Origin of the sequence: Microbacterium sp. NPDC089186 (genome assembly GCF_040685115.1) — a bacterium.
GTDB classification, from domain to species: domain Bacteria; phylum Actinomycetota; class Actinomycetes; order Actinomycetales; family Microbacteriaceae; genus Microbacterium; species Microbacterium galbum.
In genome coordinates this window covers 620968-734408 of the sequence record NZ_JBFBHJ010000003.1, presented here as the reverse complement: position 1 = coordinate 734408, position 113441 = coordinate 620968, and the positions used below count along the sequence as shown (strand labels likewise).

Below are 113441 nucleotides of genomic sequence, written 5' to 3'. Positions count from 1 at the left end.
CCCACGGGATCGCTCGGAGGTCTTCCAGCGACTCCACCGAGAGACCGCGACGGGCGGGCCGCGAGCCCAGCGCGAGGTGCCCCAGCTCCTCCATCGGCGTGACCGTCGCGAACCACGGCGCGAAGCCCGGAGCCTTCACCAGCGCGAAGAACCGCTCGCGCGAGGCGACGTCCATCTTCTTCGCGACGTCGGCGAAGGCGTCCGCCGCCCCGCGGTTGCGGCGTTCGATGGAGGGGGAGGACGCCGTGAGCACGGCCGCCGCGACCTGGTCGATGTGGCGCATGGCGATGTCGGGGTCGCCGTAGCGTGCGAAGATGACCTCGCCCTGCTCGGTGAGCTTGAAGCGGCCGTCGACCGAGTGCGGGGGCTGCGCGAGGATCGCGGAGTTCGCCGGTCCTCCGCCGCGCCCGAGCGCTCCGCCGCGACCGTGGAAGAGGGTGAGCTCGATCCCCTCGGCCTCGGCCCATGTCGAGATCTCGGCCTGGGCCTCGTACAGCGCGAGGTTGGCGGCGACGGGTCCGACGTCCTTCGACGAGTCGGAGTAGCCGAGCATGACCTCGAGGCGGCGGCCGGTGGCATCCAGGCGGCTCACGAACGAGGGGTGCGAGACGATCTCGGCGAGGATGCCGGGGGCCGCCTGCAGGTCGGCGAAAGTCTCGAACAGCGGGATGACGTCGAGCACGGGCAGGGCTTCGCCCGGCCCCATCGCGTAGGAGGCGAGCTCGTGCACGTTCGCGAGGTCTTCCGCCGACTGCGTGAACGACACGATGTATCGGCCGGCGGCGCGGGGGCCGAAGCGCTCCTGCACGTAGGCGATCGAGCGGAACACCTCGAGGACCTCGTCGGCCTGCTCACTGCGGGCACCGCCCGCGCGCAGTTCGTCGAGCACCTTGCGGTGGACCGCCGAGTGCTGGCGCACCTCGAGTTCGGTGAGGTGGAAGCCGTAGGTCTCGACCTGCCACACCAGGCGCTGCAGAGCGCCGTACGCCTGACGCGCGGCACCCGCGGCGACGAGCGAGTCCTGTACGGTCCGAAGGTCGGTGAGCAGGTGCTCCGGGTCGCGGTAGGCGAGGTCGGCGTTCCGCGTGCGGGTCGCGGCGATCTTCCGCGCGAGCAGCAGCAGGATGCGCCGGTGCGGCTCGTCGGGTGAGCGCTCGGCGATCTCCGCTGCGGCGTCTTCGTCGGCGGCGCGCAGACGGTGCCACAGGGCGACGAGGGCGTCACTGGGCGCAGTGGTCTCGGCATCCAGGGTCAATCCCCGTCCCACGCGCTGTGTGGTGCGCTCAAGGCCCAGGAGCACGTGTTCGCTGGCGATCGCGGCCGCCTTGCGGGTGACGGATGCCGTGACGAACGGGTTGCCGTCACGGTCGCCGCCGACCCAGGAGCCGACGCGCACGAAGGGCTTCACGATCGGCGCGCGGGCGCCGGCGTTCTCGCCCTGGAGGATGTCGTCGATACGGCGGTACACGCGCGGGACCGCGGTGTAGAGCGTCTCGTCGAAGACGGCCATGACCGAGCGCACCTCGTCGACCGGTGACGGCTTCTCGCGCCGCAGCGGGGCGGTGCGCCACAGGGTGTCGATCTCCTCGAGCATGCGACGCTCGGCACGGCGGCTCTCGCTGTCGTTGCCGGCGGCGTCGTCGTGCTCGGCGAGCAGTTCGGACAGGCGGCGGATGCTGGTCGAGATCGCTCGGCGGCGGGCCTCGGTGGGGTGCGCGGTGAAGACGGGGTGGAAGCGCAGGGCCTGCAGGCGCGCGAGCGCTGTCTCTTCGCCGACCTCGCCGGCGAGACGCTCGAAAGCCGTCGCAATCGTGTCGGGGGTGCCGGAGCGCGACGGGCGATCGCCGCGCTCGCGCAGCACGCGCACGCGCTGGTGCTCCTCGACGAGGTTGACGAGGTGGAAGTACGCCGTGAAGGCGCGTGCCACTTCGTCGGCACGCTCGATCGACAAGCCGTCGGCGATGGCCGCCGCCCGCTCGAACGCTTCGGGCGTCTCATCGGTGTAGGCCTGGATCGTCGCCGTGCGCAGCCGCTCGACGTCGTCGTACAGTCCGGGGGAGCCGCTCTCCTGAAGGACGCGGCCGAGGAGCGATCCGAGCAGGCGCACGTCGGCGCGCATCTGTTCGGGCAGTTCCTGGCCGGCTTCGAAGCGGCCCACGAGGTCGATCGCCTCGGTCGGGGTCAGTTCACGCACACGCCCCAGATTATCCGCGTCCTGTTGCGCGCAGATCACGTGTGACGCGGGGCCGCGGTCTCGCACGGCGTATTCCGGACAATATCCGGCTACGGGTGGCGAGGGCCGCAGGATTTCGGCCCGTTCCGGGATCGGCATCCGTCTTTCCGGTCACGTCGATATCGACGACCTCGCGCGGGGCTGCGTGGGCCCCGCCTCGACCGCGACGGCCACGAAACGGGGGAGGAGCGCGCCGCGCGAGAGTTCCGCGGGGCATACTCGTCGACAGCGGGCCCGTCGGGGGCCGCGGAGGGAGACACCGTGAGCGACGACGCCCTGCGAGAAGCCGCCCGGACGATGCACGCCGTGCGCGAACGGTGCGTGTGGACGCAGCAGATCGACCACCGCGACCTCGTGCCCTATCTCGTCGAGGAGAGTGCCGAGGTCATCGACGCCGTCGAGGCGGGCACGCGCGCCGACCTGCGGGAGGAGCTCGGCGATCTGCTCTGGCAGGTGCTGTTCCACGCGGAGATCGCGGCGGGCGACCTCGACGACCCCTTCGACATCGACGACGTGGCGCGCGGTCTGACCGAGAAGATGGTGCGGCGGCATCCCCATGTCTTCGCGGGCGCCGTGGCATCCACGCCCGAAGAGGTGCTCGTGCACTGGAACGCGGCGAAGGCGGCCGAGAAGCGCGAGCGTACGAGCGTGCTGGACGGTGTCAGCGATCACATGCCCTCGCTCAGCCTCGCGCAGAAGGTGATCGGCAAGGCCGCGCAGGTCGGGGTTCCCGCCCCGCATCACCGACTCGCCGACCCCGCCTCCGAGGCCGAGCTCGGTGACGCCCTGCTCGCCCTCGTCCAGCTCGCGCGGGAGCGCGGCTGGGACGCCGAGCGCGCATTGCGCGAGCGCCTGCGCACCGTTCGGGCCGACGTGCAGGCCGCCGAGACCGCGGCCGGTTGACGACACCGCAGGCGCAGGATGACATCCGCCTACGGTCTCGGCACGTGCATGCGGTCTCGGTGGAGCGTTCGACCGCGCGCGAGCCTGGAACAATGGGACCGTGGCATCCGTGAACCCGCCGCGCGGCATGCGCGACTTCCTCCCCGCTGACAAGGCCCGTCGCGAGCGCGTGCTCGCCGTCATCCGCGAGCGCTACCGTGCGCACGGCTTCGACGAGATCGAGACGCCCGTCATGGAGGAGTACTCGCGTCTGCACGCCGGTCTCGGGGGCGATAACGAGAAGCTGTCGTTCAGCATCCTGAAGCGGGGGATGGATGCCGAGGGCATCCGCGCCGCGGCCGACGACCCGGCGGCGCTGGCCGACCTGGGCCTGCGCTACGACCTCACGGTTCCGCTGGCACGCTTCTACGCGACGAACCGTGCGCAGCTGCCGACGGTGTTCCGCGCGATCCAGATGGCTCCCGTCTGGAGGGCCGAGCGTCCGCAGAAGGGGCGCTACCGCCAATTCCTGCAGTGCGACATCGACATCATCGGCGACGCGTCCGCGCGCGCCGAGGCGGAGCTCATGATCGCGAGCCTCGACGTGCTCGACGCGCTCGGCCTCGAGGGCGGATCGATCCGCGTGAACGACCGACGCGTGCTCGACGCGATGCTGGACGTCTTCGGCTTCGCCCCCGACGAGCGCCCCGGGGTGCTCATCACGATCGACAAGCTCGACAAGGTCGGCCCCTCGGGCGTCATCGCCGAGCTGCGCGAGCGCGCGGCGACCCCCGCGGCCGTGGACGCCCTCGCGGCGTACCTCGATCGGCCGGCGGGTGCGCCGACCTTCGACGACGCGGGGATCCGCGCGGCCCTGCCCGACGGCATCCCGGACGAGGTCATCGCCCACCTCGTCGCCCTGGGGGAGACGGTGGCAGCCGCCCGCGGTGCGGACGCTCCGCTCGTGTTCGACCCGTTCCTCGTGCGCGGCATGGGCTACTACACGGGCACGATCTTCGAGCTCGCGCACCCGAGCGTCGACTACTCGCTCGGCGGCGGCGGCCGCTACGACGGCATGATCGGCCGGTTCCTCGGCCAGCAGGTGCCGGCGGTGGGCTTCTCGATCGGCTTCGAACGCATCGTCGACCTGCTGCCCGACGACGAGGCCGACGGGGATCGCTCCGTCGTGCTCGTGCACGACCGGGACGTTCCGCTCGATCGGCTGGTCGCGCTGAAGGGCCGCCTCATCGCCGACGGGGCGCGCGTGCGTCTCGAGCAGCGGGTGAAGAACATGAAGGCCCTGCTGGAGCGGTCGGCGGCCGACGGGTACACCGCGTTCGCCTCCGTGGGGTCCGACACCACGGTGGAGTCGCTGGAGCTCAAGCCCCTGTCGTGAGGCTCGGGTCGCCGGGGCGGCCGAGGTCGGCGCCGCGCCGGGACCTCACGCCGCCACGCTGACCAGAGCCTCGCTCGGACGCTCCGCGGCGAGCCGTTCGAGGCGCTCGGCGGTCGCGGCATCCCGAGGGGAGAACCACACCACGCGGGAGCCGAGTGCCTCGTCGATCCACAGGCTCGACATCTCGAGGTGCAGCTCGCCGACGCGGGGGTGGAGCAAATGCTTGAGGGCGTTTCGCTCCCCGCCCACGTCGCCCAATCGCCACAGCTCACCGAAGCGCGGCGACATCGCCTCGAGTTCGGCCACGAAGCGCTGCCACGACGCCTCGTCGTGGTGGCGGCCGTAGGCGGTTCGCAGGCGCGCGGCGATTCGTCGCTGCGCGTGGTCGAGGTCGACGTGGGCGCGCTGCCACGCCGGATCGGTGAAGAGCAGGACGGCGCAGTTGCGGCGGTCGACGGGCAGGTCGTCCAGGTCGTCGAAGAGGTAGCGGTAGGAACGGTTGAACGCGCGGATGTCGAAGCGCGCGGTCTGCACCGCGGCGGGGTAGGGCAGGAGCTTCTCGAGCAGGTCGAGGTGGGTCTGCCCGACGCACGTCCGCGTCGCGCGGTCGGGGAGGGGGAGGTCGGCCAGGTCGAAGAGGTGGTCGCGCTCGTCGTCGCTGAGCAGCAGCGCGCGGGCGATCGCCGTCACCACCTGGGCCGAGGCGGCGATCGGGCGCCCCTGCTCGAGCCAGGTGTACCAGGTCAGCCCCACCCCGGCGAGCTGCGCGACCTCTTCGCGGCGCAGCCCCGCGACCCGGCGGCGCGTCCCGTCGGGCAGGCCGACGTCGGCGGGGCGCAGGCGCGCGCGGCGGCTCCGCAGGAACGCGGCGAATTCCGCGCGGACATCGTCGGACCGTGTCATGGCATCCTCCTCCGGCGATCCTAGAACCGCCTACGTCCTGCATCCGCCCCGTGAGGAGTGGTGGCAGTACCAGGATGAGCGGGCTCCTGGTACCAGGATGCGACGCGCTCCATGCTGGCACCATGACCACCTCCGCACAACCGGCGACCGGCAGCGCCCCGACGCCGATCCGCCCCCAGGCCGACGACGTGCCGACCTGGCGCTACCTCGGTTTCCTGCTCGGCCCCGGTGCCGGCACGTTCGCCTTCAACGCCGTCACCGTGATCCTCCCCACGCTCCGCGAGCGGTTCGGGGCCGGCGACGTCGCCCTCGAGCTCGTCATCGCGGCGTACGGCATCCCGTTCGCGGTCCTGCTGATCCTCGGCGGGAGACTCGGGGACCGCTTCGGGCGCCACCGCCTCTATACGCTCGGGATGGGGCTGTTCCTGGTGTCGGCGATCGCCTGCGCCCTCGCGCCCTCCATCGAGACGCTCATCGCCGCCCGAGTTATGCAGGGCGTGGGGGCGGCGCTGTGCACGCCCCAGGTCCTCGGCACCATCCAGGCGACGTCGCGCGGAGCGGCGCGCACCCGCGCGATCGCCGCCTTCGGGGCGAGCGGCGGGATCGGCGCCGCCGTGGGGCAGGTGGCCGGTGGTGCGCTCGCGGCCCTGTCGTTCGGTCCCGTCGAAGGCTGGCGTGCGGTGTTCGTCGTCGTCGCCCTCATCGCGGTCGCGGCGATCTCGTTCGCGCCCCTCGCCCCCCGCTCCCGCTCGCACGAGGTGGTCGCGATCGACCTCGTCGGCACCGCGGCGCTCGCCGTCGGCATCCTGGCGGCCTCGCTCGCCTTCACCTTCGGGCCGGTGTGGAACTGGTCGTGGCCCGTCGCGATCGCCCTCGTCGTCGCCGCCGTCGCCCTCGTGGCGATGTGGCGGCACCAGAACGGCATCGAGCGGTCGGGGCGCGTGCCGCTGCTTCCGCCGAGCGTGCTGCGCCTGCGTCCCTTGCAGCTGGGCCTGCTCGCGGCCGCGCTGTTCTTCGCCGGCTACTCGGCTCTGCTCTACGTCTTCCCGCGCGCGGTCGAGGCCGGCGGGCTCAGCTCCCTGCAGGCGGGGCTCGCGCTGCTGCCGTTCGCCGTGGTGTTCGCGGCCATGTCGCTCGCGGTCGCGCGGGTGCAGAGCCGACTGGGCGACGCGACGCTCGTGCTCGGGGTCAGCGTGCAGATCGTCGCCCTCATCGCGATGGCGGCGACCCTCGGCGTCGCGTGGGGCAGCGACATCGGGCTGTGGCTGCAGCCGGCGCTCGTGCTGCTCGGCGTCGGTCAGGCGCTCATCTTCTCGCCGCTCACGCAGCTCGTCGTGCGCGAAGTGCCCGTCGAGGCGGCGGGGCTGTCGGGTGGAATGTTCAGCACCGCCCAGCAACTCGCGCTGTCGTTCGGCGTCATCGTCATCGGGGGTGTCGTGACCTTCACCGGCGCGGCCGGCCGCGACGAACTCCTCGCCGGTCTCGCGCTCGACATCGGTCTCGCGGTGGCGGTGCTGGCTCTCGCCCTCGTGCTGCGGGCGCGGGGCGCTCGCGTCGCCGGCTGAATCGGTTCGGCATCCGGAGAAGACCCAGGATGCCGGGAGCCCGCCGTCGCCGCGCCGTCACGGTGTGTCCACCGGCCGTTCACCGCGGGCCGGTCTCATCGGAGCATGCGTCGTCCGGTGACCGTGACCGCCGCCTCCGCGATCGCGTTGCTGGGCGCCGGGGCCGTGGGGCTGCGCACCCTCATCGCCCGCCAGGCGGCGATCGCACGGCGCCGCATCGGCAAACCACTGGGGGAGCAGGCGCTCGACGCCGACCGGGTCTGGCGACGCAAGAAGCACCCGGGGGCCCCGGTCGAGCTGCTGCTGCTCGGCGACTCGATCGCGGCCGGCTTGGGCGCCGCACATCGGCGCGACACCCTCGGGGCGCGTCTGGCCAAGGGCATCGCCCGCGCGGCCGGGCGACCGGTGCGGTTGCGGACCGAGGCGGTCGTGGGGTCGGAGACCTCGGCGTTGGTCGGACAGCTCGCGGCGCTGCCCGAGGGGTACCGTCCGGATGCCGCGGTCATCGTGGTCGGCGGGAACGACGTGACGCACCGCATCCCGGCCTCCCGCTCCGCGGGGCAGCTCGAGGAGATCGTGCGCGCGCTCCGGGGGAGCGGGATCCCGGTCGTCGTGGGCACCTGCCCCGACCTCGGCACGCTGCGGGCGATCCCGCAGCCGCTCCGGGCGCTGGCCGCGCGATCGTCGCGGCAGCTGGCCGCCGCGCAGGCCGCGGCCGTGCACCGGTCCGGAGGTCGCGTCGTCGCGCTGGCGAGAGCGGTGGGACCGGTCTTCGCCGAGCGTCCCGACGAGATGTTCAGCGTCGACCGCTTCCACCCGAGCGCCCTGGGGTACCGCCGTACCGCGGAGGCGCTGCTGCCGGCGGTCCTGGCGGCGCTGGAGGTCGCGCCGGTCGTGGTCAGGGCGGAGCGCTGAGGGCTGCGGGGGACCGGGTCCCGGCTCCCGCATAGCTGCTCGGCCTAGCGTTCCCTCACGCCTCCCGTCGATGTCTTCCTCCGCACCTGGCGCGCCGATCCCCTCACGCTCGGCGTGCTGCTCGTGGCATCCACGGCCTATCTGCTCGCCGTGCGGCGGTCGCGTCGCCGGGGAGAGCCCTGGCCGCTCCGGCGCACGATCGGCTTCTTCGCCCTCGGGCTGCTGCCGTACGCCGTGATCGAGCTCGGATTCCTCGGCGTGTACTCGGGGCAGCTGCGGTGGGCGTTCTCGACCCGCATCGCGCTGCTGATCTTCGCCGTCCCCGCCGGGATCGCCGCCGGACGCCCGCTCGACCTCGTCCCCCGGGGTGTGCGCGAGCGCCTCCTGGCCGCACGGGTCACGCGCGTCTTCGGCAACGCGATGGTGGCCACCGTCGTCATCGCCGCGGTGTTCTGCCTCTTCCTCACGCCGGTGGCCGGCATCCTGCGCGTGAATCCCCTCGTGCAGGCATCTCTCGGCGTCGTCGTGCCGCTCGTGGGGTCGGCGATGGTGCTGCCCATGATGGCGCTCGGCGCGGTCCACACGGGCACGTTCATCGCGATCGAGTTCCTGCTCGCGTTCGTCGAGCTGCTCATCGACTCGGTGCCGGGGCTGCTGATGCGCCTGAACGACTCGGTGCTTGATCTCGTCCCGGATGCCGCGCAGGCGGTGTCGTGGTGGCCGTCGCTGCTGCACGACCAGCACCTCGCGGGCGACATGATCTGGTTCGTCGCCGAGTTCGCCGACGTGCCGATCCTCGTCATCCTCATGATCCGATGGATGCGGTCGGACCGCGTCGAGGCGAAGGGCTTCGACGACCTCACCGACGAGGAGTACGACGAGATGACCCGCGCGCACCTCCGCGGCGAGCGTTGACCCGCACCCTCCGCCGCGCCAGGGTGGAGGGGTGCCCACCTCCGACGACGTCGATGCGTTCCTGACCGAGACGCTCGTCGGCTCCGACCCCGCGCTGGACGCGGCGCTGCGCGCACAGCACGACGCCGGCATGCCCGCCATCGAGGTCGCGCCGGTGAACGCGAAGTTCCTGCACCTGCTCGCGCGTATCGCGGGCGCTCGCCGCGTGCTCGAGATCGGCACCCTCGGCGGATACTCCACCATCTGGCTCGCCCGGGCCGTGGGGGCGTACGGGCGCGTCGTGACGATCGAGGCCGAACCGGCCAACGCCGCCGTCGCGCGGGCGAACCTGGAGCGGGCGGGAGTGGCCGGGCGCGTCGACATCCTGCTCGGTCGCGGCACCGACGTGCTGCCGACTCTCGACGGGGGAGACCCCTTCGACCTCGTCTTCATCGACGCCGACAAGGAGTCGAACACCAAATACCTCGACTGGGCGGCGCGCCTGGGCCGCCCCGGCACGGTCGTCGTGCTCGACAACGTCGTGCGCGGGGGAGAGGTGGCGGATGCCGGGACCGCCGACTCGAAGGTGCAGGGTGCTCGTCGGGGCGTCGAGATGCTCGGAAGCGACCCGCGCTTCGACGCGACGGCGTTGCAGACCCTCGATCGCAAGGGGTGGGACGGGATCGCGGTGGCGATCATCGTCGACCCCACGCCCGGCGGGACGGGTCACTAGACTCGACGGTGGACCGACGACGCTCCACCCTCTTCCACCCAAGAACCAACGAGGAGTCCTTCGTGGCACTTATCGAGGCTGTCAACGCGCGCGAGATCCTGGATTCGCGCGGTAACCCGACCGTCGAGGTGGAGGTGCTCCTCGACGACGGAATCGTCCAGCGGGCGGCCGTCCCCTCCGGCGCGTCCACCGGCGCGTTCGAGGCCTACGAACTGCGCGACGGCGACAAGAGCCGCTACAGCGGCAAGGGCGTGCTCAAGGCCGTCGCCGCGGTCGTCGACGAGCTCGGCCCCGCCATCGAGGGCGTCGAGGCCAGCGAGCAGCGCATCATCGACGAGATCCTCATCGAGACCGACGGCACCGACAACAAGTCGCGCACCGGCGCCAACGCCATCCTGGGCGTCTCGCTCGCCGTGGCCAAGGCCGCCGCCGACAGCGCCGACCTTCCGCTGTTCCGCTACCTCGGCGGACCGAACGCGCACCTGCTGCCCGTCCCGCTGTTCAACGTCATCAACGGCGGCGAGCACGCCGACAACGGCATCGACTTCCAGGAGTTCTTCCTCGCGCCCATCGGCGCCGACACCTACGGCGAGTCGCTGCGCTGGGGCACCGAGGTCTACCACGTCCTGAAGGGCGAGCTGAAGTCCGCGGGCTACAACACCGGTCTCGGCGACGAGGGCGGCTTCGCCCCCGACCTGCCCAGCAACCGCGAGGGCCTCGACTTCCTCATCCGTGCGATCGAGAAGGCCGGCTTCACCCCCGGCAAGGACATCGCCGTCGGACTCGACGTCGCCGCCACCGAGTTCTACAAGGACGGCGTGTACACCGTCGAGGGCAAGGAGTGGAGCGTCGACACGCTCGTCGACTACTTCGCCGACCTCGTCGCGAACTTCCCGATCGTCACGATCGAGGACGCCCTCGCCGAAGACGACTGGGACGGCTGGAAGAAGCTGACGGATGCCATCGGCTCCAAGGTTCAGCTCGTCGGCGACGACCTGTTCGTCACCAACCCCAAGCGCCTGCAGCAGGGCATCGACCTCGGTGTCGCCAACTCGCTGCTGGTCAAGGTGAACCAGATCGGCACGCTGTCCGAGACGCTCGACGCGATCTCGCTGGCGACCCGCTCGGGCTACACCTCGATGCTCTCGCACCGCTCGGGCGAGACCGAGGACACCACGATCGCCGACCTCGCGGTCGCTGTGAACGCCGGCCAGATCAAGACCGGTGCCCCGGCGCGCAGCGAGCGCGTCGCGAAGTACAACCAGCTGCTGCGCATCGAGGAAGACCTCGGCGACGCCGCGGTCTTCGCGGGCCGCTCGGCGTTCCCCCGTTTCAAGGGCTGAGCGTCTGACATCCGAGGAGGGGGAGCCCACGGGCTCCCCCTCCTTCGTCGTTTCCGGCGACGACCATGTCGCGCCGCGGGGTGGGGCCGCGTTCGCGAGCCCGACCCCGTGGCATCCGCTTCAGGTGGCGCGCGGCGGGGGCCGACCCCGTGGCACCGGCCACCGAGCACGCGGCGTGGCCCACCGGGAACGCCGAGACCGCCGACGTAGACTCGCCTGCGGTCCGGGCATGCGTGCACCGGCGGATGAGAGGGGATGGACGTGGACCGACCGACACTGCCTCCCCGCAAGACGACCGCCCCCCGGCCGCCCGCCGGGAAGAAGGCGCCGCGCCGCCAGCCCGATCCGACCGCCTCGCGGCGCCCGACGGCCCCGCCCCGGTCGGCGGGCGGACCGCGCGTCGACGTGCGCGAGTGGCTCGGGAAGGTGCGCATCTCGGGTTTCGTCGTCATCATGCTGGGTCTGGTCGTGCTGGGCACCTTCGTGCTCGTGCCCACCGTCGGCACGTACATGGACCAGCGCCAGCAGATCCAGGCACTGCGCAGCGCCGTCGCCCTCAGCCAGTCGGAGGTCGCCGACCTGCAGACGCAGCGCGAGCGGTGGTCGGACCCGGCGTACATCCGCACCCAGGCGCGTGAGCGGCTGGGGTACACCTTCCCCGGCGAGGTCGTCTACCTGATCGACAACGATCTGCCCGCCTCGGCGACACCCCAGGAGCAGGCCGACGTCAGCGAAGACGTCGGGCAGACGCGCACCGACTGGATGGCGCAGCTCGTGCGCTCGGTGGCTGCGTCCGGTGCGGCGCAGGTGGCCGTCCCGTCGCTGCAGATCGGCGTGCCCGACCCCGCCCCGACCGAGCCGCCGGCCGGCTGACCGCCCCTCGGTCGCCCCCGGATGCCGGGTCCAGCAGCCGCCGCGCGGGGCGCCGCCGGCACCGGGCGCGGTGTCGGACACGCCGGGTACCCTGTCAGGGATGACTACCGCACCTCTTCCCCCCGCTTCCGACGCCGACCTCGCCGTTCTGCAGGCGCAGCTCGGCCGTGTTCCGCGCGGGGTCATCGGCATCGCCGCGCGATGCGTGTGCGGCAATCCGACCGTGGTGGCGACCTCGCCGCGGCTCGACGACGGCAGCCCGTTCCCGACCTTCTACTACCTGACGCACCCCGCAGCGACCGCGGCGATGTCGGTGCTCGAGGCCGGCCACGTGATGAAGGAGTTCTCCGACGAACTCGCCTCCGACGAGGAGTTGCAGCAGGACTACCGTCTCGCGCACGAGGCCTACCTGCGCGACCGTGCGGCGTACGGCGAGCCCGAGGAGATCGCGGGCATCTCGGCGGGGGGGATGCCGACACGCGTGAAGTGCCTGCACGCTCTCGCCGGGCACGCCCTGGCGGCTGGCCCGGGCGTCAATCCGATCGGGGACCGGGCTCTCGAGCGCGGCACCTGGTCGCCCGATCGCTGCGTCTGCGAAAGCCCCGGGGCCGGCGGATGAAGCGCGTCGTCGCAGCCGTGGCATCCGTCATCCTGATGGCGGTGATGACCGGTGCGACGGCGTCTCCCGCGGCGACACAGGGCCCGGTGCCGGAAGACCCCACCGACTCGGTGCGCGCGTCGGAGTACTGGCTCGACCAGTACGGCGTGCGGGAGGCCTGGAAGACCACCCGCGGCGCGGGGCAGAAGATCGCCATCATCGACACCGGGATCGCCCGCGGCCCCGCCGAGTTCACCGGCGCGGTGGCCGGCGGCACCGACGTCTCCGGCGTGGGTGCGTCCGACGGGCGCACGCCGGTGGGAGCGGTGGATGCCAACCACGGCAGCTGGGTCGCCTCGCTCGCCGCGGCGCGCGGCACGGGCAACGGACGCGGCATGATCGGCGTGGCGCCCGAGGCCGAGCTGCTGTCGATCTCGGTCGGATTCGGCGCGTCGAGCACGAAGCCGTTCTCGGAGCAGATCGCCGAGGCGATGACGTGGGCGGTCGACAACGGCGCGACCGTCATCAACCTCTCGCTGACCACCAACACCCTCGACTGGGACACCAGTTGGGACACCGCGTTCGAGTACGCCTTCGATCACGACGTGGTCGTGGTCGTCGCCGCAGGCAACCGGGGGAGTGGCACCGACCGCGTGGGCGCCCCGGCGACCATCCCGGGCGTCCTCGCGGTGGGCGGCGTCGACCCGAACGGCACCGCGAGCAGCAGCGCCTCCACCCAGGGCATCACGATCGGGCTGTCCGCCCCCAGCGAGCGGCTCATCGGCGTCTCCTCCGACGGCACCCTCGTCGGCTGGAACGGGACGAGCGGGGCGGCGCCGATCGTCGCGGGCATCGCCGCGCTGGTGCGCTCGGCCCACCCCGACCTCGACGCAAACAACGTGCTCAACCGGCTGATCCAGACCGCGAAGCCCGCGGCCGGGGCGACGAGCGTTCCCGACAAGCTGTACGGCTACGGACTGGTGGATGCCGCCGGCGCGGTGTCGGCGAGGGTCGATACCGTCAGCGAGAACCCGCTGGGCAGTCTGAAGGAATGGATCCGCCTCTACCGTCGCGCCGACGCGGAGCCGGCGCCCGAACCGACGGCGAGCCCTGTCGAGATCCCCGCTCTGCCGCCGGTGGAATCCGCACCCGAGGCCGGTTCGCCTCTGCTGCCTTCACGCGATAGCGTGCTCTACGGATCGCTGCCGCTCGGGGGTGCCACGCTGGCCGCTATAATGATTGCGCTCGGCGTCAGTGCTGCTGCCCGGCGAATCCGACAGGCGCGCACCTCCCGCGAGCCGAGCCGCACCACAAACGAGGAGTCCCTCCCATCGTGACCACTACCGTGCCCAGAATCCTCATCGTCGGTGGGGGCTACGCAGGTTTCTACACCGCCTGGAAGCTCGAGAAGCTCCTCGGGCGCAACGAGGCCGAAGTCACGCTCGTCGACCCGCTGCCGTACATGACGTACCAACCGTTCCTTCCCGAGGTGGCCGCCGGCGAGATCGAGCCGCGCCACGTCGTGGTCGGCCTGCGCCGCCACCTCAAGCGCACCACCGTCATAGCGGGCAAGGTCACGGGCATCTCCCACGCGACCAAGACCGCCACGATCACCCCGATCGCGGGCGACGAGACCTTCGAGCAGGGCTACGACCAGATCGTCGTGACCGCCGGTGCCGTCTCGCGCACGTTCCCGATCCCCGGCATCGCCGACAACGCCATCGGTCTCAAGACCATCGAAGAGGCCGTGGCCATCCGCGACCGCCTCACGTCGAACTTCGACAAGGCATCGGTGCTGCCCGCCGGTCCCGAGCGCGACCGCCTTCTGACGGTCGTCGTCGTCGGTGGCGGGTTCGCCGGCATCGAGGTGTTCGCCGAGCTGCGCGCCTACGCGTCGTCGCTGCTGAAGCAGTACCCCACGCTGTCGTTCGACGACACGCACTTCCACCTCATCGAGGCCATGGGCCGCATCATGCCCGAGGTGTCGCAGAAGACGAGCGAGTGGGTGCTCGCCGACCTCGCGAAGAAGGGTGCCTTCGTGCACCTCGACACGCAGGTCAAGGGCGCCGTGGACGGCGTCATCGAGCTGTCCACCGGTGAGCAGCTGCCCACCGACCTCATCATCTGGACCGCGGGCGTCATGGCGAACCCCACGGTGGTGCGCGGCAGCGACCTCCCCGTGGAGGAGCGCGGTCGCATCCGCACCCGTCCCGACCTGCGCGTCGGCACCGACGAGGAGATCGTCGAGGGTGCCTGGGCCGCCGGTGACGTCTCGGCCGTTCCCGACCTGTCGGGTGGCGGCGTCGGCGGGTTCTGCGTTCCCAACGCGCAGCACGCGGTGCGTCAGGGCAAACTGATGGCGAAGAACCTCGTGGCCGTGCTGCGCGGTGAGGAGCCCAAGCAGTACAACCACAAGAACCTCGGCGCCGTCGCCGGTCTGGGCCTGTACAACGGCGCGTTCCAGTCGGGCAACATCGCCCTGACCGGTCTGATCGCCTGGTTCGCCCACCGCGGTTACCACGGTCTGGCCATGCCCACGTGGGAGCGCAAGTTCCGCGTGATCGGCGACTGGATGCAGAACTTCGTCCACGGCCGTGAGGTCGTGTCGCTCGAGGCCGTGCAGAAGCCCCGCGCGGCGTTCGAGGAGTTCGCGGCACGTCCGCGCCCGGCGGCTCCCGCGGCCGACGCCCCGGCCCCGGCCGAGAAGAAGGCCGAGCCCGTCGCGGCGAAGTAACGTCATCGATTTCGAGACCCCCGTGCCCCGTGTGGGTGCGGGGGTCTCCGCGTGAGAGGTCGCCGCCGGCTCGCGCCGCGGGAGGTTCGGGGCGAGGCCCTTCTGCGGACGTCGTGACGGGCGCGCCGGGTCGCGGCATCCGGGGTTCGCAGGTGAAGGCCGCGGTCCGCGGGACGACGGCCACGCTGCCGCCCCGCGCTACGGTGGGAGCCGGGCCCCCGTAGCCCAATGGCAGAGGCAGGCGACTTAAAATCGCTTCAGTGTGGGTTCGAGTCCCACCGGGGGTACGGCATCCATCGCATCCGCTGGGAGTCGCCGCCCGGCTCCGTCACGCCGACCGGCCCGCAGTTACACTGAAGGGCAATCTCTCGAACGGAGTGTGGGGACTTATGTGGGAGTGGCTCGTACCGGTCATCGTGATCGTCGGCATCCTGGTCATCGCCGGCATCTACCTGTGGGCCACCTACAACGCCCTCGTCTCGCTCAACGTGCGCGTCGACGAAGCGTGGAGTGACATCACGGTACAGCTCAAGCGTCGCGCCGATCTGCTGCCCAACCTCATCGAGACGGTGAAGGGCTATGCGGCGCACGAGAAGGCGGTCTTCGAGAACGTCACCCGCGCCCGCGCCGAGACGCTGAACGTCGAGAGCCCCGCCGAGGCGGGTGTCGCCGAGGGCCACATGCAGCAGGCGCTGAAGTCGCTGTTCGCCGTGGCCGAGGCCTACCCGCAGCTGCAGGCGAGCCAGAACTTCCTCAAGCTGCAGCAGGCCATCGTCGACACCGAAGACAAGATCCAGGCCTCTCGCCGGTTCTACAACGGCGGTGTTCGCGAGCTCAACACCAAGATCAAGGTGTTCCCGAACAACCTCTTCGCCCGTCAGCTCGGTTTCCACGAGCGTGAGTTCTTCGAGGTCATCGACGGCGCGGCCATCTCCGAGCCGCCTCGCGTGCAGTTCTGACCTTCTCGCAGATGCGCCCTCTCCGCTCGACGGAGGGGGCGCATCTCACGTGGAGCGCCCGTCGGGGTGCTCGTGCCGCTCGGCCGAGAGCGCGCCGGCGATCGCATCGGCGGCGTCTCCCCATCGCGACACCGTCACCCGCTCCAGGCCCTGCCATCGCGCGGCGGTGCGCAGCTCGGCGGCGACGCGTTCCGCGGCATCCGGGGAGACACCGTGCTCCCACCACGCCGATTGCACCCGCAGGGTATTCGCCCCGCGGTCGGCTTTGAGGTCGAGGCGGCCCACGACGTCGTCGCCGACGAGCACCGGAAGCGAGTAATAGCCGAACCGGCGCTTCGGTGCCGGGGTGTAGATCTCGATGCGGTAATCGAAATCGAAGAGGCGCTCGGCACGATCGCGGAACCACACGACGGGGTCGAACGGCGTGAGCAGCGCGGTGGCGTCGACCGTGCGGGGCCGTGCCGCGTCGCGATGCAGCCATGCCTTGGCGGGGCGGCCTGCGACGGACCATCCCTCGACCTGCACGGGCTGGAGCTCGCCCGCGTCGACGAGGTCGTGGATGGCTGCCGTGACCGCCGGCCGATCGCGGATGCGCCAGTAGTCGGCCAGGTCGGACGCCGTCGCCACGCCGTAGGCCGCCGCCGCCCTCCGAACGAGCTCGCGGATGGCATCGGCCCGGGGCACGGGCGTCTCGAGCGCGGCCGCAGGCAGCACGTCGGATGCCAGAGCGTACCGACGCTCGAATCCGCGGCGCCCCGCGATGGCCACCTCGCCGAACAGCCACAGGCGCTCGAGGCCGTTCTTGACGTCGTCCCAGCCCCACCACGACCCGCGAGAGCCACTGCGGGCGTCGTGATCGATCTGCGCGGGCCGCAGCGGCCCCCGCTCGGCGAGTTCGTCGCGCAACCACTGCAGGAGGGGCTCGTTGGCCCGCGCCCACGCGTCGTCGCCGTACTTGCGGCGCAGGTCGTCGCGGCGGAACTGCAGGAGCGGCCAGTCGTCCGCGGAGACGAGGGATGCCACGTGCGCCCACGACTCCACCCAGCGCGGGCGGCGCGAGAAGGCGAGGGCGTCGAGGAGGGCCGTGTCGTAGGCGCCGAGGCGCGCGAACAACGGCATGTAGTGCGAGCGGGAGAAGACGTTGACGGAGTCGATCTGCAGGATGCGCATGCGACGCAGGGTCGCTGTGATCTGGCGCGTGCCGACCGTCTCGGGCCGCGGTCTCGCGAAGCCCTGGGCGGCGAGGGCGATGCGGCGCGCATCGGCGCGACGGAGCGTCGTGGTCATGCCTTTCACCGTATCCACCGCCTCCGACATCCAGCGTTCGCCGGGGGTGCGCGGCGGTAGGCTGACGGGATGAGTGGAACCGATCCCGAACCCCGCGGATCGTTCCTCGACGCCCTCAAGCGGCGCACCGTCTCGAGCGACCTTCAGCCCCCGGTCCCTCCGGCGCTTCGTCAGGCCACCGCGTACGCCTGGCGGTTGCTCGTGATCGCCGCCGCTCTCGGCGTCGTGATCTTCCTCGTCATCCAGCTGAAGCTCCTCGTGGTGCCCCTGCTCGTGGCGATCCTGGTGACCGCGCTGGTGTGGCCCGCGTTCTCCTTCCTCCTGCGGCACCGGTGGCCCAAGTGGCTCGCCATCGTCGTGACGGTGCTCGGCACCATCGCCCTCATCTCCGGACTCGTCTGGCTGGCCGTCTGGCAGATCACGCGCGAGTTCGGGTCGGTCCGGGAGCGCACGGTCGACGCCGTCTCGCAGTTCCGGCAGTACCTGATCGACGGGCCCCTGCACCTGAGCGCGCAGCAGATCGACGACGGTCTGCGGCAGGCCGGTACCTTCCTGCAGCAGCAGGCCGAGGTGCTGTGGACGGGCGCCCTCGCCATCGGGACGACTCTCGGCCACGTCGGCACGGGAGTGCTGCTGACCCTGTTCATCCTGCTGTGCCTGCTCGCCGACGGCGGGGGGATCTGGCGGTGGACCACGCGCCTGTTCCCCCGTGTCGCCCGACCGGCGGTCGACGGCGCGGGTCGCGCGGGCTGGCGGACCGTCAAGAGCTATGCCCGCACGCAGTTGCTCGTGGCCACCATCGATGCGATCGGCATCGGGCTCGGCGCGTTCCTCCTCGGTGTCCCGCTCTCGATCCCGATCGGCGTGCTCGTGTTCCTGGGCGCGTTCATCCCGTTCGTGGGAGCTGTGGCCACCGGGGCCCTGGCGGTGTTCATCGCCCTCGTCTACAACGGTCCGCTCGTCGCGTTGTTCATGCTGATCGTCGTCCTGGGCGTCCAGCAGATCGAGAGCCACGTGCTGCAGCCGATCCTCATGGGCTCCGCGGTCAAGGTGCATCCTCTCGCCGTCGTGCTCGTCGTCGCCGGCGGCGCGATGATCGGCGGGATCGCCGGTGCCCTGTTCGCCGTGCCCCTCGCGGCCTTCGTCAACGTCGTCGCCGTTTACCTCAGCTCGAAGGCCTGGCAGCACGACGGGCAGGCCCTGGCATCCCGAGATCTCATCTGGCAGACCGTCCCGCGTGAGCGCGGAAGGAGATCATGAACGACACTCCCACCCTGGCCGAGTTCGAGGATGCCGCGCAGGCTCTGCGCGGCATCATCACGCGCACGCCCCTCGACGAGTCGCTTCACCTGACCGACCTGCTCGGCGTGCCCGTCAACCTCAAGCTCGAGAACCTGCAGCGCACCGGCTCGTTCAAGATCCGCGGGGCGACATACCGGCTGTCGCGCCTGACGGCCGAGGAGCGCGCCCGTGGAGTCGTGGCCGCGTCGGCCGGCAACCACGCTCAGGGTGTCGCTCTGGCGGCGCAGCAGCTCGGGATCGCGGCGACGATCTTCATGCCCCTGGGTGTACCCGTGCCTAAGCTCCTCGCGACGCGCGGCTACGGCGCCGAGGTGATCCTCGAGGGGGCGACGGTCGAGACCCCGCTCCGCCTGGCCGCGGAATTCGCCGAGCGCACCGGCGCGGTGCTCATCCACCCGTTCGACCACCGCGACATCGTGGTGGGGCAGGGGACGTTGGGGCTCGAGCTGGTCGAGGACATGCCCGACCTCGAGACCGTCATCGTCGGTATCGGCGGCGGCGGGCTGGCCGCGGGTGTCGCGGCGGCGGTCAAAGCGCGGGCGGCCGCGGAGGGGCGCCAGGTGCGCGTCATCGGCGTCCAGGCGCACAACTCCGCCGCCTACCCGTCCTCCCTCGCCGCCGGGTACCCGATGCAGGTCGAGACCACCCCGACCATCGCCGACGGCATCGCCGTCGCGCGGCCGGGCGACCTTCCCTTCGAGCTCATCCGGCAGTATGTGGACGAGGTCGTCACGGTAACCGAGGACGACATCGCCCGCGCACTGCTCGTGCTGCTCGAGCGCGCCAAGCAGGTGGTCGAGCCGGCCGGCGCCGTGGGTGTCGCGGCGATCCTCGCGGGCAAGGTCAGGGCGAGCGGTCCCACGGTCACGATCCTCTCGGGCGGCAACATCGACCCGCTGCTGCTGCAGCGCGTCGTGGCGCACGGGCTGTCGGCATCCGGTCGCTATATGTCGCTGCGCATTCCGCTTCCCGACCGCCCGGGCCAGCTGGCCCGCGTCTCGGAGCTCCTCGCGCAGGTGGGGGCGAATGTCATCGAGGTGCTGCACACGCGGCACGGGCAGGGGCTGCAGATCAGCGAGGTGATCCTGCAGCTGAGCGTCGAGACCCGCGGCGCCGAGCACCGCGCGCTGGTCATCAAGACGCTCGAGGATGCCGGCTTCGTCGCGACCGTCGTCCCGGACTGACGTCGGCGACGGGTCGCGTCGTCCCGGGCCGACCTCGGCGGCGATCGTCACCGGCTCCGGGGTCGTCCCCTCCGCGATGTACGCACGCTCCGTCGCGGGGCCGTCGTCCGGGCCGAGGGGAGGCAGATTGCTGAGCGTGCGCAGATTCCTGGCGGGGGCCTCGTGGGGGTTGTAGCGTCGGCGATCTGCGCTCGGTCAGTTGGAGGGCCGTGAGTCGGGCTGAGGGGAGGCAGATTGCTGAGCCTGGGCGACTGACCCGCAGAGGCGGATCGCGGAGCGTGGGCGGATCGCGGAGCGTGGGCAGCCGACGGACCGAGGGCACATGCTCGGGCGGGGGCGGATCGCTCGAGCGACGGGCATTGGTGCCGTCGTGCGCGGCAGGCCGCCCCAAACGCCGCGAGCCGCCACCCCGGTGGCGGGGGAGCGGCTCGCGGGCGGACCGGGCTTACTGGCCGGAGTAGGTTTCGACCTTGACGATCTCGACCGAGATCTCCTTGCCGTTGGGCGCGGTGTACGAGCCCTTGTCGCCTTCCTTGAGGCCGAGGATGGCGGCCCCGAGAGGCGAGGCTTCGCTGTAGACGTCGAGCTCCGAGTTGGCGGCGATCTCGCGGTTGCCGAGGAGGAACTTCTCCTCGCCGCCGGCGACGACGGCGGTGACGACGGTTCCCGACTCCACGACACCGTGGCTCTCGGGGGCCTCGCCGACCTTGGCATCCTTCAGCAGCTGCTGCAGCGTGCGGATGCGCGCCTCCTGCTTGCCCTGCTCGTCCTTCGCGGCGTGGTAGCCGCCGTTCTCCTTGAGGTCGCCCTCTTCGCGAGCGGCCTCGATGCGCTTGGCGATCTCCTCGCGACCCGTGGTCGAGAGGTGCTCGAGCTCGTTGGCCAGGCGGTCGTAGGCGTCTTGCGTGAGGAACGTCACCTGAGCGTCGTTGGACACGGTTACTCCTTCGTCGAGGCGCTGACGGCGGGCGGTGTCGGGCCGTCGGCGGGGGATATGTCGAACGCCCCGGCATCGTGCCGGGGCGCGTCGTGATTCCGCGAGTTTACGGCACCCAGCAGGCGTTGACAAAACCCGTGGTCGCGAGCGACAGCGTCGGAATCTCCTCGGTGAAAGCCCGCGTGTGGTCCTCGGATGCCGGGTACTCGACGACGCGCCAGCCCACGGTTCCGTGCTCTTCGTCGCGGGCCTCGAGGGCGCAGGCGACGGGTCGGCCGGTGGGCGCGGTGATCTGGAACGTCGCGGTGACGGTGCGGTCGTCCACCACGGTGTAGCCGGTGTCGGTGGCGGTCACCGAGTTCAGGCTGCTCGACACCGTCGTCCAGCCCAGGAAGCCGATCGCGCCGAGGGCGAGGACGCCCACGATGGACCAGCCGACGATACGTCGTCGCGGAGAGCGCGTGCGCCCGTAACGGTCGTCGAGTCGGGCGTGCGTCGTCATGCTCTCTCCGGGCTTTAGGCTGGACTTCCAGGCTACGCGCTTCCGCCCGGATAGAAGGTCTCCATGCACCCCGTGATCGTCGCTCTCGCGACAACGCCCTCCCCGGCCGTCACCCCCGACGAGTCGATCGTCACGCCCGGGCCGCTCGGATTCGCCGCGATCGCCTTCATCGGCATCGCCGTGTTCCTCCTCGTGTGGGACATGCTGCGTCGCATCCGTCGCGGCCGCTACCGCGAAGAGGTCAACGCGGAACTGGACGCCGAGGAGCAGGCGCTCGCAGCGGAGCGGGCCAGCGACGTCGACGACGAGGACATCGACCCGGCCGCTCCGCGCCGCTGACCCGCGGCCGCGAGCCCGCGGCATCCGAAGCCTCCGAATCAGTCGACAGGAACAGTCGCTCGGAAGCGACGTGATCCGGCGACTCGCGCGGTCAGCCCCCGTGATACGCCGGAGCGAGGGCGATCAGCAGGCACGCGGTCCAATGGCAGAGGAACGCCAGGACCGTGCAGACGTGGAAGATCTCGTGGAACCCGAAGTGCCCGGGCCAGGGGTTGGGCTTCTTCAGGGCGTAGATGATGGCGCCCGCGGTGTAGAGCAGGCCGCCCACGACGACGAGCACCATCATGGCGACGTTCGCCGCCAGCAGGTCGCCGAGGTACATCACCGCCGCCCAGCCCAGGGCGAGGTAGAGGGCGACGTAGAGCCAGCGGGGGGCGTTGATCCAGAACACCCGGAACAGGATGCCGAGCAGCGCGCCGCCCCACACGATCGACAGCAGCAGCACGGTCTTCGGTGTGGGCAGGGCCAGCACCGCGAGCGGGGTGTAGGTGCCGGCGATGAGCAGCAGGATGTTCGCGTGGTCGATGCGCTTGAGCACCGCCAGGGTCCGGGGCTTCCAGTGGAAGCGGTGGTACAGCGCGGAGTTGCCGAACAGCAGCATCGAGGTCGCCATGAACACCGCTGCGGCCCACTTGCCGGGAGCGCCCTGCGCGAGGGCGATGAGCACGATCCCGGCGGCGATCGCGACGGGGAACGTGCCGGCGTGGATCCAGCCGCGCCAGGTCGGCTTCAGCTCGGCCTGCGCCCCCACGGCTCCCGCCTCGAGCAGGGGGAGCTGGGGCATCTCGGGGCCGTCGGCCGGGGTTCGGGGGATCACTCCTCGACAGTACGTCCGCTCCCATGCCCCGGGAGGAACATGGGGGCAGCGCTCACCTTTCCCCCAGGAAGCACCACCCGATCCGATGCGGTCGGAAGCGCCCGACGCGGTAGCGTAGGCGGGTGGCGCGCGTGTGGAAGAACGAGGGGCGGGGACCGCTCTACCGTCTCTACATCTCGCGCCTGCGTCGTCGCATGCCGGCCACCGTGCCGCACCACGTCGCCATGATGATCGACGGCAACCGGCGCTGGGCCCGACAACTCGGCTACGACAGCGCCGCGCACGGACATCGCGCCGGAGCGGCCAAGATGCACGAGTTCCTGCGCTGGTGCGACGATCTCGGCATCGAGGTGGTCTCGCTCTACCTGCTGTCGAACGACAACCTCGTCAAGCGCGACAGCAAAGAGCTGCAGGACCTGCTCGAGATCATCGCCGAGCTCGCCGGCGAGCTCTCGCGCGAGCCCGACTGGCGCGTCCAGCACGTCGGGCGGGCGGAGGGCCTGCCGCCGGAACTGGCCGAAGTGCTGCACGAGGCCACCGAGCGCACCCGCGGTCACCAGGGTCTGCACGTGAATCTCGCGGTCGGCTACGGAGGGCGCAGCGAGATCGTGGATGCCGTCCGCTCGATCATCGTCAAGCACGACGAGTCGGGCGGGTCGCTCGAAGAGCTCGCCGACAGCCTCACTCCGGAGCAGATCGGCGAGCACCTGTACACCGGTGGTCAGGCCGACCCCGATCTCGTGATCCGCACCTCGGGGGAGCAGCGCCTGAGCGACTTCCTGCTCTGGCAGTCCGCCCACTCGGAGTTCTACTTCGTCGAGGCGCTCGGCCCCGACCTGCGCGAGGTCGACTTCCTTCGGGCGATCCGCGACTTCGCGGCGCGCGACCGCCGCTTCGGACAGTAGCCCGGGCCGACGCACGACGCCGGGTTCTCGGCATCCGGTGAACTATCTTCGACCGGCGAACGCCGCGAACACGCTGTTCACGAACTCGTCATATTCGCGGCGTGTTAACGACCCTCGTGGGTGTCGCGGGGTCGTACGGTGATCACATCGGACACGGAGTCCGGTCGAGTCGACCTTCGGATCGCGACTCGTGACCCACAGGTCGACTCGTGACAACCGGGTGCATCACCCGGGTCGGGAGTGGGTTGTGACTGCACGAGCACCGTACGACCAGCGTCACGTCGTCGAGAGCACCGAGTCCGAAGCCGGAGCCGATCAGGCCCTGCGCACGTACGTCCTGGACACCTCCGTCCTGCTGAGCGACCCGCGGGCGTTCTTCCGCTTCGCGGAGAACTCCGTGGTGATCCCCGTCGTGGTGATCATGGAGCTCGAGGGCAAACGTCACGACCCCGAGATCGGCTACTTCGCCCGCCAGGCCCTGCGCCACCTCGACGAACTGCGCATCGAGCACGGCCGCCTCGATTTCCCGGTGCCGGTCGGCGACGAGGGCACGCTCCGCGTCGAGCTGAACAACACCGACCCGTCCGTCCTGCCGTCCGGAATGCGCACCGGCGGCAACGACAGCCGCATCCTCGCGGTGGCCATGAACATCGCCAAGGACGGCGTCGAGGTCACCGTGGTGTCGAAAGACCTGCCGATGCGCGTGAAGGCGGCATCCCTGGGTCTCGCGACGGAGGAGTACCTCGCCGAGCAGGCGATGGACTCGGGCTGGACCGGGATCGCCTCGATCGACGTCTCGGGCGACGAGATCACCGACCTGTACGAGAGCGAGGTCGCCGTCAGCGACGCGGTGGTGGGGCTGCCGGTGAACACCGGGCTCATCATCCACTCGGAGCGGGGATCGGCCCTGGGCCGCGTGACGGGCAAGGGGCAGTACCGCCTCGTGCGCGGCGACCGCGACGCCTTCGGGCTGCACGGGCGCTCGGCAGAGCAGCGGATCGCCCTCGACCTGCTGCTCGATCCCGAGGTCGGCATCGTCTCTCTCGGCGGCCGGGCCGGCACCGGGAAGTCGGCGCTCGCCCTGTGCGCGGCGCTCGAAGCCGTGCTCGAGCGCCAGCAGCAGAAGAAGATCATCGTGTTCCGCCCGCTCTTCGCGGTCGGCGGGCAGGAGCTGGGCTACCTCCCGGGCGACCAGGCCGAGAAGATGGGCCCGTGGGGTCAGGCGGTGTTCGACACGCTGGGTTCGGTGGTCTCGGGCAACGTCCTCGAGGAGGTGCTGGCGCGGGGGCTCCTCGAGGTGCTGCCGCTGACGCACATCCGCGGTCGTTCGCTGCACGACGCGTTCGTGATCGTCGACGAGGCGCAGTCGCTCGAGCGCAACGTGCTGCTCACGGTGCTCAGCCGCATCGGACAGAACTCCCGCGTGGTGCTCACCCACGACGTCGGGCAGCGCGACAACCTGCGCGTGGGGCGTCACGACGGCGTCGCCTCGGTGATCGAGACGCTCAAGGGTCACGGGCTGTTCGGGCACGTCACGCTCACGCGCTCGGAGCGCTCGGCCATCGCCGCACTGGTGACGGAACTGCTGGAGGCCGGCGAACTGTCGTGAATCGCGAAGGAGGGCCGGGATGCCGCGGCATCCCGGCCCTCCTTCGTGCGCGAGCCGGGGTGCCGGAGCGCGCCGCGAAGCGCTGCAGATGAGAGGGTTCTCATCTTCGGCTCTCCGGCTTCTCACGAACGCCAGACAGAGTGGTCACATCGGCGAGGGAGACCTCGCCACCGCCCCGGCGGTTCCCCCTAAGAAAACACGAGGTCCGCGCTCGCGCAGGTCACCGCTCTTCGGGTGAGTCGGAAGACCACCGACGCGATCTCTCTCGAAAACCCCCGGTCGATCCCCCCGCCGGGGGTTTTCGGGGGTTCGGGCTCACTCCCAGCGGTAGCCGGCTCCGCGCACGGTGACGATGTGGGCGGGCCCCACTTTGGCTCGCAGGTAGCGGACGTACACGTCGACGACGTTCGACGTCGGGTCGAAATCCAGGCCCCAGACCCGGCTCAGCAGCTGCTCGCGCGAGAGCACTTGTCCTGCGTGACGGATGAACTCCTCCGCCAGGGCGAACTCGCGGGCGCTGAGATCGACCTCGCGGCTGCCCACCGTCGCGCGGCGGGCGAGGACGTCGAGCGACACGTCGCCGTGCGCCACCGTGATCGTGCCGAGGGTGACGGGCTCGCGCAGCCGAGACCGCACGCGAGCCAGGAGCTCGTCGAACTTGAACGGCTTCGCGACGTAGTCGTTCGCTCCCGCGTCCAGACCGTCGACGGTGTCGCGCGTACTCGTCCGAGCCGTGAGCATGATGACCGGCAGGGTGGAGCCTTGACCGCGCAGGCTCCGCAGCACCTCGAAGCCGTCGAGAGAGGGCAGCCCGACGTCGAGGAGCACGAGGTCGACCTCGCCGGAGAGGGCCGTGTCGAGCGCGTCGGCGCCGTCATCGACGATGAGCGTCTGGTAACCGGCCGACTCGAGGCCTTTCGCCACGAACGCGGAGATGCGGTCTTCGTCCTCGGCGATGAGGATGCGGGTCATCCGGTGGCCTCTCTCTGTGCATGACGACGTCGCCGGCGCGCACGGGCGTCGGCAGCGCGGCGGGGGACTGCGCTCCCGTGAGCGGGATATGCAGCGTGAAGGTGGCGCCGCCTCCCGGCGTGTCGCCGATGGAGCAGTGACCGCCGTGCGCCTTGGCGATGGCATCCACGATCGAGAGCCCGAGCCCCGAGCCGTCGACGCCGCGCCGCGTCGACAGGCGGTCGAACCGCCGGAACACCCGATGCCTCGCGGCCGGGGGGATGCCGGGACCGTGGTCGCGGATCCACAGGTGCGCGGCGGTGTCGTCAGCGGTGCTGCCGATCTCGATCGGTGTCGCCTCGGGGGTGTACTTCGCGGCGTTGTCGGCGAGCTGCAGCCACGCCTGGACCAGGCGGTCGGCGTCGCCCGCGATACGCACGCGTGCGCGCTGCGCCACGCTCCAAGGGTGACCCGGGAGAGCGCCGGCGAGCTCCGCGACGCGGTCGGTCAGGGCGGCGACGTCGATCACCTCGGACGACAACGCATTGGCCTCGACGTCGGCGAGCGTGTCGATGTCGTCGACCAGACGCGTGAGGCGGTCGAGCTCGGCGATTCCGAGCTGACGCGTCTCCTCGACGTCGTGCGGATCGGCCGGGTCCATCATCTCGAGGTGGCCGCGGACGATGGTGATCGGCGTCTTCAGCTCGTGGCGCACGTCGTCGAGCAACTGACGCTGCGCCTCGACGGACATCGCGAGGCGGTCGAGCATGGAGTTGACCGACGTGGTCAGATCGGAGATCTCGTCGTTACCGTGCGCGCGCAAGCGCGTGCCGAGGTCGTCGATCGTGATCGAGTCCGCTGTGTCGCGCAAACGCCTCAGGGGGGAGAAGAGCCGTCCGGTGACGAACCACCCGACCGCGCCCACCACGACGAGCACGGCGAGGGCCGTGGATGCATAGGTGACGGAGGACAACGCCACCAGCTCCATGCGCTGGTCGATCGAGATGACCTGCACGACATAGCCGCCGGATGCCGCCGCAGCGGCGTACATGACCGGTCCTCGGGTGCTGTCGAGGCGGCCGGTGAGGCGCCCGTCGGTGATCGCGCGATCGAGCGCATCGACGAGCCCCTGGTCATCCCCGACGGCGAGACCGGGGGGTGACGGAGTCGCGGCGAGCACGCGCGCGTCGTCGACGGCGAGAGTGCCGTCGGTGCGGCCGGGGATCACCGCGTCGACGAGGTCGGCCGCGGTCTCGTCGCTGGTGGCGACCGTGGCGACGAAGCCGTCGAGCTGACGCTGCGCATTGGCGAGCACCCGGTCGCGCTGGACGAGGAAGGTGACCCCGCCCGCGACGATCATGCCGAGAAGCACGACGCCGAGGAGCGCCCCGAGGAGTCGCACCCGCGTCGAGACAGGTCTCGTCGCGGGGCTCATCCTTCGATTATGGCGCGCCTCGGCGTCGGAGGTGGTGCGTGTCGATTCAGCCCGGGTGGGTCATCGACAGCAGGTCGAGCTTCGCGTCGAGCACCTCTTCGGTGATCTCGCCGCGCTCCACGTAGCCGAGGTCGATGACGGCCTCGCGGACGGTGATGCCCTTCGCCACGGAGTGCTTGGCGATCTTCGCGGCCGCTTCGTACCCGATGACCTTGTTCAGCGGCGTCACGATCGACGGCGACATCCCGGCGAACGCCTCGGCGCGGCCGACGTTGGCTTCGAGGCCGTCGATGGTCTTGTCGGCGAGTACGCGCATCGCGTTCGAGAGGAGGCGGATCGATTCCAGCAGCGCGGTGCCCATGACGGGGATGGCCACGTTGAGCTCGAACGAACCGGACGCGCCGGCCCAGGCGACGGTGGCGTCGTTTCCGATGACGCGGGCGCACACCATGAGGGTGGCCTCGGGCACGACGGGGTTCACCTTGCCGGGCATGATCGAGGAGCCGGGCTGCAGGTCGGGGATGTGGAGCTCGCCGAGACCGGTGTTCGGGCCCGAACCCATCCAGCGGATGTCGTTGTTGATCTTCGTCAGCGACACCGCGATCGTGCGGAGGGCGCCGGAGGCCTCGACGAGTCCGTCGCGGTTGGCCTGCGCCTCGAAGTGGTCCTTCGCCTCGGTGATGGGCAGCTCGGTCTCTTCCGCGAGCAGCTCGATGACCTTCTGCGGGAAGCCGAGGGGGGTGTTGATCCCGGTGCCGACGGCGGTGCCGCCGAGGGGCACCTCGCCCACGCGGGGGAGGACCGCCTGCACGCGCTCGATGCCCAGACGCATCTGCCGCGCGTAGCCGCCGAACTCCTGACCGAGGGTGACGGGAGTGGCATCCATCAGGTGGGTGCGGCCCGACTTCACGATGCCCTTCCAGGCGTCGGCCTTGGCCTCGAGGGCGACCGAGAGGTGCTCGAGTGCCGGGATGAGGTCGGTGATGAGCGCCTGGGTCACGGCGATGTGGACCGAGGTCGGGAAGACGTCGTTCGACGACTGCGAGGCGTTGACGTGATCGTTGGGGTGGACGGTCGACCCCAGGATGCCGGTGGCCAGCGTCGCCAGCACCTCGTTCATGTTCATGTTCGACGACGTGCCGCTACCGGTCTGGTACGTGTCGACGGGGAAATGCGCCTCGTGGCGGCCCGTGATGACCTCGTCGGCGGCCTGCGCGATCGCGTCGGCGATGGCGCCGTCGAGCGTGCCGAGGTCTTTGTTGGCGAGCGCCGCGGCCTTCTTGATGCGCGCCAGAGCGGCGATCTGGGTCGACTCCAGACCCTTCCCCGAGATCGGGAAGTTCTCGACCGCGCGCTGGGTCTGCGCGGCGTACAGGGCGTCCTTGGGTACCTGCACCTCACCCATGGTGTCGTGTTCGATGCGGTACTCGGTGTCGGTCACGTCGTCGTTCCTCCAGGTCAGTCGTTCGGTTTCTCAGGTGCGCGGGGGTCGGGCGCGTCTCGGGTGCGCGGTTCTCAGATGCGCGCGTCGTCGACGTCGCCCACGATGACGACGGGGAAGGCTTCCCCCTCGTCGAGACGGTAGTTCGCGCCCACGACGGCTGTGCGTCCCTCGGCCACGGCTTCGCTGATCAGCTCCGAGGCGCGCAGCAGGTCGGCCACGGTGTGGCGCAGGTGCTCACGGCCCACCAGCTCGGGGTCGACGTGGTCGGGCAGGTGCCCGTCGACGGCGTTCTCGCGCTGGACACGGCGCACGGCCGGCACGATCGGGGCGATCTGCCGCCAGATGTAGGCGGGGAGGGTCGGGGCGTCGACGCCCGTGCTGTCGATGGCCGCGCCGACGGCGCCGCAGGCGTCGTGTGCGAGCACCACGATGAGCGGGACCTCGAGCACACCCACGGCGTATTCGAGGCTGCCGATGACGGAGTCCGAGATGACCTGCCCGGCGTTGCGCACGACGAAGAGGTCGCCGAGCCCCTCGTCGAAGATGATCTCGGCGGCGAGACGAGAGTCGGAGCACCCGAACAGCGCTGCGGTCGGGTGCTGCGAGCTGGCGAGCTCGGCGCGACGCTCGACGTCCTGACGGGGGTGGGCGGGTTCGCCGGCGACGAAGCGTCGGTTGCCCTCCACCATCTGCTGCCACACCTGACGGGGGGTCATGCGCTCGCTCACGGGACCTCTCTCAACTGCTCGATCTGCGACGTCACGGATGCGGCCGCCAGGGCCGCGGTCTCGGGTGCGGCATCGCCGTACACGAGGACGTAGTCGGGGCCGGCCGGGGTGGCCAGGGCGTAGTCGATGTTGCCCGTCCCGGAAGGGTTGGCGGGGCGGTAGACGTTCCAGGTGATGCCGTCGATGTCGACCGTCTCGGTACTGCGTGTGCCGTCGAGCACCTGCCCGACCCAGTTCTCGTCGGCGTCGAACCCCTGTGCGACGCGGAGGAACCCGGATTCGCCGGAGCGGACGTAGACCATCGTCCACGCTTCGGTGCCGCCGACGCCTTCGGTCGTGGCCTGGTTGACCCGCCACCCGTCGCCGAGCGACGGGGAGAGCACGGGGCGCCCGAGGTCCGCCTCGATGCCGGCCGCGAGGGCGGGCACGTCAGGGGCGGGGGGCGGCGTCGGCTCACCGCGCGGGACGCCCGCGACCACCACGAACACGACGGCGACCGTCACCAGCAGGGCGGCGATGAGGTTGCGGAAGGTCTTGCTCGAGCGGTACCGACGCGAGGACTCCGCCTTGCGGTCGGCGGTCTCCTGCGGGGTCTCGGGGCGGCCGAGATGGGCGACGACGCGGGCCATCAGTCGTCGTCCCCTTCGCCGCGTGCGGCGTCGAGGCGGCGCTTGGCCCCCAGCAGCCACTCTTCGCAGCGCGCATAGAGCTTCTCGCCGCGCTCCCAGAGAGCCAGGGACTCCTCGAGCGTGGGGGCTCCCTGCTCGAGCTCGGCGACCACGCGCACCAGCTCGTCGCGGGCCTGCTCGAACGACAGGGAGGCGACGTCGGCAGCGGGGCCGGGGGTCGTCGCGGTCATGGCATCCATTCTAGGCGGCCCCGCCGGCGGAGCCGGCGTCGGGTGCCTCGTCGTCGAACGGAGCGGCGGCGGGGGAGGGGCCGTGGGGAACGGCATCCGGGACGACGCCCTCCGAGGTCGTCGCGACCGTGCCCTGTTCGAGCGTCAGTCGCAGCGCGGTCCCCGCGGGGGCATCGGCCGCGTCGCGCAGCACCGCCCCGTCGGGCAGCTGTGCGATGGCGTACCCCCGGGCGAGGGTGGCCACGGGCGAGAGGGCGCGCAGCCCCGCGCTCAGCTCGCGCGTGCGCCGCCGTTCGCTCTCGAGGCGGCGATCGACGATGTCGCGGCCGCGGTTCGACAGCATCCACAGCTCCTGAGCGCGGGAGGTGAGCATGGCGTGCGGGGTGCGCAGAGCAGGACGCGAGCGGATCTGCTCCAGTTGGGCGATGTCGTGGACAACGCGCTGCGTCAGGCGCCCGGTCAGCCGCGCGCGCAGCTGGGCCACCAGCGCGCGCTGCTCGCTCACGTCGGGGACCACGCGCTTGGCCGCGTCGGTCGGCGTCGAGGCGCGCACGTCGGCGACCTCGTCGAGCAGCGGGCGGTCGTTCTCGTGGCCGATGGCGCTGACGATCGGCGTGGATGCCGCGGCCACCGCGCGCAGCAGACGCTCGTCGCTGAAGCCGAGCAGGGTCTGGGGATCGCCGCCGCCGCGCGCGATGACGATCACGTCGACCTCGGGATCGGCATCCAGCGCCTTCAGGGCGGCGATGGTCTCGGGCACGCACCGGTCGCCCTGCACCGCCGCATGCTTCGTGCGGAAGTGCACGCGCGGCCAGCGCAGTTCGGCGTTGCGATGCACGTCTTTCTCGGCGTCCGAATTCTCGCCGGTGATGAGTCCGATGCACTGGGGGAGGAAGGGCAGGCGCTTCTTGCGCGCGGGGTCGAAAAGCCCCTCGGATCGCAGCTGCACCCGCAGCCTCTCGAGACGCTCGAGCTGCTCGCCCAGGCCCACGTGGCGCATCGCCGAGATCGCGAACGAGAAGTCGCCGGTGCGGGGGAAGTAATCGGCCTTGACGCACGCCACGACGTGATCGCCGACCTGCAGGTCTTTCGGCAGGCGTGCGAGCGTGCTCGACCAGATCCGGAACGACACCGTCGACTCGGTGCCCAGGTCTTTCAACCGCCCGAAGACGTTGCCGCCGCGGCGGTTGAACGAGGTGATCTCGCCCTCGACCCACACGGAGCCCCACCGCTCGATGAAGCCGCGGATGGTGTCGTTCAGGCGCGAGACGGAGGTGGGCGCGTCGGTCCGCGAATCGCGGGGGTGCACGCTGTCGGCCGGTGGGGCCTGGCCGGGGATGGTCTCGGGCTGGAAGGAGGTCATGAGGTCCGCTCGAATGCATGCCGACGTCGGCGGGAGGGGCGGGGCGGGGAAGGGGTCATCGTATCCGTGCGGGTAGCGGTGGGGGGAGGTTCGGCCGGTGTCCAGGGGCGCCCCGGTAGAATCGAGGGGTGAGCTCACCTGCCGTCCACCTGCCCGTTCCCCGTATCCCGGGTCGACGCGGGCGGCTCCAGGATATCCCCGTCAACGGACAGAAGAAGGTGCTGCTGGCCGCGCCCCGCGGGTATTGCGCGGGCGTCGACCGCGCCGTGATCGCCGTCGAGAAGGCGCTCGAGCGCTACGGGGCGCCGGTGTACGTGCGCAAGCAGATCGTGCACAACATCCACGTCGTCACCGAGCTCGAGAAGAAGGGGGCGATCTTCGTCGAGGAGGTCGACGAGGTCCCCTCCGGGGCGCATGTCGTCTTCAGCGCGCACGGCGTCTCGCCGGCGGTGGTCTCGGCGGCATCCGATCGGGGCCTGCAGGCGATCGATGCGACCTGCCCCCTCGTCACGAAGGTGCACCGCGAGGCCGTGCGGTTCGCGCGCGACGACTTCGAGATCCTCCTGATCGGTCACGAGGGACACGAGGAGGTCGAGGGCACGGCCGGCGAGGCTCCCGAGCACGTCACCGTCGTCAACTCGCCCGACCACGCCGACACCATCGAGGTGCGCGACCCGTCGAAGGTCGTGTGGCTGTCGCAGACCACGCTCTCGGTCGACGAGACGATGGAGACCGTCCGGCGCCTGCGCGAGCGCTTCCCCGAACTGCAGGACCCGCCCTCCGACGACATCTGCTACGCCACCCAGAACCGCCAGGTCGCGATCAAGAAGGTCGCCGTCGGCGCGGATCTCGTGATCGTGGTGGGGTCGGCGAACTCCTCCAACAGCGTGCGTCTCGTCGAGGTCGCCCTCGAGCACGGCGCCAAGGCCGCCTACCGCGTCGACTACGTCGACGAGGTCAAGCAGGAGTGGCTCGAGGGCGTTCAGACCGTCGGCGTCACCAGTGGCGCCTCGGTGCCCGAGGTGCTCGTGACCGAGGTGCTCGAGGAGCTCGCCGGTGCCGGATACCGTGACGTCGAAGAGGTGCGCACCGCCGAGGAGGACCTGATCTTCTCGCTCCCCAAGGAGCTGCGCCAGGATGCCGCCGGCAAGCGCGACAGCCGGGCCCTCGGCGGCCGGGGTCGCGCGTGAGCGACGACTCCCGCTCGTCGGACGAGGGTGGCGGTGTCGAGCGTCCCCGCCCGCAGTACGGCGAATACGCCACGGCCGAGGAGCAGCGCGCCCGCATCCAGCGGCCCGAGGTGACGGAGGCGCTCGACGCCGGTGTCGCGCCGCAGCCGCAGCCGCAGGCCGCCCCCGTCGCGGACGCGCCTGCGGGCTTCGTCGCGCCCGCCACGCGCGGGGCGCGCGTGGATCGCATCGTCACCTTCGGGCTGCTCTTCTACGGCCTGTTCTCGGTGGTCACGACCATCGTGCAGCTGCTGAACTTCCCCGAGTACGCCGAGCGCGGCGCCCAGATGCTGGGTGTGACGGCGACGTTCACGAACCTGTCGGCCGGGTACGTCTGGGGTGCCGCCGCCGCCCTCGTGTACGGCGTCGGCTGGCTGCTGACGGCCGTGTTCACCTGGCGGCGTCTGCGACGCGGCCGGGTCGCGTTCTGGATCCCCCTCGTCGGGTTCGTCGCGACGGCGCTCATCGCCGGCATCTGCGTGACGATGGCCCTCGTCGGCGACGCGACCTTCATGTCGGCGATCCTCGACAGCGTTCCGAACTGAACCGCGAGGCCCGGTATCCCGTGTCCCCTGTGAGCGAGGGAGAGGGGATGCCGTGGCGAGAGACGAACACGCGCAGCTGACGGCGCTGTACGACGCGCACGCCACCCCCGTCTGGCGCTACGTCGTGAGCTTGACCGGCGACCACGCCGGAGCCGACGACATCGTGCAGGAGACGCTGCTGCGGGCGTGGCGGACGCCGCGGGTGATGAGCGACGACCCGGCATCGCTGCGGTCGTGGATGTACACGGTCGCCCGCAACCTCGTGATCGACGAGGCGCGCAGCGCCCGGAGGCGGCACGAGCAGCCCGTCGACGAGCTGCCCGAGACGGCGCGGGACGACGACACGGATGCCATGTTCGACGCGCTCCTCGTCGAGGAGGCGCTCGCGACGCTCACGCCCGACCACCGGGCGGTCATCGTCAGCGCCTATTACGGCGGGCGCAGCGTCGCTCAGACGGCGGAGGAGCTCGGCATCCCCTCCGGAACCGTCAAGTCTCGACTGCACTACGCGGTGCGGGCGCTGCGGCTCGCCCTGCAGGAGAGAGGAGTGACCCGGTGAACGTCGACCACGAGCGTCTGTCGAGCTGGGACGGCGCCTATGTGCTTGGAGCGCTGTCGGCTCCGGACCGCGCGGAGTTCGAGGCCCACCTCGCCGTGTGCGCGGACTGCCGCGCCGCGGTCGCCGAGCTCGCGCCGACCGCGGGACTGCTGTCCCGCCTGTCGGCCGAGCGCGCCCGCGCGATCAGCCCCAGCACGGGCCACGTGCCCCTGGCCGCCCCGGACCCGACCCTGCGCACCCGCGTGCTGGACACGGCGAGACGCCGGCGTCGACGCCGCGCGACCGGGTGGGTGCTCGCGGCATCGATCGCGCTCGTCGCGATCGCCGTGCCCGGCGTCGTCGCGGTGAACAGCGCCGTGTCGTCGTCGGGAACGGTGTACGCGTTGGACGGCGTGGCGGGCGCGCCCCTGGAGGCGTCGGTCAAGCTGACCTCGGCCCCGTGGGGAACGCGCATCGACCTCGTGTGCCAGTACACCGGCCAGGTGCTCGACGCTCCTCCCGGGGGCTGGCCGTACGCGCTCGCCATCACCGACGACACCGGAGCGACGAGTGTGTTGTCGACCTGGCGCGCCGGTCCGGGATCGACGACCGAGTTGAGCGCCGGCACCGATCTGGCGGCCGCCGACATCGGGTCGGTCGAGATCCGTACCCTCGACGGCGACACCGTCGTCATGCGGCGCGAGTTCACCGCGCCGTGAGGCGGGTGCGGACGTGCGGCGTCGACGTTCTAGCATCGATCCATGCCCCGTCTCGTCGCCGTCTGCGCCGTTCACGAATTGCATCCGGATGCCGGCTCCGTCGGCGTTACCGCGATCGACAAGCGCGCACTCGATGGCCTCGTTCGCGTCGGCACGCTCGGGGTGCGCGCCGACGTGCAGGCGAGTCGCAAGCACCACGGCGGTCGTGACAAGGCGGTCTACGCCTATGCGGCGGAGGATGCAGCGTTCTGGGAGGACGCACTCGGGCGCGACCTGTACGCGGGATGGTTCGGCGAGAACCTGCGCGTGGAGGGCCTCGATGTCAACGGGGCCCGCATCGGGGAGGTGTGGCGCATCGGCGACACCGTCGAGGTGGAGGTGACGATGCCCCGCACGCCCTGCGCGACCTTCGCACGCTGGGTCGGCGGTGCGGCGGCGCGCGGGTGGGTCAAGCGCTTCTCGGACGAGGGCCGGCTGGGAGCGTACCTGCGGGTGCGCCGGGCGGGCGAGGTGCGGGCGGGGGATGCGATCGAGGTCGTGTCGTCGCCCGAGGGGGCGCCGACGGTGCTCGAGGTGTACCGCAGCTGAGTCGTCCGTCCGAGCGCGCCCGCCGTCGTGGGGCCCGCGCTCCGGGACGCTCCTGCGGGCTCAGTCCCGCTGCGGCGCGCGAGGCTGCGCGGTGCTGACGTCTCGGGTGCAGGCCGGCGCCGAGATGTCGGTGGGATGCCGTCTCGCCGTGGGTGGCGGGAGGGGCAGGGTGGAGCGCCGGGGGCGCGGCATCCGGAAACGACGAACGCCCCGACCGGAGCCGGGGCGTTCGCGGGGTGACGAGGGGTCAGCTCTTGGACTGGCCGTACGAGCCGAGCTGCTTCGTGGCCTCGACCACGCGGACGGCCATGGCCGACTCGGCGACCTTGCCCCACGCGCGGGGGTCGTACTGCTTCTTGTTGCCGACTTCGCCGTCGAGCTTCAGCACGCCCTCGTAGTTGGAGAACATGTAGCCCGCGATTGAGCGCGTGAAGGCGTACTGGGTGTCGGTGTCGATGTTCATCTTGATGACGCCGTTGGCGACCGCGAGGGCGATCTCCTCGTCGGTCGATCCGCTGCCGCCGTGGAAGACCAGGTCGAGGGGCTTGGGGCCGGTGCCGAACTTCGCAGCGATGCCCTCCTGGATCTCGCCCAGCAGCTCGGGGCGGAGCTTGACGCCACCGGGCTTGTACACGCCGTGGACGTTGCCGAAGGTGAGGGCCGAGATGTAGCGGCCGTTCTCGCCGAGGCCGAGGCGCTCGACGGCCTTGGTCACGTCGGCGACCGTCGTGTAGAGAGCCTCGTTCGAGCCCTCGTGCTGCACGCCGTCTTCTTCGCCGCCGACCACGCCGACCTCGATCTCGAGGATGGCGTTGATGTTCTTCAGGCGGGGGAGGAGCTCCGCGGCGATGTCGATGTTCTCGTCGAGGGGAACGGCCGAGCCGTCCCACATGTGCGACTGGAAGATCGGGTTGCGTCCGGCCTTGACCTCTTCTTCTGAGGCCTCGAGCAGGGGGAGGACGAAGCCGGGGAGGGCGTCCTTGGGGCAGTGGTCGGTGTGGAGCGCGACGGTGATGGGGTAGTTCTTCGCGACCTCGGTCACGTACTTCGCGAAGGCGAGGGCACCGGTGGCGCGGGCCTTGACGGTGTGACCGGCGAAGTAGTCGGCACCACCGGTGGTGACCTGGAGGATGCCGTCGGAGCCGGCCTCGGTCAGGCCCTGGAGCACCGAGTTGATGGTCTGCGAGCTCGAGACGTTGATCGCGGGGTACGCGAAGCCGCCGGCCTTCGCGCGGTCCAGCATGTCGGCGTACTGCTCAGGGGAAGCGACGGGCATGGAGGTGCTCCTTGGTGTTGTCGGGACACCGTCAGCCTAGCGAAGGCGCCGGATCGTGACGGTGTCGGTGCGACAGGAACCGGGCAGTTCTGTCGATTCGTTAAGAACGTTGATTCCTTCGGGTCTGGGCGGTGGAAAACCGCCGAATGTGTCGACTCTGCTGGATACAGTGGGCCCATGGTGAGCCTGACTGCCGACATGAGTCCTCTGCACCCCGACCGCAACCTGGCTCTGGAGTTGGTGAGGGCGACGGAGGCGGCATCCATCCGGGCCGTTCCCTTCATCGGGCGGGGCGACAAGGAGGCGGCCGACGGTGCGGCGGTCGACGCGATGCGCGCGTTCTTCAGCACCGTGAACTTCGACGGCACGATCGTCATCGGAGAGGGCGAGAAGGACAACGCCCCGATGCTCTACAACGGGGAGCGCGTCGGGAGCGGCCGCGGACCCCGGTGCGACGTCGCGGTCGACCCCATCGACGGCACGTCGCTGACCGCTGCCGGGCGGCAGAACGCGCTCTCGGTGATCGCGGTGTCCGACCAGGGGACGATGCTCGATGCGTCGAGCGTCTTCTACATGGACAAGCTCGTCACGGGCCCCGCCGGTGTCGGCGTGGTCGACATCCGCCTGCCCATCGGCGAGAACATCCGTCTGCTGGCCAAGGCGCTCGGCAAGCCCGTCGACGAGATCGTGGTGTCGGTGCTCAATCGACCCCGTCACGAGCAGCTCATCGCGGACATCCGCGAGGCCGGCGCCGGAACCCGCCTCATGAGCGACGGTGACGTGGCCGGGGGGATCAACGCCGCCCGGCACAACGCCCGCACCGACATGTGCGTCGGCATCGGCGGCAGCCCCGAGGGCATCGTCACCGCGTGCGCGATCAAGGCCCTGGGCGGTCACATCCAGGGCGTGCTCGCGCCCCGCACCGACGACGAGAAGCAGAAGGGCCAGGATGCCGGCCTGAAGATCGACGGCACGGTCTACGAGGCCGACGACCTGGTGAAGGGCAAGAACACGATCTTCGTCGCCACGGGTGTGACCGACGGTCAGCTCGTGCAGGGCGTGCGGCGCGACGGAGACTTCATCTACACCGAGAGCGTCGTTCTCCGTGGAGCTTCGGGCACCCTCCGTCGGATCTCGTCGGAGCACCTGACGTCGAAGTGGCTCTGAGGCCGGGCGCCGTCGGCGGCGGACGCGCCCGACGGCCCGGGACGCGGGTCGCTGCCCGCGTCGGACGCGCCGGACGGCCCGGGAGACGCGAGGCGCTGTCCGCGGCGGGTGCACCCGATCGCTTCGACGTGCAGCTACAGCCGGGCGTGTCGTTGCGCAAGCGTGACCGGTCGCGCGCACCTCGTCTGGCAGAATCTCAAGGAGTGTCAACGGCGACGCTGTGTTCTTCCGAGACCCGAAGGGGGATCGTCCATGGCAACAGCTCCGACGAATCAGACCGCACCTCAGACAGGTGCGCAGGCGGTCATCGCCAGCGCCGTCGACCCGGCTCGACGTCCCGACGTCCTTCTCCGCGTCCGTCGCGATGAGGGCCATGAAGTCAGCGCGTGGTGGATGGTCGGGGCGTTCGTCGCCGTCTCCGCCGCCGTGGTCAGCCTGCTGAGTTGGGTTCCCGGCGGGGCCTGAGTCTCGCGTTCTCGCACCGGGTCGATCCCTTGGGGTCGGCCCGGTTTCGCGTGTAGGGGCGGCAGCGGGGTGCTCGGTGCTCAGGGCTCGGAGCGATTTCCGGGTTCGTCGAGCAACCCGGCTCGCGCGCGGACGCCACCGAGATCGGCGTACGCGGACGACGCGCCGGTGTCGGCGGGCGACGCGTCGACGGGCGGCACGCGGGAGGGTGACGCGTCACCGGCGGGATCGTCATCGCCCGTGGTCGTGCCGAGGTCGAGCATCTCCGGCGCGGTCCAGCGGCGCGGTGCGGCGTCGAGCGCGGGGGGAGCAGCGACGGATGCGAGCTTCGTCTCGTCGATGCCGGGGAATTTGCGCGCGGTGACGAGCACACGCGATTCGAGCGACCCCGCGAACCGGTTGTAGCTGTCGACCGTCTTCTCGATCGCGCGACGCAGGTCGTTGGCGTGACCGGCGAGGACCCCGACGCGTTCGTACAGCTCGGTACCGAGGTGGAAGAGCGTGCGGGCCTCGTCGGAGACGTCCTGCTGCGTCCAGGTGAAGGCCACCGTCTTCAGCACCGCCCAGAGGTTGACGGGGGAGGCCAGGGCGACGCGTCGCGCGAAGGCGTACTCGAGGAGCGTCGGGTCTTCGTCGAGGGCGGAGGCCAGGAGCGACTCACTGGGCAGGAAGCACACCACGAACTCGGGGCTCGTGGTCAGGCCCGCCCAATACGCCTTCTTCGCGAGGGCGTCGACGTGCGCCCGCACCGCTCGGGCGTGCTTGCTGAGGAGGGCGGCGCGGCGCGCGCCCTCGTCTCCGTGTGCGGTCACCGCGATGGCGCTGGCCTGCAGGTAGGCCTCGAGAGGGACCTTGGCATCCACCGCGAGGGCTTTGCCGCCGGGAAGACGCACCACCATGTCGGGGCGGCCCGCGCCGGCGTCGCTCGAGATCGCCGCCTGGAGGTCGAAATCGACATAGCGGGTGAGCCCGGCGGCCTCGACGACGCGTCGCAGCTGCGTCTCGCCCCACACTCCGCGCGTCGTGCCCGATCGCATCGCCGAGGCGAGCGATTCGGTGGTGGCGCGCAGCGCTTCGTCTGCCTCGCGGGAGAGTCGCAGTTGCTCGCCGAGCGCGGAGTACTGCTCGACCCGGTCGCGCTCCAGCCCGTCGACCTTGCGCTGCATCGCGTCGAGGGTCTCGCGGACGGGGTCGAGGGCGCGCAGCACGGTCTGCTCGCGACGCTCTCGTTCTTCGCGTGCGGCCTGATCGGCCCGGGACTGGCCCACGAGCTCGCGGTACATCGCCGCCTGATGCTCGAGCTGCTGCTGCAACCCGGCGCGCGCGGTCTCGGCCGCGATCGCGCGAGTCTCGAGACCGCGCTGCTCGGCGGCGCTGCGCGCGGACGTGCGGGCACCGGCGATGAACCAGCCGCCGGCGACGCCGAGCGCCAGGGCGAGGATCACGAGGACGAGGGTGATGGCATCCATGGGGTCAGCATGCCCCACACCTCCGACATCGCCGGAAAGACGGGCCGGGCGGGCTCGGGCGACGGGTGCGGAGTGGGCGGGCGGTCCCGGGCCGCGAGCGAGCGTGCGGATGACCGAAGGGCGTCGTCCGGAAGGGGTCAGGCGACGGCGCGCTCGGCCGGTTCGACGGCGATCTGCGAGATGCGCACGCCGAGATGCGCCGCGAGACCCTGCACGTCGTCGACCCCGGCGCGGCGGGCGCAGTCGATCGTGATCTCCGCGCACGCGACCGCGTCGGCGAGCGCGTCGTGGTGCGCGAACGGCGAGCATCCCGCTGCGGCGGCGACGAGCGGCAGCCGGTAGGAGTCGAGCGTGTAGGTCTTGCGCGACATCTGCACGCTGCAGAGATAGCGGTACGGCGGGCATTCGTCGCCCGTCGCCGCGCACGCCCGTCGGAGCACCGACATGTCGAACCCGGCGTTGTGCGCCACGAGCACGTCGGAGCCGGCGAAGGCCGTGAGTCGTGCGAGCTGGGCGCTCCACGACGGCGCGTCCACGACGTGGGCGGGCTGTATGCCGTGGATGCCGATGTTGATCGGCGCGAAGTGGTCGTGTCCGGGCGGCGGCTTGATGAGCCACGCCGCGGTCGCCACCACGCGTCCTCCGCGGACGCGGGCGAGGCCCACGGCGCACGCGGACGCGCCGCTGGAATTCGCCGTCTCGAAGTCTATCGCGGTGAAATCCAGAGCCACGCATCCACCCTGCGCCGCCGGGACCGCGTCGGGAGGGAGGCGCGCCGGGGTCGGCGGCGCACCGGCGTGCGGATACGTCCTCGCGGCGCGACCGCGCGTCGAGGGCGCCGCACAGGGATCGTGGCGGACGTGCCCGCCCGTGGCATCCGGGGCCGCGGTGGGGGCCGTGGCTCCCGGGCGGGCCGGCGCGCGGGAGCATGGAGTGCGTGTCGGAGGGGCGGCGTAGGGTCGAGGCCATGACGGGGAGTGAGAAGTCGACGTCGTTCGGGCAGGCGGCGTCCGCGTACGAGTCGGGCCGCCCGGGATACCCGGCCGAAGCCGTGGCCTGGCTGCTGGCTCCGGTGCGCGAAGAGGGGCGCGCCCTGCGCGTGGCCGACGTGGGGGCGGGCACGGGAAAGCTCACGCGGGCGGTCGTCGAGCTCGGTGCCGACGTGGTGGCGATCGACCCGGATGCCGACATGCTCGCCGCCCTGCGCTCCTCCGTCCACGGCGTGCCGACCTTCGCCGGCACGGCGGAGCGTCTGCCGCTGCCCGACGCCGGTCTCGATGCGGTCGTGATGGGCCAGGCGTGGCACTGGGTCGACGTCGAGGCGGCATCGCGCGAGGTGGGGCGGGTGCTGCGCAGCGGCGGGTCCCTCGGTCTGATCTGGAACATCCGCGACGACGCCGTCGACTGGGTGCGCCGTCTCACCGCGGCGATGGGCGGGTCGAACGCCGAGGTGCTCCTCGCGACCACCGGCCCACGGGTCGCGGAGCCCTTCGCGCCGCTCGAGCACGAGCAGTGGCGCTGGGAGCGGCCTATCACCCTTCCCCTGCTGCGCGAGCTCGTCTCCTCGCGCAGCGACGTCATCACGGCCGACCCCGAGACCCGCGCGCGGATCGATGCCGCGGTCGACGAGGTCGTGGCATCCGTCCCCGGATTGGCCGACGGGGCCACGGTCGCGCTGCCGTACGTCACCCACGCATTCCGCGCGCGGCGGCCGTGAGGCGGGTGGGCGCCGCCCGGGCCGGGTAACCTGGACTCCCGTGGCTCTTACCATCGGAATCGTCGGCCTTCCCAACGTCGGAAAGTCGACCCTCTTCAACGCCCTGACCAAGAACTCGGTGCTCGCCGCGAACTACCCGTTCGCCACGATCGAGCCCAACGTCGGGGTCGTGAACCTTCCCGATGCACGCCTGCAGCAGCTGGCCGACGTCTTCGGCAGCGAGCGGCTCGTGCCGGCCGCGGTGTCGTTCGTCGACATCGCCGGCATCGTGCGCGGCGCGAGCGAGGGCGAGGGCCTCGGCAACCAGTTCCTCGCGAACATCCGTGAAGCGGATGCCATCGCCCAGGTCGTCCGCGGGTTCGCCGACGACGACGTGGTCCACGTCGACGGTGCGGTCAACCCCGCCAGCGACATGGAGACGATCAACGCCGAGCTGCAGCTCGCCGACCTCCAGACCCTCGAGAAGGCCATCACGCGCTACGAGAAGGAGGTCAAGGGCAAGAAGCTCGATTCCTCCGTCCTCGACGCGGCCAAGGCCGCGCAGGACGCCCTGCAGCGCGGCGTGCTGCTCTCGGGATCCGGTCTCGACCTCTCGCCCATCCGCGAGCTGGGTCTGCTGACCGCCAAGCCCTTCATCTTCGTCTTCAACGTCGACGAGGCGGTGCTCACCGACCAGGCTCGCAAGGACGAGCTGTCGGCGCTGGTGGCGCCCGCGAAGGCCGTCTTCCTGGATGCCAAGATCGAGTCCGAGCTGATCGACCTCGACCCCGAGGATGCCGCCGAACTTCTGGCTTCCACCGGTCAGGACGAGTCGGGCCTCGATCAGCTCGCCCGTATCGGCTTCGACACGCTCGGCCTGCAGACCTACCTCACCGCCGGCCCCAAGGAGGCCCGCGCGTGGACGATCCCGCAGGGCGCGAAGGCCCCGCAGGCGGCCGGTGTCATCCACACCGACTTCGAGAAGGGCTTCATCAAGGCCGAGGTCATCTCGTTCGCCGACCTCGTCGAGCTCGGCTCGGTCGCCGAGGCCCGCGCGAAGGGCAAAGCGCGCCTCGAGGGCAAGGACTACGTCATGCAGGACGGCGACGTGGTGGAGTTCCGGTTCAACAACTGACGTGATCGCGCATCGCACGCTACGCATCCCGCCGGCACGCGCGTCCTCCTGAGCGGCGTGCAGCGTTGTTATCTAGCCAATCTGTCCTGCCAACTTAGCGGCTCGACTCTGTAGTAAGAGTCGGGGCGCTGTTGGGTCGCAGACTGCGAGCTGGACTAGGGCAAGTTCGCAAGTTCTTGGTGCCAATGAAGGACTAGCTGATTACCTTCATGTCGATAGCGATTACTCTCGAGTTCTACTTCCCAAATTTGTCTGAAAACTCCTCCAAGTCTGTTGTGATGTTCCCAATAGTCACTGGCCCAGATCTTTCCCTCGCGAGGCTTAAGTGATTCTTCAACTTGTTCGACTGCTAATTGCACAGCTTGCCTGAAAGGCGTCAGAGAATCGAGAATGGACGGATGTTCCCGAGCATGCCGTAGGGCGATTAGCACCGAGGGGTGCAGCTCAATCGTGGACGCTGACCAAGTGCGAGCGAGATCCCTGCCTCGTTCGATGATGGGTAGTGCATCTTTCGCACGCCGATGCAGCAGAGCGAGCTGCGCCTGCTTCGGCGTTTTCTGTCTGCGTTCCTCGTAGTTCTTGCTCATCGCCTTATATAGGGCGAGTTGCACGGTGTCATCTTCAACTGCTCGAAGCCACGCGGGCAGTTGAGATTCGATTGAGGCGATCGCGGCCAGCGCGTCGTCAGTGTCAGCCGACTGATCATTGGAGCGCCTAGCGATCTGATTGGCGCTCGCCGTCTGCGCTTCGGACATAATGTCGCGGATGCGCAGCGCGAGATCGTGTACTGCCTGGCGATACACTTCTGAGTCAACATGAGCGAGTCTCAAACTTTGCCAATTAACGTATTGAGTCTTCGCCACGATAGCCATTAGCTCGTCAGTGGAGTCTTCAGCAAGCGCGGGAACGTCCGCGTACAGCACCGGGAGAACAAGGGAGCCAACTCCTAGACTCTCGGCATGACTTCGGAACTCCACGAATTCGCGACGGCATTCCTCGCTCCTCACGTAGCGCGGTGTCACTACGCTCACGAACGCCGTGCTGCCGAGGAGGGCCTCGTCGATAACTTCGCGCCAGCGGTCGCCCCAGCTGATCGCTTTCCTGTCGACGAAGACGTCAAGATCGTCCCCCGTTATCAGGGCGTACTCATCACGGATATGGTTCGCAAGAGCCAACACACGCCCTCGCTCGGCTTGATTGTCAGCGTGAGCATAGCTCCAGAAGAGCGATGGAGAGGATCCCATCATCCGACTCTATTGCGAAGCACCGCGAGACTTCGCCGTGAGTGCCGTGTTGGCACGTACCGACGAATTCACGAGTGCCACGTGTCCTTCGCTGACGGCGACGTGGTGGAGTTCCGGTTCAACAACTGACGCTCGGGTGAGGGGCGACGGCCGATGACTTCCCGGGACATCGTCGCGCGCTACGACGAAGTCAAGCGGGCAGCCGTGGAGAGCGCCCTGCGGAAGGCCGTGCGCGGGCAGGGTATCGCGGCGATCGCCCTCGCCGCGGTGTGGGGACTCGTCACGCTGCTCCCACTCGTCGCCGCGGCCGTCGCCGGGCAGGCCAGCGCCACCCTGGTAGTCGTCTTCGGCGCGCTGCTCCTCGTTCCCCTCGCCATCGGCGTCTTCGGTGTGCGCCAGCTCCGGCGACGACCACGCATACCTGAGATGACCGTCGCGATCACCCCCACCAGCGTGCATTTCCCGGCCCTCGAACGTCCGTCCGGCGTGGCTGGACGAGTGCCGGCCGAGGAGTGGCCGCGGGAGGGGACGACCGCCGAGATCAGACCGGCGTCCGGACTGCTGCCGACGGCCGCCATCGTCTTCACGCGGCACGACGGACGCACACGGCGGCGCCGGACGGTCTCCGCCGAGCATCTCGACATCGACCCGCGGACGATCGTCGATGTGCTCGGCGGTCCGCCGTCCGCCTAGCGACGATGCGTCGCGACGCGGCAGAGACCTGGCCACCCGTACCGTCCGTCGTCAGATGCTCTTTCCTACACTGGGCTCCATGGACACCCCCGACGCCCGCATCGCCTCTGTTCCGCCCGGGTGGGTGTGGCCGGCGGCATCCAAGAAGCGGTTGTCTCTGCTGCCCGCGGAGATGTTCAACCGGACGTTCGAGCGGGCGCCCGACGACTGGCTGCACGTCGCCCCGCTGAAGAAACCTCCGCTGTTCCTGACCGTCGTGACCGGTGTCATCACCCTGTTCCTCGGGTGGGTGGTGGTCGCCGTGTTGATGCAGGCCGGCACCACCCCGGCGATGGAGGGCCCGATCCCGTACGTGATCGCGGGTGTCTTCGGGCTCATCGGGCTGTTCTTCCTCATCTCGTTCATCAGCCTGCTCTTCGCCTCGCGGAGCCGCTCATCGTGGGGCAACCGTCAGTGCGTGGCGGTCGGGCGCAGCGGTATCGCGGTGCGGTTCCAAGGCGTGGGCACGAACATCCCGTGGTCCGAGGTGAAGGCAGTGGTCGCGACGACGACGAACGACTCGGGGGTGCAGCAGGCGCGCCCGGTGAAGATCCCGGTCCTGCGGATCGAGCGTGACGTCGACCTCGCCTCGGGCGAGCTGCGGTCGTGGCAGATCGCCACGTTCGCGCTCGACGCGGCGCCGCGCGCGGTCTATGCCGCGGCTCACTTCTACTGGACGCACCCGCATCTGCGCGCGGAGCTCGGGACCACCGTGGCCCAGCAGCGCATCGACGGATTCGCCGGGTTCGCGCCCACGACGGTGGGGCCGCAGGGCGTCGCCGGCTTCTGACCGCGAACGGTGGCAGGCGAGCGCCGACCGTCCACGCCGTCGAGAGCGGGGTCACGGCGAGCCCGTCGCGAGGAACACGACAGCGCCCCCGGCCATCCGACCGGGGGCGCTGTGTTCTTCGGGTCTCTGTGTTCCCAGGGAACTCAGCCGCCGATCGGCGTCGGGTTCGTCGGGTCGGGCGGAACGGGGAGCGAACCGTTGATGCGGTTCTGCGCCTGGCACTGGCTCGTGCAGTTCGTGGCGCCGGCCGACAGTTCCACGGCATCCTCGCCGAGCACGCCGCCCATGCGGCCGCCCGAGGTCACGGTCCACTTCGTGACGGTGGCATCCTGATACGTCTTCGTCGCGACCTGGGGGCTGTCCTTGCCGAGCAGCATCTGGTGGGCGTTCGCGCCGGAGGCGACGGCATCCACTCCGTTTCCGAAGTTGATCTTGCCCGTGTACTGGTTCACGAAGTAGAACAGCCCGGGGCCGAGCGTGTGCACGAGTTCGACGGGGGCGGCGAACTCGGGCTCCATCTGGAAGATGCCGCCCTGCGCGCCGTCCTTGGCCTGGATCTTGAGCTTGCCGGCCGCCGTGGTGAAGATCGCGACGATCGCGTCGTCACGCACCTCGAGGCTCGACAGGCGGGTGCCTGCGCGCTGCGCGGCGGTGAGCGTCGGCACCTTCGACGCGAACACCACGGTGGGGCTCGTGACCATGCGCTGCGTGTCGGGGGCGCCGGTCAGGGTGTAGTCGTACACGCCCAGGGTCACGGGGTCGATCGTGAAGCGGTTGTTCGTCCCGCTCACGGTGATGCGGCCCGAGACGGCGATGTCCTTCAGCTTCGCGTCCTTGCCGGGTGCGGGGTTGTAGGTGGTGCCGTTGACGGTGACCGCGTAGTCACCGCCCGCTGAGGTCGTCTTGGCCTGGGCCGCGGTGGGGAGGAGGAGTCCGGATGCCGCGACCAGGGCGGCCGCGAGGATCGCGGTGCCGCGGGCCAGGCGGCGGCGGGACGGGGTGCTGATGCTCATGCTCTCTCGTTTCGTCGGTGGGCGAGCTGTGTCCACCGTCGGTCCGCGACCCCGGGCCGGGCAATGCGACCTTGGTACTACGACCATCGTCCGATGGCCCCGGTGCGCTGTTTCGCGGACAGTGGGTCATGACAGTCCTCGTCGCGGGTGACAATGCAGAGGGCGGAAGGATGGATGACATGAAGAAGCGGATCCTCATCGGCGCGGGTGCGCTGGTGCTCGCCGCCGCCCCCGCGGCGGTGGGGTTGTGGGGCAATGCCTCGTTCGCCGAATCGGTTCCCGTTCCCGTGCCGACGTCGGTCCAGGTGGGCGTCCTCACTCCGAGCCCCGGCCCGAGCGTGGACGACCACGGCGGTGATCGGGACCGGGACCGACGGAGCGAGCCGGGCGACGATCGTGACGCGGATGGCGACGCCGCCGCGGACGACCGACGCGGCTCGACCTCAGACGATTCCTCCGTGTCCGGGAACATCGACGACCACGGCGGGTCGGCCGTCACGGACGATTCCGTCGCTCCCTCCGGGGCCGATGACGGCGGGGGAGAGGTCCCCCGCGACGCTCGCGTCGAACAGGGCGACGACCGGACCTCATCGGATGCCGGCGCCTCCGATGACTCGCGGAACGGCGGCGATGACGCGGCCTCGGGCGGGTCGGGTTCCGGCGGTTCCGGCTCCGATGACAGCGGCCGCCATGGAGGACGCGACGTGGTGACGGTGGTGGCCGTGGGGGAGACGACTGAGTGACATCGGACCCGTCCGCCTCTCCCTGGCAGGTGCTGGTCGAGGCCCGAGCGGCGTCGGCGGCACCTCGCCGCTTGTCGACCCGTGCAGTGCTCGTGCGCCTCGCCGCGGGCCTGGCCGCCGTGCTCGTCGCGGTCGCCGCCCTCGCCGGGTTCGGCGCGCAGTGGCTCGCGGAACGCGAAGCCGTCAATGATGCCGCGCAGGTCACGAACGTGCTCGCCGACGCCGTGGTGCGTCCGGTCCTGACCGACGGACTCGCGGCGGGGGAGGACGCCGCGCTCGCCGCGTTCGACGAGACGGTGAGGTCGCAGATCCTCGGAGACGACGTCATCCGGGTGAAGATCTGGGATACCGAGGGGCGCGTGCTGTACGCCGACGAGCCGCAGCTGATCGGACGCACCTTCGCCCTCGACGACGCACAGCGCGCGGCCCTGGCCGCCCCGTCGACCCGCGCGGCGGTCTCGGATCTGTCGGAGGACGAGAACGAGTTCGAGACCGGTTCCCGGCTGCTCGAGGTGTACCGGCCCATGTGGACACCCAGTGGGCAGCAGGTGCTGTTCGAGGTCTACTACCCGTACGAGCCGGTCGCCGCGCGTTCCGCCGAGCTGTGGCGCGGCTTCGCGGGGGTGACGACGAGCAGTCTGCTGCTGTTCGTCGTGCTGACGGCCCCGATCGTCTGGACGTTGCTGCGCCAGCTCCGAGGCGCGGAGGCACGCCGGGCGGAACTGCTGCAGCGTGCCGTGGACGCATCGGACGCGGAGCGTCGGCGGATCGCCGGATCACTGCACGACGGCCCGGTGCAGGAGCTCGTCGCGACCAGTTACGGGGCCGAGGCCGCCGCCGTCGCCGCCGACGCGCGCGGAGAGGAAGAGGGAGCCGCCGGCATGCGCGAGGTCGCGGGCGCCGTGCGCGGTAACGTGCGGGTTCTGCGATCGCTCCTCGTCGACATCTACCCCGAGAGCCTCACGGCGTCGGGCCTGTCCTCGGCGCTGCACGACCTCGCCGCGACCGCCCGGACGCGTGGCGTGCCGGTCGTCCTCGACCTGCGCGCGCCCATCGATGCACTGTCGGAGGCGCACGAGCGCCTGATCTATCGGATCGTCCAGGAGGCCCTGCGAAACGCCGTGACCCACGCCGCGCCCTGCACGGTGACCATCGCGGTCGCGGCCGACCGTGGACGCATCGACCTGGTCGTCGCCGACGACGGCCCCGGCTTCGACGCCACCGCGGTGCTCGACGCCCCGGCCGAGGGGCACCTCGGTCTGCGCGTGCTCCGCGATCTCGCCACGGACGCGGGCGCCGAGCTCGCCCTGTCGACGTCCCCTGGCCGCGGCACGCGCTGGCGCCTGCGTTTCACCGACACCCCCCGGGAGATCCCATGATCCGCGTCCTCGTCGTCGACGATCACTCGATGGTGCGGGAGGGACTGGCATCCGTCCTCGCGGCCGAGGGCGACATCGCCGTCGTCGCCACGGCGGCGAACGGCGTCGACGCCCTCCGGGCGATCGAGGACGTCGACGTCGACGTCGCGGTCATGGACCTCTCGATGCCCGTGATGGACGGGGTCACCGCGACGCGCGAGATCCGCTCCCGTGCCGCCGGCATCCGGGTGCTCGTCCTGACCTCCTTCGGCGACCGTGACCAGGTGCGTCGCGCCGTCGCCGCGGGGGCGACCGGGTATCAGCTGAAGGATGCCGAGCCCCACGACCTCCGTGCGGCGGTGCGGGCCGTGCACGCCGGGCATGCCCCGCTGGATCCGCGCGTCGCGGGCGCGCTGCTCCCCGAGGAGATCACCGTGGACAGCGGTCTGAGCGCCCGCGAGGAGGAGGTGCTGCGCCTGGTGGCCGACGGGCTCGCCAACAAGCAGGTCGCGAACGCGCTCGGCATCTCGGAGCGCACGGTGAAGGCGCACCTGGGCAGTGTGTTCCGCCAGATCGGCGTGGCCGACCGGACGAGCGCGGCGCTGTGGGCGCGCGATCACCTCGGAACGTGACGGTCGTCAGACCCGCTCCGCGTAGACCACGCGGTTGTCGACGTAGTGCCCCGAATCGCGATCGAAGACGCCCCCGCACGTGATGAGTCGGAGCTCATCTCGCGCCGTCGCCCCGAAGACGCGCGCGGTGGGGAACGACGACTTGGGGTAGTCGGCCGCTTCGGTGACGCGGTACGCGTGCGTCCGGCCGTCGGCATCCTGCACCTCCACGACGTCTCCGACGACGAGGTCCTCGAGATCCTGGAAGACCGCGGGACCGGTGGGCGAGTCGACGTGCGCGGCGATCACCGTCGGGCCCGTGCCCCCGGGGCGCCCTCCGCCGGTGAACCAGCCGACCTCGTCGTAGTCGGCGGGAACCTCCATGGCGCCGTCGTCGGCGATGCCGAGGTCGATCAGTGACTCGTCCAGGTTGATCGCCGGGATCGACACGCGCACGGGAGGGGAAGCCGAGGCCGGGGACGCCGTCGAGGTCGGGGGCGATGATGACGCCGGGGGAGACGCGGTCGTCACGAGGGGCGTCGGCTCATCGGCCACAAGCGGGGAACTGCAACCGGTGACGGTCGTGAGCGCGCCGACGACGAGCACGCACGCGGTGCGCCGCTTCCATCCCGAGAAGGACGGCCGCCGCGCACCGCGCCGTGCGTCGGTCACTTCGCCGACGACGCGTGACGGCGGCGTAGCGCGAGTGCACCCGCGGCCACGACTCCCAGGCCGCCCGCTGCCGCGGCGAGACCCCACCCGCCGGCATCCGCCGTGGCGGAGCCACCGGCACCGGTGTCGACGCCGCCGACGGGGATCGCCGACAGCTGCCCGCGGACGACGCCGGCCGCGAAGTCGACGGTGTGCGAGTCGCCGGTGAAGCCGGCGGGGTCGGCCTCGATCTGCTTCAGGGTGAAGCCCTCGCCGGTGTCGACGCCGTCGGCGACCACGCCCGTGGTGAAGGGGCCCTGCAGGCAGCCTGAGGAGGTGCGGGGTCCGTCGCCCACGGGGGCGGGGTTGGGGAAGGCGATGCGGGGCGGCCCGGGCTTGCCGACGGCCGCTTCGTGGATGTGCGTGGCGGTCTTGGCGGGGCTCTGGTAGTCGCCGGTGACGCCCTCGAGGCGGATGTCGTAGCAGATGATGTCGAGGTCGGAATTGATGCGGAACGTGTACGTGCCGGTGGCGCCCTCCTCGCCGGGCGCGGCGACGCCGTCGTTGTTGATCACCTGATCGGGGGTGGCCATGACCGTGAACGCGCTCGTGAACTCGGCGGGTTCGGCCACCTCGGTCTCGGCGTGCGCGGGGAGCCCGACGGCCAGGAGGGCGACGCCGGCCAGGGCGCCGATCGTCAGTGGGCGGGCGTACGTCTTCTTCGTCATCGTCGTGCCTTTCGATCGGGACGCGGAGTGTCCGGTTGCGGGGGAGTACGACCGCCGGGGGCCGCGCGTTCACGGCATCCGGGATTTTCTTCCGCGCCGTGAACGCCGGCACCGCCCCGGTCGTACACCCCACGAGGCCGTCGGCAGGCGACGGTTACCCTCGGAGAGGACGACACGGGTGACGGAGTCCGAGTCCACAAGACGCGAGGGGGAGTTGCGGATGCGCGCCTCTCGGCGACCGAGCACACGCCCCGCGTTCGACCTACGCCGTGCGTTCGACGACAACGGCCACGCCCTGCTGGGATTCGCGGTGAACGCCCTGCGCGACCGGCCGTTGGCCGAGGACTGCGTGCAGGAGACGTTCCTCCGAGCGTGGCGGGCGCGCGACCGATTCGACGCGCGGGCCGCATCCGAGCGCACGTGGCTGTTCTCGATCGCGCGCAACGTGATCGTCGACGCCCTGCGTGCTCGGGCGCGGCTGCCGGTGATCGGCGACCAAGGCGAGCTCGAGAGCCGGGCGGCCGAGGCGATCGACCCGCTCGACCGCTTGCGCATGCTCGAGGCGCTGTCGATCCTCAGCGAGGCGCATCGCACCGCGGTCGTGGCGATTCACCTGCACGGTCGTTCGTATCAGGAGCTCGCAGATGCCACGGGCGTCCCTGTCGCGACGTGGCGCACACGAACGTTCCACGGGCTCCGCGCCCTCCGCACGCACCTCGAGGAGATGGAGGAGACCGATGCGCACTCCCGATGACCGCTGGGCCGAACTGGCCGCCGCCGCGCTGGCGGGTGAGCTGAGCGCGGCGGAGGAGGCGGAGTTCGACGAGCTGCGTCGCTCCGACCCGGCCCGCGCCGAGGAGTACGCCCACCTCGAGGACCTCACCGGACGGCTCCGTCAGGGCGACGTCGGGTGGGTCGCGCCGCGCGACGGCGGCGAGCTGTTCGCTCGGATCGAGTCCTCGCTGGGGGCCCCGGCTCCGGTGCCCCACGCGGCACCGCGGGAGCGACAGCGCCGATGGGTGACGCCGGTGGTCGCGGCCGCGTGCCTGGTGGGGGGCGTCGTGCTCGGGGTCAACGGCGTGGGGCTGTTCGACTCCTCGGTGCCGTCGGGCCCGCCCGGCACCCTCGGCGCCCTCGAGCGCGTCGCGGTGAGCGACGACCGCGACGGAGTGGACGTCTCGGCCGAGGTCGTCGCGCACACGTGGGGCACGGAGGCCTACCTCGAAGCGACGGGGCTCGACGTGGGGGCCACCTACGAGCTGGTCTTCGTCGGGGTCGACGGCGCGGAGTTCTCGGCGGGCGAGGTGCTGGGCTCCGAGGTGCCGATCGTCTGCCGTCTGAACGCGGCCGTTCTCCGGGGGGATGCCGTGCGCATGGAATTGCGCGACACCGGCGAGGCCGTGATCGCGCACGCGGACCTGCCCGCGGTCTGAAACGTCATGGCGGGAGGGGGCGCCCGCCCGGGCGTCAGCCCAGTTCGCCCGGGTGGGTCAGACGCCACAGCAGCGTGGGCTCCTCGATGGCGCCGGAGATCTTCACGTCGGCCGAGGTCGATTGCGGACCCGCCGTCCACGTGACGGTCCCGACCGTCTCGCCGTCGGCGTAGGTGCGCGGCGTCTCGGTGTCGAGGGTCACGGTCACGGGGGTGTCCGACCAGGTGCGCACCTCCGCATTCTTCGCGAGCACAAGCTCCGCCTGCGACCCCCAGGGCGTGGTGATCGTACCGATCGTCTCGCCGAGGCTGCCGACCTGCAGATCGTGGAACCCGTCGCTGACGCTCTGCAGCAGTCGCGCCACATCGTCGTCGGTGCTGTCGTGGGTCTCGCCGCCCAGGCGCACGCCCGTGATCTCGAGCGGGCTGCCGATGCCGACATCGAGGGACGCCGTGAACAGCAGGTTGAACGTGCCGTCGCCGAGATTGCCGGTCTTGAGTCCGTCGATCCCGAGCGTGCCCAGCAGGTCGTTCGTGTTGGTCACGGTGCCCGCACCGGCCACGCTGATCGAACGCATCGCCGTGATCGCGGCGATCGTGGGGTTCGCCCCGGCCAAGCGGGCGATGGCGACCAGATCGCCGGGCGTGGAGGTGTTGCGCGCGTCGATGCCCGTGGCATCCACGATGCGGGTGTCGTTCAGGCCGTTGCGGGTCAGCCAGGACCGAGCGGCGTCGACGTACGCGCCCTCCGATCCGAAGCCCCAGCGGGCGATCGCGACCGCGTAGTTGCTCGCCGAGGGCAGGAGCATCGTGGCCAGGGCGTCGTGCAACGGCATGCGGGTGCCATCGGGCATGTTCGCGATCGTGACGCCCTGCACGTAGAAACGGTCGTACAGGTCGGTGTCGGCCTCGGTGAAGGCGATGGTGGGTCCGGGATCGGCGGCGTCGCCCAGCGGGTGCGCATCGAGCACGACCAGAGCCGTGATGAGCTTGGCGATGCTGGCGATGGGACGGGCGTCGTCGCCCCCCGACGACGCGAACACCCCGGCCGCATCGGGTCCGAGATACTGTTCGCCGCCGTCGATGCTCATCCGCACCGAGCCGGAGGAGGGCAGGACCAGGGATGCCGGGCCCGCCGCGTTCACGGTCGGCGTCTGCGAGGCGACGGTCGGGGCGGGCAGGGCCGCCGACGACGCCCACCAGACGTAGCCGCCGCCACCGCCGAGGGTGGCGAGGAGAACGACGAGGAAGACGATGAGCGCGACCCGGCCGGCCCGCCCGGGAGGTGCCGGCTCGCGCGGTGCCTCGTCGAGGAGACTGGAGAAATCGGCGAGCGTGTCGGGCGCGGTCATGAGGTGCGACCGCCCGTCGCGAATGATGCTTCCCCCCGGCGCATGCCTCGAACCTATCCCGTCGGCTTGCCTCACACGCACATGAATTTCAAGCCCCCCGCCGCGTCGGGCGCGCAGATCTAGCGTGGATGCACATCGGGAGATACCCGGAAACCTAACGGGAGGTGCCGACATGGGACTCGACGACAAGATCAAGAACGCCGCTGAGAACATCGCGGGCAAGGCGAAGGAAGCCACGGGCAAGGCCACCGACAACGAGCGCCTCGAAGCCGAGGGCCAGGCGGACCAGACCAAGGCCCACGCCAAGCAGGCCGGCGAGAACGTCAAGGACGCCTTCAAGTAAGTCGCCCTCCCCGAATGCCCCGACCCTCGCGGTCGGGGCATTCGTCGTTTCCGGCACGGATGCCGGAGGCAGGCGCCCGCGTTCGCGATAATGGCGGAATGACCGCTGCCGTTCCCACCGAGACGCCCACGCTCGTCTCGGGCACCCCCGTCGTCCTGCGCGCCCACGGCTACGAAGCCGCGATCGCCAGTGTCGGCGCGTCCCTCCGCTCGCTCACCTTCGACGGCCGTGACCTCGTGGTCCCCTTCGACGCCGACGAACTGCGACCCGCCTATCGCGGCACGACGCTCGCGCCCTGGCCCAATCGGGTGGTGGACGGCATCCATCGCTTCGACGGCGAGGAGCACCAGCTGCCGCTCACCGAGCCGAACCGCGGCCACGCCCTGCACGGTCTGCTGTCGTGGGTGGACTGGAACGTGCTCGACGCCTCCGACGACGCCGTCACCCTGACCGCGACCGTGACCGCTCAGGCCGGATACCCCTGGTGGCTCGTCGTGTCCACCACGTTCCGTCTCGGAGCCGACGGCCTGACGCAGACCGTGCGAGCGACCAACCTGTCCGACACCCCGGCGCCGTGGGGCACCGGCCCGCACCCCTACCTCGTCGCCGGTCCGGCCGCGCTCGACGAATGGTCGCTCTCGCTCCCGGCCGACACCGTGCTCGAGGTCACGCCCGATCGTCTCGCGCCGGTGGCCCTGGCATCCGTCGAGGTCGACGCCGACCGCTTCGACTACCGCGAGGAGCGCGTGCTCGGCGCCGTCGAGATCGACCATGCCTACACCGGGCTGATCCGGGATGCCGACGGCCGCGCCACGGTCACCCTCACCGATCCCGCCGGCACCGGAGTGGCGATGACCTGGGCCGAGGACTGCCCGTGGGTGCAGATCCACACCGCCGACCTGCCGGCCGGGCCCGGGACGCCCGGACACCGCGCGGGGCTGGCGGTGGAGCCGATGACCTGCGCGCCCGATGCGTTCAACGACGACGCCTACGACTTCGCCACCGGCGTGGTCTCGCTCGATCCGGGCGCGTCGCACGAGGCCGGCTGGACGATCTCGGCGCGCTGAGCCGGCCGCAGACGCGAATCGCCCCGGATCCGTCCGGGGCGATTCGTCGTTGCGAGCGGTCGGTCCGCGAGCTCAGACCACCTGGGTGCCGCACATGCCGCAGTCGCCGCCGGCCGAGACCTCGACGAAGCAGTCCGGGCACATCGCCCGCGTGGGCCGGTCGGTGATCGGGGTGGGCTTGGGGCTCGTGCTGCGGCGTTCGGCCTTCGGCGCGGCCGCGCGCGCACGGCGCATCTCGATGGTCGGGGCGGGCGGCGGGGGCGGGGCGACGGGCTTGTGCGCCTCGCAGTAGAAGCGGACGAATCCGCCGTGGTGCTTGGGGTGGCGGTGCTTCACCGCCCACAGCTCGGTGCGCTCGTACAGCGGACCGTCGGTGCCGCACGCGACGCACCGGGTGGCTTCGCCCGGTACGACGTCGGCGACGAGGACGGGGGCGTCGAAGCGGATGGCATCCCGCCAATCCTGCGACGAAACGATCTTCATGGGGGACCCTTCTTCGGCGGTTCGGGCCGCCTCACCCTCAACGGTACGCTCCTCCCCAGGCCCCTGGGGACGCCGATCGTGCGCTCCGGGGCTGGACAGTGCCCGCGGGGCGCCGGATAGGTTGGAAGCAATTCCCCCGCGCCGCCGCTCTCGTGCGGCGCCTGTCGAAGGAGAACCATGGAATTTGCTGCTCTGGGGGCGATCGGCATCGTCGTGGTCATCGCACTCGTCGTCGTCATCGTCGTCTTCCTCATCATCGCGGGGCTGATCCGCGGCTGGTACCGGGTCGCCAAGGCCGACGAGGCCCTGGTGATCGTCGGTAAGCGTCAGAAGGGCGCGGACGGCGGATCCTCCCGCATCACCGTCATCACCGGTGGCGGTGCGATCGTCAACCCGCTCACGCAGCGCGGCGAGATGATCTCGCTGCGCGCTCGTCAGATCAAGATGGAGCCGACCGCGCAGTCGTCCAACGGCGTGACCGTGAACGTCAGCGGTGTGGCGCTGGTCAAGATCGGCTCCGACCCCGAGTCGGTGCGCCGCGCGGCCGAGCGCTTCGCCTCGCAGGACAAGGCGATCGAGCAGTTCACGACCGAGCAGCTCGAGGGTGCGCTGCGCGGCGTCGTCGCGACGCTGACCGTCGAGGAGCTCATGCGCGACCGGCAGCGGCTGTCGGACCAGATCGCCGAGGGCATCAAGGGCGACCTGTCGTCGCAGGGCCTCATCCTCGACTCCTTCCAGATCCAGGGCGTCACCGACGGCAACGGCTACATCGCCGCCCTCGGTGCGACCGAGGTCGAGCGCGTGAAGCGCGAGGCCGAGGTCGCCCGCATCAACGCGGTTCGCGAGATCCGCGCACGCCAGATCGCCACCGATGAGGCGAACCTGATCGAGCAGACGAAGCTCGACAAGAACAGCGCCGCGGCCAAGGCCGAGGTCGGTCGGGCCAACGCCGAGGCCGAGCAGGCCGAGGCCCTCACCCGCGCCGAGCGTCGCCAGGCGGTTCTGCAGCAGGAGGCGCAGAACACGCAGGCGCGCCTCGAGTCCGAGGTCTCCCGCGTGGCCGACGCCGACCTGTACCAGCGCCAGAAGGATGCCGACGCCGAGGCGTACGCGCAGATCAAGGCCGCAGAGGCTCGCGCTCAGATCGCCGAGCAGGAGGCCTCCGCCGTGCGCGTGCGCGCCGAAGCCGACGCGCAGGCCGTGCGCCTGGCCGGTGAGGCGCGCGCCGAGGCGATCCGCGCCGAGGCCGAGGCCCTGTCGCAGAACCAGGAAGCACTGCTCGCCCAGCGCGCTCTCGAGGCGCTGGTGCCGATGATGGCCGAGTTCGCCAAGGGCTACGACCGCGTCGGCAACGTCACCGTCCTCGGCGGCGAGGGCGCGAGCGGCCACCTCGCGACCGAGTCGGCGACGGGCCTGCGCTCCTCGTTCGAGGCCGTGAAGGCGGCGACGGGGATCGACCTGACGCAGATCATCCAGGGCCGCGCCGTGGCCGACGCGTTCGCCGAGTCGGCGCGTCGCCCCGCGGCCGACGCGCCGGCATCCAGCGCCCCCGCGGCGCCGCCCGCGGCGTCGGACCTCGGGGTCTGAGCGGCACCCGCCGATGCCCGAAGCCCCCGAGGTCGAGGCGCTCGCGCTGTTCCTGCGCGAGCGCCTGATCGGTCGCGAGGTCGTCGGCACCGAGCTCGTCGAGGGGAGGGCGTGGAAGACCCGCGGCCGCCCCCTCGACCAGCTCGTGGGTCACCGGGTGACCGCCGTGACGCGATTCGGCAAGCACATCGACCTCGACCTGGACGGTGCGCATCTCTCGCTCGGGTTCGGCCGGGCGGGGTGGGCGACGTGGACCGACGCCGACGCCGCACCACAGCTCGCCGAGGCCGCGGCATCCCCTGCCGCCGCCGTCATCGCGCGGGTCGTGTTCGACGACGGCGAGCTGGGCATCACGGATGCGGGGGAGTGGTTGTCCGTCCAGCTGCACCTCGTCGACGAGCCGCGCGAGGTGCCCTCGGTGGCGAAGCTCGGACCGGATGCCATCGACCCGGACTACTCGCTCGAGATGCTCCGGGCGGCGCTGGGCGGGCGACGAAAGCAGGTGAAGGCCCTCCTGCAGGAGCAGGAGACGCTGGCCGGGATCGGCAACGCGTACTCGGATGAGATACTCTTCGCCGCGCGACTGTCGCCGGTCGCCCACGCCTCGTCGCTGACGGACGACGAGGTGACGCGGCTGTTCGCGGCGTTGCGCGACACGCTCGCCAACGCCGTGGCGTCGCGTCGCGGAGTGCCGATCGCCGAGCAGAAGGCCGCGAAGGTGGCGGCGATGAAGGTGCACGGTCGCACGGGTGAGCCGTGTCCGGGGTGCGGCGGCGTGATCGAGGACATTCCCGGGACGAAGGGCGGCGGCCAGTGGTGCCCGTCGTGCCAGGGCGGCTGAGGGACGGACCGCGGGGCGGGAGACCGGGGGCGTCGGGGTCGGTTCGCGGAGGGGCCCATCAGGTCGGTGGGTGCCGAGATCGGAGCCGTGCCCGCGGGCGATCGCGGCGACCGGCAGCAGCTCAGTGACTTGCATCGGGTCGGTGACCGGCAGCAGGTCGGTGATCGGCGCAGGGTCGGTGTTCCGCCCAGGTCGATGATCTGCGCGGGGCCGGTGATCGGCGCAGGGTCAGCCGGCTCTCGAGTATCCGGTCTGACGCTGCGCCGAACAGGGACGATGCGTGGGCCCGGCGGCACGCGGAAGGGCCCCGGACCGTGGTCCGGGGCCCTTCCGACGATCGCGCTCAGGCGGTTTGACCGGAGTGCGTGCCCTCAGCGACCTCTTCGACGAGCTTGGCGTTGAAGGCCGGAAGGTCGTCGGGGTTGCGGCTGGAGACGAGGCCCTGGTCGACGTGGACCTCTTCGTCGACCCAGGTGGCGCCGGCGTTGCGGAGGTCGGTCTGCAGCGTGGGGTAGCTGGTGAGCGTGCGCCCCTTCAGCACATCGGCCTCGGTCAGGATCCACCCGCCGTGGCAGATGACGGCGACGGGCTTGTGCTGGTCGAAGAAGTCGCGGGCGAAGGACACGGCATCCGTCACGATGCGGATGTCGTCGGCGTTCTGCACGCCGCCCGGAAGGACGAGCGCGTCGAAGTCGCCGGCGGAGGCGCCCGAAACGGCGAGGTCGACCTTTTGCTCATGCCCCTTCTCGCCGCTGATGCTGCCCTCGTTCGGCGAGACGAGCACCGCTTCGGCACCAGCGGAGGTCACGGCCTCCCACGGGCTCGTCAGCTCGCTGTCTTCGAAACCGTCGGTGGCCAGGAATGCGATGCGCTTGCCGCTGAGATCGGTCATGGATACGCCTCTCTTCGTTGTCGGTGGGGTTCTCCACGTTAGGAACGAGACACGGCGCGAGGGCGGGGGTTGCGGATGCCCCGTGCAGGGGTTAGCCGCGAAGCGGGCCGACCGTGTCGATAGACGGCCGGTGCCGGGGTGTGCCCGCACGTTCACAAGTCCGGTCGCTCCCGGCGGGACGGGGGACGGGCGCGGCACCGGCCCCTGCCCGCACGCGCAGGCGTAGCATGGAGCGCATGTCCGGTGACTCCACGTCTGACACGACCACCGCGTCCACGCCGCTTCTCACGCTGCTGAACGCCCCCGCTGTCGAATCCGACGACGACGCTCCTTCCGCCTCGCAGTGCTGCGGCGGCGGCTCCTGCTCTCTCTGAGCGCTCGCTGACGTCTTTCTGACGCGACGCGTCCGCGTCCCGCGCGGCGATGTCGGTCGCCCCTTCTGGTGGTGAGCCGGGGTCTCGCTGCAACGCCGGCGGCGCCGGTCTTCAGCGCAGACCGCGAGACGGGCGCTCACCGTCACGGTGCGCGCCCGCCTCGAATGCCGGTCAGTGCGCGACGACGGCCGCGTCGGCTTCTTCCGCCTCCGCCGGCTTGCGCACGAAGCACGCGAGGACGACCGCGGCCGTGGCGATCACCGCGCCGACGAGGAAGGACGCGTGCACGCCGGACGCGACGGCGCCGGCCTGGTCGGTGCCACCGGCGAGGGCGATGCTCGAGAACACGGTCATGATCGCCACGAAGCCGGCCGTGCCCGCGGCACCGGCGACCTGCTGAGCGGTGCCGACGACGGCACTGCCGTGCGAGTACAGGCGGCGGGGGAGCGAACCGAGCGCGGAGGTCATCAGAGGCGTGAACACGAGGCCCAGCCCGAGGTTCAGGGCGAGGTAGACCGTGACGATCCACCAGATCGCGGTGCCCTGGCCGAAGGTGAGCGCCATCGTCCACAACACGGCGGCGGCGATCAGCATCCCGGGGATGACGAGGGGAGTCGGGCCGAAGCGGTCGAACAGGCGACCGACGATCGGTGCCATGACCCCCATGAGCACGCCGCCCGGAAGCAGCATGAGACCGACGGTGAGGCTGCTGAGGCCGAGCGCCTGCTGCAGGAAGATCGGCAGCAGGATGAGCGACCCGAAGAGAGCCGCCATCACGATCGCGACCAGGGGGACGGCGAGCCGGAACGAGGGGCTCAGGAAGACGCGCAGGTCGAGCAGAGCGGAGTCCGAGCGCTGCAGGCGGAGCTGGCGCAGGACGAAGACCGCGACGAACACGGCGCCCACCGCGAGCGGGATCCACACCGGGACGGACGCGTGGCCCGAGGCCGATTCGCCGATGGCACTCAGGCCGTAGACCAGACCGCCGAAGCCGATCGCCGAAAGGACGACCGAGAGGACGTCGAAACGAGCATCGGGGCGGGTCTCGGTGACGTTGCGGACCCAGCGCGCACCGAGAGCGATGGCGACGAGCGCGATGGGAAGGATGAGCCAGAAGATCGCGTGCCAGGTGAGGGCCGAGAGGATGAGGCCCGAGACCGTGGGCCCGACCGCGGGTGCGACGGCGATGACGATGGTGACGACGCCCATCACCCGACCGCGCCTGTTCGCGGGGACCAGGTTGAGCACTGTCGTGAACAGCAGGGGCATCATGACGCCCGTGCCCATCGCCTGGATGATGCGTCCCGCGAGCAGGACGCCGAACGCCGGCGCGACCGCGGCGACGAGCGTGCCGACGGCGAAGACGCCCATCGCGCTGAAGAACACCACGCGGATCGGGAAGCGCTCGAGGAGGAAGCCGGTCAGGGGGATGACGACGGCCATCGTCAGCAGGAACGCGGAGGTGAGCCACTGGCCGGTGGCCGCGCTCACGCCGAAATCGGCCATGATCGCCGGGAGCGCGACCGACATCGTGGTCTCGTTCAGGATGACGACGAAGGCGGCGACCACGAGCAGCGCGATCACCGGGCCGGGGCGGTGCGCCGGCATCGACGGGGTCGACGCGGTCGTCGGTCGGGAGACGGGGATGGTGCCGGTGGCGGCCATGACGAGGTCCTTTACGCGCGGGGGGCTTCGTGGCGCCACGAAGGGCGACTGCGTCGGACACAACGGGCCGGCGGCCCGAGGTATTCCGATATCGAGACGATCGGATCGAAGATGATCCGGTAGCGACCCTACCGAGGGGCTGCGACATCGCCGTCCGGGGCTCGATGTCGGTGGGCGGACGTAGGCTGGCCCGCATGAGCATGGGCGGAATGGGCGGGAGCATGTTCCGCGGCGTGGATGCCGACGTGCAGCGCAAGCGCAACGCCCAGGCGCCGCGGGTGGCGAATCTGGGCCGTCGGGTCGTCGAGCTCTTCCGCCCCTACCGCGCCCGCATCGCCTTCACTGCGCTGCTGGTCGTCGTCGGCGCGGCGGTCGCGGTCATCCCGCCGCTGCTCGTGCAGCGAATCTTCGACGACGCGCTGTTCCCCGTCGACGGCTCGAACCCCGATCTGCGCCTTCTCGCCGTCCTCGTGAGCCTCATGATCGGGCTCTTCCTCGTCTCCGCGGCTCTCAACGTCGGTCAGACCTGGCTGACGGCCACCGTGGGGAATCGGGTCACCGGCGACCTGCGGACCCGTCTTTTCGACCACCTGCAGAACATGGAGCTCGGGTTCTTCACCCGCACGAAGACGGGCGTCATCCAATCGCGTCTTCAGAACGACGTGGGCGGCGTGTCGGGTGTGCTGACCAACACCGTCACCAGCATCCTCGGCAACGCCGTCACCGTCATCGCGTCGCTCGTGGCCATGATCCTCATCGACTGGCGGCTCACCCTCATCGCGGTGGCGCTCATGCCGTTCCTGCTGTTCGTCCAACGACGGGTGGGCCAGGTGCGGGCCCGCATCGCGGGTGAGACGCAGGAGTCGCTGTCGGAGCTGTCCGCGATCACGCAGGAGACGTTGAGCGTCTCGGGCATCCTGTTGTCGAAGTCGTTCAACCGCCAGCGCACCGAGTCCGCGCGCTTCGACGCCGAGAACGACAACCAGGTGGGCCTGCAGGTGCGCCGCGCGATGAGCGGTCAGGGCTTCTTCGCCGTCGTGCAGGTGATCATGTCGAGCGTGCCCGCGGTCATCTACCTCGTCTCGGGATACCTCATCGGCGGCGGCGCGGGGGCGATCACCGCCGGCACCATCGTCGCCTTCACCACGGTGCAGGCGCGGCTGCTCATGCCCCTGATGGGCCTCATGCGCGTCGCGCTCGACGTGCAGACCTCGTCGGCGCTGTTCGCCCGGATCTTCGAGTACCTCGACCTGCGCCCGGCCATCGTCGACGTGCCCGATGCGCTTCCCGTCTCGGCCGCGCCCGGACCGCTCGGGCGCATCGAGTTCCGCGACGTGGAGTTCCGGTACCCGGACGCCCCTGCGCAGGCGCGACCGACCCTCGACGGCGTGTCGTTCACGGTCGAGCCCGGCCAGCACGTCGCCTTCGTCGGGCCGTCCGGCGCGGGGAAGACGACCATCCTGTACCTGACGCCGCGGATGTACGAAGCCAGCGGCGGCGCGGTCCTGTTCTCGGGAGCCGATGTGCGTTCGCTCGAGCGCGCCTCGATCATCGACGAGATCGGCATCGTCTCGCAAGAGACCTACCTCTTCCATGCGACCGTCCGCGAGAACCTGCGCTACGCCCGTCCCGACGCCACCGACGACGAGATCGAGGCCGCGTGTCGGGCGGCCAACATCCACCACGTGATCGCCGGTTTCGAGGCCGGGTACGACACGGTCGTCGGTGAACGCGGATACCGCCTCTCGGGCGGCGAGAAGCAGCGCATCGCGATCGCGAGGGTGCTGCTGAAAGACCCGCCCGTGCTGCTGCTCGACGAGGCGACGAGCGCCCTCGACACCGTGTCGGAGCGCATCGTGCAGGAAGCCCTCGAGACCGCCTCGCACGGTCGAACCACGCTGTCGATCGCCCACCGCCTGTCGACGGTGATCGGTGCCGATCAGATTCACGTGGTGGATGCCGGTCGCATCGTCGAATCCGGCACGCACGGCGAATTGCTGGCGCGCGGGGGACTGTACGCCAGCCTCGCCGCCGAGCAGCTCGCGGCCTCGTTCGTGCTCGCCGAGGAGCAGCTCGACGAGGCGGGTCTGGCCCGCGCCGCCCTTCCCGCGCGCCGGGCGGACGAGGCGCCGGCGTAGCTCGACGCGGTTCGGACCCGCCGCATTCCGTGCACGACGGCGCGAGGTGTTCGAAGCGCGCCGGATGAAAGAATCCGGTGTCGGCGTGTCGGGGACTCCGCCCGCCGTTGTGTCTGCGCACACGTGACGCGGCCCGGCACAGGCCGCCGCCCCCGGCCTCAGCCCGGCAGCGACTCCATGAAGGCCTCGAGCGCGATGCGGTACGACGCGTCCGGATGCGTCTCGGCGATGCGCCGCAGCGGCGGGAGATCCAGCGTGCGGATCAGCCGCCCGCGCTCTTCGACGGCCGCGTCGGCCCCGGCGGCGCGCAGCACGGCGATGCCCTCGCCGAGGGCTTCGAGGTAGTCGCGCAGCACGTCGACCTCGCCCAGGCGCTGGGTGATCGACCCGCCGTCGCGGCGCTGGCGCCACTCGACGATCACGTCGGGGATCACGTCGAACGCCGCCGCCGAGGTGTACATGCGCTGGGCGAGCACCTGGTCCTCGTAGTAGCGCCCCTCGGGGAAGCGGAGACCCTGCTCGTGCCAGAAGGTGGTGCGGCTGAGCTTGGACCACGCGACGATGTTCCCGGATGCCGCGGGGTGCTGCGTCAGCGTCGTCCCCGAGCGGGCCGGGTCGGTGGCCGCCGCGACCCACGGCTGCACGTCGCCGGCGGTGTATCCCGGGCCCTCGGCATCCGGGCGCAGGCGCACGTACGCTCCCACGACGAAGTCGCTCCCGGTGCGATCGAGGGCGTCGGCGAGGCGGGCGAGCGCGTCGGGACGGAGGATGTCGTCGGCGTCGAGGAAGGCGGTGTAGGGCGTGTCGACCCGCGCGAGTCCGGTGTTGCGGGCGGCGCCGAGGCCGCGCTGCTCCGTGTGGCGGACGAGACGGAAGCGGGGGTCGTCGGCCTCGGCGTCGGCGAAGATGCGGGCCGTGTCGTCGGTCGAGGCGTCGTCGACGAGCACCGCCGTCCAGTGCGGGTGCGTCTGCGCGCGGAGCGAATCGAGGGCTTCGGTCGCGTACTCGGCGACGTCGAAACCGGGGACGATGACGGTGACCGGGGTGGAGCTCACCCGCGCGATCCTACGGCCGTCACGGCCGCGGCGACCGCATCCGCGACGGGATCGAGGGATGCCGTGAGGCCGTGCGGCAGCGTGAAGCGCACGGCGGTGCGGGCCGTATCGTGATCCAGGCCGATCGCGAGCAGTACGTGCGACGCCTCGTCGCTGCCGGCCGCGCACGCCGAGCCGCTCGAGGAGACGACGCCGCGGCGTTCCAGCTCGAGCAGGACGGTCTCGCCGTTCGTGCCGGGGAAGACGAAGCTCGCGGTGCCCGGGAGGCGACGGGTCGGGTGGCCGGTGACGCGCGCGTCGGGCACGAGCGCGAGGACGCGGGAGGCGAACGCGTCGCGCAGCCCCGCGACGCGGGCGGCCTCCTCCGCGCGCTCCGCCTCGGCGAGGGTGAGGGCGGTGGCGATGGCGACGGCTCCCGCGACATCCGGCGTCCCCGACCGGCGTCCGCGCTCCTGGCCGCCGCCGTGCAGCAGCGGTTCGAACGGAAGTCGCCCGCGCACGGCCAGGATGCCGGTGCCCTTGGGGGCGCCGACCTTGTGGCCGGCCACGGTCACGGCATCCGCCCCGAGGCCGGCCAGGGGCAGCCACCCGGCCGCCTGCACGGCATCCAGATGAAGGGGCACTCCGCGCTCGTGGGCGACGGCGGCGAGGGCGGTGGCGTCCTGGACCGTGCCGATCTCGTTGTTGGCGTAGCCGACGCTCACGAGCGCGGTGTCCGCGCGCAGGCTCGCGGCGAGCGCGTCGGGGGTGAGCGTTCCCGTGGCGTCGATCAGGGCGTGCGTGACCGCGACCCCGTGCAGGCGGGAGAGGTAATCGGCGGAGGCGAGCACCGACTCGTGCTCGATCGCCGTCGTGACGAGGTGCCCCTTCCCCGATCCCAGGACGAGGCCCTTGATGGCGGCGTTGTTGGACTCCGTGCCGCCGGAGGTGAAGGTCACGTCTCCCGTCCGCATCCCGAGGACGGCGGCCACCCGCGATCGGGCGTCGTCGAGGGCGGATGCCGCTGCCTCCCCGACCTCGTGATGGCTCGACGGGTTGCCGAAGTACCGTGTGAGGTACGGGGCCATCGCCTCGAGCACCTCGGGGCGCACGGGCGTCGTCGCGGCGTTGTCGAGGTAGAGGCTCACGCCGTCTCGATGCGGATGTCGAGTCCGAGGTCGAGCGAAGACGCCGAGTGCGTGAGCGCGCCGACGGAGATGACGTCGACGCCGGTCTCGGCGATGGCGCGCACCGTGTCGAGGGTGACCCCTCCCGAGGCCTCGACCTGCGCTGCTCCCGCGATACGGGCGACGCCGGTGCGCAGATCGTCGAGCGAGAAGTTGTCGAGCATGATCGTTCCGACGCCCGCGGCGAGCACGGCGTCGATCTGCTCGAGACGGTCGACCTCGACCTCGACATGCGTGGTGTGCGGCAGCCGCGCGATCGCACTCTCGAGAGCCTGGGTGACCGACAGGCCGTTCGCGGTGAGCACGGCGAGATGGTTGTCCTTCGCCATCACGGCATCCGAGAGCGAGAAGCGGTGATTGTGGCCGCCGCCGTCGCGCACCGCCTGTCGTTCGATGGCGCGCAGGCCCGGGGTGGTCTTGCGGGTGTCGACGATGCGGGCGCCGGTGTGGGCGACCTCGGCGACGTAGCGGCTGGTGAGGGTCGCGATGCCCGACATGCGCTGCACGAAGTTCAATCCGATGCGCTCCGCCGTGAGCACCGCGCGAGCGGGACCGGTCACCACCGCGAGCGTGTCGCCGGGGGAGAAGCGCGCCCCGTCGGCGACGCGATGCTCGACCGTGGTCGACGGATCGGTGAGGGTGAACGCCGCGGCGAAGACGGCGGCTCCGCTGAAGACGCCGTCGACGCGGGCGACCAGCTCGGCGCGCGCCGTCGCGTCTTCCGGGATGAGGGTCTCGCTCGTGAGGTCGCCCCAGGGGGCGTCCTCGTCGAGGGCGGCGGAGACGACACGGTCGATGGTGGCGCGGGTCAGCATGCGAGGACCTCCGGAGGGGCGGAAAGGGATGCCGGTTCGGCGGCGTCCGAGCGGTGGTGGGCGCCGACGGAGGCGGTACGCGCCCGCGCGGCATCCACGACGTGGGTGGCGACGAGGAGGAGGTTGTCGTCCTCCACCGACGGGAGGAGTCCCGCCGCTCGCCAAGCGGCGAGTGTCGCCGCGGCGCGGTCGAGCCCGGAGGCGTCGCGCACGAGTCCCGCGTCGTCCCACATGAGCCGTTGCAGAGCCGCGCGGGAGAATGCCTCGGCAGCGGTGTCGACCGCCACGGGCGCCGGTCGCGCGGGGGCGACCGGGGGGATCGGCCAGTCGCGGTCACGGGCGACGGCATCCCCGGCGCGCGCGCCGAACACGGCCCCTTCGAGCAGCGAATTGGATGCCAACCGGTTCGCCCCGTGCACGCCGGTCCGCGCCGTCTCGCCCACCGCGTACAGTCCGGGCACCGTGGTGCGCCCGTCGAGGTCGGTCACGACGCCGCCCATGAGGTAGTGCGCCGCGGGGGTGACCGGGATGGGCTCGTGCGCCCAGTCGAGGCCGCGCTCGCGCACGGCGGCGTCGATCGTGGGGAAGCGCCGAGCCAAGCGCTCGGCGCCCAGGGCGGTGGCGTCGAGGCGGACGGGGTGACCGTCCTGCGCGGCCATGGCGCGGGCGTTGGCGCGGGCGACGACGTCACGGGGGGCGAGCTCACCGTCGGGGTGTGCGTCGAACGCGAAGCGGCGTCCCGCGTCATCGATGAGAACGGCGCCCTCGCCGCGGACGGCCTCCGACACCAGGAAGGGCGTCCCGACGGCGAGCGCCGTCGGGTGGAACTGCACGAACTCGAGGTCGGCCACGGCGGCCCCGGCGCGGATGGCCGCGGCGATGCCGTCGCCGGTGGCACCGAGGGGATTGGTGGTGTGGGTGTACAGCTGACCCGCTCCACCCGTGGCGAGGACGACGGCGTCGGCGGTGAGCCGGTCGCCGTCGGCCAGCTCGATGCCCGTGACACGGCCGCGCTCGACGATCAGGTCGCGGAGCAGAGCGTGCTCCCGCACAGGGATCCCCTCCGCGCGCACCGCCTCGCCCAGGGCGGCCTGGATGGCGGCGCCGGTCGCGTCCCCACCGGCGTGCAGCACGCGGGCGACGGCGTGCGCCGCCTCGAGACCGCGCGAGAAATCGCCGTCCGCGGTGCGGTCGAAGCCGACCCCGCGGTCCACGAGCTCGGCGATGCGCGCCGGTCCCTCGCCGACGAGCACCTCCACGGCATCCGAGTCGTTCAATCCCGCACCCGCGGTGATCGTGTCGGCCGCGTGCGAGGCGACGGTGTCCGCCGGGTCGGTGACGGCGGCGATCCCGCCCTGTGCCCACCGCGTGTTGGTGTCGGGCAGGGCGCCCTTGGTCACGACGGTGACGCGGCATCCCGCCTCGTGAGCGTGCAGCGCCGCCGTGAGACCGGCGATGCCGCTGCCCACCACGACGACGGTGGTCATTTCACCGCGCCGTTCGGCTTGGCCGCGAGCATGCGCTCCAGGGCTACGGTCGCGGGCTCGGCCACATCGGCCGGGACGGTGATGCGATTGACGACCTCGCCCGCGACGAGGGACTCGAGCACCCACGCGAGGTAGCCCGGGTGGATCCGGTACATCGTCGAGCAGGGGCACACCACCGGGTCGAGGCAGAAGATCTCGTGCTGCGGGTACTGCGCGGCCAGGCGCTGGACGAGGTTGATCTCGGTGCCGATCGCGAAGGTCGTGGGCTCGGTCGCCGCAGCGATCGCCTTGCGGATGATGTCGGTCGACCCCGCCTCGTCGGCGGCATCCACCACGTCCATCGGGCATTCGGGGTGCACGATCACGCGGACGCCGGGGTGCTCGGCGCGCGCCTTGTCGATCTGGTCGACGGTGAAGCGGCGGTGCACCGAGCAGAAGCCGTGCCACAGGATGACGCGGCTGTCTGCGAGCTGTTCCGCGGTCGAGCCGCCGAGGGCCTTGCGCGGGTTCCACATCGGCATCTGCTCGAGCGGCACGCCCATGGCCTTGGCCGTGTTGCGGCCGAGGTGCTGGTCGGGGAAGAACAGCACGCGCCGTCCGCGCGCGAACGCCCACTCCAGCACCGTGCGCGCGTTCGACGAGGTGCAGACGATCCCGCCGTGGCGCCCGACGAAGCCCTTGATGGCGGCGCTGGAGTTCATGTAGGTCACCGGGACGACGGGGACGAGTCCCTCGGCATCCGGGGTCTCGAGGTCGCCGAGGACCTCCTCCAGCTGCTCCCAGCACTCCTCGACCTGGTCGATGTCGGCCATGTCGGCCATCGAGCATCCCGCGGCGAGGTTCGGCAGGATCACGGCCTGATCGGGGCGTGAGAGCAGATCGGCCGTCTCTGCCATGAAGTGCACGCCGCAGAACACGATCGCCTCGGCCTCGGGGCGCTCCTTCGCGGCATTGGCGAGCTGGAACGAGTCGCCCACGTAGTCGGCGTGACGCACGACCTCCTCGCGCTGATAGAAGTGCCCGAGCACGACGACGCGCTCGCCGAGGATCTGCTTCGCCGCGCGGATGCGGGCGTCGAGCTCGTCGTCGGAGGCGTCGCGGTAGTCCTGCGGCAGCTCGCCCTGCCGCGGGGCGCCGGTGGGGATGACGTCGCCCATCGACGAGCCCGGACCATAGCCGGGGCGGGTGTCGAAGTCCCACGGACCCACGGCGAGATCCGTCGTGCAGGTCGCATCGGTCGACGTTCCCGCGACGATCGCCTGGATCGCGTGATCGACGCTGGGGTCGACGGCCGGGCGGGGCTGCAGAGTGAGGGGTGTGGCGGACATGGGCGTTTCCGATCAGTGACGGGACGGGAGCGGGCCGCGATCGGCCAGCTCCACGTCGCGGTTGTAGCGGTAGAGGCGGGCAGGGCGATGGCTTCCGGTGCGGAAGCGCTCGGTCGGGATGAGCGTGTCGCTCGTGTCGACCTGTCGGCGGAAGTTCGCGGGATCGAGGCGTTTGCCGAGGATCGACTCCGTGACCTCGCGAAGGTCGGCGAGCGTGAACTCGTCGGGCAGCAGCCCGTGAGCGATGCGGCTGTAGCCGACCTTGTTGCGCAGGCGCCACAGCGTGTATTCGACGATGTCGTTGTGGTCGAACGCGAGCGTCGGCAGATCGGTCGCGTCGAACCATTCGACGTTCTCGGGAGCGTCGCCCTCCCGCGCGTGGGCCGCGACCTGCGCGTCGACCTCGTCGGAGCGCAGCAGTGCCCAGTACACGATCGACACGACGCGCGTGGGGGAGCGGTCCACGGCGCCGAACGCGTAGAGCTGCTCGAGGTAGCTGGGGGTGAGGCCGGTCGTCTCTGCGAGCGTGCGGGATGCCGCGGCGTCGAGGCCCTCGGTCGCGTCGAGCCATCCGCCGGGCAGTGCCCAGCGCCCATCGAACGGATCGCGCGTGCGGCGCACGAGGGGGAGCGAGAGCACGGGTTCGTCGTCGGCGTCGCGGCGCACGCTGAAGATGACGGTCGACACCGCGACGCGCACGTCGGCGTCGCGGGGCTCGGGGCGAGGGGTTCGTGTCATGGTGACCATATCTCCGGGATCGATCTTAGTGTCATTCCGACCCGAAGGGCGAATCGCGCGATGATTCCGGGCACCTCCTGTCGAAGCCCGTGTCGCGGGGTGGCCCCGGGGCCATCTCCGAAGCCCCGGGGCCACCGGCGACTTCAGCGCCCGGTCGCAGGATCGGCGCCTGCCCGGCCCCGCGCGTCGAAAGGGTTCTCTCAGACGCGCCGCCTAGCCTCGGGGAGGACTCAGGAGGTCGGATGCCGATCATCGACATCGTTCTGATCGCCCTTCTGGCGGTCGCTCTCATCGTGGGCCTGTCGCGCGGATTCCTCGCCACGATCGGCTTCTTCGCCGGGCTCGCGGCGGGTGCCGTCGCCGCGTACTGGGTCACGCCCTTCGTCGGACAATGGGTCACCGCCCCGGCCTGGCGCGGCCCCGCGATGATCCTCGCCGGCATCCTGCTGCTGATGATCGGTTCGGGTCTCGGCAGCGCGGTCGGCGGATTCTTCCGCCGCGGCGCCGATCGCATCAAGCTTCGCGTGCCCGAGCGTCTGCTGGGTGGCGTCGTGAACGTCGCCGCCGCCGCTCTGACGATCTCCTTCGTCGCGGGATCCCTCACGCCCGTGGGTCTGCCCGTGGTCTCGGCCGCTCTGGGCTCTTCCACGGTGGTGCGCACGATCGACGACCTCACGCCGCCTCCCGTGCGCGGCGCGCTCGCCGACCTGCGCGGACAGGTGTTCGCCGGCGGCATACCGAGCTTCGGTTCGCTCATCCAGATCGGCCCCGTGCCCAGCGCGCCCGAGATCGCGCTCGACGACCCTGCCCTGGCCCAGGCTGCCCAGTCGGTCGCCCGCATCTCCGGCACCGCCTACGCGTGCGGCATCACCTCGAGCGGGTCGGGCTTCGTCGTGGCCGACGACCGCGTCGTCACCAACGCCCACGTCGTCGCCGGAGTCGACGCCCCGCTGGTCGAGCTTCCCGGTCAGCCCGCCCGCGAGGGTCGCGTCACCTACTTCGACCCGACCGACGACATCGCCGTGATCTCGGTGGATCAGTTGGACGCCGCGGCCCTCCCCATCGTGTCGACGCTCGCGGTGGGGGAATCCGCCGTCGTGCAGGGCTACCCCGGCGGCGGCCCGTTCACGTCGGGCAGCGCGCAGATCCTCTCGGAGGGGACGGTGCCCGTCCCCGACATCTACGACGGAGCGTCCTCTCCCCGCGACATCTACGCGATCGCCGGGATCGTCCGCCCCGGCAACTCCGGCGGACCGCTTCTGACCACCTCGGGAGAGGTCGCCGGCATCGTCTTCGCGCGTTCCGACACCGACGACAACGTCGGCTACGCCATGACCCCTGCCGAGCTCCTCCCGGTCATGGCGCAGATCGATGCGCTGTCGACGCCCGTGGCATCCGGAAGCTGCACCCGGGGCTGACCGCGGGATGCCGGTGTCCGCGCGAGGCAGCGCGGGCGCCGAAGAGCGTTCGGACAGCGGGACCGACGGCGTTCGCGAGGCCGCGCACCCGCAAGGGTGAAGTTGTGCACAGGGTGATCCGGTGGGGCCGGCGCTCTCCCTACGATCGCTCCCATGCCGCTCATCTCCCTCTCGGTCGACGAGGTGCGACGAGCCGCGACGAAGGTCAAAGAGGTCTCGGCGGGCCTGAGTCCCCTCCCGCTGTTGAGCGTCCCGGGTCAGCCCGATCTCTCGCTCGCGCTGGCCGAATTCGTCGCCTGCCTGAACGATTGTCGATCCGAACGGGAGCGCGAGATCGACGCCACGGCGGCAGGGCTGCGCGACGTCGCCGATCTCTTCGAAGGCACGGAGACCGCAGCCGTCGAGGGGATCCGCTCGCTCGCATCGGCCGCCGGATGGAGCCTCCCGTGACGGCGGAACTCGGTCAGTCCACGGATCCGGTACGGCTCATCCCCGGGAATGCGGCCGCTCTCCATCGAACGGTCGCCCTGTGGACGGCTCGTGCGGTCGACGCGGAAGAGTCCGCCGCCAGGCTGCGGCGGGTGCGCTCGGTGCCGGAATGGGCGGGCGAAGCGGCGGACGCCTACGAGCGAGGCGTCTCGGCCGCAGCCTCGCGGTGGGATGCCATGGCCTCAGCCTTTCGCGTCGCTCAGGCGGCGCTGGAGGAGTTCGTTGCGGCGCTGGAGTCCGCCCGTGCCCGCGCCGGAGACGCCGTCGATCTGTGGAACCGCGCTGACGCCCTGGATGACGCTCCGCCCGTGACGACGAGCTTTCCCGCGCCGGATCGGCAGCCGTTGCGCGGTCTGGAACCGCGGAGCGAAGCCCGGTCGATCCTCGACGACGCGCGGTCCGCGCTCGACAGGGCGGCGGAGCACACCGCCGCCGCACTCCGCCGCGCCATCGCAACCCCCGGGCTCGACGCAGACGAGTGGCTCGCCGTGCTCACCGGATGCGTGTCCGCCTCTCAGGCGCTGGACGCGATCGCCGGCGCCGACGGCCCGAGCCTGGCCGCGGTGCTGCACGCGCGGCCCGCGCTTGCACAGGTCCTCAGCCAGGCGGAGCCGTCCGCGGTCGCGCCGTGGTGGGCCGCGCTCGACGACGCGCAGAAGCACGCGCTCATCCACGCCGCCCCCGCGGTGATCGGCAACCTCGGCGGTGTGGCTTACGCCGCCCGTGACGAGGCGAATCGGATATGGCTGCGCGCGCAGCTCGAGGAGGCGCGTGCGGCGTTGGCGGAGGCGGACGCGCCTTCGCTTTCCTCGCGGATCAATGCGGCCGCTGGATCGGAGGCCGTGACCAAACGACGGGACACCGCACGGGCGCGGGTGGCGGGGCTGGAGAACATCGCGATGGCGCTCGCGGAAACCGCCACCGGCTCGCTGAGGCAGCTCATCTCCCTCACCGGCGACGCGCCCCCGCTCGCTTCGATTTCGATCGGCGACCTCGACGCTGCCGACGTCATAACGCTCGCGGTGCCGGGAATGGGTACGACAACCGAACACATCAGTGACTGGGCACGCGCGACCCAGAACCTGCTGACGATGCAAGACCAGCTCGATCCGGGGCGATCTCACGCAACGGTCGCATGGGTTGGATACCGCACGCCACCTCTCCCGACAGGCGCAGGTGAGTTCGATGTCCTAGGCTCCGATCTCGCCAGGCGAGGTGGAGACGCACTGGCTGGTGACATCCGAGCCCTCCAATGTTCGCGGGCCGGTATCGACGTCAACGTGGTGGCCCATTCATACGGGACGACGACGGCGTCCTTCGCGCTCGCGCAGGATGACGTTCATGTGGCGGCCTTCGTTTCTCTGGGATCGGCTGGGTTGCCGCCACAAATACATGAGTCGACCCTTCTGCATGCGACGGAGGTTTATTCCGGGCAGGCCCAGGACGTCTTGGCCATCGATCCTGCTGGCGGTGATCCGTGGGCATGGGTGGGGAGAATGTCCGCAGCCCACCCCGTCGATCCGATTGCGCCGGGCTTTGGTGCTCACGCATTCAGTGTCGCTGGGGAGGGTGAATTACTGCCCGTGACTCATCATGAGGTCAGTACTCCCCAGGGCACGGGCTATCTAGACCCCCGCACCGAGTCCTTGCGCAATGTAGCGGCCGCGACCGTTGGGCTCAGCCAACAGGTGACGGACTATGTACCGCCGGGACCGACGCCGCTCCAGCAAGGGCTCATCGAAGGAATGACGCATGGCGGTTGACGCTGACCGGGTGCCTCGCTGGATGACCAGCGCGGCTGCGGTACTGGGGCTGACGTTGTTGTTGGCTTCCTGTGCAGCGCCCGCCGACGAAAGTCCCGTATCGGCTCGCGAGAAGCTCACGTCGACGATTGAGGAGAGCGCGGCCATTCTTGGCCAGGTGGAATGGGCGGAGGTGGGCCCGGCGGATGTGGGGAACTGTGGTGACCAGCCCGGCGAACGTGTGAACTACAACTATTGGTACAACGCTGACCCTCAACCCGAACGAGATCACGCAGCTGACGCCCGAAAAATGGCGGAGCATTGGACTGCTCTCGGAATGGACGTCCGCGTCGTTGAAAGCCCGTCGTACGTTGTTTATGCCACGGGAGGTCCCGTTGAGGGTTTGTCCTTCTCCACCGCACCCGGCAACTACTACATCACCGGCACCTCCCTCTGCGTCCCCGGCGACGCCGACGAACTCCGCAAACAGGACAACGGCTGAACATCTCACGAGGCCGACCGAAGCTCCGCTAGGCTGACCCCACAAGTCCACACCGGCCCCATGATCGATGCGGGAGAGCTCCGGCGAACGCAGCCGGGCACCGAAGGAGCAAGCCTCCCCGCCAATCTCTCAGGTACGCGTACCGCGTCGATCGGGCCACTCTGGAAAGTGATCCGGGTGCACCGCGCCGGATCCGCCGACGGTGAAAGCTGTGCGTTCAGGACGCGGCAGTGAAACTCTCAGGCCCATGACAGAGGGGGAGTTCTTCAGGCGCCGACCGGCGTCTGTCCGTCATCGCGAACGGCAGAACTCATGACCGAAACCCCCGCTCCAACGCGCACGTCGCCGCTGCACGATCGGCACGAGGCCCTCGGCGCCTCGTTCACCGACTTCGGCGGCTGGAACATGCCTGTGCGCTACACCTCCGACCTCGCCGAGCACCACGCCGTCCGCGCGGCCGCAGGTCTGTTCGACATCTCGCACATGGCTGAGTTCCGCGTAACCGGCGAGACCGCGGCCGCCTTCCTCGACCACATGCTCGCCGGACGCCTGTCGACCATGAAGATCGGCAAGGCGAAGTACTCGCTGGTCCTCGCGGAGAGCGGGGGCATCGTCGACGACGTCATCGTCTACCGCACGGGGGAGCAGAGCTTCCTCGTCATCTCGAACGCCGGCAACCGGGATGCCGTGGCCGCGGCGTTCGACCTGGCTCAGCGCACGTGGGTCCCCGCGTCGACCGCGGTCCCTGACGGCGCAGCCGAGGTCCCTGAGCCCGTCGAAGGGACCGGAACCCCCGCGTCGGACGCTTCGACAGGCTCAACGACCGACGCTCGCGGGAGCCTCACCGTCGAAGATGTCACCGACCACTACGCCCTCATCGCCCTCCAGGGCCCCGAGGCCCGTGGCATCCTGAGCTCCACCCCGGGGGTCGAGATCACCGGCACCGCACTCGATGAGCTCGGCTACTACGCCTGGACCGAGGGCACCTTCGACGGGGCCCCGCTGTTCGTCGCCCGCACCGGTTACACCGGCGAGGACGGCTACGAGCTGATGATCCCCACGGCCCAAGCCGCCGCCCTGTGGGATGCCGTGCTCGCCGCGGGCGCCGATCGGGGTCTCGTTCCGTGCGGTCTCGCCGCGCGCGACACGCTTCGACTCGAAGCCGGCATGCCGCTGTACGGCCACGAGCTCTCACGCGACATCGTCCCCGCGCAGGCGGGCCTCGGTCGTGTCGTCGCCGTCGACAAGGAGGCGTTCGTCGGAAAGGACGGCCTGTCGTCCGGACCCGCCGATGCCCCGGTCCTCGTCGGTCTCGTCTCGGAGGGCCGCCGCGCGGGTCGCGCCGGCTACTCGGTGCTGCACGGCGACGACACCGTCGGCGAGATCACCAGCGGTGCCCTCAGCCCCACCCTCGGCCACCCCGTGGCCATGGCGTTCGTCGCACCCGCGGCATCCGCCATCGGAACCGAACTGTCCATCGACGTCCGCGGAACCCGCATCCCCGCGACCGTCACCGCCCTTCCCTTCTATCGGAGAAACGCATGACCGACCTCACCGCCCTCAGCTACACCTCCGAGCACGAGTGGATCGCCCTCGAGGGCGACATCGCCACCGTCGGCGTCACCGACTTCGCCGCCGACAAGCTCGGTGACGTCGTCTTCGTCGAGCTGCCCGGCGCGGACTCGGCCGTTTCGGCCGGTGATGTCTGCGGCGAGATCGAGTCGACGAAGTCCGTCGGCGAGCTCTACGCGCCGATCACCGGCACGGTCGTCGAGGTCAACGACGCCGTCGTCGACGACCCCTCGCTGGTCAACGCCGAGCCGTTCGCCGGCGGCTGGCTCATCAAGATCCGCGTCGAGGGCGACCTGCCCGCCGACCTGCTCGACCGCGCCGCATACGAGGACCTCACCGCATGACCTCCGTCCTTCCTCCTCGCACGGATGCGGGGACCCCGGCCGCCTTCACCGACCGCCACATCGGCATCGGCCCCGACGCCCAGGCGCACATGCTCGAGGTCGTCGGGTACGACAGCGTCGAGGCGCTCGTCGAGACCGCCGTGCCGGCATCCATCCACGTGCAGCCCCGCGCGACGAGCTCGATCCCGACCGCGGCCACCGAGGCGGAGGCACTGGCGGAACTGCGGGAGCTGGCATCCGCCAACCGTTCCGCCCGCCCGATGATCGGTCTCGGCTACTACGACACCTTCACGCCGTCGGTGATCGCGCGGAACGTCCTCGAGAACCCGTCCTGGTACACGGCCTACACGCCGTACCAGCCCGAGATCTCGCAGGGGCGCCTCGAAGCGTTGATCAACTTCCAGACCATGGTCACCGACCTGACCGGGCTCGCCACGGCGAACGCGTCGATGCTGGATGAGTCCACCGCGGTCGTCGAGGGCATGCTCGTCGCTCGTCGCGCCTCGAAGGCGAAGACCGACGTCTTCCTCGTCGACGTCGACTCCCTGCCGCAGACGAAGGCGCTGCTGCACCACCGAGCGGCGGCCGTCGGCATCGAGATCGTCGAGACGTCGTTCGAGGGCGAGATCCCCGCAGCGTTCGGCGCGTTCGTGCAGTACCCCGGCGCGACCGGGCGCATCTGGGACTTCTCCGCCGTGGCCGAGACCGTGCACGCGAACGGCGGCCTGGTCGTGGCCGCCGCCGACCTGCTCGCCCTGACGCTGCTGCGCTCGCCCGGATCCCTCGGCGCCGACGTGGCGGTCGGCACGACCCAGCGCTTCGGCGTGCCCCTCGGCTTCGGCGGACCGCACGCCGGCTATATGGCCGTGCGTGCGGGCCTCGAACGACAGCTTCCGGGCCGCCTCGTCGGCGTGTCGCAGGATGCCGTCGGCGCCCCCGCCTACCGCCTGTCCCTGCAGACGCGCGAGCAGCACATCCGCCGCGAGAAGGCCACGTCGAACATCTGCACCGCCCAGGTGCTGCTCGCGGTCATGGCCGCGATGTACGCGGTGTACCACGGGCCCGACGGGCTCCGCGCGATCGCGACGCGGGTCGCGCGCAAGGCCGATGCCCTGGCATCCGCTCTGCGCTCGTACGACCTCACCCTGGCGAGCGACGCGTTCTTCGACACCGTACGCGTGCACGTGCCGGGGCGCGCGCAGGACGTCGTCGATCGCGCCCGCGAGCGCGGCTATCAGCTGCTGTGGGTGGACGATGCGACCGTGGGCGTGTCGGTGGACGAGACGACGACGGATGCCGATCTCTCGGCGATCCTCGACGCCTTCGGTCTCGCGAGCGAGGAACTGTCCGAGGGGGAGGCGCTGCGCGGGGTCGAGGAGGCCCTCCACCGCGACGACGAGTACCTCACGCACCCGGTGTTCCACAGTCACCGCAGCGAGACCGCGATGATGCGCTACCTCAAGACGCTCGCCGACCGCGACTACGCGCTCGACCGCGGCATGATCCCGCTGGGCTCGTGCACGATGAAGCTCAACGCGGCGACCGAGATGGCAGCGGTGTCGTGGCCCGAGTTCTCGCGCGTGCATCCGTTCGCGCCCGAAGCCGACGTGCACGGGTACCTCGAGATGATCGAGCAGCTCGAGCGCTGGCTCGCCGAGGTCACCGGCTACGACGCGGTGTCGCTGCAGCCCAACGCCGGCTCGCAGGGCGAGCTCGCGGGCCTGCTCGCGATCCGCGGCTACCACCTCGCGAACGGCGACACCGCGCGCACGGTATGCCTCATCCCGTCGTCGGCGCACGGCACGAACGCCGCCTCGGCGATCCTGGCGGGAATGAAGGTCGTCGTCGTCGCGTGCGACGAGGCCGGCAACGTCGACCTCGGCGATCTGCGCGCGAAGATCGCGCAGCACGCGGCGGAGCTGTCGGCCCTGATGATCACGTACCCCTCCACTCACGGGGTGTACGAGCACGACGTGCTCGAGATCACGCAGGCCGTGCACGACGCCGGCGGACAGGTCTACGTCGACGGCGCGAACCTCAACGCCCTGCTCGGCTTCGCCCGCTTCGGCGACCTCGGCGGCGACGTGTCGCACCTGAACCTCCACAAGACGTTCGCGATCCCGCACGGCGGCGGAGGTCCGGGCGTGGGTCCGGTCGCGGCGAAGGCGCACCTCGCGCCGTTCCTGCCCTCGCACCCGTTCTCGCAGCGCGCCGAGCACGCCGGCGGCACGTTCGACGGGGGCCCGGTGTCTGCCGCTCCGCACGGCTCCGCCGGCATCCTGCCGATCTCGTGGGCCTACGTACGCATGATGGGCGCCGAGGGTCTGCGCCAAGCCACGGCCGCCGCGGTGCTCTCGGCCAACTACATCGCCACGCGTCTGCGCGAGCACTACCCGGTGCTGTACGCCGGTGAGGGGGGCCTCGTCGCACACGAGTGCATCCTCGACCTGCGTCCCCTCAAGGAGCAGACCGGCGTCACCGTCGACGATGTGGCGAAGCGCCTCATCGACTACGGCTTCCACGCCCCGACGATGTCGTTCCCGGTCGCCGGCACCCTGATGGTGGAGCCGACCGAGAGCGAAGACCTCGCCGAGCTCGACCGCTTCGTGGATGCCATGATCGCGATCAAGCAGGAGGCCCTCGCGGTCGCCGCGGGGGAGTGGCCCGCCGACGACAACCCTCTCGTGAACGCCCCGCACACCGCCGAGACGGTCGTGGTGGGGGAGTGGGAGCACCCGTACTCGCGCGAGACCGCCGTATACCCCGTGCGCTCGCTCATCCGCGGCAAGTACTGGCCCCCGGTGCGCCGCATCGACCAGGCCTACGGCGACCGCAACCTGGTGTGCTCGTGCCCCCCTCCGGAGGCGTTCGCCTGACGATCCGACGCGGCGGCGGTTCCCGGCATCCGGGGCCGTCGCCGCGTCTAGCGTGCCCGGCCCCTCGGCCGCACCGTGCCGCGCCGTTCGCGCGCCCGTCCGGGGCGCGGCCCGGCGTCGACGGGCGCGCGCGGCCCGGGGATCCCACAGGAGGCGTTTAGTAAAGTGCCCCTGTGCTGCACCGTGGGCTGAACGACGTTCCTCGACCGACTCGACGACGACGCGGGGCGGGACGGCTGCTGGCCCTTCTGATGGCCGCCGGTGTCGTCCTGGCCGGGTGCGCGGCCCCCGAGCCCGCCCCGGCTCCGGTCGAAGAAGCGCCCACGAGCCTGACCCTCGGCGTCGTGGGGTCGCTGACCAGCCTCAACGCCGCCAGCGCCACGGGCAACACCCCCGCCAACCGCGCCATGTCCGCGCTCCTCGACGAGCGGCTCGGCTCGCTCGACGGCGACCTCCAGGTGGTGCCCAACGACGGTCTGGGCCGCATCACCCGCGTGCAGGGCGACCCGCTCAAGGTGAGCTACGAGCTCTTCTCCGACCGTGTGTGGTCGGACGGCACCCCGGTGACCCTCGACGACCTGCTGTTCGGCTGGGCCGTCACCTCGCATTACTTCGACGACGCGACCTACGACGCGACCGGCCAGATCGTCTCGGGCACGCGGTACTTCAACACGGCCATGCCCGCCGACCCGAATGCACGGACCGCCCGCCCGAGCATCGACCGCGCCGACGACACCCTCACCCTCACCTACGAGCAGCCGTTCGCCGACTGGAACCGTCAGTGGCTGCTCGACCGGCCCGTCCACGTCATCGCACAGCGAGCAGGCGTCAGCGTCAAGGATCTGCTCACCGCGATCCTCACCACTCCCGCGGGCGACCCGGAACAGCCGCGTACACCGAACCCGGTGCTGCTCGCCGCGGCTCAGACCTGGAACACCGGGTTCGACATCGCGCCCGGCTCCACCCCCGACCCCGCCAGCGTCGTCTCGGCCGGACCGTGGACGGTGACCGAGATCACCGCCGACACGGTTCAGCTCGCGCGCCGCGATTCGTATCAGGGCGCCCACTTCCCGGGGCTCGAGCAGCTGACCGTCCGCTTCTTCGCCGACCGTGCGGCCCAGCTGTCCGCGGTCGAGGCGGGTCAGGTCGACGTGGCCAACGTCGGCGACATCGACGTGGCGGAGAACAAGACCCTGACCGAGGCCGGATACCAGGTGCAGGTCGGTCCGACCACCCAGACGCTGCACCTGCGGTTCGCCGAGGGGACGGCATCCGACCTCCGTCAGGCCATGACGCTCGCGATCGACCGCGGCTCCCTCGTGCAGGACGTCCTCGGCGCGGTGCGCCCCGACGCGCAGCCCCTGCAGTCGTTCCTGTCGTCGCCCGCGGCGGGCTCGCTCTACGCTGACCTCGTCTCCGGCAACGGTGCCCCCGGCACGGGGAGCGACGTCGACGGCGCGCGCAGTGCCCTGGGCGATCGTGCGGCCGTGCTGCGCGTGGCCTACGACACCACCGACGACGTCTCGGCGCAGGTCTTCCCTCGACTGGTGTCGATGGGAGCCCGTGCCGGGATCGCCGTGCGCTTGGCGACCACTCCCGAAGAGGCGGATGCCACGTTGGCCTGGGTGGGAGAGGACGAGAGCCTCTACCGCTCGGCGCGCGACCGCATCGCCGAGGGGATCGAGGGGGCGCAGACGAACGCGCTGTTCGACGAGCTGACCGTCCACACCGATCCGGTCGACGTGCTGTCCGAGGCCAAGGAGATCGACCGCTCGCTCTTCGCCGCCTACGCCGGGGTGCCCCTGCTCGAGCGCACGGGCGCGGTCGTCACCGCCGAGGGCGTCGGGGGAGTGGCCTACACCTCCGAGCCCGACGGGGTGCCCCCCGCGTTCTGGACCTGGTCCCCGCCGCAGCGCTGAGGTCGGATCCCGGATGCCGTCACGGCACGCTGCGGGACCTGTCGCCGCGAGCCTCAGGCCGTCGGCGACGGCGTCGCGGTGGGCGTCGGGGTCGACGCGGGCGGGGCGAAGATTCCCGGCCACCACGCCGCGGCCAGGGGGTAGCCGACGAAGGCGACGATGTCGATGACCGTGTGGGCGACGACGAGCGGCATGACCCGCCCCCAGCGCTTGTAGCACCACCCGAACACGAGGCCCATCACCACGTTGCCCAGCGCCGACGGCCAGCCCTGATAGAGGTGGTAGCTGCCGCGCAGCAGCGCGGTGGAGACGATGATGCCCGTCCATGACCACCCGAGCCGGCGGAGGCGGTCGAAGAGGTATCCGAGGAAGATGACCTCCTCGGTCAATCCGGCCCGCAGCGCCGCCAGCACGAGCAAGGCGATGACCCACCACGACGAGTCCAGCGGCGCGGGGACGACCGTGATGCTCTGCCCGATGGCCCGGCCGATCGCGTAGACCCCGATGCCCGGAGCGCCGATCAGCGCGACCAGGAGCAGCCCCCGGGCGATGTCGGAGCCCGGGCGGCGGAAATCTAGGCCGATGCGGCGCAGAGCATTGTTGGCCGGCTCCCACAGCAGATACAGCGCCAGGGCGACGAGAGCGAGCGAGAAGAAGATGTCGAGGAACTGGTAGATCGCGTCCCACAGGGGCTCGGCGCTGCGCGACGGATTCAGCTGCGTCTGCTGCTGGGAGATCGGCGCACGGGTCGCCGCTCTCACGAACGACACCACCGAATAGATCGCCGACTGGCCCACGCTGATCAGCAGCACCAGCGCGATCTCCCAGACCAGACGCGAGCGCGCGTACCGTTCGGACGCCGCCAGAGTCGGAGGATATGACCAGTCCGCGGGACCCGTGGGGCGCGACGACTTGTCAGATTGCCACATCAAGGGCCTCCCGAGTAAATCCTCTGTAACGTTTATCCAAGAAGTTTGGGGCACCTGGGTAAACGTGCCTAGTGTGTTCTCATCCTGCCCGAACGGATTTCCCCGCATCTTGTGCTGCGTGAAAACTCTGCCCGGGCGATGATCATCCCTTCCCTGGAGGAACTGTGAAGCGCAACAAGATTGCCCTCTCCAGTCTCGCCCTGCTGGGAGCTGTCGGGCTCATGCTCGCCGGCTGCTCGGGCGGAGACAACGGCGGCAGCGGCTCGGCCTCGGGCGGCGACGCCTCGGCCATCATCCGGACCAACGGTTCGGAGCCGCAGAACCCGCTGATCCCGACCAACACCAACGAGGTCGGCGGCGGCAAGATCCTCGACTCGATCTTCGCGGGTCTGGTCTACTACGACGCCGACGGCGCCCCGGTGAACGACATGGCCGAGTCCATCGTCACCAACGACGCGCAGAACCTCACGGTGACCCTGAAGAAGGGCCAGAAGTTCACGGACGGCACCGAGGTCAAGGCCGACAACTTCATCAAGGCCTGGAACTGGGGCGCTCAGCTGTCGAACAACCAGCTGAACAGCTACTTCTTCGAGGACATCGTCGGCTTCAGCTACGACGCCGACTCGGAGCTGACCGGTCTGCAGAAGGTCGACGACTACACCTTCACGATCGCCCTGTCCAAGCCCGCCGCCGACTTCGCGCTGCGCCTGGGCTACTCGGCGTTCTTCCCGCTGCCCGACAGCGCGTTCGACGACATGGCCGCCTTCGGTGAGAACCCGATCGGCAACGGTCCGTACAAGCTCGCCAGCGACGGCGCATGGCAGCACAACGTGCAGATCGACCTCGTCAAGAACGACGACTACCAGGGTGGTCGCACGGTCGCCAACGGCGGCCTGACGGTCGTCTTCTACGCATCCCAGGATGCCGCTTACGCCGACCTCCTCGGCGGCAACGTCGACGTGATCGACGCGATCCCGCCGGCATCGCAGGCGACCTTCGAGTCCGACCTGGGCGACCGCGCGGTCAACCAGCCGGCCGCGGTGTTCCAGTCGTTCACCATCCCGGAGCGCCTCGCGCACTTCGGCGGCGAAGAGGGCAAGCTGCGTCGTCAGGCGCTGTCGATGGCCATCAACCGCGACGAGATCACGAAGACGATCTTCCAGGGCACCCGTACCCCGGCCAGCGACTTCACCTCGCCGGTCATCGACGGTTGGTCGGACTCGCTCACCGGCGCCGACGTGCTGCAGTACGACGAGGCCAAGGCGAAGGAGCTGTGGGCCCAGGCCGACGCCATCTCGCCCTGGACCGGTACCTTCCAGATCGCGTACAACGCCGACGGTGGTCACCAGACCTGGGTCGACGCGGTGACCAACTCGATCAAGAACACCCTCGGCATCGACGCGTCGGGCGCTCCCTACCCGACGTTCAAGGAAGCCCGTTCGGCCATCACCGACCGCAGCATCCAGACCGCCTTCCGCACCGGTTGGCAGGCCGACTACCCCGGTCTGTACAACTTCCTCGGACCGCTCTACGCGACCGACGCCTCGTCGAACGACGGTGACTACTCGAACCCCGAGTTTGACAGCCTGCTCTCGACCGGTATCGCCGAGACCGAGGTCGACGCGCAGAACGCCGACTTCCAGAAGGCGCAGGAGATCCTGCTCCAGGACCTGCCCGCCATCCCGCTCTGGTACTCCAACGTCACCGGCGGATTCGCCGACGGCGTGAACAACGTCAAGTTCGGGTGGAACTCGGTTCCGCTGTACTACGAGATCACGAAGTAACCCTTCCGATCTCTGGCCGCGAGGCGGTGACGGATTCGTCACCGCCTCGCGGTCTGCCAGCCAGGCCTCATCACGACGTGTGATAAAACAGCACGGGCTCTTCTGAGCCCGGCCCCCCACGTGACGTCCGATGAGGCGTTTCCCACGTTCGAAAAGAGAGCGGATGCTCGGCTACATCCTCAGACGTCTGCTGCAGGTGCTCCCCGTGTTCTTCGGGGCCACGCTGCTGATCTACTTCATGGTCTTCGCCATGCCGGGAGACCCGATCCTCGGGCTCTTCGGCGACAAGACCCCCGCCCCGCAGGTCGTCGAAGCCCTGCGCGCGCAGTACCACCTCGACCAGCCCTTCATCGTCCAGTACTTCCTGTACCTCGGCGGCATCTTCCAGGGCGACCTCGGGACGACCTTCTCCGGCCAGTCCGTGAACGAGGTCCTCGCCCGCACCCTGCCGGTGACGGCTCGACTGGCCGTGATGGCCCTCGCGATCGAGTTCGTGCTCGCCATCGTCGTCGGCACCATCTCGGCCATCCGCAAGGGCAAGCTGTTCGACAACGTCGCCCTCATCGTGGCGCTCCTGTTCGTCGCCCTGCCGATCTTCGTGGCCTGCTTCCTCGCGCAGTACTTCCTCGCCGTCCAACTCGGGTGGTTCCGCCCGACGGTCGGTGCCCAGAACGGGTGGGGGGATCTCATCCTCCCGGCGATCGTCCTGGGCCTGAGCCTCTTCGCGACGAGCATGCGCCTGATGCGCGGGTCGGTCATCGACACGCTCAACCAGGACTGGGTGCGCACCGCCTACAGCAAGGGTCTCTCGCGTCGTCGTGTGATCCCCGTGCACGTGCTGCGCAACTCGCTCATCCCGGTGATCACCAACTCCGCGACCAACTTCGGTGTGCTGCTGGTGGGCGCGACCGTGACCGAGGGAATCTTCAACATCCCCGGCGTCGGCAACACGCTCTACCAGGCGACCATCCGCGGCGAGGGCCCCACGGTCGTGTCCTTCGTGACCGTCTTCGTCATCATCTACGTGCTGGTCAACCTCGTCGTCGACCTTCTGTACGGTCTCCTTGACCCGAGGATCCGCTATGTCAAGTAATCGTTTCCCGGCGCCGCACTTCGTCGCCCCCATCAAGACCGAGACCATCTCGGTCGACGCCGTGCGCGTCGCCGCCCGCAAGAGCAACCTCTGGCTCGACGCGTGGCGCGACCTGCGCCGTCGGCCCACCTTCTGGATCGCCCTGGCCGTCATGGCCGTCGTGATCCTGATGGCGGCGTTCCCGACGCTGTTCACCCAGGTGCCGCCGAACAACGACTGCCAGCTGTCCAACAGCAACGGCGGCCCGACCGCGGGTCACATCCTCGGCTTCACCTTCCAGGGCTGCGACACGTTCTCCCGCATCGTGTGGGGTGCGCGCACCTCGCTGTCGGTGGGTCTGCTCGCCACGGCGATCGGCACGATCATCGGCCTCATCATGGGCGCGCTGTCGGGCTTCTACGGTGGATGGCTCGACGCGGTGATCTCGCGCGTCGGCGACATCTTCTTCTCGATCCCCTACATCCTCGCGGCGATCGTCGTCATGAGCGTGTTCTCGCAGTACCGCAACGTCTTCACCCTGGCGTTCGCGATCGGCGGGTTCGCGTGGGCCTCCACGGCACGCGTCGTGCGCGCCGAGGTGCTGCGTGTGCGTCAGGCGGACTACGTCGCCGCATCCCAGGCCCTCGGGCAGTCGCGCTTCAAGACGCTGCTCACCCACGTCATCCCCAACGCCATCGCCCCTCTGCTGGTCGTCACGACCATCAGCCTCGCGGCGGCGATCGTGGCCGAGGCGACCCTGTCGTTCCTCGGTGTCGGCCTCGGCGGCGACACCATGTCGTGGGGTAACGACATCAGCCAGGCCCAGCAGTCGCTGCGCGTCGCGCCGGCCGCGCTGATCTGGCCGTCGCTGGCGCTGACCGTGACGGTGCTGGCGTTCATCATGCTGGGCGAGCTCATCCGAGACGCCATCGACCCGAGAGCGAGGGCCCGCCGATGAGCGACGCCACCATGACGCCGCTGCTGTCCGTGCGCGACCTCAAGGTCGCCTTCGAAGGTCAGGGCGGTTCCCGCCAGGTCCTGCACGGCGTGAGCCTCGACGTCTACCCCGGCCAGACGGTGGCCATCGTGGGCGAGTCGGGTTCGGGCAAGTCCACCACCGCCTCCGCGGTGATCGGGCTGCTCCCCGGCACCGGTCACGTCACCGGCGGCAGCATCACGCTCGACGGACGCGAGCTGACGGGCCTGACCTCGTCGCAGTTCGAGTCCGTCCGCGGCAAGGACATCGGATACGTCCCCCAGGACCCGATGTCCAACCTCAACCCGGTGTGGAGCATCGGCTTCCAGGTCAAGGAGGCGATCCGCGCGAACGGGATCGCCACCGGCCGGAAAGAGGTCGAGAAGCGCGCCATCGAGGTGCTCAAGCAGGCCGGTCTCGCCGATGCCGAACGCCGGTTGCACCAGTACCCGCACCAGTTCTCGGGCGGTATGCGCCAGCGTGCGCTCATCGGCATCGGCCTCGCCGCCGATCCGAAGCTCCTGATCGCCGACGAGCCGACCTCGGCCCTCGACGTCACGGTGCAGCGCGTGATCCTCGACCACATGGCATCCCTCACGCGGGAGCGCGGCACGTCGGTGCTGCTCATCACGCACGACCTGGGTCTGGCCGCCGAGCGCGCCGACACCATCGTCGTGATGAACCAGGGCGAGATCGTCGAGTCGGGTCCGAGCCGCGAGATCCTCGAGAACCCGCAGCACCCGTACACCCAGCGGCTGGTCGCCGCGGCGCCGAGCATCGCGTCGCAGCGCATCCAGGCGAAGGCGGAGGACCGTGGCATCCTCCGCGAGGCCGACCTCGACGCTCCGGCGACCGTGAAGGTGACCGACCTGGTCAAGGAGTACAAGATCCGCCAGGGCGGGTTCCGCAGCGAGCAGTTCCGCGCGGTCGACGGGGTCTCGTTCGAGATCCCGCGCGGCAAGACGCTGGCGCTCGTGGGGGAGTCGGGCTCGGGCAAGTCGACCATCGCCAAGATGGTGCTCAAGCTCGAGGAGCCCACCTCGGGGTCGATCGAGGTCGACGGCGTGAACACCGGCAGGCTCAGCGCGAAGGACACCTTCGCCCTGCGTCGCCGCATGCAGCCCGTGTTCCAGGACCCCTACGGCTCGCTCGACCCGCTGCGCAGCATCGGCAACCTCATCGCCGAGCCGCTCAACATCCACAAGGTGGGTGACACCACCTCGCGTCGCGAGCGGGTGGAGGAGCTGCTCGAGCAGGTCGCCCTGCCGCAGGAGCTGGCGTCGCGTTACCCGAACGAGCTGTCCGGTGGTCAGCGTCAGCGTGTCGCCATCGCGCGCGCGCTCGCGCTCAAGCCCGACATCCTCGTGCTCGACGAGGCCGTCTCGGCGCTCGACGTGCTCGTGCAGGCGCAGATCCTCCAGTTGCTCGCGGAGCTGCAGTCCGAGCTCGGTCTCACGTACCTGTTCATCACGCACGACCTCGCCGTCGTCCGTGTCGCCGCCGACCTGGTGTGCGTCATGGAGCGGGGCAAGCTCGTCGAGCAGGGCACCGTGGACGAGATCTTCGCGCAGCCGTCGCAGGAGTACACGCGGCGTCTCCTCGACGCCATCCCCGGCGCCTCCCTCCAGCTGGGCGGCGCGTGACGCGCGACGAGCGCTTCCGGGGCGCGGAGCACCCACGGGTGTTCCGCGCCCCGTCCTCCCTCTTCGGGCTCGTGCTCGGCGCGGTGCTCGCGGTCGTCCTCCTCGGGGATGCCGCGCTCCGCGCCGGCGTCGGCGAGATGCTGCTCCTCGCGCCCTGGGTGCTGCTGGCGCTGTGGGGCGTGTACGCCCTGCTGTTCGCCCCGCACGTGCGCATCGACGCCCGCGGCATCCGCATCCACAATCCTCTGCGCGTCACCGAGATCGCGTGGGCGCGCGTGAGCGACATCGACATGCGGTGGCAGCTCGAGGTGCGCACCGACGAACCGCGGGTGGTGAAGGCCTTCGGGGGCCCGGTGGCCGGACGACCGGGGCGCCCCGCGCTTCGCCGTGACGACGAGCGGGGGCGGCGCGAGCCCCCCGCCATCCGTGATCTTCAGATCATCCAGGACGCGTGGGAGTCCGCCCGCATGAATGCGACCGCCGGCGGCGTCGTTCGTCGTTTCTGGGACATTCCTTCGCTGATTTCCCTGGTGGTTCTGATCCTCTGGGTTATTATCGCTTTGTTCATTTCCGGCGGTGTCCGCTGAGCGCAGTGCTGCGCCAGCATCAACCGCTCGTGACAAAGCGCCATGTAAGGGCTTTGTTACGGTCGTGAAAAGTGTGTTCCCCCGGCACACATTCCGCGAGGTGCCGACGTAGGGTCTCTGAAGATCCTTAGCCAGGCGAAAGAATCGGCGGGGATCTCGAAGGCGAGAGGACCACCATGCAGATCATCGACATGTTCCGGACAGGCCTGCGCGCCTCATGACGTTGTACGTCCTGCGCCGGTTCCTGAACTACGCGGTTCTGAGCCTGCTGGCGACCTGCCTCGCGTACGTGCTCGGGTCCGCGCTGCTGCGACCCCAGGATCGCTTCTACGGCATGAACCCGCGGCCGCCGGAGGACTCGATCATCGCGAGTCTGAACGCGCTCGGGGCCAACCCCGACGTGCCGATCCTCGTGCGACTGTGGAACTGGCTCGTGAACCTGTTCACGAAGTTCTCCCTCGGCTCCACCATCGGCGGCCAGGACGTCATGGCCGAGATCTCCGCCCGCGCCGGCACGAGCCTGCGTCTGCTGCTCATCGGTTCGCTCATCGGCGCCGTCGTCGGCGTGCTCGTGGGCGTGTGGGGAGCCGTGCGGCAGTACCGCGCGAGCGACCAGGTGACGACGTACGCCTCGTACCTCGTGTTCGCGACGCCCACCTTCGTGATCGGCGTGCTGCTCATGATCGCCGCGACCGGGTTCAACAACGCCCTCGGAACGCAGGTCATCCGCTTCACGGGCGAGTACACCGCCGGCATCGAGGGCTTCTGGCCGGTCGTCGCCGATCGCGCCGTTCATCTGCTGCTGCCCACGATCGCGCTCGTGCTCATCAGTGCCGCGTCCTATTCGCGCTATCAGCGCAGCATGATGCTCGACGTCCTCGGCGCCGACTACATCCGCACCGCGCGCGCGAAGGGACTGCCGCGCACGCAGGCGCTCTTCCGCCACGGCGTGCGCATCGCGCTGATCCCGATGTCGACGTTCTTCGCCTACAGCTTCGGCACCCTGATTGCGGGCTCGACCATGCTCGAGATCGTGTTCTCGTGGCGCGGCATGGGGCAGTTCCAGCTCAACGCCGTGACCCAGCAGGACATCAACGCGGTGGCCGGTTCGACCCTCTTCGTCGCGGTGCTCGTGCTGCTGTCGTCGACCCTGTCCGAAGTGCTCTACGCCGCACTCGACCCGAGAGTGAGGAGCTGACATGACGATGCAGGAAGAGGCCGTGGACGGCACGCTCGTCGCCACCAGCCCCGTGACCCGCGAACGCAAGGCGCTCTCCCGCGGAGCGCTCGTGCGGGCCCGGCTGCGCAAGATGCCCCGCTTCTGGGTCGGCGCGAGCATCCTCGTGTTCATCGTGCTGTGGGCCTTCATCGGCCCCCTGGTCTACCCCTACGACGCCACGGAGCGCGACTTCCTCAACGTCGGCCTGGGACCCACCCAGCTGCACTGGTTCGGCACGAACGGCATCGGTCAGGACATCTACGCCCAGACCCTCGTCGGCTTGCAGAAGTCGCTCATCATCGGCGCCCTCGCCGGCATCGGCGCGACGCTGATCGCCGCCGCCGTGGGCTCGGTCGCCGGATACCTCGGCGGGAAGATCGACGCGGTCATCGGGTGGCTCATCCACCTGCTGCTCGTCATCCCCTCGTTCTTCATCCTCGTGCTGCTCAGCCCGCTGACGCGCGGCCTGTCCTGGCTGGCGCTGACATTCTTCCTCGCGGTGTTCAGCTGGATGATCCTCGCCCAGGTGGTGCGCAACCAGACGCGTTCGCTGCGCAACCGCGACTTCGTGCGCGCGGCTCGCTACATGGGCATGCCGACGCGCAAGATCCTCGGTCGCCACATCATCCCCAACATCGCGTCGTTGCTCATCATCGACGCGACCCTCGGCATCGTCGCGGCCATCATGGCCGAGACCTCGCTCAGCTACTTCGGCTTCGGCGTCCAGGCGCCCGACGTCTCGCTCGGCACGCTGCTCGCCGCCGGCACGTCGGCGGCCGTGACCCGCCCCTGGCTGTTCGTGTACCCCGCCGGCGTGCTGATCGTGCTGCTCCTGGCCATCAGCCTCATCGGCGACGCCCTGCGCGACGCCATCGACCCCACCTCGGGAGCGAACCGTGACTGACACCCGTTCCGCCACCCTGCTGTCCTCCACCGGACGCACCCCTCTGCTGTCGGTCCGCGACCTCAGCGTCACCTTCCCGCAGCGCGAGGGCGGCGACGTCCGCGCCGTGCGCGGGATCTCGTACGACGTGCACGAGGGGGAGTTCCTCGGGATCGTCGGCGAGTCCGGCTCCGGGAAGAGCGTCTCCTCGCTCGCGGTGATGGGATTGCTGCCGTCGAACGCGCGCGTCGAGGGCGACATCCTCTACGACGGGCGTTCGCTGCTGTCGATGAACGACGCCCAGCTGTCGAAGATCCGCGGCGCCGAGTTGGCCATGGTCTTCCAGGACCCGCTGTCCGCACTGACCCCGGTGTACACCGTGGGCGACCAGATCTCCGAGGGCCTGCGGCTGCACGACCGCGCGCTGTCGGCCCAGGCCGCGCACGCCCGGTCGGTGGAGCTGCTCAAGCTCGTCGGCATCCCGGATGCCGAGCGCCGGGCCCGCGCGTACCCGCACGAGTTCTCGGGCGGCATGCGCCAGCGCGCGATGATCGCCATGGCGATCGCGAACGACCCGCGCGTGATCATCGCCGACGAGCCGACCACGGCGCTCGACGTGACGATCCAGGCGCAGATCCTCGACGTGCTGCAGAAGGCGCGCGAGGTGACCGGGGCGGCGGTCGTCCTCATCACGCACGACCTCGGCGTCGTCGCCGGTCACGCCGATCGCGTCGCGGTGATGTACGCGGGCACGCTCGTCGAGCGCGGTTCGGTCGACGAGATCTTCCACGACCCGCACATGCCGTACACGGTGGGCCTGCTGCGCTCCGTCCCCAACATGCAGACCGCGGGGTCGCACCGGCTCGTTCCGCTCGAGGGGCGACCGCCGTCCCTGGCGAGCCTGCCGAAGGGCTGTCCGTTCGCCGCGCGCTGCCCGATCGCGATCGATGCGTGCCGCGAGGTCGAGCCCGAGCTCGTCGTGCACGGCGCCGACCCCGACCACGTCTCGGCGTGCATCCGCGCCGGCGAGATCGCCTCCGGCGCCCTTGCGCGGCCCGACATCTTCCCCCGCCCCGAGCCGCTGGGCGAGATCCCGCCGCTGCGGCCCGATGTCACGCCGGCGGTCGAGGTCACCGACCTCACCAAGCACTTCCCGCTGATGAAGGGCGCCGTCTTCCCGCGGCGCGTCGGCACGGTGCGCGCGGTCGACGGCGTCTCGTTCTCGATCCAGCCCGGTCGCACGATGGGGCTGGTGGGGGAGTCCGGGTGCGGGAAGACCACGACCATCCTCGAGATCATGGAGATGGTCGCCCCGCAGAGCGGCAGCATCCGCATCAACGGCACCGACGTCGCGACCGTGAGCCGCAAAGACAAGGCGCAGCTGCGCAAAGGCATACAGATCGTCTTCCAAGACCCGATGGGTGCGATCGACCCGCGCCTGCCGGTGGGCGAGGTCATCACCGAGCCCCTGCTGGTGCAGGGCGTTGCGCGCGCGGAACGCGATCGCAAGATGACGGAGCTGCTGGAGCTGGTGGGCCTGGACCCGGCGATGTCGGACCGCTACCCGCACGAGTTCTCGGGCGGCCAGCGTCAGCGCATCGGCATCGCCCGTGCGCTCGCGACCGACCCCGCCGTCGTCGTGCTCGACGAGCCCGTCTCGGCGCTCGACGTGTCGATCCAGGCGGGCGTGATCAACCTGCTCGAAGACCTCAAGGAGCGCCTCGGCCTGTCCTTCCTGTTCGTCGCCCACGACCTCGCGGTCGTGCGTCAGATCGCCGACGACGTCGCGGTCATGTACCTCGGGCGCATCGTCGAGCAGGGCCCGGTCGACGCGGTGTTCGACGACCCGCGGCATCCGTACACCAAGGCCCTCATCTCGGCGGCGCCCATCCCGGATCCGCGGATCGAGCGCTCACGCACCCGCATCCTGCTGGACGGCGATCTGCCGAGCCCCACGCAGGAGATCTCGGGATGCCGCTTCCGCACGCGGTGCCCGTTGTATCGCCTGCTGCCCGACGCCGACCGGCGTCGGTGCGACTCCGACGACCCCGGTCTGCGCCCCTCGGCGCACTCCGAGGTGGCGTGCCACTACGCCGAGCGCTCCGACCTCGTCCTCGAGACGGCATCGGCCGCGTCCCCCCGAACGTCTGCGGCCGACGGCACCATGTCGTCGCAGACCCTCCCCGATCACCAACGAGAGGACTGATCACATGATCCGCAAAGCGAAGGCTCTCGGCGCACTCGCGCTGCTGAGCGCCGCCGCCCTGGCCGTCGCCGGCTGTGCGCCGGGCAACACCGCGGCCCCGTCGGCGAACCCCGACGACCAGAACTCACTGCCCTCGACCGCGTGGGTGCGCGCCGACGCGGCCGACGTGCAGGACGGCGGCTCGCTGACGCTCGCCGTGTCGTCTCTGCCGGTGAACTGGAACATCTACCAGATCGACGGCAACGAGCGCGACACCAACGACATCTACACGACGATGAGCGGCGGTCCGATCAAGATCGACGAATCGGGCGAGCCCGTCGTCGACGAGAACTACGCCTCCTCCGCCGAGCTCGTCAGCGAAGACCCCCAGGTCGTCGAGGTCAAGCTGAACCCGGATGCCGTCTGGGAGGACGGCACGCCCATCACCGTCGCCGATTACCAGGGCATGTGGAAGGCCAACAACGGCTCGAACCCCGAGTACATCGTCACCTCGACCACCGGATGGGACCAGGTCTCCTCGGTCGAGCAGGGCACGGACGAGTTCGACCTCAAGATCACCTTCTCGTCGGTGTTCGCCGACTGGCAGTCGCTGCTGAGCCCCGTGCTCAAGGCCAGCGTCACCGCCGACCCGACGACCTTCAACACTGGCTACACCTCGCAGGCCGTGCCGTCGTCGGGCCCCTTCAAGGTGAGCTCGATCGACGCGACCGCCGGGATCGCGACGCTCGAGCGCAACCCGAACTGGTGGGGCGAGACCCCCAAGCTCGAGACGATCGTCTACCGTGCGGTGAGCCAGGACCAGCAGGGCTCCTCGTTCAGCAACGGTGAGATCGACGCCGTCGAGATCTCGGCCAACGCCGACCTCTACCAGACCGCGCAGAACGTGCAGGGTGCCCAGATCGAGGCCTCGAACGGCCTGACCTGGACGCACATCACCATGCGCGCCTCCGATGGCCCGCTCGCCGACGTCAACGTCCGCAAGGCCGTGGCATCCATCGTCAACCGCGAGCAGATCGCCAACACGGCGAACGCGCCCGTGGGTGTCCCTGCCATCACCCAGGGCAGCTACATCTTCATGCCCGGTCAGGAGGGCTACACCGACGAGGCGCTGCCCTACGACACCGACGCGGGTGCGAAGTACCTCGAAGACGCCGGCTACACCAAGGACGGCGACTCCTGGGTCAAGGACGGCACGCCGCTGACGTTCTCGGTCACGGTTCCGGCCGACACCGCGACGAACATCCAGCGCGCCGAGCAGATCCAGGCCGACCTGAGCGAATTCGGCATCCCCGTGGAGCTGAACTCGGTGCCCGTGGGCGGCTACTTCAGCGACTACATCATCCCGGGCGACTTCGAGATGGTGACCTTCTCGTGGGTCGGCACGGCCTACCCGATCTCGTCTACGCGCTCGCTGTTCACTCCGGTGGACTCGGAGCAGAACTTCACCGGCATCGCCGATGACCGTCTCGGCCCCCTGTGGGAGCAGGCGAACAACGAGCTCGACCCGGCCGCGCGCCTCGAGACCGCGCAGGAGATCGACAAGGTCCTGTGGGAGTCGGTGCCGATCATCCCGATCGCGCCGCTGCCCAACGTCTGGGCCGTCAAGCAGGGCCTCGTGAACTGGGGCGCCACCCAGTTCGAGACCGTCGACTGGACGATCGTCGGCTTCCAGAACAGCTGAGTCCGACTCGGCGATGCGGGGGCGGGATCCCACGGGATCCCGCCCCTTTCGCGTGCGTGCGCGCTTCCTGAACGTGCGCTGCCGGGAGTGTTGCGGGCGCCCGGTAGACTGTGAGGGCCCGATTCCGGGCGCCACCCCTCACTTTCCTGGAGACCCTCCATGGCGCACGCCCTTCGTCCTGACCTCCGTAACGTCGCGATCGTCGCGCACGTCGACCACGGCAAGACGACCCTCGTCGACGCCATGCTCCGCCAGACCGGCTCGTTCGGCGACCACGCGCACGTCGAAGAGCGCGCGATGGACTCCAACGACCTCGAGCGCGAGAAGGGCATCACGATCCTCGCCAAAAACACGGCGATCGAGTACAACGGTGTCCACACCGAGGTCCCCGTCACGATCAACGTGATCGACACCCCCGGCCACGCCGACTTCGGCGGCGAGGTCGAGCGCGGTCTGTCGATGGTCGACGGTGTCGTGCTGCTCGTCGACGCGTCCGAGGGTCCGCTGCCGCAGACCCGCTTCGTGCTGCGCAAGGCCCTCGAGGCCAAGCTCCCCGTCATCCTCCTGGTCAACAAGACCGACCGCCCCGACGCGCGCATCGCCGAGGTCGAAGAGGAGGCGCACGACCTGCTGCTGGGCCTCGCCTCCGACCTGGTCGACGACGTGCCCGACCTCGACGTCGACGCGCTGCTCGACGTGCCGGTGGTCTACGCCTCCGGCCGTGCCGGCGCGGCATCCCTCACGCGTCCGGACAACGGCGCGCTGCCCGACAACGACGACCTCGAGCCCCTGTTCGGCGCGATCCTCGAGCACGTGCCCGCTCCGTCGTTCGACGACGAGGCGCCGCTGCAGGCCTGGGTCACCAACCTCGACTCGAGCCCCTTCCTCGGCCGCCTCGCGCTGCTGCGCGTCTTCAACGGCACGCTCAAGAAGGGCCAGACCGTCGCCTGGGTGCGCGCCGACGGCACCACCAGCAACGCCCGCATCACCGAGCTGCTCAAGACCCGCGCCCTCGAGCGTTTCCCCGCCGAAGACGCCGGCCCCGGCGACATCGTCGCGATCGCCGGTTTCCCCGACATCACGATCGGCGAGACCATCGCCGACCCCGAGGACGTGCGCCCGCTCAAGGCCATCACGGTCGACGACCCGGCCATCTCGATGACCATCGGGACCAACACCTCGCCCCTCATGGGCAAGGTCAAGGGGCACAAGCTCACCGCCCGCATGGTGAAGGACCGCCTCGACCGCGAGCTCATTGGCAACGTCTCGCTCAAGGTCGTCGACATCGGACGCCCGGACGCCTGGGAGGTCCAGGGCCGCGGTGAGCTGGCTCTCGCGATCCTCGTCGAGAACATGCGCCGCGAGGGCTTCGAGCTCACCGTCGGCAAGCCCCAGGTGGTCACCAAGCGCGGCGAGGACGGCAAGCTCAAGGAGCCGTACGAGCACCTCACCATCGATGCCCCCGAGGAGCACCTCGGCGCGATCACGCAGCTCATGGCCGCGCGCAAGGGCCGCATGGACAACATGACCAACCACGGCACCGGCTGGGTGCGCATGGAGTTCGTCGTGCCCTCGCGTGGTCTCATCGGCTTCCGCAGCGAGTTCCTCACGATCACGCGCGGTACCGGTATCGCCAACGCCATCTCGCACGGCTACGACGACTGGGCGGGATCGATCACGACCCGCCAGAACGGCTCGATCGTCGCCGACCGCATGGGCGTCGTCACCCCGTTCGCCATGATCGCCCTGCAGGAGCGCATGAGCTTCTTCGTGCAGCCGACCGAAGAGGTCTACGAGGGCATGGTCATCGGCGAGAACTCGCGCGCCGACGACATGGACGTCAACATCACCAAGGAGAAGAAGCTCACGAACATGCGTTCGTCGACCTCGGACTCCTTCGAGTCGATGACGCCCCCGCGCGTGCTCACGCTGGAGGAGTCGCTCGAGTTCGCCCGCGACGACGAATGCGTCGAGGTCACGCCCGAGAAGGTGCGCATCCGCAAGGTCGTGCTCGACGCGACCGAGCGCGGCCGCGCCGCCTCGCGCGCCAAGCGCCAGGATGCCAACGCCTGATGCTCGAACTGGCCGGTGCCTCGTCCGCCGATGTGCGTGAACACGTCGCGGCGGGCGGGCGCCTGGCCGTGCTGGCCGTGGGCGCCCTCGAGGCCCACGGCCCGCATCTGCCCCTGAGCACCGACACGATCGTCGCCGAGCGCATCGCGCGGGCGGTCGCGGAGCGCTGCGACGGGGCCCTTCTGCCGGCGATCGCCTATGGCGAGACGTGGGCGACGTCGGGGTACCCGGGCACCATATCGCTGTCGCCCGAGACCGTGCGGGCCCTCGCTCTCGACATCGTCCGCGGCGCGGCGGCGTCCGGCCTCGATCGCGTGGTCATCGTCAACGGCGACTTCGGCAACCGCCTCCCGCTCGCGGCTGCCGCGCGCGACCTCGCCGCCGAGGGCCTGCGGGTCCTCGTGCTCGACCACCCCGGTCTCGCCGACGCCGCCGACGCGGTGCGCGAGAGCGCCCCCGCCGCGCCGGGGATGAACCACGCCGAAGAGATCGAGACCTCGATGGTGCTGGCATCCGCTCCCGAGCTCGTGCGGATGGAGCGCGCGGAGCCGGAGTATCCCGCGTTCCCGGTCGACTTCGGACTACGGCCCGTGCGTCTGCACGAGATCGGCGCGAGCGCGGTCTTCGGAGACCCTCGTCCGGCCACCGCGGAGAAGGGCGAGCGCCTCTTCGCCGCGGTGATCGACGCCGCCGTCGCGCAGGTCGAGCGCTTCGTCGCGGGCTGAGGCCGGGCTCAGGGCGCGTAGTCCTGGACGCGCCGTCCGTGCGAGCGGTCGGTCAGCGCCGGAAGACGCTCCGAGAGCTCCGCGACAGCCTCCTCGAGATCGATCGTCAGCAGCCGACGGTCCCGGACGACGACCCGGCCGTCGACGATCACGGTCGTCACGTCTCCCTGGTGCGCGCTGAGGGCGAGCGAGTGCGCGAGGTCGTGCACGGGTTGCAGGTGCGGGGTGCGGAAGTCCACGAGCACGATGTCGGCGCGGAGCCCCGGCCGTAGCGCGCCGATCTCGCCGGCGAGGCCGAGCACCTCGGCGTTCTGACGTGTCGCGAGGTCGAGCAGGTGCGCAGAGGTCGCCCAGGTGGCATCCCCCGACGCGTACTTCTCGATCATGCCGAGAAGGCGCATGTTCTCCCACACGTCGAGGGTCATGCTGCCTGCGGCTCCGTCGGTGCCGATGCCGACGCTGATGCCGGCGTCGTGAAGGAGACGCAGGGGAGTGGTGCCCTCCTGCGCGTGGAGCAGATACGTCTTCGTGCACGACGCGACACCCACGCGGTCGGCGTAGGGGGTGAGCAGCTCCGCGTCCTCGGCGACGATGCCCGCGCCGTGGGCGATGAGCGCGCCGGCTTCGAGCACGCCGGTCTCATGCAGGATGCCGATCGGGGTGCGGCCGTCGCGCGAGCGGCTGGACGCGGTCTGCGTGAGGTTCTCGGCGGCATGGATGTGGATGCGCACGCCCAGGCGCTCGGCATCCCGGGCCGTCGCCCGCAGGTCGTCGTCGTCGACGGTGTAGGGCGCGTGCGGGCCGAGGGCCGTGGTGATGCGTCCGTTCGCCGAGCCCGCGGCGTCGCGCGCGAACGCCGCGCTGCGCTCGCGACCGGCCGCGCCCTCGGACGAGAAGAAGGTGTCGGCCAGCAGAGCCCGGATGCCGGAGCCCTCGACCTCTTCGGCGATGGTCGACATGCCGAAGTAATGGTCGGCGAAGGTGGTGACGCCGCCGAGGAGCAGCTCGCCGATCGCGATGCGCGCGCCGAGGCGGATGTCGCGGTCGGTGAGGTTGACCTCCATGGGCCACACGTGGTCGTTGAACCACTCGGCGGTGGGGACGTCGGAGGCCGCGCCGCGGAACATGACCATCGGCGTGTGGGTGTGACTGTTCACCAGACCGGGGAGGGCGACGAGGCCGCTTGCGTCGATGATCTCCGCGTCGGTCAGTGCCGCGAGGTCGACCTCGTCGTCGGGGAGGATCCAGGCGATGCGTCCCGCGCTCACACCGATGCTGTGACCGGGCAGATCGCGGACACCGCCCCTCGAGGCGGTGTCCGCGCGCGGCAGGTCGGGGTACCCCGGAGCGGGGCGGTGCGTCTCGGCGGCGACGCGGGCGTGACGGATGACGAGGTCCACGGGTGCGGTCATGACTCCTCCTGAGGGGTCCGGGTGCTCGCGCCCACGACGAGGTCGGCGCTCAGGGCGGTGCGTCGCCGCGCGGCGACGCGCGAGCGCTGCGCGTGCTCGAGCATCTCGACGGCCTCCGCGCCCATCTGACGCCAGGGGTGCCGGAGCGAGGTGAGGGGCGTGCCCTGGGCGTCGGGATACAGCTGCAGCAGGCTGGCGATCTGCACGTCGTCCGGGACGCGGACTCCGCGCGCCCGCAGGACGGTGAGTACACCGGTGGCCACGTCGTCGTTGGCGCACACGAGCGTCTCGCCCGGGGTGACGGCATCCCACAACTCCTCCGCCGCGGTCACTCCGGCGAGCAGATCGCTGCCGCGGTACACCACGGCGCCGGGCGCGATGCCCCGCGCGGCGCACGCTTCCCCGACCGAGCGGATGCGCGTCGCGTCAGCGGGCGCGTCGGGATCGAGGCCGACCGTGACGATCTTGCGGGTGCCGGTGCGGGCGAGGTGGTGCGCGAGGAGACCGGCCGAGCTCGTCTCGTCGAGGCTCACCGCGCTGGGGGTGTCGGGATCGAGGAAGCGCCCCACCTGCACGATGGGCAGACCGTGCGAGAGGCGCTGGGCGTGGCCCGAGGCTTCGATGGTGGGAGGACAGACGATGAGCCCGTCGACCCGGCGGTCGAGCAGGTCGGCGACGCGCTCGTCGTGGTCGGCGCCGTCGGGCGCGACGTACCGGAGCAGGGCCCCGATGCCCTGGGCGTCGAGACTCTCGGTCACCGATTCGATGAGGGCGGACAGGAAGACCGTGGCGTAGCGGGGGAGGACGATCCCCACGCTCTGGGTGCGGTTCGAGCGGAGCGCGCTGGCGACGGCGTTGTGGCGATACCCGAGACGCGCGGCGGCGGCGCGGACGCGCTTGAGGGTGTCGGGGGAGACGGGTCGGGATCCCGAGAGCGCGCGCGACACGGTCGCCGTCGAGACCCCTGCCTCGGAGGCCACATCGGCGAGGGTGGCGAGCTCGTCGGAGGGCGCGGAATCGGTCACTCGCTCAGCGTACGCAATCGATTACCAACCCACGTGTGACGAAATCGAACCGCAACACGACTGAAATCGGCAGCAATGACGGGTATGAGTAAGGTGACTCTCGGTCGCATCCCCCTCATTCGTCCGACCAGTGTGCAATCGATTACATGACCTGCGCCCCACCCGAACCGAAGGAGTCCCCATGTCACGCCCCCTGACCCGATCCCTGCTCACGATGGGCGGCGTCCTCACCGTCGCCGCTCTGGCGCTCACCGGCTGCGGCGGCAAGACCGCCGACACCGGGTCGGCCTCGGCCGCGTCCGACGGACCGACGATCGCGCTGCTGTACGGCACCACCGGTGACTTCTCCTTCATGGACAGCGCCTACAAGGGGTTCACCGAGGCCCAGCAGGAGGACTCGTTCGCGCCGCTGGAGCTTTCCAGCCCCAACACCGACGACTACCAGGACCGCGTCGACCTCGCCCTGTCGCAGAACGCGTCTCTCGCGATCGGCATCGGCTTCCAGTGGCAGCAGCCCATGTCCGAGACCGCCCACCCCGACACCGCCTTCGTGCAGGTCGACGCCGACACCGGCACGGTCATCGACGACGTCACCACGATCTCCTTCGCGGCCGAGCAGTCGTCCTACCTCGTCGGGGTCGCGGCGGCCCTGGCCTCGACCTCGAAGCACGTCGGCTTCGTCGGCGGAGTGGACCAGCCCAGCATCCAGAACTTCTTCACCGGCTTCGAGGCCGGAGCGAAGTCGGTCGACCCGTCGATCGTCGTCGACAAGACCTACCTCGCGCCCCTCGGCGACTTCACCGGCTTCTCCGACCCGACGAAGGGCAAGGAGGCCGCGGCGTCCATGTACGCCGGCGGCGCCGACGTCGTCTACGCGGCCGCCGGTGGATCCGGTCAGGGCGTCTACGAAGAAGCGGCCGCCAGCTCGACGGATGCCAAGAAGAACTGGGCCATCGGTGTCGACGCCGACGTCTACCAGACGGTCTCCGACACCATCAAGCCGTTCATCCTGACCTCGGCGATCAAGAACGTCGACGTCGCGGTGAAGACCTCGATCTCGGAGTTCCTGGACGGCTCGCTCCAGCCCGGCGAGGTGCGCTACGACCTGTCGAACGACGGTGTCGGATACTCGACCTCGGGTGGCTTCCTCGACGCGTACGCCGACCGGCTCGCCGCGATCGAGAAGGACATCGTCGACGGCAAGATCACGGTTCCGACGGCCCTGTGATGACCGACGAGCAGGAGGTGCTGGTGCGCCTGAGCGGCATCGTGAAGCGCTTCGGGACGTTCACCGCGAACGACCGGATCGACCTCACGGTCCGCGCGGGAAGCGTGCACGCGGTGGTGGGTGAGAACGGCGCGGGCAAGTCGACGCTCATGAAGATCCTCTCCGGCGAGGAGAGCCCCGACGAGGGGACGATCGAGATCGACGGCGCTCCCGTGACCTTCCGCTCGCCGCGCGACGCGCAGGCGGCCGGCATCGGCATCGTGCACCAGCACTTCCTGCTCGCTCCCGCCCTGCGGGTGTGGGAGAACGTCGTCCTCGCCGACGAACCCGGTCCGCCGGTGCTGATCGACGCAGCGCGCGCACGCCGTGAGGTGGGCGAGCTCGCGGAGCGCACCGGCTTCCCGGTCCCCGTCGACGCCCAGACCGAGGATCTCGGCGTCGGTACGCGGCAGCGCGTCGAGATTCTCAAGGTCTTGTACCGCGACGCGCGCATCATCATCCTCGACGAGCCGACCGCGGTGCTCGTCCCCGCCGAGGCCGAGGCCCTCTTCGCCGCGATGCGCGACTTCACGCGCGCCGGCGCGGCGGTCATCTTCATCTCCCACAAGCTCGACGAGGTGCTCTCCTTCGCCGACGACATCACGGTGATCCGCGCGGGTCGGGTGGTCGGCACCGCCGTGCCCGCCGAGACGACTGCACCCCAGCTGGCGCGGCTGATGGTGGCATCCGAGATGCCCGTCGTGACCCCGCGCGAGTCGCCCGTCTCGGACCGGGTGGTCCTCGAGACGCGCGGGCTGACGGTCGCGGGAATCGAAGCCGTCCCGCTGCTCTCCGACGTCGCCTTCCGCGTGCACGCGGGCGAGATCGTCGGCGTGGCCGGGGTCGAGGGCAACGGGCAGTCCGAACTGCTCGCCGCCCTCATCGGACGAGCGGATGCCACGGGCACGGTGCTCCTCGACGACGACGACGTCAGCGCGGCGACGACCGTTCAGCGGCGGGCCCGCGGCATGGGCTACATCTCGGAGGACCGCCACCGCGACGGGATCGTGCTGCCACTGCCCCTCCGCGACAACGCCGTGCTCGGCTACCAGCAGCTCGCCCCCGTGCGGCGCGGGCCCTGGTTCTCCCGTGCCGCCGCCGCGACGGCGGCGGCCGAGATCATCGCGGCCTTCGATGTGCGCGGCGGGGGGCCCGCCACGAGAGCGGCGACCCTGTCGGGTGGAAACCAGCAGAAGTTCATCGTGGGCCGCGAGCTCCTGCGCTCCCCGCGCCTGCTCCTGGCCGCCCATCCCACGCGTGGCGTCGACATCGGCGCGCAGGCCGCGATCTGGAGCGAGCTCACCGCCGCCCGCGACCGCGGCCTCGCGACCCTCCTCGTCTCGGCCGACCTCGACGAGATCCTCGCGCTGTCCGACCGCATCCTGGTGCTGCACCGCGGACGCATCGTGGCCGAGCTCGACGCCCGCGGCGTCGACGCGGGCACCGTCGGCGAGTACATGACCGGCGCGCGCGGCGGGGAGGAGGCCGCATGATCGCCCGCATCCTCCGCACCGTCGCCGGCCCGGTCATCGCGATCGTGCTCGCGCTGGTCGTCACGGCCCTGTTCCTCACCGTGTCCGGATACTCCGCGGCATCCGCCTTCGAGGTGATGTGGACCTACGGCACGACGCCGGAGTCCCTGGCATCCACCGTCAACAACGCCATCCCGCTGTACTTCGCCGGGATCGCGGCGGCCTTCTCGCTGCGCATGGGGCTGTTCAACATCGGTGTCGACGGGCAGTACCGCGTCGCGGCGCTCGTGGGCGCCGTCGTCGCCGCCTCGCTGCCGTTCCCGCTGTGGATCACCCTCCCGCTGACGCTGCTCGCGAGTGCCGCGGCCGGGGCCGCGTGGGCTCTCGTGCCCGCCCTGCTGAAGGTGTACCGCGGGGTGAACGAGGTCATTACCTCGATCCTCATGAACGCGATCGCCACCACGGTCGTCGCCGTGCTGCTGGCCGACGTGTTCCGCTCCGGCGGGGGCCAGAACACCGGCTCGGCGCCGATCGGCGGGAACGGCTCGATGCCCGCGCTCATCGACCTCGGCGGACGCGTGCAGATCTCGGGTTTCCTCCCGCTCGCCGTGCTGCTCGGCATCGGGTTCTTCCTCCTGCACGAGCGCACCGTGTGGGGCTACACCGTGACGGTGGCGAATCTGTCTCCGGATGCCGCGGAGTCCGCCGGCATCTCGGTCCGGCGCCGCATCGTCACCTCGCTTCTCGCCTCGGGCGCCATCGCGGGACTCGTGGGCCTGCCGCACGTGCTCGGAACCGCGCACCGGCTGGATGGCACCCTTCCGACCGACCTGATGTTCACGGGGCTCGCCGCCGCCCTGCTCGGCCGCTCGCACCCGATCGGCACGGCGCTGGGTGCCCTGGTCCTGGCGTTCGTGGAGCGCAGCGCCCAGGTGCTCGGCATCGTCAAGCTCCCCACCGAGGTCGGCACGCTCTTCCTCGCGGTCGTGCTGCTGAGCTCGGCCCTCGGCTACTGGGTCGTGGAGAACGGCGAGCGTCGTCTGGCGCTCATGGCGGCGATCCGGCGCACCCGCGTCGGGCGTGCGAAGGAGGCGTCGACGAGATGACCGTAGTGACCACCGCCCCCGCGGCATCCCGCGCCCCCTCCTCGGCGCGCCGACGCGCGCGCAGCGTCCTGTCCTGGGTGCTCCTCGGCTTCGCACTCCTCCTCATCGCGCAATGGGTGTGCGATGCACCCGGCCTGTCGTCCTCGTCGACGTGGGGCTCCGCCCTGCGCCTGACCGTCCCCATCGCCGTCGTGGCCGTCGGCGCGTTGTACTCCGAGCGCGCGGGCGTCATCAACGTCGGCCTCGAGGGCATGATGATCGGCGGAACGTGGGGAGCCGGCCTCTTCGGCTGGTTCGGCGGCCCGTGGGTCGCCCTGATCGGCGGTGTCGTCGGCGGGCTCGTCTTCGGGCTGCTGATGGCGGTGCTGTGCCTGGAGCTCGGCCTGAACCAGCTCGTCGTCGGTGTCGCGATCAACGTGCTCGCCGCGGCCCTCGCCCGCTTCCTCTCCGACATCGTCTTCAGCGGACTCGACGGCGGCAGCGTCGCGCGCTCGCCGCGCATCGAGGGCAACGTCCCGCGCGTGAGTCTGCCGTTCCTCTCCGGCGGCTTCGGCACCCCCGATCCTCTGCGCGACCTCGAGGCCACCGGCATCCCGGTCCTCTCGCCCCTCGCGGGCATCGTCGGCGGTCTCACCCGGGATGTGTCCCTGGCCGCGATCATCGGCCTCGCCCTCATCCCGCTGACCGCGTTCGTGCTGTGGCGCACGCGCTTCGGTCTGCGCATGCGCGCGTCGGGGGAGGAGCCGGCCGCGCTGCAGGCGCTGGGCGGACACGTGCATCGCACGCGCTACCTGGCCGTGCTCGTGGGCAGCGGCATGGCCGGCTTCGCCGGCGGCTACCTCGTGCTCATCTCACAGGGCTATGTCGAGAACCAGGTCGCCGGTCGCGGCTTCATCGGCCTCGCGACCCTCATCTTCGGAAACTGGATGCCGGGAGGTGTCTTCGCAGGATCGGCCCTGTTCGGCTTCAGCGACGCCGTCGGTCTCGGCCGTCCGGAGACCTTCCGCGGCATGCTGTTCGTCCTGGGCGCCGTGTTCGTCGTTCTCGGCGCGGTGCGTCTGCGCCGCCGCCTCGGGGTCCGCGCGGCCGTTCCGTCCCTCATCCTCGGGGCGGTCCTGCTGGTCGCCGCCCTCGTCCTGCCCCTCCCGAGCGCGCTCGCGACGGCCGCCCCGTACCTCGTCACCCTCGCGGTGCTCGTGGTGGCCGGGACGCGGATGCGTCCGCCGCGTGCCCTCGGCAGATTCTTCCCCCGTCAGAACTCCTCGAGGTGATCGCGTGAGCGTCAATGAACTGTCCGGTGTCCACATCTGGGACGGGAACGCGCATCGCGGCGTCGGAGCGGTGGGCTGGAGCGCGGGCCGGATCTCGTCCGTCGACATCACCGCGTCCGCCGGCGACGCGGACCTGACGGTGATCCCCGGTCTGATCGACACGCACGTCCACCTCATCGGCAACGCCTCCGACACCCCGGCCGACTTCCTGTCGTGGCCGCTGACGACGCGCCCCGAGGAGCAGGTGCTCCACGGCCTCGCCCACGCCCGGCGCGCGCTCGCCGTGGGCGTGACGACGGTGCGCGACTTGGCGGCGGACGACATCCAGTTCTCGCTCTCCCGCGCCCTCGAGGCGGGCGTGATCGAGGGTCCTCGCGTGCTCGCGCACGGCCTGGTCAACATGACCGGAGGCCACGGCGACCTCTTCACCCCGCCCGCGGTGGTCGACCGCAAGCCGGTGGCCGACGGCCCCGACGCCTGTCGGGCTCTCGTGCGCCGCTGGGCGCGCTCGGGCGCCGACGGCATCAAGGTCCCCGTCAGCGGTGGGGTGCTCTCCGTCGGCGACAAGGCGTCGTGGCGCAACTACACGGATGCCGAGATCGCGGCGATCGTCGACGAGGCGCACGCGCTGGGGATGCGCGTCGCCGCGCACGCCCATACCGAGGACGGCATCCGCCGCGCCCTCGCCCACGGCGTGGACTCGGTCGAGCACGCGACGAAGCTCACCGCCGCCCTGGCGGCGCAGATGGTCGCCGGCGGCACGACGGTCGCACCGACCCTGCTCATCAACGACCGCATCGCCGATGGATCGGTGCCGGTGGCCCCCGGTCAGCGCGAGATCGCGCAGGAGCTCGTCTCGGGGCGCGACCCCGTCTTCCGCGCCGCCGCGGCGGCCGGGGTGGAGTTCGTCCTCGGCACCGACGCGAACGGTTTCCACGTGGGCTTCGACGACCAATGGGAGGAGCTGCGCGCGATGGCGCGGGTCTTCGACTGGGATGCCGCTCGCGCGCTGCAGTCGGCGACGTCGCGCGCGGCCGCCGCGATCGGCCGTGGCCACGACCTCGGCCGCATCGCCGACGGCTTCGCCGCCGACCTCGTGGTGGTCCGCGGGCGTCCCTGGGAAGACGCGGGGGCGCTCCGCGCCGAGTCGGTCGTCGCCGTCGTGGCGCGCGGACGGCTGGTGGCGGGCTCTCTCCCCGGATAGGGGCTCACCCCGCGGGTGACGAGACGCCCTCTCCGCCCCGAAGGACCTTCGCGAGCGGCCGTCCCTTCGCGAGTTCGTCGACGAGCTTGTCGAGCACGCGGATGCGGTGCATCAGCGGATCCTCGATCTCTTCGACCCGGATGCCGCAGATCACTCCCGTGACCTGATTCGCGTGCGGGTTGAGCGTCGCCTCGTCGAAGAAGGCGCGGAAGGTCGTCTTCCCCTCGATGTGCCGCGCGAGGGCGGCGTCGTCGAACCCGGTCAGCCAGCGGATGACGGCATCCAGTTCGTCCTTCGTGCGCCCCTTGCGCTCGACTTTCGCGACGTACAGCGGATAGACCGACGAGATGGTCATGTCGAAGACGCGGGACATGACCCGCACACTACGCCGCGCACCGACCCTTGTCATCGAGCGAGCCCGTCCATCCGAATGCCGTCGGTGAAGCCCGTCCGGCAGGGTCGAGCGGGAGTCACCGGCCAGCGAGTCAGTGCGACTCGACCACGCACACCGCGCTCATACCGGGGGTGAGGGCCTCGAAGACATGCGCGGCATCACCGGCGTACGAGAGGTAATCACCGGGGGAGAGCTCGAAGGGGGCGTCGGCGGGACCGACCCGCCCGCGACCGCTCACCATCACCAGATGCTCGACGGTGCCGCGGGGGTGCGGGTCGGACACGCGCGGCGAGCCCGGCTCGGCACTCAGGAGGTAGATGTCACGGCGGGCGTGCGGAGGGCTCGCCGACAGCAGAACGGCCAAATAGTCGGATGCCGAGGACGGCACCGCCGTGGCTGCTTCTCCGGCGCGGATGAGGGTGGGGGAGCGGATGCCCTCGTCGACGAAGACGGCGAAGGGGACGTCGAGCGCGCTCGCCAGCGCCCAGAGCGTCTCGACGCTGGGGTTGCCGCCGCCGTTCTCGAGCTGGGAGATCGTGGCCTTCGCGACGCCGGCGCGCCGGCCGAGTTCCGAGACGCTGAGGTCGCGTCTCTCGCGCTCGCGCCGGAGCGTCGTCGCGATGCGGTCGCCAAGCTCGGTCATACGTTCATTATGCTCGGCGAACGTTCGACTTGACGAACGACGCGAATGTCGTTCACGATGATGACTATGCGTTCGCTCTCCCGAACACCCGAGGGTGTCGCGGCCCGCCAAGGTCTCGCCGTGGCTCTCGCCACCAGCGCGTACGGCATCTCGTTCGGCGCTTTGTCGGTGGCATCCGGTCTCGATGTCTGGCAGACCTGCGTGCTGAGCCTGCTGATGTTCACGGGTGGGTCGCAGTTCGCCTTCGTCGGGGTGATCGCCGCCGGAGGAGTCGCCGCGGCTCCCGCGGCCATCGCCTCGGCGGTGCTGCTGGGTGCGCGAAACGCGGCCTACGCGATGCGGATGGCCCCGGTGGTGGCGGGAGGCTTCTGGCGCAAGGCCGGCGCGACGCACTTCACGATCGACGAGTCCGTCGCCGTCGGCCTGGCCCAGACCGAGCCGCGCGCGCGTCGAGCCGGGTTCTGGGTCACCGGGGTGGCGATCTGGATCGGCTGGAACCTATCGACGCTGCTCGGTGCTCTTCTCGGCGACGTCCTCGGCGACCCGCGCGCGTACGGTCTGGATGCGGCGGCGGCAGCAGCTTTCCTCGCCCTGCTGTGGCCGCGCTTACGCGGGCGACAGCCGCTCGCGGTCGCCGCCGGTGCGGGCGTCGTGGCGGCGCTCCTCACACCCGTGCTCATGCCCGGCATTCCGGTCATCGCCGCGGCCGGGGTGGCCGTGGCCGTGGGCCTGTTCGATCCGCGACGCTCGAGGCCCGCCGGCGCAGGGCCTGCCGAGGAAAGGGGGATGCCATGACTCTGTGGACCGCTGTGCTGCTGGCATCCATCCTGTGCCTGGCGCTGAAAGGCGTCGGTTACCTGCTTCCCGCGCGTTGGCTCGAGTCGCCGCGGCCGGCGCGCATCACGGACCTGCTGACGGTTGCCCTGCTCGCGGCCTTGGTGGCGGTGCAGACGATCGCAGCGGGTTCTTCCCTCGCGATCGATGCGCGCCTCCCTGCGGTGGGAGTCGCTGCGGTGCTGCTGTGGGCGCGCGCGCCGTTCCTCGTGGTGGTCGCCGCCGCAGCTCTGACTGCGGCGCTCTTGCGCTGGTGGGGGTGGGCCGCCTGAGCCGGGACCGTGTGCTCAGGCGGCCCGATGGGTCACGGGGCCGCGAACGCCGCGTCAGACGGTGCGGTCGCCGGTGATCAGGAACAGCGTGTTCTGCGATGACATGCCGGCGTCGAACATGAGTCGTGTGACGTTCTGCGTGCCGGTGACCACGACGGGCGATGTGGTCGGCGTCGTCACCGCGTTGGAGCCCCATGCGTAGATGGTTCCGTCGCTGCACAGGGCGTAGGCACCCTGCGCGGCCGCGGAGATCTGGACGGCCGTCGAAACCCCTGGAACGCTCACGGGAACGCTGGTGGCGTCGCTCCAGCTCGACGTTCCCACGCCGAGCTGACCGCTGTCGTTGCCACCCCACGACATGACGGTTCCGTCACCGAGGCGAGCGTAAGCGCATACGAACCCACCGCTGATCTGCACCGCGGAAGTGATGCCGGAGACGGAAACGGGGATGCTGCTGTTCGTGGTGGTGCCGTCGCCCAGGCGGCCGCGGTCATTGCTGCCCCACGCGCGGATCTCTCCGTTGGTCAGCAGCGCATAGGCGCTGACCGCGCCCGAGGCCACCTGGACGGCGGAGGATATCCCGGTCACCACCACAGGAGTACTGCTGTGCGTTGTCGTCCCGTCGCCGAGTTGACCGTAGTCGTTGTCGCCCCACGCGCGAACCGTGCCGTCTGCGAGAGCCGCGTAGGCGTTGTTGTTTCCGACGGCGACGGACACCGCGCTGTCGATGCCGAGAACGGTGACTAACGTGGTGCTGAACGCGACGTCGCTGCCGTCGCCGAGCTGACCGACGCTGTTGTCGCCCCACGTGCGGATCGTTCCGTCGGACAGGAGGGCGACACCGGCGACATCTCCGGCGGCAAGAGCGACGACGCCCGACAGGCCCGTGATCCTGTCCCACGTCGAGCGTGAGGTCGTCGTGCCGTCGGCGAGCTGGCCGTAGGTGTTGTCGCCCACCGCCCACACTGTTCCGTCTTCCAGCAGAGCGAGGGAGAACTGTGTTCCTGAGGCGACCGAACGGATGGGGGAGGAGAACGCCAGTGCCGGTTGCACGGGGGTGCCGGTGTCGACCCCGGACGGGACGCCGGCCTTGCCGGAGGCATTGCTGCCGACGACGTACGCGTTCGCGCCGAGCTGCGTGACGGTGACCGTGCCGCTGGCCCCGTTGACGAGCGCGGTGACGGTGACGCTGCTGCCGGGCTTCGCCCAGGTGTTGCTGGTGGTCATCGTCGAGGTCGCGACCCCGGATTCGTCCGTCGTGGGATTCGCAGGGGAGAAGGACACCCCGGACGGCCCGGTGAACGACACGGCGCGGCCCGACAGAGGAGTGCCAGAGGTATCGGTGACGGTCACGGTGATGATCACGTCTCCGGCGGCCGGGCCGCTGCCGGTCGGCGTCGACGCGGTGACGACAGGAATGCCGGAGGCGGCGGCGAAGGCGGGCACCGCTGTCGCGGTGACGATCAGAGAAACAGCCCAGGCGCTGCCAGCGATGACCGCGCGACGTGACGGCCGCACGGGCTCGACAGTCGAGGCGGCGGAAGAAGTCGAGGGGGCGATGGGCATCGTGGCGTGTCCTTCGTCGAGGGGTCTGCGTGAAGAGAGGAAGCGGATTCCGACATGTGGCCGGTGCCATCGAGGATGGAGGCTGATCGGATGCTTCCGAGGCGGTTGCCGGCACCGCGGTCCTGGCGAAATGTATGCATGCGTGGGGGTGTCAGCCGGGGGTGGCGGCGCGAAACGATGCGCTTCTCGCCCTGATTCGTCGGTGCTCCTGCGCCGCTCCGGCGGAGTGTCCCGGGAATGCCTCACCGGGGTCTTCATCCTCACGCGACGCAAAGTCACCCTCCGCCCTCCCCGCCGTCGTGGTCTGTTCGCCACCCGGGTGGCTTTTTCGCGGCCCGCGTGAGCCCGTGTTCGCCTCGCTGCACCGGCGAGCGGCCCGTTGGCCGACTGCCGACGTCGCGGCGTTGCTGCTCTGGGCGCGTGCCCCGTTCCTCGTCGTGGTCGTGGGCGCTGCGGTGACAGCGGCGTTGCTGCGCGCAACGGGCTGGGCGTCGTGACGACCCGCGGGTGGATCAACGGGGGTTCTCCGGGCCCCGATGATGTGTGGGGTGCCGTGAGGCGACAACGCCGAGCCGGACGAAGCCGCGGCAGGTGCCACGAGCGAGGGGCGGATGCCGCAGCATCCGCCCCTCGTCTGTCTCTTCTGCAGACCCGGTGACCGTGGAGCGGCGCTGGCGCCTGACAGGGAAGCGCTAACGGACGAGTCGTGCGGGGCGCGCGTGCCTGTTGCCGCCGGCTCGCGTCCGGTGCCGACGGCGGCGGAAACTACTGCCGTTCGGAACCGTCGACGGCACCAGACGCGCCGACACCACGCGCCTCGTGACTGATTTCACGAGGCGTGGCGCGGGAAGACCGCGAACGACGCCGGGCTCGCCGGCGAAATCTGCGCGATGACACCCGCGATCGAGGTCATGGCGACCGGGGTCGCTGAGTCGGTGTGAGTTCCGTCGCCGAGCTGGCCATCGCCGTTAGCGCCCCACGACATCACCGTTCCGGCCGGCGTCAGCGCGTATCCGCTTGCGACGCTGGCGGAGATGTCGACGATGTCGGTGAGACCGGTGACCTTCTGGGGTGCAGAGGACATCGTCAAGGTTGTGTCCGAAACGCCGGTTCCGAGTCGACCGTGGGCGTTAGACCCCAGCGACCGCACCTCGCCGCCGGTCGTCCGGATGAAGACCGTGTCGAATGCGCAAGCGATCTGCGCCGCTTTGTCCGTCAGGCCGTTGACCTTCAGCGGTTCGCCGAAGAAGCCGGCGGGAGTGACGGAATTGTCGACTCCGAGCTGCCCCTGGGAGTTGTCACCCCAGCCCCATACCTCCCCGTTGTCGAGGATCACGTGGGCAGACGAGCCTGCGGCCGTCAGCTGGACGATGTTCGTCAGATTCTGCACCTGCCGCGGTGTCGACCGGTAGTCATCGCCCCACCCCGCCCCCATCTGCCGGAGGTCGTTACGGCCCCATGCGTAGGCTGTTCCGCCGATCCGCGCGTAGGCGGTGAAGCGTCCGGCGGCGATCTGGTCGACGTCGTACAGCCCATCGATCTGCGTCGGAGTGTCGAAGACGGATGTGTCCGACACCTGATCCGACCCGATCTGGCCGTAGGCGTTCCGGCCCCAGGCCCAGACGCGTGCGCCGTATGCGCCAGAAGTGAGGGCCAGAGCCCAATCCTTTCCGGCTGCGATCTGCTCGATGCCTTCCACGCCCGACACCCGGGCCCACGTGGTCCTCGCCTTCCGCTGCCCCGTGCCGTCCGCGAGCTGCCCGGCGTCGTTGGCGCCGGCCGACCACACGGTGCCGTCGCTGAGAAGGACGAGGGTGAAGTCTTCGCCGGCGGCGACCTGAACGATGGGCATCGGGAAGACTCGGGGGAGCTGGGCGGGCGTCGATGGCCAGTTCCCCTCCTGCCCATTGCCGAATTGCCCGTGGAAGTTGACGCCCACGGCGTAGGCGTTGCTGCCCCGAACGTTCAGGAGTCGGCTCGCGCGGGCGAAGCCTGACTTCGCCTCCGCACGCACCACCGTTCCGGGGGTGGTCCAGACGTCTTCGACCTCCACACGCGCGGAGGCAGACTCGTTGGACGTGTTCACGCCGTTCACGGTCGCTCCCCGCGTGGTGAAGGCGATACCCCTCGCGGAGACCGGAGCACCCGTGGGGGACGCCACCTTCGCGTTCAGCCACGTCTCCTCACCAGCCGTCAGGTACTGCGGGTCCGTGAAGTCGAACTGCACGCGGCGGTCCTCGGTGAGCAGGTACGCCGCGGTGCCGGTGCTCGACGAGGCCCCGAGTCGTGCGACGTTCTGCGTGCCCGTCGTCGTGACGGGGGTCGTACGGTTGGCCGTCGACCCGTCTCCGAGAACGCCCGCGCCGTTGCCACCCCAGGAGCGGATCTCGCCATTCGACAACAGGGCACGCGCGCTCTCCCCGTTCGCGGCGATCTCGACCACGTTCTGCAGGCCGGTGACCTGCACGGGCGTGCTCCGGTTGGTCGTCGTCCCGTCGCCCAGCTGCCCCACGTTGTTGCGACCCCAGGCCCAGACGGTGCCGTCGGACCGCAGGGCGTAGACGCTCTGATGTCCGGCGGCGATGCGAATCACGCCGCTGATGGCCGCGAAGCTCGACCCCGTCGACCAGTTGATCTCTTCATCTGGTGTTTCTCCGAAATCCAGGCCTCGCTGGCCCTTGTCGTTGCTTCCCCACACGAGCACCTTGCCGTCGTCGGTGAGGGCGTACCCGGTCTTGTCCCCTGCCGCGACCTGCACGATGCCCGAGTGGTCGCGGAGGCTGATGTCGCCGCGCTGGCCGTGGTCGTTGCTGCCGGCCGTCGTGATCTTCCCTCCGCGATCGAGCGTGATCAGGAAATCGTCTCCCGCCGCGATCGCCGCCGCGTTCCTCGCGACGAGCGCCGGCTCGAGCTTGTCGGTCGTGTTGGCGACGTTGAGCTGGCCGGCTTCGTTCGCCCCCCAGGCGTACACGTCTCCGTTCGCCAGCAGCACGTACGCGGATTGACGCCCCGCGGCGATCTGCACTGTGGCCGTATCGTCCGACTTTCCCCACCACGGTCGCTGCGACGGGTCGTCGTCCCAGTTGCCGCCGACCTGTTCCCACTCCGACCGGTCCCGCGTGTCGCCGAGACCGAGCTGCCCCCGGTCGTTGGCGCCGATGACCGAGATGACGTTGCCCTCGGCACTCCAGGCGAGCGTGAAGTCGGCTCCCGAGACGACGGATTCGAGGGTGGAGTAGAACTTCCGCGCAAGCTGAGCGGCAGTCGCCCCGTACGCATCGGTCGACCCGGTGCCGAGGTGACTCTTCGCGTTGTCTCCCACGCCGTAGGCGTTCGCTCCGCCGATCACCGCACCGACCCCGATGGTGCGGGTGTTGCCCTTGTCCGTCACCTGCGCGGTTTCCGAGGTGCCGGAGCCGGGCCGCTCCCACACCGACGTCGATGTCACGGTCGCCCGTGCGAATCCATCGCTGTCGGTGAGGGTCGATGTCGGGGAGATGGTCACGTTCGCCGACGACGAGAACGTTACGAGGACCCCGACCTTCGGGGAGTAGTTCGCGTCCCGCACGAGCACCTCAACCGGCGCAGACCCGCCGGCTTCGAGGCGGCCGACGTTCATGTTGAGACTGTCGATCGGCGCGCCATCCGACGCCGCCGCGGCCGCGGGGACCGCAGTCGCCGTGACGATGGCGGGAACGGCCCAGGCGCTTCCCGCGATGAGCGTGCGGCGCGAGACGCTCCGCGCGGCCTGCGTGGGCGCGTCGGGTGAGGGAGAAGGTGGCGTGGGCGAGAGAGAACTCATCAGGGTCCTTAGGTCATGGCGACAGCGATGGCAACAGCGTGCCGCTCGCCCGAGGGTTCCCGGACGGGGTCGGGAGGCCGGAAGGGGCGGGGTGAGCATGTATTGGCGACGTTTTCGCGACATCGACGCGTCCTCCTCCGATGCGGGTTCACCCACGAGAGCCGAGGCGGACCCGGCGGTTTCACCCGCAGCACGTCGTTCGCATCGACGACGGCAGGGCGTTCGGCGCGGGTCGTTCTGCCGAGCAGGTCGACGCGGGCTCTCCGTCTTCGTACTCCGTGGCGGCAGGGGGCGACCGTGCTCACAGCCGCGCCATCGGCGGCGACCGTAGGATCGGACTCGTGAAGTACGGCATTCTCCGCGTCGTCGGCTGGATCGTCGCGGCGGCGATCGGTGCCTTCTACGGCGCGGCCGGCACGGTGACGCAGGCGTTCCTCCTCGGTCCGGTCCCCGTGGGCCTGCTGCTGGCGACGGTCGGCAGCGCCGCCCTGCTCATCGCGCTGCGCACCCTCACGGGAGACCGCGTGAACGCCCTGGCCGGTGGGCTCGGCATCACACTCGCGACCTACGTGTTCTCGCAGGTCGGCCCCGGCGGATCGGCGATCGTGGCCGCCCCGACCGCGGGGACCGAGTGGATCCCACTCGTGTGGACGGTCGTGGGTCCCGCGCTCATGGTGCTCGTGGCGTTGTGGCCCGACTTCTCCCGGCTCCCGGCCCCGGCTCGTACCAGCGGATCATAGGTCCGCGGCTCGGCGGAAGGGCCGTGCGCCGCAGCGCGATTAGACTGGGCGCGTGACTTACGTGATCGCCCTCCCGTGTGTCGATGTGAAAGACCGCGCCTGCATCGACGAGTGTCCGGTCGACTGCATCTACGAAGGCGAGCGGTCGCTCTACATCCACCCCGACGAATGCGTCGACTGCGGTGCGTGCGAGCCGGTCTGCCCCGTCGAGGCGATCTACTACGAGGACGACTTGCCCGAGGAGTGGTCCGACTACTACAAGGCCAACGTCGAGTTCTTCGACGACATCGGATCTCCCGGTGGCGCGGCCAAGGTCGGCGTGATCGCCAAGGATCACCCGGTCGTGTCGTCGCTGCCCCCGCAGAGTCACTGAGCCGTGGGCGTCGCCGACCTCGCCGACTACCCCTGGGACGCGGTCGCCCCCTACGCGGAGCGTGCGCGACGGCATCCTGACGGGATCGTTGACCTGTCGATCGGTTCACCCGTCGATCCGACGCCCACCGTCATCGCCGATGCCCTCGCCGATGCGACCGACGCGCACGCCTACCCGCAGACCGCGGGGACGCCCGCGCTGCGCGAGGCCATCGCGGAGTGGTATCACCGCCGGCGCGGGGTTCCCGCACTGAATGCAACGCACGTGCTC

Annotated in this window: 105 protein-coding genes, 1 tRNA gene, 1 pseudogene and 1 riboswitch (2 of these 108 only partly in view); of the genes and pseudogenes, 70 read left to right on the top strand and 37 right to left on the bottom strand. The window is 70.5% G+C overall.

Annotation, left to right across the window (positions count from 1 at the left end):
• Positions 1 to 2194: the 5' portion of a phosphoenolpyruvate carboxylase gene (locus tag AB0N82_RS13770; RefSeq protein WP_363392273.1), read on the bottom strand. It extends 479 nt beyond the left edge of the window; 2194 of the gene's 2673 nt are visible here — the first part of the coding sequence; the start codon lies at positions 2192 to 2194; the stop codon falls past the left edge of the window.
• Between the two features lie 336 nt (positions 2195 to 2530).
• On the opposite strand from AB0N82_RS13770, the gene AB0N82_RS13765 reads away from it, so the two are divergent.
• Positions 2531 to 3136, top strand: a complete 606-nt coding sequence (locus AB0N82_RS13765; RefSeq protein ID WP_363392299.1) for a MazG family protein — start codon at positions 2531 to 2533, stop codon at positions 3134 to 3136.
• A 127-nt stretch (positions 3137 to 3263) separates the two neighbouring features.
• Entirely contained in the window at positions 3264 to 4511 is a 1248-nt protein-coding gene (gene hisS, locus AB0N82_RS13760; protein ID WP_363392297.1) for a histidine--tRNA ligase, read from the top strand.
• A 45-nt stretch (positions 4512 to 4556) separates the two neighbouring features.
• Here the strand turns inward: hisS and AB0N82_RS13755 are convergent, their stop codons facing one another.
• Positions 4557 to 5414, bottom strand: a complete 858-nt coding sequence (locus AB0N82_RS13755; RefSeq protein WP_363392271.1) for a helix-turn-helix transcriptional regulator — start codon at positions 5412 to 5414, stop codon at positions 4557 to 4559.
• Between the two features lie 122 nt (positions 5415 to 5536).
• Between AB0N82_RS13755 and AB0N82_RS13750 the strand changes: the two genes are divergently transcribed.
• From AB0N82_RS13750 to AB0N82_RS13700, 11 genes are all read left to right on the top strand, one after another.
• Complete coding sequence (locus AB0N82_RS13750) at positions 5537 to 6979, top strand: MFS transporter (protein WP_363392269.1); 1443 nt, start codon at positions 5537 to 5539, stop codon at positions 6977 to 6979.
• Positions 6980 to 7084: 105 nt separating this feature from the next.
• Positions 7085 to 7894, top strand: coding sequence for an SGNH/GDSL hydrolase family protein (locus AB0N82_RS13745; protein ID WP_363392267.1), 810 nt, complete (start codon positions 7085 to 7087; stop codon positions 7892 to 7894).
• A gap of 123 nt (positions 7895 to 8017) precedes the next feature.
• Positions 8018 to 8809, top strand: a complete 792-nt coding sequence (locus AB0N82_RS13740) for a cytochrome c oxidase assembly protein (RefSeq protein WP_363392265.1) — start codon at positions 8018 to 8020, stop codon at positions 8807 to 8809.
• A gap of 31 nt (positions 8810 to 8840) precedes the next feature.
• Positions 8841 to 9521, top strand: coding sequence for an O-methyltransferase (locus AB0N82_RS13735; protein WP_363392263.1), 681 nt, complete (start codon positions 8841 to 8843; stop codon positions 9519 to 9521).
• Positions 9522 to 9583: 62 nt separating this feature from the next.
• Positions 9584 to 10864 carry a phosphopyruvate hydratase gene (gene eno / locus AB0N82_RS13730; RefSeq protein ID WP_315995287.1) on the top strand — a complete coding sequence of 427 codons (1281 nt, stop codon included), beginning with the start codon at positions 9584 to 9586 and terminating at the stop codon, positions 10862 to 10864.
• A gap of 255 nt (positions 10865 to 11119) precedes the next feature.
• Positions 11120 to 11737, top strand: a complete 618-nt coding sequence (locus AB0N82_RS13725; protein WP_363392261.1) for a septum formation initiator family protein — start codon at positions 11120 to 11122, stop codon at positions 11735 to 11737.
• Between the two features lie 100 nt (positions 11738 to 11837).
• Positions 11838 to 12356 carry a DUF501 domain-containing protein gene (locus AB0N82_RS13720; protein WP_315995289.1) on the top strand — a complete coding sequence of 173 codons (519 nt, stop codon included), beginning with the start codon at positions 11838 to 11840 and terminating at the stop codon, positions 12354 to 12356.
• A complete protein-coding gene (locus tag AB0N82_RS13715) occupies positions 12353 to 13672 on the top strand; it encodes a S8 family serine peptidase (RefSeq protein ID WP_363392259.1) in 1320 nt (439 codons plus the stop codon). Before AB0N82_RS13720 ends, AB0N82_RS13715 begins: the two co-directional genes overlap by 4 nt.
• The gene (locus tag AB0N82_RS13710; RefSeq protein WP_315995291.1) at positions 13669 to 15069 is read left to right on the top strand and encodes an FAD-dependent oxidoreductase; all 1401 of its coding nucleotides are present in this window, start codon (positions 13669 to 13671) and stop codon (positions 15067 to 15069) included. Before AB0N82_RS13715 ends, AB0N82_RS13710 begins: the two co-directional genes overlap by 4 nt.
• Before the next feature lie 214 nt (positions 15070 to 15283).
• A tRNA-Leu gene (locus AB0N82_RS13705) sits at positions 15284 to 15356 on the top strand.
• Between the two features lie 102 nt (positions 15357 to 15458).
• Entirely contained in the window at positions 15459 to 16028 is a 570-nt protein-coding gene (locus AB0N82_RS13700) for a LemA family protein (RefSeq protein WP_315995292.1), read from the top strand.
• Between the two features lie 45 nt (positions 16029 to 16073).
• Here the strand turns inward: AB0N82_RS13700 and AB0N82_RS13695 are convergent, their stop codons facing one another.
• A complete protein-coding gene (locus AB0N82_RS13695) occupies positions 16074 to 17315 on the bottom strand; it encodes a crosslink repair DNA glycosylase YcaQ family protein (RefSeq protein WP_363392256.1) in 1242 nt (413 codons plus the stop codon).
• Positions 17316 to 17384: 69 nt separating this feature from the next.
• Between AB0N82_RS13695 and AB0N82_RS13690 the strand changes: the two genes are divergently transcribed.
• Together AB0N82_RS13690 and ilvA are read left to right on the top strand one after the other, a co-directional pair.
• On the top strand, positions 17385 to 18575 hold the full coding sequence (locus AB0N82_RS13690) for an AI-2E family transporter (RefSeq protein WP_315995294.1): 1191 nt from the start codon (positions 17385 to 17387) through the stop codon (positions 18573 to 18575).
• Complete coding sequence (gene ilvA / locus AB0N82_RS13685) at positions 18572 to 19801, top strand: threonine ammonia-lyase (RefSeq protein WP_363392254.1); 1230 nt, start codon at positions 18572 to 18574, stop codon at positions 19799 to 19801. Before AB0N82_RS13690 ends, ilvA begins: the two co-directional genes overlap by 4 nt.
• A 445-nt stretch (positions 19802 to 20246) precedes the next feature.
• On the opposite strand, the gene greA is transcribed toward ilvA, so the two are convergent.
• Positions 20247 to 20738, bottom strand: coding sequence for a transcription elongation factor GreA (gene greA / locus AB0N82_RS13680; protein ID WP_295840371.1), 492 nt, complete (start codon positions 20736 to 20738; stop codon positions 20247 to 20249).
• Between the two features lie 106 nt (positions 20739 to 20844).
• Positions 20845 to 21240, bottom strand: a complete 396-nt coding sequence (locus AB0N82_RS13675) for a DUF4307 domain-containing protein (protein ID WP_315995296.1) — start codon at positions 21238 to 21240, stop codon at positions 20845 to 20847.
• 63 nt (positions 21241 to 21303) lie between these two features.
• On the opposite strand from AB0N82_RS13675, the gene AB0N82_RS13670 reads away from it, so the two are divergent.
• The gene (locus AB0N82_RS13670; RefSeq protein ID WP_315995297.1) at positions 21304 to 21579 is read left to right on the top strand and encodes a hypothetical protein; all 276 of its coding nucleotides are present in this window, start codon (positions 21304 to 21306) and stop codon (positions 21577 to 21579) included.
• Between the two features lie 91 nt (positions 21580 to 21670).
• Here the strand turns inward: AB0N82_RS13670 and AB0N82_RS13665 are convergent, their stop codons facing one another.
• Positions 21671 to 22363 carry a hemolysin III family protein gene (locus AB0N82_RS13665; protein ID WP_363392295.1) on the bottom strand — a complete coding sequence of 231 codons (693 nt, stop codon included), beginning with the start codon at positions 22361 to 22363 and terminating at the stop codon, positions 21671 to 21673.
• 155 nt (positions 22364 to 22518) lie between these two features.
• Here AB0N82_RS13665 and AB0N82_RS13660 point away from each other — a divergent pair, with 155 nt between their 5' ends.
• Together AB0N82_RS13660 and AB0N82_RS13655 are read left to right on the top strand one after the other, a co-directional pair.
• A complete protein-coding gene (locus tag AB0N82_RS13660) occupies positions 22519 to 23301 on the top strand; it encodes an isoprenyl transferase (protein ID WP_315995298.1) in 783 nt (260 codons plus the stop codon).
• Positions 23302 to 23548: 247 nt separating this feature from the next.
• Positions 23549 to 24910, top strand: a complete 1362-nt coding sequence (locus AB0N82_RS13655; RefSeq protein WP_315995299.1) for a PhoH family protein — start codon at positions 23549 to 23551, stop codon at positions 24908 to 24910.
• A gap of 315 nt (positions 24911 to 25225) precedes the next feature.
• Here AB0N82_RS13655 and AB0N82_RS13650 read toward each other — a convergent pair whose 3' ends face one another.
• From AB0N82_RS13650 to xseA, 7 genes are all read right to left on the bottom strand, one after another.
• Positions 25226 to 25882, bottom strand: a complete 657-nt coding sequence (locus AB0N82_RS13650; RefSeq protein WP_363392250.1) for a response regulator transcription factor — start codon at positions 25880 to 25882, stop codon at positions 25226 to 25228.
• Complete coding sequence (locus AB0N82_RS13645) at positions 25785 to 27296, bottom strand: HAMP domain-containing sensor histidine kinase (protein ID WP_363392248.1); 1512 nt, start codon at positions 27294 to 27296, stop codon at positions 25785 to 25787. Before AB0N82_RS13645 ends, AB0N82_RS13650 begins: the two co-directional genes overlap by 98 nt.
• A gap of 46 nt (positions 27297 to 27342) precedes the next feature.
• Positions 27343 to 28737 carry a class II fumarate hydratase gene (locus tag AB0N82_RS13640; protein ID WP_363392246.1) on the bottom strand — a complete coding sequence of 465 codons (1395 nt, stop codon included), beginning with the start codon at positions 28735 to 28737 and terminating at the stop codon, positions 27343 to 27345.
• A 74-nt stretch (positions 28738 to 28811) separates the two neighbouring features.
• Entirely contained in the window at positions 28812 to 29456 is a 645-nt protein-coding gene (locus AB0N82_RS13635) for a carbonic anhydrase (protein ID WP_315995891.1), read from the bottom strand.
• An 8-nt stretch (positions 29457 to 29464) separates the two neighbouring features.
• Positions 29465 to 30097, bottom strand: a complete 633-nt coding sequence (locus tag AB0N82_RS13630) for a DUF4245 family protein (protein WP_363392244.1) — start codon at positions 30095 to 30097, stop codon at positions 29465 to 29467.
• Positions 30097 to 30327, bottom strand: a complete 231-nt coding sequence (locus AB0N82_RS13625; RefSeq protein ID WP_295780378.1) for an exodeoxyribonuclease VII small subunit — start codon at positions 30325 to 30327, stop codon at positions 30097 to 30099. The genes AB0N82_RS13630 and AB0N82_RS13625 overlap by 1 nt, the downstream gene beginning before the upstream one ends.
• 10 nt (positions 30328 to 30337) lie before the next feature.
• A complete protein-coding gene (xseA, locus tag AB0N82_RS13620) occupies positions 30338 to 31690 on the bottom strand; it encodes an exodeoxyribonuclease VII large subunit (RefSeq protein WP_363392242.1) in 1353 nt (450 codons plus the stop codon).
• 128 nt (positions 31691 to 31818) lie between these two features.
• On the opposite strand from xseA, the gene AB0N82_RS13615 reads away from it, so the two are divergent.
• Genes AB0N82_RS13615 through AB0N82_RS13595 form a run of 5 tightly spaced genes read left to right on the top strand, consistent with a single transcriptional unit; the run spans position 31819 to position 35309 of the window.
• Positions 31819 to 32880, top strand: coding sequence for a 4-hydroxy-3-methylbut-2-enyl diphosphate reductase (locus AB0N82_RS13615; protein ID WP_315995305.1), 1062 nt, complete (start codon positions 31819 to 31821; stop codon positions 32878 to 32880).
• A complete protein-coding gene (locus AB0N82_RS13610) occupies positions 32877 to 33464 on the top strand; it encodes a DUF6264 family protein (RefSeq protein ID WP_363392240.1) in 588 nt (195 codons plus the stop codon). The genes AB0N82_RS13615 and AB0N82_RS13610 overlap by 4 nt, the downstream gene beginning before the upstream one ends.
• A 52-nt stretch (positions 33465 to 33516) precedes the next feature.
• Positions 33517 to 34023: a sigma-70 family RNA polymerase sigma factor gene (locus AB0N82_RS13605; protein WP_315995307.1), complete on the top strand. Its 507-nt coding sequence runs from the start codon at positions 33517 to 33519 to the stop codon at positions 34021 to 34023.
• Positions 34020 to 34721: a zf-HC2 domain-containing protein gene (locus tag AB0N82_RS13600; protein WP_363392238.1), complete on the top strand. Its 702-nt coding sequence runs from the start codon at positions 34020 to 34022 to the stop codon at positions 34719 to 34721. The genes AB0N82_RS13605 and AB0N82_RS13600 overlap by 4 nt, the downstream gene beginning before the upstream one ends.
• A gap of 42 nt (positions 34722 to 34763) precedes the next feature.
• Positions 34764 to 35309: an MOSC domain-containing protein gene (locus tag AB0N82_RS13595; protein WP_363392236.1), complete on the top strand. Its 546-nt coding sequence runs from the start codon at positions 34764 to 34766 to the stop codon at positions 35307 to 35309.
• 247 nt (positions 35310 to 35556) lie between these two features.
• Here the strand turns inward: AB0N82_RS13595 and fbaA are convergent, their stop codons facing one another.
• Positions 35557 to 36585 carry a class II fructose-bisphosphate aldolase gene (fbaA, locus tag AB0N82_RS13590; protein WP_363392234.1) on the bottom strand — a complete coding sequence of 343 codons (1029 nt, stop codon included), beginning with the start codon at positions 36583 to 36585 and terminating at the stop codon, positions 35557 to 35559.
• 177 nt (positions 36586 to 36762) lie between these two features.
• Here fbaA and glpX point away from each other — a divergent pair, with 177 nt between their 5' ends.
• Positions 36763 to 37752, top strand: coding sequence for a class II fructose-bisphosphatase (gene glpX, locus AB0N82_RS13585; RefSeq protein ID WP_363392232.1), 990 nt, complete (start codon positions 36763 to 36765; stop codon positions 37750 to 37752).
• A gap of 252 nt (positions 37753 to 38004) precedes the next feature.
• Positions 38005 to 38217 (top strand): UDP-N-acetylmuramyl pentapeptide phosphotransferase, encoded by a 213-nt coding sequence (locus AB0N82_RS13580; protein ID WP_083708993.1) that lies wholly within the window; start codon positions 38005 to 38007, stop codon positions 38215 to 38217.
• Positions 38218 to 38297: 80 nt separating this feature from the next.
• Here the strand turns inward: AB0N82_RS13580 and AB0N82_RS13575 are convergent, their stop codons facing one another.
• On the bottom strand, positions 38298 to 39686 hold the full coding sequence (locus tag AB0N82_RS13575; protein WP_363392229.1) for a DNA recombination protein RmuC: 1389 nt from the start codon (positions 39684 to 39686) through the stop codon (positions 38298 to 38300).
• 137 nt (positions 39687 to 39823) lie between these two features.
• Positions 39824 to 40417, bottom strand: a complete 594-nt coding sequence (locus AB0N82_RS13570; RefSeq protein WP_363392227.1) for a 3'-5' exonuclease — start codon at positions 40415 to 40417, stop codon at positions 39824 to 39826.
• 236 nt (positions 40418 to 40653) lie between these two features.
• Between AB0N82_RS13570 and AB0N82_RS13565 the strand changes: the two genes are divergently transcribed.
• Positions 40654 to 41403, top strand: coding sequence for a class I SAM-dependent methyltransferase (locus AB0N82_RS13565; RefSeq protein ID WP_363392225.1), 750 nt, complete (start codon positions 40654 to 40656; stop codon positions 41401 to 41403).
• Positions 41404 to 41443: 40 nt separating this feature from the next.
• Positions 41444 to 42517 carry a redox-regulated ATPase YchF gene (gene ychF / locus AB0N82_RS13560; RefSeq protein ID WP_363392223.1) on the top strand — a complete coding sequence of 358 codons (1074 nt, stop codon included), beginning with the start codon at positions 41444 to 41446 and terminating at the stop codon, positions 42515 to 42517.
• Between the two features lie 155 nt (positions 42518 to 42672).
• Here the strand turns inward: ychF and AB0N82_RS13555 are convergent, their stop codons facing one another.
• Entirely contained in the window at positions 42673 to 43761 is a 1089-nt protein-coding gene (locus AB0N82_RS13555; protein ID WP_363392221.1) for a toll/interleukin-1 receptor domain-containing protein, read from the bottom strand.
• A 153-nt stretch (positions 43762 to 43914) separates the two neighbouring features.
• Here AB0N82_RS13555 and AB0N82_RS13550 point away from each other — a divergent pair, with 153 nt between their 5' ends.
• Together AB0N82_RS13550 and AB0N82_RS13545 are read left to right on the top strand one after the other, a co-directional pair.
• Positions 43915 to 44454, top strand: a complete 540-nt coding sequence (locus AB0N82_RS13550; RefSeq protein ID WP_363392219.1) for a phage holin family protein — start codon at positions 43915 to 43917, stop codon at positions 44452 to 44454.
• A gap of 79 nt (positions 44455 to 44533) precedes the next feature.
• A complete protein-coding gene (locus tag AB0N82_RS13545) occupies positions 44534 to 45283 on the top strand; it encodes a hypothetical protein (RefSeq protein WP_315995316.1) in 750 nt (249 codons plus the stop codon).
• A 143-nt stretch (positions 45284 to 45426) separates the two neighbouring features.
• Here AB0N82_RS13545 and AB0N82_RS13540 read toward each other — a convergent pair whose 3' ends face one another.
• The gene (locus AB0N82_RS13540; RefSeq protein WP_315995317.1) at positions 45427 to 46296 is read right to left on the bottom strand and encodes a hypothetical protein; all 870 of its coding nucleotides are present in this window, start codon (positions 46294 to 46296) and stop codon (positions 45427 to 45429) included.
• A gap of 179 nt (positions 46297 to 46475) precedes the next feature.
• Between AB0N82_RS13540 and AB0N82_RS13535 the strand changes: the two genes are divergently transcribed.
• Genes AB0N82_RS13535 through AB0N82_RS13525 form a run of 3 tightly spaced genes read left to right on the top strand, consistent with a single transcriptional unit; the run spans position 46476 to position 49029 of the window.
• A complete protein-coding gene (locus tag AB0N82_RS13535; protein ID WP_363392217.1) occupies positions 46476 to 47039 on the top strand; it encodes a hypothetical protein in 564 nt (187 codons plus the stop codon).
• Positions 47036 to 48418, top strand: a complete 1383-nt coding sequence (locus tag AB0N82_RS13530) for an ATP-binding protein (RefSeq protein WP_363392215.1) — start codon at positions 47036 to 47038, stop codon at positions 48416 to 48418. The genes AB0N82_RS13535 and AB0N82_RS13530 overlap by 4 nt, the downstream gene beginning before the upstream one ends.
• A complete protein-coding gene (locus tag AB0N82_RS13525; RefSeq protein ID WP_315995320.1) occupies positions 48415 to 49029 on the top strand; it encodes a response regulator transcription factor in 615 nt (204 codons plus the stop codon). The genes AB0N82_RS13530 and AB0N82_RS13525 overlap by 4 nt, the downstream gene beginning before the upstream one ends.
• A 6-nt stretch (positions 49030 to 49035) precedes the next feature.
• On the opposite strand, the gene AB0N82_RS13520 is transcribed toward AB0N82_RS13525, so the two are convergent.
• Both AB0N82_RS13520 and AB0N82_RS13515 read right to left on the bottom strand, forming a co-directional pair.
• Entirely contained in the window at positions 49036 to 49539 is a 504-nt protein-coding gene (locus AB0N82_RS13520) for a class F sortase (RefSeq protein ID WP_363392293.1), read from the bottom strand.
• A gap of 137 nt (positions 49540 to 49676) precedes the next feature.
• A complete protein-coding gene (locus AB0N82_RS13515; RefSeq protein WP_363392212.1) occupies positions 49677 to 50387 on the bottom strand; it encodes a CHRD domain-containing protein in 711 nt (236 codons plus the stop codon).
• Between the two features lie 220 nt (positions 50388 to 50607).
• On the opposite strand from AB0N82_RS13515, the gene AB0N82_RS13510 reads away from it, so the two are divergent.
• Complete coding sequence (locus AB0N82_RS13510) at positions 50608 to 51141, top strand: sigma-70 family RNA polymerase sigma factor (RefSeq protein ID WP_315995323.1); 534 nt, start codon at positions 50608 to 50610, stop codon at positions 51139 to 51141.
• Entirely contained in the window at positions 51125 to 51820 is a 696-nt protein-coding gene (locus AB0N82_RS13505; protein ID WP_315995324.1) for a hypothetical protein, read from the top strand. Before AB0N82_RS13510 ends, AB0N82_RS13505 begins: the two co-directional genes overlap by 17 nt.
• A gap of 34 nt (positions 51821 to 51854) precedes the next feature.
• Here the strand turns inward: AB0N82_RS13505 and AB0N82_RS13500 are convergent, their stop codons facing one another.
• On the bottom strand, positions 51855 to 53171 hold the full coding sequence (locus AB0N82_RS13500; protein ID WP_363392210.1) for a D-alanyl-D-alanine carboxypeptidase: 1317 nt from the start codon (positions 53169 to 53171) through the stop codon (positions 51855 to 51857).
• 172 nt (positions 53172 to 53343) lie between these two features.
• Here AB0N82_RS13500 and AB0N82_RS13495 point away from each other — a divergent pair, with 172 nt between their 5' ends.
• Positions 53344 to 53514 carry a CsbD family protein gene (locus tag AB0N82_RS13495; RefSeq protein ID WP_074697048.1) on the top strand — a complete coding sequence of 57 codons (171 nt, stop codon included), beginning with the start codon at positions 53344 to 53346 and terminating at the stop codon, positions 53512 to 53514.
• Between the two features lie 98 nt (positions 53515 to 53612).
• A complete protein-coding gene (locus tag AB0N82_RS13490; RefSeq protein ID WP_363392207.1) occupies positions 53613 to 54581 on the top strand; it encodes an aldose 1-epimerase family protein in 969 nt (322 codons plus the stop codon).
• A gap of 72 nt (positions 54582 to 54653) precedes the next feature.
• Here AB0N82_RS13490 and AB0N82_RS13485 read toward each other — a convergent pair whose 3' ends face one another.
• Positions 54654 to 55064: a glucose-6-phosphate dehydrogenase gene (locus AB0N82_RS13485; RefSeq protein WP_315995327.1), complete on the bottom strand. Its 411-nt coding sequence runs from the start codon at positions 55062 to 55064 to the stop codon at positions 54654 to 54656.
• 177 nt (positions 55065 to 55241) lie between these two features.
• Here AB0N82_RS13485 and AB0N82_RS13480 point away from each other — a divergent pair, with 177 nt between their 5' ends.
• On the top strand, positions 55242 to 56651 hold the full coding sequence (locus AB0N82_RS13480; protein WP_363392205.1) for an SPFH domain-containing protein: 1410 nt from the start codon (positions 55242 to 55244) through the stop codon (positions 56649 to 56651).
• Between the two features lie 13 nt (positions 56652 to 56664).
• Positions 56665 to 57492: a DNA-formamidopyrimidine glycosylase family protein gene (locus AB0N82_RS13475; RefSeq protein WP_315995329.1), complete on the top strand. Its 828-nt coding sequence runs from the start codon at positions 56665 to 56667 to the stop codon at positions 57490 to 57492.
• 343 nt (positions 57493 to 57835) lie between these two features.
• Here AB0N82_RS13475 and AB0N82_RS13470 read toward each other — a convergent pair whose 3' ends face one another.
• Positions 57836 to 58384, bottom strand: coding sequence for a type 1 glutamine amidotransferase domain-containing protein (locus tag AB0N82_RS13470; RefSeq protein WP_363392203.1), 549 nt, complete (start codon positions 58382 to 58384; stop codon positions 57836 to 57838).
• A gap of 236 nt (positions 58385 to 58620) precedes the next feature.
• Between AB0N82_RS13470 and AB0N82_RS13465 the strand changes: the two genes are divergently transcribed.
• Positions 58621 to 58758, top strand: a complete 138-nt coding sequence (locus AB0N82_RS13465; protein WP_315995331.1) for a hypothetical protein — start codon at positions 58621 to 58623, stop codon at positions 58756 to 58758.
• A 171-nt stretch (positions 58759 to 58929) separates the two neighbouring features.
• Here AB0N82_RS13465 and AB0N82_RS13460 read toward each other — a convergent pair whose 3' ends face one another.
• On the bottom strand, positions 58930 to 60423 hold the full coding sequence (locus tag AB0N82_RS13460) for an MDR family MFS transporter (RefSeq protein WP_363392200.1): 1494 nt from the start codon (positions 60421 to 60423) through the stop codon (positions 58930 to 58932).
• A gap of 200 nt (positions 60424 to 60623) precedes the next feature.
• Here AB0N82_RS13460 and AB0N82_RS13455 point away from each other — a divergent pair, with 200 nt between their 5' ends.
• Positions 60624 to 62561, top strand: a complete 1938-nt coding sequence (locus AB0N82_RS13455; protein WP_363392291.1) for an ABC transporter ATP-binding protein — start codon at positions 60624 to 60626, stop codon at positions 62559 to 62561.
• Between the two features lie 158 nt (positions 62562 to 62719).
• On the opposite strand, the gene AB0N82_RS13450 is transcribed toward AB0N82_RS13455, so the two are convergent.
• The 6 genes from AB0N82_RS13450 to AB0N82_RS13425 are packed head-to-tail and all read right to left on the bottom strand — an operon-like array spanning position 62720 to position 69159.
• A complete protein-coding gene (locus AB0N82_RS13450; RefSeq protein WP_363392198.1) occupies positions 62720 to 63616 on the bottom strand; it encodes a glycosyltransferase family 2 protein in 897 nt (298 codons plus the stop codon).
• Complete coding sequence (locus AB0N82_RS13445; RefSeq protein WP_363392196.1) at positions 63613 to 64743, bottom strand: cysteine desulfurase family protein; 1131 nt, start codon at positions 64741 to 64743, stop codon at positions 63613 to 63615. The genes AB0N82_RS13450 and AB0N82_RS13445 overlap by 4 nt, the downstream gene beginning before the upstream one ends.
• Positions 64740 to 65597 (bottom strand): carboxylating nicotinate-nucleotide diphosphorylase, encoded by an 858-nt coding sequence (nadC, locus tag AB0N82_RS13440; protein WP_363392194.1) that lies wholly within the window; start codon positions 65595 to 65597, stop codon positions 64740 to 64742. The genes AB0N82_RS13445 and nadC overlap by 4 nt, the downstream gene beginning before the upstream one ends.
• Positions 65591 to 67084, bottom strand: a complete 1494-nt coding sequence (nadB, locus tag AB0N82_RS13435) for an L-aspartate oxidase (RefSeq protein ID WP_363392192.1) — start codon at positions 67082 to 67084, stop codon at positions 65591 to 65593. Before nadB ends, nadC begins: the two co-directional genes overlap by 7 nt.
• Positions 67081 to 68412, bottom strand: coding sequence for a quinolinate synthase NadA (gene nadA, locus AB0N82_RS13430; protein ID WP_363392190.1), 1332 nt, complete (start codon positions 68410 to 68412; stop codon positions 67081 to 67083). Before nadA ends, nadB begins: the two co-directional genes overlap by 4 nt.
• 12 nt (positions 68413 to 68424) lie before the next feature.
• Entirely contained in the window at positions 68425 to 69159 is a 735-nt protein-coding gene (locus AB0N82_RS13425) for an NUDIX domain-containing protein (protein WP_315995338.1), read from the bottom strand.
• 233 nt (positions 69160 to 69392) lie between these two features.
• On the opposite strand from AB0N82_RS13425, the gene AB0N82_RS13420 reads away from it, so the two are divergent.
• The 8 genes from AB0N82_RS13420 (at position 69393) to AB0N82_RS13385 (ending at position 80012) form a co-directional block, all read left to right on the top strand.
• The gene (locus AB0N82_RS13420; RefSeq protein ID WP_363392188.1) at positions 69393 to 70568 is read left to right on the top strand and encodes a MarP family serine protease; all 1176 of its coding nucleotides are present in this window, start codon (positions 69393 to 69395) and stop codon (positions 70566 to 70568) included.
• Between the two features lie 153 nt (positions 70569 to 70721).
• Positions 70722 to 71018 (top strand): hypothetical protein, encoded by a 297-nt coding sequence (locus AB0N82_RS13415; RefSeq protein WP_363392187.1) that lies wholly within the window; start codon positions 70722 to 70724, stop codon positions 71016 to 71018.
• Positions 71015 to 72820 (top strand): alpha/beta hydrolase, encoded by a 1806-nt coding sequence (locus AB0N82_RS13410; protein ID WP_363392185.1) that lies wholly within the window; start codon positions 71015 to 71017, stop codon positions 72818 to 72820. Before AB0N82_RS13415 ends, AB0N82_RS13410 begins: the two co-directional genes overlap by 4 nt.
• Positions 72810 to 73301, top strand: a complete 492-nt coding sequence (locus AB0N82_RS13405; RefSeq protein WP_363392183.1) for a hypothetical protein — start codon at positions 72810 to 72812, stop codon at positions 73299 to 73301. Before AB0N82_RS13410 ends, AB0N82_RS13405 begins: the two co-directional genes overlap by 11 nt.
• A 60-nt stretch (positions 73302 to 73361) precedes the next feature.
• Positions 73362 to 73456: riboswitch (glycine riboswitch) on the top strand.
• Positions 73457 to 73613: 157 nt separating this feature from the next.
• Positions 73614 to 74846 (top strand): glycine cleavage system aminomethyltransferase GcvT, encoded by a 1233-nt coding sequence (locus AB0N82_RS13400; RefSeq protein WP_363392181.1) that lies wholly within the window; start codon positions 73614 to 73616, stop codon positions 74844 to 74846.
• Positions 74843 to 75217 (top strand): glycine cleavage system protein GcvH, encoded by a 375-nt coding sequence (gcvH, locus tag AB0N82_RS13395; RefSeq protein ID WP_363392179.1) that lies wholly within the window; start codon positions 74843 to 74845, stop codon positions 75215 to 75217. Before AB0N82_RS13400 ends, gcvH begins: the two co-directional genes overlap by 4 nt.
• Complete coding sequence (gcvP, locus tag AB0N82_RS13390) at positions 75214 to 78093, top strand: aminomethyl-transferring glycine dehydrogenase (RefSeq protein ID WP_363392177.1); 2880 nt, start codon at positions 75214 to 75216, stop codon at positions 78091 to 78093. The genes gcvH and gcvP overlap by 4 nt, the downstream gene beginning before the upstream one ends.
• A gap of 173 nt (positions 78094 to 78266) precedes the next feature.
• Positions 78267 to 80012: an ABC transporter substrate-binding protein gene (locus tag AB0N82_RS13385; RefSeq protein ID WP_363392175.1), complete on the top strand. Its 1746-nt coding sequence runs from the start codon at positions 78267 to 78269 to the stop codon at positions 80010 to 80012.
• A 53-nt stretch (positions 80013 to 80065) separates the two neighbouring features.
• On the opposite strand, the gene AB0N82_RS13380 is transcribed toward AB0N82_RS13385, so the two are convergent.
• Entirely contained in the window at positions 80066 to 80941 is an 876-nt protein-coding gene (locus tag AB0N82_RS13380; RefSeq protein WP_315995347.1) for a type II CAAX endopeptidase family protein, read from the bottom strand.
• Positions 80942 to 81105: 164 nt separating this feature from the next.
• Between AB0N82_RS13380 and AB0N82_RS13375 the strand changes: the two genes are divergently transcribed.
• The 11 genes from AB0N82_RS13375 to AB0N82_RS13325 all read left to right on the top strand — a co-directional run bounded on the left by AB0N82_RS13375 (position 81106) and on the right by AB0N82_RS13325 (position 95790).
• A complete protein-coding gene (locus AB0N82_RS13375) occupies positions 81106 to 82725 on the top strand; it encodes an ABC transporter substrate-binding protein (protein WP_315995348.1) in 1620 nt (539 codons plus the stop codon).
• Between the two features lie 163 nt (positions 82726 to 82888).
• The gene (locus AB0N82_RS13370; RefSeq protein ID WP_315995349.1) at positions 82889 to 83818 is read left to right on the top strand and encodes an ABC transporter permease; all 930 of its coding nucleotides are present in this window, start codon (positions 82889 to 82891) and stop codon (positions 83816 to 83818) included.
• Positions 83808 to 84755 (top strand): ABC transporter permease, encoded by a 948-nt coding sequence (locus tag AB0N82_RS13365; protein ID WP_363392173.1) that lies wholly within the window; start codon positions 83808 to 83810, stop codon positions 84753 to 84755. The genes AB0N82_RS13370 and AB0N82_RS13365 overlap by 11 nt, the downstream gene beginning before the upstream one ends.
• The gene (locus AB0N82_RS13360; protein WP_315995351.1) at positions 84752 to 86416 is read left to right on the top strand and encodes an ABC transporter ATP-binding protein; all 1665 of its coding nucleotides are present in this window, start codon (positions 84752 to 84754) and stop codon (positions 86414 to 86416) included. The genes AB0N82_RS13365 and AB0N82_RS13360 overlap by 4 nt, the downstream gene beginning before the upstream one ends.
• Before the next feature lie 38 nt (positions 86417 to 86454).
• Complete coding sequence (locus tag AB0N82_RS13355; protein ID WP_363392170.1) at positions 86455 to 87003, top strand: PH domain-containing protein; 549 nt, start codon at positions 86455 to 86457, stop codon at positions 87001 to 87003.
• Positions 87004 to 87220: 217 nt separating this feature from the next.
• Complete coding sequence (locus tag AB0N82_RS13350) at positions 87221 to 88201, top strand: ABC transporter permease (RefSeq protein ID WP_315995353.1); 981 nt, start codon at positions 87221 to 87223, stop codon at positions 88199 to 88201.
• Position 88202: 1 nt separating this feature from the next.
• Positions 88203 to 89126: an ABC transporter permease gene (locus AB0N82_RS13345; protein WP_363392168.1), complete on the top strand. Its 924-nt coding sequence runs from the start codon at positions 88203 to 88205 to the stop codon at positions 89124 to 89126.
• On the top strand, positions 89119 to 91311 hold the full coding sequence (locus tag AB0N82_RS13340) for a dipeptide ABC transporter ATP-binding protein (RefSeq protein WP_315995355.1): 2193 nt from the start codon (positions 89119 to 89121) through the stop codon (positions 91309 to 91311). Before AB0N82_RS13345 ends, AB0N82_RS13340 begins: the two co-directional genes overlap by 8 nt.
• A gap of 4 nt (positions 91312 to 91315) precedes the next feature.
• Positions 91316 to 92992: an ABC transporter family substrate-binding protein gene (locus AB0N82_RS13335; protein WP_315995356.1), complete on the top strand. Its 1677-nt coding sequence runs from the start codon at positions 91316 to 91318 to the stop codon at positions 92990 to 92992.
• Positions 92993 to 93151: 159 nt separating this feature from the next.
• On the top strand, positions 93152 to 95065 hold the full coding sequence (typA, locus tag AB0N82_RS13330) for a translational GTPase TypA (protein ID WP_315995357.1): 1914 nt from the start codon (positions 93152 to 93154) through the stop codon (positions 95063 to 95065).
• Positions 95065 to 95790 (top strand): creatininase family protein, encoded by a 726-nt coding sequence (locus tag AB0N82_RS13325; protein ID WP_315995358.1) that lies wholly within the window; start codon positions 95065 to 95067, stop codon positions 95788 to 95790. Before typA ends, AB0N82_RS13325 begins: the two co-directional genes overlap by 1 nt.
• 8 nt (positions 95791 to 95798) lie before the next feature.
• On the opposite strand, the gene AB0N82_RS13320 is transcribed toward AB0N82_RS13325, so the two are convergent.
• Positions 95799 to 97202: an amidohydrolase gene (locus AB0N82_RS13320; RefSeq protein WP_363392165.1), complete on the bottom strand. Its 1404-nt coding sequence runs from the start codon at positions 97200 to 97202 to the stop codon at positions 95799 to 95801.
• Positions 97199 to 98227 carry a LacI family DNA-binding transcriptional regulator gene (locus AB0N82_RS13315; protein ID WP_363392163.1) on the bottom strand — a complete coding sequence of 343 codons (1029 nt, stop codon included), beginning with the start codon at positions 98225 to 98227 and terminating at the stop codon, positions 97199 to 97201. Before AB0N82_RS13315 ends, AB0N82_RS13320 begins: the two co-directional genes overlap by 4 nt.
• Positions 98228 to 98408: 181 nt before the next feature.
• Between AB0N82_RS13315 and AB0N82_RS13310 the strand changes: the two genes are divergently transcribed.
• Genes AB0N82_RS13310 through AB0N82_RS13290 form a run of 5 tightly spaced genes read left to right on the top strand, consistent with a single transcriptional unit; the run spans position 98409 to position 104547 of the window.
• Positions 98409 to 99455 (top strand): BMP family ABC transporter substrate-binding protein, encoded by a 1047-nt coding sequence (locus AB0N82_RS13310; protein ID WP_363392161.1) that lies wholly within the window; start codon positions 98409 to 98411, stop codon positions 99453 to 99455.
• Positions 99455 to 100987 carry an ABC transporter ATP-binding protein gene (locus AB0N82_RS13305; protein ID WP_363392159.1) on the top strand — a complete coding sequence of 511 codons (1533 nt, stop codon included), beginning with the start codon at positions 99455 to 99457 and terminating at the stop codon, positions 100985 to 100987. Before AB0N82_RS13310 ends, AB0N82_RS13305 begins: the two co-directional genes overlap by 1 nt.
• A complete protein-coding gene (locus AB0N82_RS13300) occupies positions 100984 to 102072 on the top strand; it encodes an ABC transporter permease (protein WP_315995363.1) in 1089 nt (362 codons plus the stop codon). Before AB0N82_RS13305 ends, AB0N82_RS13300 begins: the two co-directional genes overlap by 4 nt.
• 5 nt (positions 102073 to 102077) lie before the next feature.
• Positions 102078 to 103343 (top strand): ABC transporter permease, encoded by a 1266-nt coding sequence (locus AB0N82_RS13295; protein WP_363392156.1) that lies wholly within the window; start codon positions 102078 to 102080, stop codon positions 103341 to 103343.
• Between the two features lie 4 nt (positions 103344 to 103347).
• Positions 103348 to 104547, top strand: coding sequence for an amidohydrolase family protein (locus tag AB0N82_RS13290; protein ID WP_315995365.1), 1200 nt, complete (start codon positions 103348 to 103350; stop codon positions 104545 to 104547).
• Between the two features lie 4 nt (positions 104548 to 104551).
• Here AB0N82_RS13290 and AB0N82_RS13285 read toward each other — a convergent pair whose 3' ends face one another.
• Positions 104552 to 104920 carry a DUF2200 domain-containing protein gene (locus AB0N82_RS13285; protein ID WP_363392154.1) on the bottom strand — a complete coding sequence of 123 codons (369 nt, stop codon included), beginning with the start codon at positions 104918 to 104920 and terminating at the stop codon, positions 104552 to 104554.
• A 112-nt stretch (positions 104921 to 105032) separates the two neighbouring features.
• Positions 105033 to 105584 carry a helix-turn-helix domain-containing protein gene (locus tag AB0N82_RS13280; protein WP_315995367.1) on the bottom strand — a complete coding sequence of 184 codons (552 nt, stop codon included), beginning with the start codon at positions 105582 to 105584 and terminating at the stop codon, positions 105033 to 105035.
• Between the two features lie 66 nt (positions 105585 to 105650).
• On the opposite strand from AB0N82_RS13280, the gene AB0N82_RS13275 reads away from it, so the two are divergent.
• Together AB0N82_RS13275 and AB0N82_RS13270 are read left to right on the top strand one after the other, a co-directional pair.
• Complete coding sequence (locus AB0N82_RS13275; RefSeq protein WP_363392152.1) at positions 105651 to 106379, top strand: AzlC family ABC transporter permease; 729 nt, start codon at positions 105651 to 105653, stop codon at positions 106377 to 106379.
• Positions 106376 to 106690 carry an AzlD domain-containing protein gene (locus tag AB0N82_RS13270; protein WP_363392150.1) on the top strand — a complete coding sequence of 105 codons (315 nt, stop codon included), beginning with the start codon at positions 106376 to 106378 and terminating at the stop codon, positions 106688 to 106690. The genes AB0N82_RS13275 and AB0N82_RS13270 overlap by 4 nt, the downstream gene beginning before the upstream one ends.
• A 54-nt stretch (positions 106691 to 106744) precedes the next feature.
• Here AB0N82_RS13270 and AB0N82_RS13265 read toward each other — a convergent pair whose 3' ends face one another.
• Complete coding sequence (locus AB0N82_RS13265; RefSeq protein WP_363392148.1) at positions 106745 to 108256, bottom strand: Ig-like domain-containing protein; 1512 nt, start codon at positions 108254 to 108256, stop codon at positions 106745 to 106747.
• A gap of 395 nt (positions 108257 to 108651) precedes the next feature.
• On the opposite strand from AB0N82_RS13265, the pseudogene AB0N82_RS13260 reads away from it, so the two are divergent.
• Positions 108652 to 108753 (top strand): annotated as a pseudogene (locus AB0N82_RS13260) (AzlD domain-containing protein); the annotation flags it as partial.
• Between the two features lie 332 nt (positions 108754 to 109085).
• Here AB0N82_RS13260 and AB0N82_RS13255 read toward each other — a convergent pair.
• Complete coding sequence (locus tag AB0N82_RS13255; protein ID WP_363392146.1) at positions 109086 to 112058, bottom strand: Ig-like domain-containing protein; 2973 nt, start codon at positions 112056 to 112058, stop codon at positions 109086 to 109088.
• A gap of 341 nt (positions 112059 to 112399) precedes the next feature.
• Between AB0N82_RS13255 and AB0N82_RS13250 the strand changes: the two genes are divergently transcribed.
• The 3 genes in view from AB0N82_RS13250 to dapC are tightly spaced (at most 52 nt apart) and all read left to right on the top strand, a layout consistent with a single transcriptional unit that may run on beyond the window.
• Entirely contained in the window at positions 112400 to 112798 is a 399-nt protein-coding gene (locus tag AB0N82_RS13250) for a DUF6113 family protein (RefSeq protein ID WP_363392144.1), read from the top strand.
• Positions 112799 to 112850: 52 nt separating this feature from the next.
• The gene (fdxA, locus tag AB0N82_RS13245) at positions 112851 to 113171 is read left to right on the top strand and encodes a ferredoxin (RefSeq protein WP_076676249.1); all 321 of its coding nucleotides are present in this window, start codon (positions 112851 to 112853) and stop codon (positions 113169 to 113171) included.
• 3 nt (positions 113172 to 113174) lie between these two features.
• Positions 113175 to 113441 carry the start of a succinyldiaminopimelate transaminase gene (gene dapC / locus AB0N82_RS13240; RefSeq protein ID WP_363392142.1) on the top strand. It continues 837 nt past the right edge of the window, so 267 of the gene's 1104 nt are visible here — the first part of the coding sequence; its start codon is at positions 113175 to 113177; the stop codon falls past the right edge of the window.

Bases quoted from the DNA above. Each gene is read 5' to 3' on its own strand.
- AB0N82_RS13765 (WP_363392299.1), top strand. From the start codon at position 2,531: ATGCACGCCGTGCGCGAACGGTGCGTGTGGACGCAGCAGATCGACCAC.
- hisS (WP_363392297.1), top strand. From the start codon at position 3,264: ATGCGCGACTTCCTCCCCGCTGACAAGGCCCGTCGCGAGCGCGTGCTC.
- AB0N82_RS13755 (WP_363392271.1), bottom strand. From the start codon at position 5,414: ATGACACGGTCCGACGATGTCCGCGCGGAATTCGCCGCGTTCCTGCGG.
- AB0N82_RS13750 (WP_363392269.1), top strand. From the start codon at position 5,537: ATGACCACCTCCGCACAACCGGCGACCGGCAGCGCCCCGACGCCGATC.
- AB0N82_RS13745 (WP_363392267.1), top strand. From the start codon at position 7,085: ATGCGTCGTCCGGTGACCGTGACCGCCGCCTCCGCGATCGCGTTGCTG.
- AB0N82_RS13725 (WP_363392261.1), top strand. From the start codon at position 11,120: ATGGACGTGGACCGACCGACACTGCCTCCCCGCAAGACGACCGCCCCC.
- AB0N82_RS13720 (WP_315995289.1), top strand. From the start codon at position 11,838: ATGACTACCGCACCTCTTCCCCCCGCTTCCGACGCCGACCTCGCCGTT.
- AB0N82_RS13715 (WP_363392259.1), top strand. From the start codon at position 12,353: ATGAAGCGCGTCGTCGCAGCCGTGGCATCCGTCATCCTGATGGCGGTG.
- AB0N82_RS13700 (WP_315995292.1), top strand. From the start codon at position 15,459: ATGTGGGAGTGGCTCGTACCGGTCATCGTGATCGTCGGCATCCTGGTC.
- AB0N82_RS13695 (WP_363392256.1), bottom strand. From the start codon at position 17,315: ATGACCACGACGCTCCGTCGCGCCGATGCGCGCCGCATCGCCCTCGCC.
- AB0N82_RS13690 (WP_315995294.1), top strand. From the start codon at position 17,385: ATGAGTGGAACCGATCCCGAACCCCGCGGATCGTTCCTCGACGCCCTC.
- ilvA (WP_363392254.1), top strand. From the start codon at position 18,572: ATGAACGACACTCCCACCCTGGCCGAGTTCGAGGATGCCGCGCAGGCT.
- AB0N82_RS13675 (WP_315995296.1), bottom strand. From the start codon at position 21,240: ATGACGACGCACGCCCGACTCGACGACCGTTACGGGCGCACGCGCTCT.
- AB0N82_RS13670 (WP_315995297.1), top strand. From the start codon at position 21,304: ATGCACCCCGTGATCGTCGCTCTCGCGACAACGCCCTCCCCGGCCGTC.
- AB0N82_RS13665 (WP_363392295.1), bottom strand. From the start codon at position 22,363: ATGCCCCAGCTCCCCCTGCTCGAGGCGGGAGCCGTGGGGGCGCAGGCC.
- AB0N82_RS13650 (WP_363392250.1), bottom strand. From the start codon at position 25,882: ATGACCCGCATCCTCATCGCCGAGGACGAAGACCGCATCTCCGCGTTC.
- AB0N82_RS13645 (WP_363392248.1), bottom strand. From the start codon at position 27,296: ATGAGCCCCGCGACGAGACCTGTCTCGACGCGGGTGCGACTCCTCGGG.
- AB0N82_RS13635 (WP_315995891.1), bottom strand. From the start codon at position 29,456: ATGACCCCCCGTCAGGTGTGGCAGCAGATGGTGGAGGGCAACCGACGC.
- AB0N82_RS13630 (WP_363392244.1), bottom strand. From the start codon at position 30,097: ATGGCCCGCGTCGTCGCCCATCTCGGCCGCCCCGAGACCCCGCAGGAG.
- AB0N82_RS13625 (WP_295780378.1), bottom strand. From the start codon at position 30,327: ATGACCGCGACGACCCCCGGCCCCGCTGCCGACGTCGCCTCCCTGTCG.
- xseA (WP_363392242.1), bottom strand. From the start codon at position 31,690: ATGACCTCCTTCCAGCCCGAGACCATCCCCGGCCAGGCCCCACCGGCC.
- AB0N82_RS13595 (WP_363392236.1), top strand. From the start codon at position 34,764: ATGCCCCGTCTCGTCGCCGTCTGCGCCGTTCACGAATTGCATCCGGAT.
- fbaA (WP_363392234.1), bottom strand. From the start codon at position 36,585: ATGCCCGTCGCTTCCCCTGAGCAGTACGCCGACATGCTGGACCGCGCG.
- glpX (WP_363392232.1), top strand. From the start codon at position 36,763: ATGGTGAGCCTGACTGCCGACATGAGTCCTCTGCACCCCGACCGCAAC.
- AB0N82_RS13580 (WP_083708993.1), top strand. From the start codon at position 38,005: ATGGCAACAGCTCCGACGAATCAGACCGCACCTCAGACAGGTGCGCAG.
- AB0N82_RS13575 (WP_363392229.1), bottom strand. From the start codon at position 39,686: ATGGATGCCATCACCCTCGTCCTCGTGATCCTCGCCCTGGCGCTCGGC.
- AB0N82_RS13565 (WP_363392225.1), top strand. From the start codon at position 40,654: ATGACGGGGAGTGAGAAGTCGACGTCGTTCGGGCAGGCGGCGTCCGCG.
- AB0N82_RS13555 (WP_363392221.1), bottom strand. From the start codon at position 43,761: ATGGGATCCTCTCCATCGCTCTTCTGGAGCTATGCTCACGCTGACAAT.
- AB0N82_RS13550 (WP_363392219.1), top strand. From the start codon at position 43,915: ATGACTTCCCGGGACATCGTCGCGCGCTACGACGAAGTCAAGCGGGCA.
- AB0N82_RS13545 (WP_315995316.1), top strand. From the start codon at position 44,534: ATGGACACCCCCGACGCCCGCATCGCCTCTGTTCCGCCCGGGTGGGTG.
- AB0N82_RS13540 (WP_315995317.1), bottom strand. From the start codon at position 46,296: ATGAGCATCAGCACCCCGTCCCGCCGCCGCCTGGCCCGCGGCACCGCG.
- AB0N82_RS13535 (WP_363392217.1), top strand. From the start codon at position 46,476: ATGAAGAAGCGGATCCTCATCGGCGCGGGTGCGCTGGTGCTCGCCGCC.
- AB0N82_RS13525 (WP_315995320.1), top strand. From the start codon at position 48,415: ATGATCCGCGTCCTCGTCGTCGACGATCACTCGATGGTGCGGGAGGGA.
- AB0N82_RS13515 (WP_363392212.1), bottom strand. From the start codon at position 50,387: ATGACGAAGAAGACGTACGCCCGCCCACTGACGATCGGCGCCCTGGCC.
- AB0N82_RS13510 (WP_315995323.1), top strand. From the start codon at position 50,608: ATGCGCGCCTCTCGGCGACCGAGCACACGCCCCGCGTTCGACCTACGC.
- AB0N82_RS13505 (WP_315995324.1), top strand. From the start codon at position 51,125: ATGCGCACTCCCGATGACCGCTGGGCCGAACTGGCCGCCGCCGCGCTG.
- AB0N82_RS13500 (WP_363392210.1), bottom strand. From the start codon at position 53,171: ATGACCGCGCCCGACACGCTCGCCGATTTCTCCAGTCTCCTCGACGAG.
- AB0N82_RS13495 (WP_074697048.1), top strand. From the start codon at position 53,344: ATGGGACTCGACGACAAGATCAAGAACGCCGCTGAGAACATCGCGGGC.
- AB0N82_RS13490 (WP_363392207.1), top strand. From the start codon at position 53,613: ATGACCGCTGCCGTTCCCACCGAGACGCCCACGCTCGTCTCGGGCACC.
- AB0N82_RS13485 (WP_315995327.1), bottom strand. From the start codon at position 55,064: ATGAAGATCGTTTCGTCGCAGGATTGGCGGGATGCCATCCGCTTCGAC.
- AB0N82_RS13480 (WP_363392205.1), top strand. From the start codon at position 55,242: ATGGAATTTGCTGCTCTGGGGGCGATCGGCATCGTCGTGGTCATCGCA.
- AB0N82_RS13475 (WP_315995329.1), top strand. From the start codon at position 56,665: ATGCCCGAAGCCCCCGAGGTCGAGGCGCTCGCGCTGTTCCTGCGCGAG.
- AB0N82_RS13470 (WP_363392203.1), bottom strand. From the start codon at position 58,384: ATGACCGATCTCAGCGGCAAGCGCATCGCATTCCTGGCCACCGACGGT.
- AB0N82_RS13465 (WP_315995331.1), top strand. From the start codon at position 58,621: ATGTCCGGTGACTCCACGTCTGACACGACCACCGCGTCCACGCCGCTT.
- AB0N82_RS13460 (WP_363392200.1), bottom strand. From the start codon at position 60,423: ATGGCCGCCACCGGCACCATCCCCGTCTCCCGACCGACGACCGCGTCG.
- AB0N82_RS13455 (WP_363392291.1), top strand. From the start codon at position 60,624: ATGGGCGGAATGGGCGGGAGCATGTTCCGCGGCGTGGATGCCGACGTG.
- nadC (WP_363392194.1), bottom strand. From the start codon at position 65,597: ATGCTGACCCGCGCCACCATCGACCGTGTCGTCTCCGCCGCCCTCGAC.
- nadB (WP_363392192.1), bottom strand. From the start codon at position 67,084: ATGACCACCGTCGTCGTGGTGGGCAGCGGCATCGCCGGTCTCACGGCG.
- nadA (WP_363392190.1), bottom strand. From the start codon at position 68,412: ATGTCCGCCACACCCCTCACTCTGCAGCCCCGCCCGGCCGTCGACCCC.
- AB0N82_RS13425 (WP_315995338.1), bottom strand. From the start codon at position 69,159: ATGGTCACCATGACACGAACCCCTCGCCCCGAGCCCCGCGACGCCGAC.
- AB0N82_RS13420 (WP_363392188.1), top strand. From the start codon at position 69,393: ATGCCGATCATCGACATCGTTCTGATCGCCCTTCTGGCGGTCGCTCTC.
- AB0N82_RS13415 (WP_363392187.1), top strand. From the start codon at position 70,722: ATGCCGCTCATCTCCCTCTCGGTCGACGAGGTGCGACGAGCCGCGACG.
- AB0N82_RS13405 (WP_363392183.1), top strand. From the start codon at position 72,810: ATGGCGGTTGACGCTGACCGGGTGCCTCGCTGGATGACCAGCGCGGCT.
- AB0N82_RS13400 (WP_363392181.1), top strand. From the start codon at position 73,614: ATGACCGAAACCCCCGCTCCAACGCGCACGTCGCCGCTGCACGATCGG.
- gcvH (WP_363392179.1), top strand. From the start codon at position 74,843: ATGACCGACCTCACCGCCCTCAGCTACACCTCCGAGCACGAGTGGATC.
- gcvP (WP_363392177.1), top strand. From the start codon at position 75,214: ATGACCTCCGTCCTTCCTCCTCGCACGGATGCGGGGACCCCGGCCGCC.
- AB0N82_RS13380 (WP_315995347.1), bottom strand. From the start codon at position 80,941: ATGTGGCAATCTGACAAGTCGTCGCGCCCCACGGGTCCCGCGGACTGG.
- AB0N82_RS13370 (WP_315995349.1), top strand. From the start codon at position 82,889: ATGCTCGGCTACATCCTCAGACGTCTGCTGCAGGTGCTCCCCGTGTTC.
- AB0N82_RS13365 (WP_363392173.1), top strand. From the start codon at position 83,808: ATGTCAAGTAATCGTTTCCCGGCGCCGCACTTCGTCGCCCCCATCAAG.
- AB0N82_RS13360 (WP_315995351.1), top strand. From the start codon at position 84,752: ATGAGCGACGCCACCATGACGCCGCTGCTGTCCGTGCGCGACCTCAAG.
- AB0N82_RS13350 (WP_315995353.1), top strand. From the start codon at position 87,221: ATGACGTTGTACGTCCTGCGCCGGTTCCTGAACTACGCGGTTCTGAGC.
- AB0N82_RS13345 (WP_363392168.1), top strand. From the start codon at position 88,203: ATGACGATGCAGGAAGAGGCCGTGGACGGCACGCTCGTCGCCACCAGC.
- AB0N82_RS13335 (WP_315995356.1), top strand. From the start codon at position 91,316: ATGATCCGCAAAGCGAAGGCTCTCGGCGCACTCGCGCTGCTGAGCGCC.
- typA (WP_315995357.1), top strand. From the start codon at position 93,152: ATGGCGCACGCCCTTCGTCCTGACCTCCGTAACGTCGCGATCGTCGCG.
- AB0N82_RS13325 (WP_315995358.1), top strand. From the start codon at position 95,065: ATGCTCGAACTGGCCGGTGCCTCGTCCGCCGATGTGCGTGAACACGTC.
- AB0N82_RS13320 (WP_363392165.1), bottom strand. From the start codon at position 97,202: ATGACCGCACCCGTGGACCTCGTCATCCGTCACGCCCGCGTCGCCGCC.
- AB0N82_RS13310 (WP_363392161.1), top strand. From the start codon at position 98,409: ATGTCACGCCCCCTGACCCGATCCCTGCTCACGATGGGCGGCGTCCTC.
- AB0N82_RS13305 (WP_363392159.1), top strand. From the start codon at position 99,455: ATGACCGACGAGCAGGAGGTGCTGGTGCGCCTGAGCGGCATCGTGAAG.
- AB0N82_RS13300 (WP_315995363.1), top strand. From the start codon at position 100,984: ATGATCGCCCGCATCCTCCGCACCGTCGCCGGCCCGGTCATCGCGATC.
- AB0N82_RS13285 (WP_363392154.1), bottom strand. From the start codon at position 104,920: ATGTCCCGCGTCTTCGACATGACCATCTCGTCGGTCTATCCGCTGTAC.
- AB0N82_RS13280 (WP_315995367.1), bottom strand. From the start codon at position 105,584: ATGACCGAGCTTGGCGACCGCATCGCGACGACGCTCCGGCGCGAGCGC.
- AB0N82_RS13275 (WP_363392152.1), top strand. From the start codon at position 105,651: ATGCGTTCGCTCTCCCGAACACCCGAGGGTGTCGCGGCCCGCCAAGGT.
- AB0N82_RS13270 (WP_363392150.1), top strand. From the start codon at position 106,376: ATGACTCTGTGGACCGCTGTGCTGCTGGCATCCATCCTGTGCCTGGCG.
- AB0N82_RS13265 (WP_363392148.1), bottom strand. From the start codon at position 108,256: ATGCCCATCGCCCCCTCGACTTCTTCCGCCGCCTCGACTGTCGAGCCC.
- AB0N82_RS13255 (WP_363392146.1), bottom strand. From the start codon at position 112,058: ATGAGTTCTCTCTCGCCCACGCCACCTTCTCCCTCACCCGACGCGCCC.